Origin of the sequence: Amycolatopsis sp. NPDC058986 (assembly GCF_042741125.1) — a bacterium.
In the GTDB taxonomy this organism is placed as follows: Bacteria; Actinomycetota; Actinomycetes; order Mycobacteriales; family Pseudonocardiaceae; genus Amycolatopsis.
Map to the genome: position 1 here is coordinate 95,974 of NZ_JBHYJW010000009.1, position 115,343 is coordinate 211,316.

At 69.9% G+C, this 115,343-nt stretch carries 89 protein-coding genes and 3 pseudogenes (2 of these 92 only partly in view); 50 read left to right on the forward strand and 42 right to left on the reverse strand.

The genetic code is table 11. From position 1 onward, the window contains the following. The 13 genes from ACFW0G_RS11230 to ACFW0G_RS11290 all read left to right on the forward strand — a co-directional run. A protein-coding gene (locus ACFW0G_RS11230) for an ATP-binding protein (protein ID WP_378324851.1) crosses the window boundary here: on the forward strand, positions 1-653 show its 3' portion. Its footprint begins 1,414 nt before the window's first position; 653 of the gene's 2,067 nt are visible here — the last part of the coding sequence; the start codon falls outside the window, past its left edge; it ends in the stop codon at positions 651-653. After that, positions 635-913, forward strand: a complete 279-nt coding sequence (locus ACFW0G_RS11235; RefSeq protein ID WP_378324852.1) for a hypothetical protein — start codon at positions 635-637, stop codon at positions 911-913. The genes ACFW0G_RS11230 and ACFW0G_RS11235 overlap by 19 nt, the downstream gene beginning before the upstream one ends. Further along, positions 910-2,889 (forward strand): DUF4157 domain-containing protein, encoded by a 1,980-nt coding sequence (locus tag ACFW0G_RS11240; RefSeq protein ID WP_378324853.1) that lies wholly within the window; start codon positions 910-912, stop codon positions 2,887-2,889. Before ACFW0G_RS11235 ends, ACFW0G_RS11240 begins: the two co-directional genes overlap by 4 nt. A gap of 13 nt (positions 2,890-2,902) precedes the next feature. Beyond that, complete coding sequence (locus tag ACFW0G_RS11245) at positions 2,903-3,535, forward strand: hypothetical protein (RefSeq protein WP_378324854.1); 633 nt, start codon at positions 2,903-2,905, stop codon at positions 3,533-3,535. Positions 3,536-3,544: 9 nt separating this feature from the next. Continuing rightward, complete coding sequence (locus ACFW0G_RS11250) at positions 3,545-3,877, forward strand: LysM domain-containing protein (protein WP_378324855.1); 333 nt, start codon at positions 3,545-3,547, stop codon at positions 3,875-3,877. Next, the gene (locus ACFW0G_RS11255; RefSeq protein ID WP_378324857.1) at positions 3,870-4,991 is read left to right on the forward strand and encodes a hypothetical protein; all 1,122 of its coding nucleotides are present in this window, start codon (positions 3,870-3,872) and stop codon (positions 4,989-4,991) included. The genes ACFW0G_RS11250 and ACFW0G_RS11255 overlap by 8 nt, the downstream gene beginning before the upstream one ends. 76 nt (positions 4,992-5,067) lie before the next feature. Beyond that, positions 5,068-5,589, forward strand: coding sequence for a phage baseplate assembly protein V (locus ACFW0G_RS11260; RefSeq protein ID WP_378324858.1), 522 nt, complete (start codon positions 5,068-5,070; stop codon positions 5,587-5,589). Positions 5,590-5,600: 11 nt separating this feature from the next. After that, entirely contained in the window at positions 5,601-5,924 is a 324-nt protein-coding gene (locus ACFW0G_RS11265; RefSeq protein ID WP_378324860.1) for a hypothetical protein, read from the forward strand. Positions 5,925-5,929: 5 nt separating this feature from the next. After that, entirely contained in the window at positions 5,930-6,301 is a 372-nt protein-coding gene (locus ACFW0G_RS11270) for a GPW/gp25 family protein (protein ID WP_378324862.1), read from the forward strand. Beyond that, on the forward strand, positions 6,298-9,156 hold the full coding sequence (locus ACFW0G_RS11275) for a putative baseplate assembly protein (protein ID WP_378324863.1): 2,859 nt from the start codon (positions 6,298-6,300) through the stop codon (positions 9,154-9,156). Before ACFW0G_RS11270 ends, ACFW0G_RS11275 begins: the two co-directional genes overlap by 4 nt. Continuing rightward, positions 9,153-12,512 (forward strand): putative baseplate assembly protein, encoded by a 3,360-nt coding sequence (locus tag ACFW0G_RS11280; RefSeq protein WP_378324864.1) that lies wholly within the window; start codon positions 9,153-9,155, stop codon positions 12,510-12,512. The genes ACFW0G_RS11275 and ACFW0G_RS11280 overlap by 4 nt, the downstream gene beginning before the upstream one ends. Then, on the forward strand, positions 12,509-14,638 hold the full coding sequence (locus ACFW0G_RS11285) for a hypothetical protein (protein WP_378324865.1): 2,130 nt from the start codon (positions 12,509-12,511) through the stop codon (positions 14,636-14,638). Before ACFW0G_RS11280 ends, ACFW0G_RS11285 begins: the two co-directional genes overlap by 4 nt. Before the next feature lie 9 nt (positions 14,639-14,647). Continuing rightward, on the forward strand, positions 14,648-16,192 hold the full coding sequence (locus ACFW0G_RS11290) for a DUF6519 domain-containing protein (RefSeq protein WP_378324866.1): 1,545 nt from the start codon (positions 14,648-14,650) through the stop codon (positions 16,190-16,192). Between the two features lie 201 nt (positions 16,193-16,393). Here ACFW0G_RS11290 and ACFW0G_RS11295 read toward each other — a convergent pair whose 3' ends face one another. Further along, positions 16,394-16,885, reverse strand: coding sequence for a Scr1 family TA system antitoxin-like transcriptional regulator (locus tag ACFW0G_RS11295; RefSeq protein WP_378324867.1), 492 nt, complete (start codon positions 16,883-16,885; stop codon positions 16,394-16,396). A 44-nt stretch (positions 16,886-16,929) separates the two neighbouring features. Here ACFW0G_RS11295 and ACFW0G_RS11300 point away from each other — a divergent pair, with 44 nt between their 5' ends. Beyond that, a complete protein-coding gene (locus tag ACFW0G_RS11300) occupies positions 16,930-17,385 on the forward strand; it encodes a hypothetical protein (RefSeq protein WP_378324868.1) in 456 nt (151 codons plus the stop codon). Positions 17,386-17,640: 255 nt separating this feature from the next. Here ACFW0G_RS11300 and ACFW0G_RS11305 read toward each other — a convergent pair whose 3' ends face one another. After that, a complete protein-coding gene (locus tag ACFW0G_RS11305) occupies positions 17,641-19,473 on the reverse strand; it encodes a glycoside hydrolase family 15 protein (protein WP_378324869.1) in 1,833 nt (610 codons plus the stop codon). Between the two features lie 204 nt (positions 19,474-19,677). Between ACFW0G_RS11305 and ACFW0G_RS11310 the strand changes: the two genes are divergently transcribed. From ACFW0G_RS11310 to ACFW0G_RS11320, 3 genes are read left to right on the forward strand one after another with little or no spacing between them, the layout of a single operon-like run. Continuing rightward, the gene (locus tag ACFW0G_RS11310; RefSeq protein ID WP_378324871.1) at positions 19,678-20,187 is read left to right on the forward strand and encodes a DUF1269 domain-containing protein; all 510 of its coding nucleotides are present in this window, start codon (positions 19,678-19,680) and stop codon (positions 20,185-20,187) included. Beyond that, positions 20,184-20,660: a hypothetical protein gene (locus tag ACFW0G_RS11315; protein WP_378324872.1), complete on the forward strand. Its 477-nt coding sequence runs from the start codon at positions 20,184-20,186 to the stop codon at positions 20,658-20,660. The genes ACFW0G_RS11310 and ACFW0G_RS11315 overlap by 4 nt, the downstream gene beginning before the upstream one ends. After that, positions 20,654-21,817 carry an AI-2E family transporter gene (locus ACFW0G_RS11320; protein WP_378324874.1) on the forward strand — a complete coding sequence of 388 codons (1,164 nt, stop codon included), beginning with the start codon at positions 20,654-20,656 and terminating at the stop codon, positions 21,815-21,817. Before ACFW0G_RS11315 ends, ACFW0G_RS11320 begins: the two co-directional genes overlap by 7 nt. Here the strand turns inward: ACFW0G_RS11320 and ACFW0G_RS11325 are convergent. Then, positions 21,760-22,326: pseudogene (locus ACFW0G_RS11325) on the reverse strand (GAP family protein); the annotation flags it as partial. The gene ACFW0G_RS11320 and the pseudogene ACFW0G_RS11325 overlap by 58 nt on opposite strands. Before the next feature lie 363 nt (positions 22,327-22,689). Between ACFW0G_RS11325 and ACFW0G_RS11330 the strand changes: the two are divergent. Continuing rightward, positions 22,690-22,908 (forward strand): hypothetical protein, encoded by a 219-nt coding sequence (locus tag ACFW0G_RS11330; RefSeq protein WP_378324875.1) that lies wholly within the window; start codon positions 22,690-22,692, stop codon positions 22,906-22,908. Further along, positions 22,905-25,550, forward strand: coding sequence for a LuxR C-terminal-related transcriptional regulator (locus tag ACFW0G_RS11335; protein ID WP_378324876.1), 2,646 nt, complete (start codon positions 22,905-22,907; stop codon positions 25,548-25,550). The genes ACFW0G_RS11330 and ACFW0G_RS11335 overlap by 4 nt, the downstream gene beginning before the upstream one ends. A gap of 159 nt (positions 25,551-25,709) precedes the next feature. Here the strand turns inward: ACFW0G_RS11335 and ACFW0G_RS11340 are convergent, their stop codons facing one another. From ACFW0G_RS11340 to ACFW0G_RS11350, 3 genes are all read right to left on the reverse strand, one after another. Further along, positions 25,710-26,906, reverse strand: coding sequence for a DUF222 domain-containing protein (locus ACFW0G_RS11340; RefSeq protein ID WP_378324966.1), 1,197 nt, complete (start codon positions 26,904-26,906; stop codon positions 25,710-25,712). Positions 26,907-27,208: 302 nt separating this feature from the next. After that, on the reverse strand, positions 27,209-27,844 hold the full coding sequence (locus tag ACFW0G_RS11345; RefSeq protein ID WP_378324877.1) for a DUF3159 domain-containing protein: 636 nt from the start codon (positions 27,842-27,844) through the stop codon (positions 27,209-27,211). Further along, positions 27,841-28,959, reverse strand: a complete 1,119-nt coding sequence (locus ACFW0G_RS11350; protein WP_378324878.1) for an FAD-dependent oxidoreductase — start codon at positions 28,957-28,959, stop codon at positions 27,841-27,843. Before ACFW0G_RS11350 ends, ACFW0G_RS11345 begins: the two co-directional genes overlap by 4 nt. A gap of 106 nt (positions 28,960-29,065) precedes the next feature. Here ACFW0G_RS11350 and ACFW0G_RS11355 point away from each other — a divergent pair, with 106 nt between their 5' ends. The 4 genes from ACFW0G_RS11355 to ACFW0G_RS11370 all read left to right on the forward strand — a co-directional run bounded on the left by ACFW0G_RS11355 (position 29,066) and on the right by ACFW0G_RS11370 (position 32,525). Next, positions 29,066-29,662, forward strand: coding sequence for a TetR family transcriptional regulator (locus ACFW0G_RS11355; protein WP_378324879.1), 597 nt, complete (start codon positions 29,066-29,068; stop codon positions 29,660-29,662). A gap of 121 nt (positions 29,663-29,783) precedes the next feature. Next, entirely contained in the window at positions 29,784-30,023 is a 240-nt protein-coding gene (locus ACFW0G_RS11360) for a hypothetical protein (RefSeq protein WP_378324880.1), read from the forward strand. Continuing rightward, entirely contained in the window at positions 30,023-30,154 is a 132-nt protein-coding gene (locus ACFW0G_RS11365; RefSeq protein WP_378324881.1) for a hypothetical protein, read from the forward strand. The genes ACFW0G_RS11360 and ACFW0G_RS11365 overlap by 1 nt, the downstream gene beginning before the upstream one ends. 61 nt (positions 30,155-30,215) lie before the next feature. Beyond that, entirely contained in the window at positions 30,216-32,525 is a 2,310-nt protein-coding gene (locus ACFW0G_RS11370) for a hypothetical protein (RefSeq protein ID WP_378324882.1), read from the forward strand. 46 nt (positions 32,526-32,571) lie between these two features. Here ACFW0G_RS11370 and ACFW0G_RS11375 read toward each other — a convergent pair whose 3' ends face one another. Further along, a complete protein-coding gene (locus ACFW0G_RS11375) occupies positions 32,572-33,732 on the reverse strand; it encodes a GyrI-like domain-containing protein (RefSeq protein WP_378324883.1) in 1,161 nt (386 codons plus the stop codon). A 139-nt stretch (positions 33,733-33,871) separates the two neighbouring features. Here ACFW0G_RS11375 and ACFW0G_RS11380 point away from each other — a divergent pair, with 139 nt between their 5' ends. Next, complete coding sequence (locus tag ACFW0G_RS11380) at positions 33,872-35,224, forward strand: glycosyltransferase family 87 protein (protein ID WP_378324884.1); 1,353 nt, start codon at positions 33,872-33,874, stop codon at positions 35,222-35,224. Between the two features lie 18 nt (positions 35,225-35,242). Here ACFW0G_RS11380 and ACFW0G_RS11385 read toward each other — a convergent pair whose 3' ends face one another. Continuing rightward, positions 35,243-35,953: a BTAD domain-containing putative transcriptional regulator gene (locus tag ACFW0G_RS11385; protein WP_378324885.1), complete on the reverse strand. Its 711-nt coding sequence runs from the start codon at positions 35,951-35,953 to the stop codon at positions 35,243-35,245. Between the two features lie 414 nt (positions 35,954-36,367). On the opposite strand from ACFW0G_RS11385, the gene ACFW0G_RS11390 reads away from it, so the two are divergent. Continuing rightward, positions 36,368-36,628, forward strand: coding sequence for an ATP F0F1 synthase subunit C (locus tag ACFW0G_RS11390; protein ID WP_378324886.1), 261 nt, complete (start codon positions 36,368-36,370; stop codon positions 36,626-36,628). Between the two features lie 111 nt (positions 36,629-36,739). Here ACFW0G_RS11390 and ACFW0G_RS11395 read toward each other — a convergent pair whose 3' ends face one another. Both ACFW0G_RS11395 and ACFW0G_RS11400 read right to left on the reverse strand, forming a co-directional pair. Beyond that, the gene (locus ACFW0G_RS11395) at positions 36,740-38,374 is read right to left on the reverse strand and encodes a hypothetical protein (protein WP_378324887.1); all 1,635 of its coding nucleotides are present in this window, start codon (positions 38,372-38,374) and stop codon (positions 36,740-36,742) included. A gap of 316 nt (positions 38,375-38,690) precedes the next feature. Further along, positions 38,691-39,611 (reverse strand): alpha/beta fold hydrolase, encoded by a 921-nt coding sequence (locus ACFW0G_RS11400; RefSeq protein WP_378324889.1) that lies wholly within the window; start codon positions 39,609-39,611, stop codon positions 38,691-38,693. A gap of 79 nt (positions 39,612-39,690) precedes the next feature. Between ACFW0G_RS11400 and ACFW0G_RS11405 the strand changes: the two genes are divergently transcribed. Continuing rightward, positions 39,691-40,317, forward strand: coding sequence for a winged helix-turn-helix transcriptional regulator (locus tag ACFW0G_RS11405; RefSeq protein ID WP_378324890.1), 627 nt, complete (start codon positions 39,691-39,693; stop codon positions 40,315-40,317). A gap of 42 nt (positions 40,318-40,359) precedes the next feature. Further along, on the forward strand, positions 40,360-40,845 hold the full coding sequence (locus ACFW0G_RS11410; protein ID WP_378324892.1) for a hypothetical protein: 486 nt from the start codon (positions 40,360-40,362) through the stop codon (positions 40,843-40,845). 55 nt (positions 40,846-40,900) lie between these two features. Here ACFW0G_RS11410 and ACFW0G_RS11415 read toward each other — a convergent pair whose 3' ends face one another. The 7 genes from ACFW0G_RS11415 to tkt all read right to left on the reverse strand — a co-directional run bounded on the left by ACFW0G_RS11415 (position 40,901) and on the right by tkt (position 50,734). Further along, positions 40,901-42,382 carry an amidohydrolase family protein gene (locus ACFW0G_RS11415; protein WP_378324893.1) on the reverse strand — a complete coding sequence of 494 codons (1,482 nt, stop codon included), beginning with the start codon at positions 42,380-42,382 and terminating at the stop codon, positions 40,901-40,903. Positions 42,383-42,506: 124 nt separating this feature from the next. Beyond that, on the reverse strand, positions 42,507-43,286 hold the full coding sequence (pgl, locus tag ACFW0G_RS11420) for a 6-phosphogluconolactonase (protein WP_378324894.1): 780 nt from the start codon (positions 43,284-43,286) through the stop codon (positions 42,507-42,509). After that, positions 43,283-44,284: a glucose-6-phosphate dehydrogenase assembly protein OpcA gene (gene opcA, locus ACFW0G_RS11425; protein ID WP_378324895.1), complete on the reverse strand. Its 1,002-nt coding sequence runs from the start codon at positions 44,282-44,284 to the stop codon at positions 43,283-43,285. Before opcA ends, pgl begins: the two co-directional genes overlap by 4 nt. Further along, positions 44,281-45,807, reverse strand: coding sequence for a glucose-6-phosphate dehydrogenase (gene zwf, locus ACFW0G_RS11430; protein WP_378324897.1), 1,527 nt, complete (start codon positions 45,805-45,807; stop codon positions 44,281-44,283). Before zwf ends, opcA begins: the two co-directional genes overlap by 4 nt. Beyond that, the gene (locus tag ACFW0G_RS11435) at positions 45,804-47,423 is read right to left on the reverse strand and encodes a glucose-6-phosphate isomerase (RefSeq protein WP_378324898.1); all 1,620 of its coding nucleotides are present in this window, start codon (positions 47,421-47,423) and stop codon (positions 45,804-45,806) included. The genes zwf and ACFW0G_RS11435 overlap by 4 nt, the downstream gene beginning before the upstream one ends. A gap of 8 nt (positions 47,424-47,431) precedes the next feature. Beyond that, positions 47,432-48,547 carry a transaldolase gene (tal, locus tag ACFW0G_RS11440; RefSeq protein WP_378324899.1) on the reverse strand — a complete coding sequence of 372 codons (1,116 nt, stop codon included), beginning with the start codon at positions 48,545-48,547 and terminating at the stop codon, positions 47,432-47,434. Between the two features lie 81 nt (positions 48,548-48,628). Continuing rightward, positions 48,629-50,734: a transketolase gene (gene tkt / locus ACFW0G_RS11445; RefSeq protein WP_378324900.1), complete on the reverse strand. Its 2,106-nt coding sequence runs from the start codon at positions 50,732-50,734 to the stop codon at positions 48,629-48,631. Between the two features lie 287 nt (positions 50,735-51,021). On the opposite strand from tkt, the gene ACFW0G_RS11450 reads away from it, so the two are divergent. Further along, positions 51,022-52,002 carry a heme o synthase gene (locus ACFW0G_RS11450; RefSeq protein WP_378324901.1) on the forward strand — a complete coding sequence of 327 codons (981 nt, stop codon included), beginning with the start codon at positions 51,022-51,024 and terminating at the stop codon, positions 52,000-52,002. A 758-nt stretch (positions 52,003-52,760) separates the two neighbouring features. Here ACFW0G_RS11450 and ACFW0G_RS11455 read toward each other — a convergent pair. Together ACFW0G_RS11455 and ACFW0G_RS11460 are read right to left on the reverse strand one after the other, a co-directional pair. Beyond that, positions 52,761-53,006, reverse strand: a complete 246-nt coding sequence (locus ACFW0G_RS11455) for a hypothetical protein (RefSeq protein ID WP_378324902.1) — start codon at positions 53,004-53,006, stop codon at positions 52,761-52,763. A 426-nt stretch (positions 53,007-53,432) separates the two neighbouring features. After that, positions 53,433-53,636 (reverse strand): hypothetical protein, encoded by a 204-nt coding sequence (locus ACFW0G_RS11460; RefSeq protein ID WP_378324903.1) that lies wholly within the window; start codon positions 53,634-53,636, stop codon positions 53,433-53,435. A 644-nt stretch (positions 53,637-54,280) separates the two neighbouring features. On the opposite strand from ACFW0G_RS11460, the gene ACFW0G_RS11465 reads away from it, so the two are divergent. The 8 genes and pseudogenes from ACFW0G_RS11465 to ACFW0G_RS11500 all read left to right on the forward strand — a co-directional run bounded on the left by ACFW0G_RS11465 (position 54,281) and on the right by ACFW0G_RS11500 (position 60,526). Then, positions 54,281-55,054 (forward strand): GntR family transcriptional regulator, encoded by a 774-nt coding sequence (locus ACFW0G_RS11465; protein WP_378324904.1) that lies wholly within the window; start codon positions 54,281-54,283, stop codon positions 55,052-55,054. Positions 55,055-55,179: 125 nt separating this feature from the next. Beyond that, positions 55,180-56,097 (forward strand): ABC transporter substrate-binding protein, encoded by a 918-nt coding sequence (locus ACFW0G_RS11470; protein ID WP_378324906.1) that lies wholly within the window; start codon positions 55,180-55,182, stop codon positions 56,095-56,097. A gap of 578 nt (positions 56,098-56,675) precedes the next feature. Next, positions 56,676-56,771 (forward strand): annotated as a pseudogene (locus tag ACFW0G_RS11475) (Imm1 family immunity protein); the annotation flags it as partial. A gap of 15 nt (positions 56,772-56,786) precedes the next feature. Further along, a complete protein-coding gene (locus ACFW0G_RS11480) occupies positions 56,787-57,206 on the forward strand; it encodes an Imm1 family immunity protein (RefSeq protein ID WP_378324907.1) in 420 nt (139 codons plus the stop codon). Positions 57,207-57,319: 113 nt separating this feature from the next. Continuing rightward, positions 57,320-57,559 (forward strand): annotated as a pseudogene (locus tag ACFW0G_RS11485) (Scr1 family TA system antitoxin-like transcriptional regulator); the annotation flags it as partial. A gap of 22 nt (positions 57,560-57,581) precedes the next feature. Next, a complete protein-coding gene (locus tag ACFW0G_RS11490) occupies positions 57,582-57,770 on the forward strand; it encodes a DUF397 domain-containing protein (RefSeq protein WP_378324908.1) in 189 nt (62 codons plus the stop codon). 523 nt (positions 57,771-58,293) lie between these two features. After that, a complete protein-coding gene (locus ACFW0G_RS11495) occupies positions 58,294-59,991 on the forward strand; it encodes a HelD family protein (RefSeq protein WP_378324909.1) in 1,698 nt (565 codons plus the stop codon). A gap of 10 nt (positions 59,992-60,001) precedes the next feature. Beyond that, complete coding sequence (locus ACFW0G_RS11500; RefSeq protein ID WP_378324910.1) at positions 60,002-60,526, forward strand: FKBP-type peptidyl-prolyl cis-trans isomerase; 525 nt, start codon at positions 60,002-60,004, stop codon at positions 60,524-60,526. 406 nt (positions 60,527-60,932) lie between these two features. Here the strand turns inward: ACFW0G_RS11500 and ACFW0G_RS11505 are convergent, their stop codons facing one another. Beyond that, complete coding sequence (locus tag ACFW0G_RS11505) at positions 60,933-62,552, reverse strand: ABC-F family ATP-binding cassette domain-containing protein (protein WP_378324911.1); 1,620 nt, start codon at positions 62,550-62,552, stop codon at positions 60,933-60,935. 44 nt (positions 62,553-62,596) lie between these two features. Next, on the reverse strand, positions 62,597-65,515 hold the full coding sequence (locus ACFW0G_RS11510; protein WP_378324912.1) for an FAD-binding and (Fe-S)-binding domain-containing protein: 2,919 nt from the start codon (positions 65,513-65,515) through the stop codon (positions 62,597-62,599). A 181-nt stretch (positions 65,516-65,696) separates the two neighbouring features. Here ACFW0G_RS11510 and ACFW0G_RS11515 point away from each other — a divergent pair, with 181 nt between their 5' ends. Both ACFW0G_RS11515 and ACFW0G_RS11520 read left to right on the forward strand, forming a co-directional pair. Beyond that, positions 65,697-66,863 carry a pyridoxal-phosphate-dependent aminotransferase family protein gene (locus ACFW0G_RS11515; RefSeq protein ID WP_378324913.1) on the forward strand — a complete coding sequence of 389 codons (1,167 nt, stop codon included), beginning with the start codon at positions 65,697-65,699 and terminating at the stop codon, positions 66,861-66,863. Between the two features lie 117 nt (positions 66,864-66,980). Then, positions 66,981-68,591, forward strand: a complete 1,611-nt coding sequence (locus tag ACFW0G_RS11520; protein WP_378324914.1) for an L-lactate permease — start codon at positions 66,981-66,983, stop codon at positions 68,589-68,591. Positions 68,592-68,596: 5 nt separating this feature from the next. Here ACFW0G_RS11520 and ACFW0G_RS11525 read toward each other — a convergent pair whose 3' ends face one another. Both ACFW0G_RS11525 and ACFW0G_RS11530 read right to left on the reverse strand, forming a co-directional pair. Continuing rightward, complete coding sequence (locus ACFW0G_RS11525) at positions 68,597-69,379, reverse strand: IclR family transcriptional regulator (protein ID WP_378324915.1); 783 nt, start codon at positions 69,377-69,379, stop codon at positions 68,597-68,599. A gap of 47 nt (positions 69,380-69,426) precedes the next feature. Further along, on the reverse strand, positions 69,427-70,032 hold the full coding sequence (locus ACFW0G_RS11530; protein ID WP_378324917.1) for a TetR/AcrR family transcriptional regulator: 606 nt from the start codon (positions 70,030-70,032) through the stop codon (positions 69,427-69,429). A 92-nt stretch (positions 70,033-70,124) separates the two neighbouring features. On the opposite strand from ACFW0G_RS11530, the gene ACFW0G_RS11535 reads away from it, so the two are divergent. Then, the gene (locus ACFW0G_RS11535) at positions 70,125-70,994 is read left to right on the forward strand and encodes an alpha/beta fold hydrolase (RefSeq protein ID WP_378324918.1); all 870 of its coding nucleotides are present in this window, start codon (positions 70,125-70,127) and stop codon (positions 70,992-70,994) included. 223 nt (positions 70,995-71,217) lie between these two features. Here ACFW0G_RS11535 and ACFW0G_RS11540 read toward each other — a convergent pair whose 3' ends face one another. Further along, positions 71,218-71,493, reverse strand: a complete 276-nt coding sequence (locus ACFW0G_RS11540; RefSeq protein WP_378324919.1) for a YggT family protein — start codon at positions 71,491-71,493, stop codon at positions 71,218-71,220. A gap of 197 nt (positions 71,494-71,690) precedes the next feature. Here ACFW0G_RS11540 and ACFW0G_RS11545 point away from each other — a divergent pair, with 197 nt between their 5' ends. From ACFW0G_RS11545 to ACFW0G_RS11560, 4 genes are all read left to right on the forward strand, one after another. Further along, the gene (locus tag ACFW0G_RS11545; RefSeq protein WP_378324920.1) at positions 71,691-73,241 is read left to right on the forward strand and encodes an alpha/beta hydrolase; all 1,551 of its coding nucleotides are present in this window, start codon (positions 71,691-71,693) and stop codon (positions 73,239-73,241) included. An 86-nt stretch (positions 73,242-73,327) separates the two neighbouring features. After that, entirely contained in the window at positions 73,328-74,164 is an 837-nt protein-coding gene (locus ACFW0G_RS11550; protein WP_378324921.1) for an alpha/beta fold hydrolase, read from the forward strand. A gap of 150 nt (positions 74,165-74,314) precedes the next feature. Then, positions 74,315-75,028: a hypothetical protein gene (locus ACFW0G_RS11555; RefSeq protein WP_378324922.1), complete on the forward strand. Its 714-nt coding sequence runs from the start codon at positions 74,315-74,317 to the stop codon at positions 75,026-75,028. A gap of 521 nt (positions 75,029-75,549) precedes the next feature. Further along, positions 75,550-76,269: a hypothetical protein gene (locus ACFW0G_RS11560; RefSeq protein WP_378324923.1), complete on the forward strand. Its 720-nt coding sequence runs from the start codon at positions 75,550-75,552 to the stop codon at positions 76,267-76,269. An 18-nt stretch (positions 76,270-76,287) separates the two neighbouring features. Here the strand turns inward: ACFW0G_RS11560 and ACFW0G_RS11565 are convergent, their stop codons facing one another. The 8 genes from ACFW0G_RS11565 to ACFW0G_RS11600 form a co-directional block, all read right to left on the reverse strand. Then, complete coding sequence (locus ACFW0G_RS11565) at positions 76,288-76,959, reverse strand: winged helix-turn-helix transcriptional regulator (RefSeq protein WP_378324924.1); 672 nt, start codon at positions 76,957-76,959, stop codon at positions 76,288-76,290. A 12-nt stretch (positions 76,960-76,971) separates the two neighbouring features. Further along, complete coding sequence (locus ACFW0G_RS11570; protein WP_378324925.1) at positions 76,972-77,403, reverse strand: acyl-CoA thioesterase; 432 nt, start codon at positions 77,401-77,403, stop codon at positions 76,972-76,974. Then, complete coding sequence (locus tag ACFW0G_RS11575; protein WP_378324926.1) at positions 77,400-82,661, reverse strand: SDR family NAD(P)-dependent oxidoreductase; 5,262 nt, start codon at positions 82,659-82,661, stop codon at positions 77,400-77,402. Before ACFW0G_RS11575 ends, ACFW0G_RS11570 begins: the two co-directional genes overlap by 4 nt. A gap of 76 nt (positions 82,662-82,737) precedes the next feature. Then, positions 82,738-83,673, reverse strand: coding sequence for an enediyne biosynthesis protein UnbU (locus ACFW0G_RS11580; RefSeq protein WP_378324928.1), 936 nt, complete (start codon positions 83,671-83,673; stop codon positions 82,738-82,740). Then, the gene (locus tag ACFW0G_RS11585; RefSeq protein ID WP_378324929.1) at positions 83,670-85,589 is read right to left on the reverse strand and encodes a CRTAC1 family protein; all 1,920 of its coding nucleotides are present in this window, start codon (positions 85,587-85,589) and stop codon (positions 83,670-83,672) included. Before ACFW0G_RS11585 ends, ACFW0G_RS11580 begins: the two co-directional genes overlap by 4 nt. Then, positions 85,586-86,518: a DUF1702 family protein gene (locus ACFW0G_RS11590; RefSeq protein WP_378324930.1), complete on the reverse strand. Its 933-nt coding sequence runs from the start codon at positions 86,516-86,518 to the stop codon at positions 85,586-85,588. The genes ACFW0G_RS11585 and ACFW0G_RS11590 overlap by 4 nt, the downstream gene beginning before the upstream one ends. After that, positions 86,515-87,789, reverse strand: coding sequence for an ABC1 kinase family protein (locus tag ACFW0G_RS11595; protein ID WP_378324932.1), 1,275 nt, complete (start codon positions 87,787-87,789; stop codon positions 86,515-86,517). The genes ACFW0G_RS11590 and ACFW0G_RS11595 overlap by 4 nt, the downstream gene beginning before the upstream one ends. Before the next feature lie 353 nt (positions 87,790-88,142). Continuing rightward, positions 88,143-90,995: a DUF6924 domain-containing protein gene (locus ACFW0G_RS11600; protein WP_378324933.1), complete on the reverse strand. Its 2,853-nt coding sequence runs from the start codon at positions 90,993-90,995 to the stop codon at positions 88,143-88,145. A gap of 657 nt (positions 90,996-91,652) precedes the next feature. Here ACFW0G_RS11600 and ACFW0G_RS11605 point away from each other — a divergent pair. Together ACFW0G_RS11605 and ACFW0G_RS11610 are read left to right on the forward strand one after the other, a co-directional pair. Beyond that, entirely contained in the window at positions 91,653-92,939 is a 1,287-nt protein-coding gene (locus ACFW0G_RS11605) for a multiprotein-bridging factor 1 family protein (RefSeq protein WP_378324934.1), read from the forward strand. Positions 92,940-92,969: 30 nt separating this feature from the next. Further along, complete coding sequence (locus tag ACFW0G_RS11610) at positions 92,970-97,838, forward strand: AAA family ATPase (RefSeq protein ID WP_378324935.1); 4,869 nt, start codon at positions 92,970-92,972, stop codon at positions 97,836-97,838. A gap of 9 nt (positions 97,839-97,847) precedes the next feature. Here ACFW0G_RS11610 and ACFW0G_RS11615 read toward each other — a convergent pair whose 3' ends face one another. The 4 genes from ACFW0G_RS11615 to ACFW0G_RS11630 form a co-directional block, all read right to left on the reverse strand. Then, positions 97,848-100,394 carry a PKD domain-containing protein gene (locus tag ACFW0G_RS11615; RefSeq protein ID WP_378324936.1) on the reverse strand — a complete coding sequence of 849 codons (2,547 nt, stop codon included), beginning with the start codon at positions 100,392-100,394 and terminating at the stop codon, positions 97,848-97,850. 391 nt (positions 100,395-100,785) lie between these two features. Beyond that, the gene (locus ACFW0G_RS11620) at positions 100,786-102,993 is read right to left on the reverse strand and encodes a transglutaminaseTgpA domain-containing protein (RefSeq protein ID WP_378324937.1); all 2,208 of its coding nucleotides are present in this window, start codon (positions 102,991-102,993) and stop codon (positions 100,786-100,788) included. Further along, positions 102,990-104,150: a DUF58 domain-containing protein gene (locus ACFW0G_RS11625; RefSeq protein ID WP_378324938.1), complete on the reverse strand. Its 1,161-nt coding sequence runs from the start codon at positions 104,148-104,150 to the stop codon at positions 102,990-102,992. Before ACFW0G_RS11625 ends, ACFW0G_RS11620 begins: the two co-directional genes overlap by 4 nt. 7 nt (positions 104,151-104,157) lie before the next feature. After that, positions 104,158-105,120, reverse strand: coding sequence for an AAA family ATPase (locus tag ACFW0G_RS11630; RefSeq protein WP_378324939.1), 963 nt, complete (start codon positions 105,118-105,120; stop codon positions 104,158-104,160). Positions 105,121-105,373: 253 nt separating this feature from the next. Between ACFW0G_RS11630 and ACFW0G_RS11635 the strand changes: the two genes are divergently transcribed. From ACFW0G_RS11635 to ACFW0G_RS11645, 3 genes are read left to right on the forward strand one after another with little or no spacing between them, the layout of a single operon-like run. Beyond that, complete coding sequence (locus tag ACFW0G_RS11635) at positions 105,374-106,546, forward strand: branched-chain amino acid ABC transporter substrate-binding protein (protein ID WP_378324967.1); 1,173 nt, start codon at positions 105,374-105,376, stop codon at positions 106,544-106,546. A gap of 31 nt (positions 106,547-106,577) precedes the next feature. After that, the gene (locus tag ACFW0G_RS11640; protein WP_378324940.1) at positions 106,578-107,462 is read left to right on the forward strand and encodes an SAM-dependent methyltransferase; all 885 of its coding nucleotides are present in this window, start codon (positions 106,578-106,580) and stop codon (positions 107,460-107,462) included. Between the two features lie 34 nt (positions 107,463-107,496). Further along, positions 107,497-108,048, forward strand: a complete 552-nt coding sequence (locus tag ACFW0G_RS11645; RefSeq protein ID WP_378324941.1) for a CGNR zinc finger domain-containing protein — start codon at positions 107,497-107,499, stop codon at positions 108,046-108,048. Between the two features lie 90 nt (positions 108,049-108,138). On the opposite strand, the gene ACFW0G_RS11650 is transcribed toward ACFW0G_RS11645, so the two are convergent. Beyond that, on the reverse strand, positions 108,139-109,110 hold the full coding sequence (locus ACFW0G_RS11650) for a quinone oxidoreductase family protein (protein ID WP_378324942.1): 972 nt from the start codon (positions 109,108-109,110) through the stop codon (positions 108,139-108,141). A gap of 96 nt (positions 109,111-109,206) precedes the next feature. Between ACFW0G_RS11650 and ACFW0G_RS11655 the strand changes: the two genes are divergently transcribed. Further along, complete coding sequence (locus ACFW0G_RS11655; RefSeq protein WP_378324943.1) at positions 109,207-109,509, forward strand: hypothetical protein; 303 nt, start codon at positions 109,207-109,209, stop codon at positions 109,507-109,509. Continuing rightward, on the forward strand, positions 109,506-110,375 hold the full coding sequence (locus tag ACFW0G_RS11660; protein ID WP_378324944.1) for a RimK family alpha-L-glutamate ligase: 870 nt from the start codon (positions 109,506-109,508) through the stop codon (positions 110,373-110,375). The genes ACFW0G_RS11655 and ACFW0G_RS11660 overlap by 4 nt, the downstream gene beginning before the upstream one ends. On the opposite strand, the gene ACFW0G_RS11665 is transcribed toward ACFW0G_RS11660, so the two are convergent. The 5 genes from ACFW0G_RS11665 to ACFW0G_RS11685 all read right to left on the reverse strand — a co-directional run. Continuing rightward, on the reverse strand, positions 110,372-111,295 hold the full coding sequence (locus ACFW0G_RS11665; protein WP_378324945.1) for an acyl-CoA desaturase: 924 nt from the start codon (positions 111,293-111,295) through the stop codon (positions 110,372-110,374). The two genes, ACFW0G_RS11660 and ACFW0G_RS11665, sit on opposite strands and share 4 nt — an antisense overlap. 112 nt (positions 111,296-111,407) lie before the next feature. After that, positions 111,408-112,379, reverse strand: coding sequence for a heme A synthase (locus tag ACFW0G_RS11670; protein ID WP_378324946.1), 972 nt, complete (start codon positions 112,377-112,379; stop codon positions 111,408-111,410). Between the two features lie 76 nt (positions 112,380-112,455). Beyond that, entirely contained in the window at positions 112,456-113,508 is a 1,053-nt protein-coding gene (locus ACFW0G_RS11675; RefSeq protein WP_378324947.1) for a polyprenyl synthetase family protein, read from the reverse strand. A gap of 17 nt (positions 113,509-113,525) precedes the next feature. Then, entirely contained in the window at positions 113,526-114,635 is a 1,110-nt protein-coding gene (locus ACFW0G_RS11680; protein ID WP_378324948.1) for a hypothetical protein, read from the reverse strand. Then, positions 114,632-115,343, reverse strand: partial view of a cytochrome P450 gene (locus ACFW0G_RS11685; protein WP_378324949.1) — the 3' portion only. The gene runs 662 nt beyond the window's last position; 712 of the gene's 1,374 nt are visible here — the last part of the coding sequence; its start codon lies beyond the right edge, outside the window — the gene reads right to left on this strand; the stop codon is at positions 114,632-114,634. Before ACFW0G_RS11685 ends, ACFW0G_RS11680 begins: the two co-directional genes overlap by 4 nt.

Genomic DNA, 115,343 nt, shown 5'->3' on the forward strand with positions numbered 1-115,343 from the left:
GGGTCAGCGTGCTGTTCGCCGGGCCGAGCGGGGTCGGCAAGACGATGGCCGCCGAGGTGCTCGCCCGGCAGCTCCGGCTGGACCTGTACCGGATCGACCTGTCCGCGGTGGTGAGCAAGTACATCGGCGAGACCGAGAAGAACCTGCGCAGGCTGTTCGACGCGGCGGAGGGCGGCGGCGCGATCCTGCTCTTCGACGAGGCCGACGCGTTGTTCGGCAAGCGGACCGAGGTCAAGGACTCCCACGACCGCTACGCCAACATCGAGATCAACTTCCTGTTGCAGCGCATGGAGGCCTACTGCGGTCTCGCGATACTGGCCACGAACATGCGCGGCGCGCTGGACGGCGCGTTCCTGCGGCGGCTGCGGTTCATCGTCGACTTCTCCTTCCCGGGAACGGCGGAGCGCAAGGAGATCTGGCTGCGGGCCTTCCCGGAGAAGGCACCGCGCGAGGATCTCGACTTCGACCGGCTCGCGCAGCTGCAGACCTCGGGCGGGATGACCCGCAACATCGCGCTCAACGCCGCTTTCCTCGCCGCGGCAAGGGGTTCCGGCATCACCATGCCGATCGTGCTGGACGCGGCACGCGCCGAGTTCGAGAAGCTCGAACTGCCGACGCGCGCCCGGGATTTCGCATGGGAGGCGACATCGTGAAGATCCACCTGCGCATCGACCGCGTCGTGCTCGACGGCGTCGGATCGCCGTCCGACGCGCGCGCGATCCGTGAGGCGTTGCAAGCGGAACTGGCCCGGCTGGTCGCGACGGCGCCGTCCTCGACGTGGTCCGGGTCGCGGGGACAGCGACGGGTCAGCGCTCCCGAGGTACGGTCCGGCTCGCCGTCCGCGCTGGGCAAGGACATCGCCGGATCGGTGTACCGGGCGGTCGGCCACGGCTCCGGCGGAGGTGGACGGTGAGAGCACACGCCGAGACGAAGGCGGGGACCGGACAACCGGCTCGGTTCTCCGCCCGGAGATTCCCCGTCGAAGAACTCGACGACGCGCACGGGGAGCCGTTGCGCGCCGACGTGCGGGCCGTGATGGAACGACGCTTCGGCACGGATTTCAGCGGCGTCCGAGTGCACGCCGACGAGACGGTGCGCAGCCGTGAACTATCCGCGCGCGCCTTCACCGTCGGGCAGGACATCGTTTTCGCTCCGGGCAGGTTCGCGCCGCACACTCCGGCGGGTGAGCGGCTACTCGCCCACGAACTCGCGCACGTCGTGCAGCAGCGCCACGTGTCGTCCGGTGGTGCGCTCCACGGTGGCACAGCACACGAACCGGCCGAACAGCAGGCGCAGGCGGCGGCCCGTGCGGTCGGCTCCGGTGGCCCCATGCCGGTGCTGTCCGCGATGCCGGCGGGTGTCCACTGCGCACCGGAGAACGGTGACCCGGCAGGCACGGCAACTGTCCATTCCGAACTGTCCTGGTTGGACAGTGCGGCGCTGAACACGGTCGCCTCGAGCCTGATCGGGGAGAACGCCTGGCCGTTCGGCCGCGAATTCTTCCGGGGCTTCGCCGGGACACTGCTCGACCAGCCACCGGAGCGGCTCGCCGCGATCCGGGCCCGCTTCGACGAACTGGCCAGCCCGATCAGCCATTTCGAGGACAAGTGGCAGTACGCCCGCGGCTACGGGATCGGGATCGCCGAAGGTCTCTGGAACTCCCTGAAGGGCACGGTCGAGGGAATCGTCTTCCTGGTCGCGCTGCCCTACAGGATCGACCGCTACCTCGCGGAGAACCTGCCGAAGCTGGCGATGACCTACGGGCCGAGGCTCCTCAGGCTTGCTGGGGAGGGTGACGTGCTCGGGCAGCGGCTGCGGAGCGTCGGTGCGGCGCTCGCGGCTGACCCGGCGGCCTCGCTGCGGGCGCTGAGCGAGCTGTTCGACGGGCTCCTCCAAGCGGGCCTCGCCCAGGCTCGCTCGCTGGGCAGCCGCGCGGCCGGGGAATCGCTGGGCTTCCTCGAACAGCCGTGGCCGCAGCTCGGCCGTAACGTCGGCAATGTCGCCGGGACGGTTCTGTTCGAGGCGTTGATGTTCGCGGCGACCGATGCCATCGGCAACGCGGTCAAGGGCATTGGCGTACTGGCGGGCAAACTCGGCGCACGCGTGGCCGGCGCCGTCGAACGGGCGAGTGTGCTCCGCGCGCTCGCGCCCCGGCTGGCCGAAGTCGCGGAAGCCGTCGCGGGCGCGGCCGGACGGCTGCGTGCCGGGCCGCTCGCCGATGTGCTCCGGGATCTGGTCTCGTGGCTGCGCCGGATGAGCACGCCGCTGGAAGAGGCGGCACTCACTGCCGAGGCGGAGGCCGCGGCAGCGCCGGTCGTGGGCGCGGTGCCTGCGGAACTGAGTGCTGTGGAAGCGGCCAACGACAACGCGATCGCCGAGCTCGCCGCGACCGGAACCGAAGGCCCGGTCGGGGGACTGCGCGGTCCTCGCACCACCGCCTCGGCCACCGGAGGCGGTCCCGGTGCCCCACCGAAGGTGACGAGGCTGCCGCCGGGGCCCGAACCACGAGGACAGGTCACCGCACGTCCCAAGGGAGGGTTTTCCGTGGCGGAACGGGACGTCGTCGGACAGCATGGTATGCACGTCGCAGGTCAGTACGTGGACTTCCACGAGCATCATCTGCTGCCGAAGGCGAAGAACTTTCGGGCCTGGTTCGCCAAACCGCCCCGGAACCTCGACGTCGACGACTTCGTGGTCCGGCTGGACGTAGCTACACACGAAGCCACCCATATGGCTGGGTGGAGCGACAGATGGTTCGCATTCATGACCGCGAAGCCGAACGCGACGGTCGCCGAAGTCCTTGCCTTCAAGAACGGTTTGAAGCTCGATTACAAGATCGCCGATCTCCCCGAATTCCGCTACACCAAGGCGCCGGCGGCGAAGCCGTGAACGGAGAACGACCATGACGACGTTTCCCGAAGCGGGCAGGCCGGTGCGGGGCGGGTTCGTGCTGCTGAACCCGGAAGACGGCACGCCGATGAACACGATCCCGTTCCAGTTCAACCCGGACACGCTGACCAGGACGCTGCAGCCGCAGGGGATCGGGAGCGAGCCGGGGGACCGGCTGGAAGCGTTGCGGCTCAAGGGACCGCCGCACGAGACGTACAAGTTCGACGCCGAGTTCGACGCCACCGAGCACCCGGAGTCCTATCCCGACGGGCTGCTGCCGGTGCTGTCCGCGCTGGAGCTGACGATCTACCCGACCAGCGTTCAACTGTCCAATGAGGACGATCTGGCCGGTAAGGGACAACTGGAGATCGCGCCCGTCGAGGCGCCGCTGCTGGTGCTGGTGCTCGGCCCCCACCGTCTCGTGCCGGTGCGGATCACCGACTTCAGCGTCACCGAGGAGGCGTTCGACACCGCGCTCAGCCCGATCAGGGCGAAGGTGAGCGTCGGCGTGCGGGTGCTGACCGTGGACGACCTCGGGTATGTCCACAAAGGAGGACGGCTCTACCTCGGTTACCAGGGCCAGAAGGAAACTCTCGCGAAGAAGGCCCAGCGGCCCATCGCCGACGTCGGCCTCACCACGATCTAGGAGACCGTCATGCTCGCCACCACCAGCCGGTACCAGGGGATCCCGACCGCCGTCCACGAAACCGCGGACGGCCGCAAGATCGTGTACCTGCGCCGTCGTATCCTCCCGCACCCCGAGGACCTCGCCCAGATCGGCGAGCACACGGTGAAACCGGGGGAGCGGCTGGACAACGTCGCCGCCAAGGAACTCGGCGACGCCGAACGGTTCTGGCAGGTCGCCGACGCCAACCGCGCGATGGACCCGGCCGCGCTGACCGTCGACCCCGGACGGAAGCTGCGGATCACCCTGGCGCCCGGCACCCCGGGCGGCAGCTTCCCGCTGGCGGTGCCCGGCAATGGCTGAGAACATGCGGCTGCTCCTGCTGATCGGCGGGATCCTGCCGGAGCGGGCGCCGCACGAGGTGATCGAGGCGCTGCAGTCGGTCTCGGTGCACACCGGTACCGGGGAACAGGGCGGGTTCCAGCTGAGCTTCGCAGTGAGCAAACGATCGGCGCTCACCACGACGCTGCTGCCGATGGGCTATTTCGACCCCGGCCGCCGCGTGGTGATCGCCACGATCATCCGGGGTGAGCAGACCGTGGTGATGGACGGGATCATCACCCGCCAGGAGGTCGGGCCCAGTGACACCCCCGGCGCTTCGACGCTGACGGTCACCGGGCTGGACATGACCGCGGTATTCGACATGGTCCATGTCGAGTTCATCTGGCCGGAACTGCCGTACTTCGCCCAGGTCGAGCTGATCTGCCTCAAACACGCCATGTACGGGATCGCGCCGATCGCCGTCCCGTCGGTGTTCAACCCGGTCGAACCGGCCGTGCGCCGGAACGGCGTCCAGAGCGACACCGACCTCGAGTACATCAAGTATCTGGCGACGCGGGCCGGGCACGTGTTCTTCATCGAACCCGGGCCGGAGATCGGGACGAACATCGCCTACTGGGGCCCGGAGGCCCGGTTCGGGCTCATGCAGCCCGCGCTGTCGGTGAACATGGGGGCGGCGTCCAACACCGAATCGATGTCGTTCGCCTTCGACGGGCTGTCCGCCACCCAGTACTCGATCATCGAGGTGGAACCGCACACCGGCATCGGGTTCCCGATCCCGATCCCGGACGTCAGCCTGTTGCGCCCGCCGCTGGCCGCGCGGCCGGCACTCAAGCTGAAGCACCAGAAGATCGATTTCGGCGCCAACAAGAGCCTGCCCGAAGGCCTGCTGTACGGACTCGCGCACTCCGCGAAGTCGCTGGACGCGATCAGCGGCCAGGGCAAGCTCGACGTCCTGCGGTACGGGCATGTGCTCAAGGCGCGGCGGCTCGTCGGCGTGCGCGGCGTCGGAGCCGCTTACGACGGACTGTATTTCGTCACCAAGGTGACGCACGAGATCAAACGCGGCGAGTACAAGCAGAGCTTCTCGCTGAGCAGGGACGGGCTGCTGCCCTTACTGGAAGAGGTGAGCGTATGAGCGACGCTTGCGAGCGAATCGAGGATGTCATGCGCCAAAAGGGATTGAACACTGTGTCGCGGAGCGAGGCGATCGCATGAGTGAGGTCGGCAAGTTCGTCGGGAAGTTCCGCGGCTCCGTGGTGTCCAATGTGGATCCACTGCAGGAGGGCAGGCTGCTGGTCAAGGTGGACGACGTGCTGGGTGCGATCCCGGCGTTCTGGGCGAGGGCGGCGACTCCGCTGGCGGGCACGGCCAGTGGCATGTTCGTCACGCCGCAGCCGAACGCCAAGGTGTGGGTCGAGTTCGAGCAGGGTGATCCCGAACGGCCGATCTGGACCGGGTTCCTGCGCGGCGGGCCCGAGGACATGCCGGCGGAGGCACTGGCGATGACGCCCGGCGTGCCCGCGGTGGTCCTGGCGACCTCGCCGCAGAACGCGATCTCGCTCAGCGACACCCCGGGGCCCGCGCCCGGCGGCATCCTGATCCGGCACGGCGCCGCGTTCATCGCGATCAACGACACCGGAATCCAGATCTCGAACGGCCAGGGCGCGACGATCACCCTCGGCCCCGGACCGCTCGTCAACGTCAACCTCGGCGCGTTGACCGTGCTGAGCTGAGGGGGGCCGTGATGCCTGGTTTCATTCTGCACCAGGGTGCGGTGCTGACCTGCCCGCACGGCGGAAAGGTGACCGTGGTGCCCGTTTCGCCGCCCCGCGTGCAGGTCACCGGGCTGCCGGTGCAGGCCGCCGCCGACCAGCTGACCGTCACCGGCTGCTCGGTGCCGATCTGCGCCACCGTGCTATGGCAGAACCTTTCGGCACGGGTCATGGTGAACGGCCAGCCGATCGCGTTGCAGGCCCCGCCGGGGCCGGGCAAGGGCGACGGCTCCTGCCTGCCACCCGCTGTGCCGCCGCTCGTGCTCACCATCCAGCCCCGCGTGATTGCGACGTGACCACCATGAACACTCCACTGTGGATAGACTTCCCGCTGCACTTCGACGCGCGCGGGCGCACCGCCGAGACGTCCTACGCCGATCATGTCCTCGACATGATCAAGCAGGTCCTGTTCACCACGCCGGGGGAGCGGGTGAACCGGCAGGACTTCGGCTGCGGGCTGCTCGACCTGGTCTTCGAGCCGAACAGCGTGGAACTCGCGGCGACCCTGCAGGCCACCACCGCCGGGGCGCTGCAGCGCTGGCTCGGTGACGTGATCACCGTGCAGCGGCTGGAGGTCACCGCCGAGGAATCGACCTTGCGGGTCGACCTGAGCTACGTGCTGGCCGAGACCGGTGAAGAACGCACCGAGGTCATCGAAGGGGGAATCCGATGACGTGCACCGAAGATCGTCGCATCACGAAAGTACGCCACGACGGGTACAACGGCATCGACACGATCAACGCCGACCAGGACCAGCTCACGGTGATCTTCTTCGGCAAGGCTCCCGAGGAGCTGAAGCCGGAGAACTTCCGGATCGAGGGCGGTCGCCGCGTCACCGGGATCCGGGTGACGAACGTGAAGATCTGCGCCGAGGACGATCCTGAGCTCGAGGACCGGGTGATCCTCACGGTCGACCGGCCGGGGGACCTGTCGGAGTATCGGCTCCGCGTCGTCGAATCCGACGGCTGCGGACAGCCGGGAACCGAGCCCTACCCCGGATTCGACCCTCGGTACGCCTGCCTCGGCTTCACCTTCGCCCGGTGCGACGACATCGACTGTGGACGGTCCTGCGACTGTCCACAGAAGACGTACGACGAGCCGGAGATCGACTACCTCGCGAAGGACTACGCGAGCTTCCGGCAGCTGCTGCTCGACCGCCTGACGCTGACCACGCCCCGCTGGACCGAGCGGCACGCCGCCGACATCGGCGTCACGCTCGTCGAACTGCTCGCCTACGAGGGTGATCGGCTCAGTTATCTCCAGGACGCCGTCGCCACCGAGGCCTATCTCGACACCGCTCGCGAGCGCGTCTCGATCCGCAGGCACACCAGGCTGGTCGACTACCCGATGCACGACGGCTGTGCCGCGCGGACGTGGGTCTGTGTCGACACCACTGAAGACGTCAAGGTGAAGACCGGGGATTTCCGGTTCGTCACGCTGCCCGACGGCGTGCTTCCCGGCCGTCCCGCACTGTCCGAAAAGGACATGGAGCAGCGGGGAATCCCGCCGCACGAGGTGTTCGAGCCGGTCGGCTCCGGCGAGGTCGTCTTCCGTCCCCTGCACTACGAGATCGACCTGTGGACGTGGGGCGACATCGGCTGCTGCCTGCCCGAAGGTGCCACGTCCGCGACGCTGGTGGACAGCGCACCCGGCAGCGAAGACCGCATCCTGTGTCTCGCACCGGGTGACGTGCTCGTGTTCGAGGAGATCGCCGGGGCGAAAACCGGCAACCCCGCCGACGCCGACCACACGCACTGCCAGGCCGTGCGCCTGACGTCGGTGTGCCGAACCCGCGACGAGCTGTACTGCAAGCCGCTGCTGGAGGTCGAGTGGGCGATCGAGGACGCATTGACGTTTCCCTTGTGCATCAACGCCAAGGGCGGCCCGAAGTGCGCCGACATCAAGGTCGGCGTGGCGCGCGGCAACGCCGTCCTCGTCGAGCACGGGAAGCGGTTCGCCGAGACTCTCGACCCGGTCGAAGGACCGCCGGCCGGTGAACCCGGCTGCCCCGATCCGGTGTGCTTCGGCTGTCCCGGCGATCCCGGCCCGGTGGCCCGGCCGGCCTATCCGCCGCTGACCCCGAAGTTCGCCCCGGCACTGGGCGAGAAGCCGGTGACGCAGAGCGTTCCGTTCCCGGCCCCGGCGGACGTCGGCCACGCGCAGGCCCGGCGGCTGGCCGGGGTGCCGGACCGGGCACGGGACCGGCTGCGCGAGATCCTGCGCGACCTGCCCCACCACGGCGGTCCGTCCACAAAGGACGTCGAGTACCTGACGACGCTGTTCGGCGCCGCGGTCCTGCACAAGCTGGACCTGACCGAACACCCTCGCCGGGCGCTGCGCACGCTGCTCGCCCGATTCGGCGAACTGCTGGCGCGTAAGCTCGAACGGCTGGACGAGCTGATCCGCCGGGCCCATTCCGGGCACGTCCTCGGGGCGGAGGACATCGGCTGGGAGATCGGCCAGTCCTGGGGCCAGGACGAGGGCGAAAAGCTCGACCCCGCACGCCAGGCCTTCCACGGTCCCGCGATTCACGCCACCCGCACCGATCCGCGTGCCGCACTCCCGGCGATCCGGTTGACCGGCAAGACCGGCGACGTCTGGTCGCCCCGCCGGGACCTGCTCGACAGCGGGCCCGCGGACCGGCACTTCGTCGGTGAGACCGACGACGACACCGTCATGACGCTGCGCTTCGGGGACGGCCGCAACGGCGCGATTCCGGCGCCCGGAACCGTATTCGACGCGCACTACCGCGTCGGCAACGGCGTCGCGGGCAACGTCGGGCGTGGTGTGCTCAGCCGCATCGTGTTCGGCGAGCTCCACCAGGGCGGAATCCGATTGGTCCGCAATCCGCTGCCCGCGACCGGCGGCACCGAACCCGAACCGGTCGCCGAGGTGCGGCAGCGCGCGCCGCTGGAGGTCCGGCACCGGCTGCTGCGGGCGATCACCGCCGACGACTACGCGCGGCTGGCCGAGACGGTGCCGGGCATCCAGCGTGCCGCCGGGGATCTGCGCTGGACCGGTAGCTGGTACGAGGCACAGGTCGCGATCGACCCGCTGGGCGCCGAGGTGGCCCCGGACCGGCTGCTCGATCAGGTGCGCGGCGCGCTGCGCCCGTACCGGCGGATCGGCCACGACCTGTCCGTCGCCACGGCCACGCTGGTTCCGATCCACCTCGGGCTGTGCGTGGAGGTCCGGCCGGACTTCATCGCCGGGCACGTCCGCGCCGCCGTGCTGCGCGCGCTCGTCCCGGCACCGGGCGTGCCCGCGCGTCCGGCACCACTGTTCCACCCGGACAACCTCACCTTCGGCACCCCGGTGCGGGTGAGCCGGGTGGTCGCGGCGGCCGCCGCGGTGCCGGGCGTGCGCAGTGTGCGGGTCACCCGGCTGCACCGGCTCTTCGGGATGCCCGGTGACGCGCTCGAACGCGGGTTGCTCGCCATCCGGCCGCTGGAAGTGGCCCAACTCGACAACGACCGCTCCCGGCCGGAAAACGGCCGTATCGACCTGGAAGTGAGGGGTGGGCGATGAGCTGCGACTGCCAGAACGACTGCGGCGGCTGCTGCGCCGGTGTCGAAGCCGTGACCCCGGTACCGTCGTACAACCGGCCGGGACTGCCCGCGCTGTCCTACCGGGCAGGCACGCACGGCCGGTTCCGCGAGTCCATGCTGGCCCGGCTGTCGAGCAGGCGGGCGCTGGACGGCCTCGGCACGCGGGATCCCGACGATCCGGCCATCGCGCTGCTGGACTGCTGGGCGCTCGTCGGCGACGTGCTCACCTTCTACACCGAGCGCGTCGCGAACGAGGGCTACCTGCGGACCGCGACCGAACAGGAATCGCTGGACCGGCTGGGCAGGCTCGTCGGCTACACACCGCGTCCCGCGCTGGGATCGACCACCTACCTCGCCTACACCCTCGACGAGGGCAAGCAGGCGGTGCTCCCGGCGGGCTCCGCCGCGAAGAGCGTGGCCGAACAGGGCGGGCTGCCGCAGACCTTCGAGACCACCGAGGAACTCGTCGCGCGCGGGGAATGGAACGCGCTCGCCGTGCGCCGCACCGATCCGCCGGACATCGTGTTCGTCTCGTCGCCGACGTCCTCGGACGTGCCGGGCGATGTCACCAAGATCCCCGCTCTGACCGTGGCCGGGACCAAGGCACCGCTCAAGGGCGGGGACCGGCTGCTGTTCCTGTTCGGCCAGGACAAGGCCACCGGGGCCGAGGGCATCGACACCGCGGTGCGGGTGGTGAAGGAGTCCAAACCGGACTTCACCGCGGACAAGACCGCGATCACGCTCGTCACCGCGGACGCGTCCAGCCCGTTCGTCACCGCGGTCACCGCGCTCAAAGCGGTGATCCGCAAGGCCGAGGGCCGCGACATCGTCAAGAACGACCCCGACGCGAAGGATGTCGACAAGTCGTTGCTGGCACCGTTGCTCAAGTTCCTCGAACCGCCGGACCCGGCCACCCCGGCGAGGACCCCGGCGGACGTGCTCGATGGCACGTTCGATTCCTCCGACGTGCCGTCCTATTTGGACGCACTGCGGGAGCGGCGTGCGTTCGCCGAACTGCGGGAGGGCTGTGGTGTCCGGAAGTGGTTCCGGGACGACATCGAAGCCGTCCTGACCGCAGGGGACGCGCTGGTGGCGCTGGCCATCCAGCTCACCCGCCGCACCCCGGACGAACTCACCCGGCTGCGGCGGCTGGCCCGCGACGCCGTCTGCCCGCCGTGTCACTGTGGGGGAAAGGCCGAGGGGACCGCGAACGGCGGATGTTGCTGCGGAGACAACGAGAACGAGGACTGCGACCGGGCCGCCGCGCTCGTCGCGCTCACCTCGATGTTGCCCGCCCTGCGCAAAGCGCCGTCGCGCCCGCCGCGGAAGTCCCGTGATCTCGAAGTCGCGGTGGCGGACCAGTTCCGCGCCGATGCGGACGTCCACCCGAAGCTACTGATCGCCGCGTCACCCCGGCTCGGCCCGAACCTGCATCGCGCGTGGGCGAACGAAGTCCTCACCGCGCCGCTCGCGGTGTCGGACGTGCAGGTGCTGCGCGTCAAGGCCGTCACGGCCAAGGTCGAGACGGGCGTGCTCACCCTGGACGCGGTGTACGAGGGGATCCTCCCAGGCAGCCGGATCGTCCTCGAGACCGACAGCGGGCAACCGCTGGTCGCGCTGGTGACGGAAAGCAGGCAGAGCGTCTTCGAAAAGCAGGTCGCGGCACCGACGCCGACCAACCCGAAGAACACCGTGCCCGTGCAGATCCCGGTCACCGTGCTCAAGATCACCGGGGCGACCGTCGATGCCAGCAAGAGCTACGTCGTGTGGGCGAAGGGAGAGCCGCTGACGCCGCTCGGCGAGGTCATCACCGATCCGGTCGGCGGGCACGAAATCCCGCTGGAACGGATGTACGAGGGCCTCGTTCCCGGACGCTGGCTCGTCGTCTCCGGCGAACGAGCCGACGTACCGCACACCAGCGGTGTCAAGGCGAGCGAACTCGCGATGCTCGCCGGGATCCGGCAATCCGCCGACCCGGAGAAGCGTGGCAGCTCGGCGCGGTCCGTGCTCTTCCTCGCCAACGACCTCGCCTACACCTACAAACGCGACACCGTCACGCTGTCCGCCAACGTCGTCGCCGCCACGCAGGGGGAGAGCCGCACCGAACGGCTCGGCAGCGGGAACTCCGGCCAGGCCGGGCAGACTTTCCGGCTGGCGCAGGTCAGCGAGCGCGCGCCGCTGACCTTCTCGCCGTCGGACAATCCGCTCGGGGCGGAGGATTCGCTGACCGTGCGGGTCGGCGGAGTCGCCTGGCACGACGTCGACAGCCTGATCTTCTCGGGACCGACCGCGCACGACCACACCCTGCGGATCGGCACCGACAAGACGGCGTCGGTCTCCTTCGGCGACGGCGTGCACGGCGCCCGGCTGCCGTCCGGCACCGAGAACGTCACCGCCGAATACCGCACCGGCGCGGGCAGCGCGGGCAACGTCGCGGCGGGCAAGATCACCCAGCCCGCCACGCAGCCCGCCGGTGTCACCGCGGTGACGAACCCGGTGCCCGCCACGGGCGGCGCGGACGGTGACGGCCCGGCCGACGCCCGGATCACCACCCCGTTGCGGATGCTCGCGCTCGACCGGCTCGTTTCGGTGCGGGACTACTCCGACTTCACCCGGGCGCGGGCGGGGATCGGCAAGGCCGACGCGCGCAAGCTGAACGACGGGCGGCGGGAACTCGTGCACGTGACCATCGCCGGGATCGGCGACGTGCCGATCGACCCGTCCTCGGGGCTGTTCGGCTCGCTGGAGGCGGCGCTCGCGCGGTTCGGCGACCTCGGGGTACCGGTCGAGGTCGCGGTGCGGGACCAGGTGCTGATCGTGCTGCGCGCCGGGATCAAGGTGCTCCCGGACTATTCCTGGGATCTCGTGCAGCCTGCCGTGCTCGCGGCGGTGCGGGCCGAACTCGGTTTCGCCGCACGGGAACTGGGCCAGTCCGCCTACCTGTCCGACGTCGTCTCGGTGATCCAGGCGGTGTCCGGAGTGGACTATGTGGACGTCGATCTGTTCCACGGCATCCAGGGCGACGTCAGCCCGCTGGAGCTCGCGACGATCGTGCGGAAGCTGAACGTCGTCGACACCGCGATCGCGGCCCTGCCCGCCCGGTACGACGAGGTCGTGCTGGACTCCAAAAAGGACGGTCGGTTCGGCAGCCTCACCCACGTCGCACAGCAGCACGGCCTGACCGTCGACGAGCTGGTCGCGCTCAACCCCGGGCTGACCGGCCCCGATCTGTCCCGTGTGCGCAACCTGACCGTGTTCCGCGGGATCCGCCCCGCGCAGCTCGCCGTGCTCCCGGCCGGGGTGCCGGAAGCCCTTACCCTGCGGAGGATCCCGTGACCCGCGAACCCGACCGGCTCTACGAGCTGCTGCCCCGCTACGACCGGATCCGGGACCTCGAACAGGGCGGCCCGCTTCAGGCGCTGCTCGGGGTCGTCACCGAACAGGCCGACATCATCGACGCCGACCTTCGGCAGCTCTACGCCGACTGGTTCATCGAGACCTGCCAGGACTGGGTCACGCCCTACCTCGGTGACCTCGTCGGCTACCGGATGCTGCCCGGCGCGGACGAGGCGCTCACCTCGGACAGCGAGGCGGGCCGCCGGCTGCTGGCCGCGATCGCGTCGCGCCGGGACGTCGCGCACACCGTCCGCAACCGGCGTCGCAAGGGCACTTTGGCGTTGCTCGAAGCCCTCGCCGCCGACGTCGCGGGCTGGCCCGCCCGGGCCGTCGAATTCCGCAGGCTGCTCGGTGTCACCCAGTCGGTCCGGCTGCACGGCCGGGATCCGAGGGCGGACCGGCGGCGGTTGCACCGGGGCAGGCTCACCGATCTCCACGACGTCGACGCCTTGGACCGCATCGACGGGCCGTTCGACTCGCTCGCGCACACCGCCGACGTCCGGCGGATCACCAGTGAGCGTTCGCCGGGGCGGTTCGACATTCCCGAAGCAGGGCTGTACCTCTGGCGGATCCGGCCGTACTCGGTCACGAAAAGCCCGGCCTACTGCGAGGATCGCGCTCGCACGCATTTCACGTTCAGCATCCTCGGAAACGACACACCGCTGATCGCGAAACCGCCCGAAGGCGGGCCGGACGTCTCACCGGCCGAGGTCGCGGGGGAGACCGACGTGCCCGTGTTCATTCGCCGCCGTGCGTTCGCCGAGCGCACCGCGAACTACTACGGCCCGGGCAAGAGCCTGTGCGTGTACCGGGACGGCGGTAAGGCGGTGCCACTGGACGAGATCGTCCCGGCGGACCTGTCCGGCTGGCGATATCGGCCGAAGCGCGGACAGGTCGCCGTCGATCCGGTGCTCGGCCGGATCGCGTTCCCCGCGCGGACCGCGCCGGACACCGGAGTCTGGGTTTCCTATCACTACGGCCTTTCCGACGACCTGGGCGGTGGCGAATACCCGCGTCCGATCGGTCCCGATCCCCGGAAGCCGTACCAGGTCGGGCCGGGCGACCGGATCATGGACGCGGTCAAGCGCTGGCGGGAGGAAAAGGCCACCGATCCCGCCAAACAGGAGGCGGTGATCGAGCTGACCGGCTCTGTCGCGTATTCGGAACAGATCGAGATCCAGCTCGACCGCGGTGACCGGCTGACCCTGCGCGCCGCGCAGGGCGCCCGGCCGGTGCTGCGGTTGCTCGACTGGTACAGCAATCGCCCCGACGCCCTGCGTGTCCTCGGGCCGGAGGACGAGGAAGAGGACGGGGGCGGGGATTGCGCGCGGCCACTGCCGAAGATCGTGTTCGACGGACTGCTGATCACCGGGCGCAGCGTGCGGGTCCAGGGCGAGGTCGGACAGGTGGTGATCCGGCATTCCACGCTGGTGCCCGGCTGGTCGCTGGACGAACGGTGCTGCCCGGAACACGAAGAGGAAGCGGGTATCGAGCTGTCGGACACTCCCGCGTGTCTTCAGGTCGAGCACAGCATCATCGGCTCGATCCTGGTCAATGTGGACGAGGTGCACGGCGAACCCAACCAGATTTGGCTCTCCGACAGCGTTCTCGACGCCACCCGGACCGATATCGCCGCGTTGTCCGCTCCGGAGGACCGGCACGCGCACGCCGTCTTCAACGCCCGGCGCAGCACGGTTTTCGGAAGGGTGTGCACACACGCCGTCGGATTGCTGGAGAACTCCATTGTGGACGGTGAGGTGCACGTCGCGCGGCGGCAGTCCGGCTGCGTCCGGTTCTGCTGGCTGCCCGGGGATTCGTGCACGCCACCGCAATTCCACTGTGTACACGGCGAACCACCGCCGTTCACCAGTACCCGGTACGGCACCCCCGGCTATGCCCAGCTCGCCCCCGGCTGCCGGGACGAGATCCGGCGCGGTGCCGAGGACGGCTCCGAACCCGGGGTGTTCCACGACCTTTTCCAGCCCCAGCGCGAAGACAACCTGAAGCTGCGCATCGCCGAATACACGCCAGCCGGCTTCGATGCCGGAATCCTGATCGTCACCTAGGAGAACGCCATGCAAGCCGACCTTTCCCGTGTCACCTTCGACGCGGCCAAGCACTTCTCCGCCGTGCTGTCCCAGCAGGGCCGGGTCCAGCTCGACGCCGACTTCAACGAGCAGGCGGCGATCCTGCTGCACCAGTTGCGCACCACGGTCGCCGACCTGATCGGCGCCGCAGGGGCACCCGCGGGCGCGGCCGGGTTCGTCATCACGCCGGTGCCCGACCCCGACGCCGACAAGGCGGTCACCGACCTGGAGATCGGGCCCGGCCGCATGTACGTCGACGGGATCCTCGCCGAGAACGATAATGCGGTCCGGTACTGGAAGCAGCCGGACGGGTACCTCGAACCCGACGCCGACGGTGACCGGCTGCCGCAGAAGGTGCCCTACGTCGTGTACCTGCGGGTGTGGGAGAGATTGGTGACCGCGTTGCAGGACCCGGCGATCCGCGAGGTCGCGCTGGGGGATCCCGGCCCGGACACCGCCGCCCGCGCCAGGGTCGTCTGGCAGGTGGCCCGCCAGGATTTCCCGAACGTGACCTTCGAGACCGCGCCCGGGGAGTTGAAGAAGTGGCTGGACGGGCTGAACCCCCACCGCGGGCTCTTGACCGCGCGGGCGCTTCGCCCGCGTGACGTCGAGGAAAAACCGTGCGACCTGTCGCCGGAGGCCCGGTTCCGTGGCCCGGAGAACCAGCTTTATCGCGTCGAGGTCCACACCGGCGGGCCCGCCTGGCGGGAGTCGAACACCAAGGGCACCTTCCTTTCCGGGGCGACGTTCAAGTGGTCACGGGAAAACGCGTCCGTGGTCTTCCCTGTCCTCTCGGTGTCCGATCAGGACATCAAGCTCGCCACCCTCGGCCGTGACGGCAAGCTGGCACTCGAAGTGGGCGACTGGGTCGAACTCGTCGACGACGCCACCGCCGCCCGTGTCGCCGACGACGTCCCCCTGACCGGCCTCGTGCGTTCCGCGCCCCCGCTGCGCCGCGTGATCGCCATCGATGCCGCGGATCGTCTGATCACTGTGGACAGTCCTTTCGGGACGGACGACTGTGGCCCCGGAACCCGCGCCGACCGGCACCCGATGTTGCGGCGCTGGGACCACACGTCGCCGGCGAACTACGGAACCCGCAAGACCGAGGTCGTCTCCGACGGCGCGCTCCCGCTCATCGAAGGCGACTGGATCGACCTCGAAGACGGCGTCCAGGTCATGTTCACGGCGCCCCCGAAACCTCCGGGCGCGGCCGACACCGACGCGGTTTCGCACGGTACGTATCGCCGGGGAGACTACTGGCAGATCCCCGCCCGCACGATCACCGGCGACGTGGAATGGCCGGACAACCCCGATGGCAGCCCGGCCGCGCGGCTCCCTCACGGCGTCGATTACCACTACGTTCCGCTGGCGTTCATCGACGCCGCGGGCGCCGCCAAGGACCTGCGGCCGAAGTTCACGGCGGGCGCCACCCCGGTCTGGCCGCCGGCCACAGTTCTCGCGCCGGAGCCCGCCGCCACCCCGCCCGCCACGTCCAGCCGCTCGAAGTCCCGCCCCGCCTCCCGCGAGTAACTCCGACGCGGCCGCGTGCGCGGGCGCGCGGAGCGGATGTCGCGAACGACGCGTAAGGGACGCTCAACGTCCCCAATGGCCCGTTCGCGGCATCCTGCTGGGAGGCTGGCGAGCACATGTGCTTCAGGGCGCGAGGACGCCGTCCAACCGTTCGGGGTGATTCCTCGAGTTCTCGGCAGCGAGGCCCCGAGTGATGACGGACTACCCGACTGCCGGTACGAACTCGTCGAGGCCGCTCGTCCGCTCCGATCTGGCGAGCGCGTCGGTGATGTGGGCGTGAGATGCCTGCTCGCTCAGCGCGCGGTTAATCAGGCGTTCCGTGGTTTCCTCGTAGCGGTCCACATGGCGCGGTTCGGTGAAGTACGCGTACAGGTGGTCTTGGCAGTCGAACAGGGCGAACGAGCCGGGCGGACTTGCACTCCGATCGGGCCCGGTGGGCACGACCCGCACCACGATCCGGTCGGTTTCGATCAGCGTAAGCAGTTGGCGGAGTTGCTCTTGGAGCACTCCGGTGCCTCCGGCCCGGTATTCGAGCACCTCCTCGGAGAGCTGGTAGCTTCTGCCCGTTCGTCGTCGGCGACAGCGGCTGGCGGGTACAAGCCGTCGGCGGCAGAGCGTTTCGACGACTATGAAAAGGCTTGCCGCGGTCAGCTCGCCCCCGCAAGGCTGGAACACGCAGCCGGGAGTGGTCATGCGTTGAGGCCTCTCGCTGCGTCGACCACCGAAGGGGATAGCTCATGCGAAAAAAGCTGATCACGCGAATGACGGGAATCGCCGCGCTCTGTGCTCTGCTCATGAATCCACTGACGACGGCGACCGCGAATGCCGCTCCGGTGCGCCCCGCGACTCACCTGGGCACGTTCCTTCTCAGAGGGGACGTGATGGCTCTCGGTGACTACATCACCTCCGCGGATGGCAACTTCAGGCTCGAAATGCAGACGGACGGCAACCTGGTCGAGTACAACACCGCCGCTGGCGGGATAGCATGTTGGGCGTCCAACACCAATGGACGGGACGCCTTTTACGCCTTTTACCAGCGCGACGGCAACTTCGTGGTGTACACCGGAAGTGGCGACCCGCTCTGGGCGAGCAACACGGTCGGCGACAGCGGCTCAACCGTGAACATCAGCACGGCCTTGCTGGATTACGGCTCGCTGTATGTCGGCCAGACGAGGATCCACACCTACTGCTGACACATCCGATCGGGCCCCGGCGGGCAGCAAAAGGTCTCCACGATTGCCCTGCTTCGCTCCGCGCGTTCCACTCCCGCGTGTCGTCCAGCAGCGTTTCGCCGCTCCACTGTGGCGTCGCGAACGCTCCGTTGGCGACGGTGAACGTCTCGAACGGAGCGTTCGCGACAGACAATCCCGCCGCGCGAAGCCAGCTCGCCGAACGCCCTCAAGGGGTCCTTCACAGCGCTCAGCGCGGTCAAGGACCCCTCCGCGGCGTCACGATCCACAAAGGACAGATTCCGCGCGGTCGAGGATGAGCGCGGCGTCGATCAAGGCCAGGTGGGTGAAGGCCTGCGGGAAGTTGCCGAGGTGCTCGCCGGTGGGGCCGATCTCTTCGGCGTACAGGCCCACATGGTTGGCGAACGTCAGCATCTTCTCGAACACGAGCCGGGCTTTGTCCACATAGCCGGCGCGAGCCAGCGCACTGACGTACCCGAAGGTGCACAACGAAAACGTGCCCTCGCTCCCGGCCAGGCCGTCCGGGGAAACGCCGGAGTCGTACCGGTGGACGAGGCTGTCGGTGACCAGGTCCGCTTCGATGCTTTCCAGTGTGGCCAGCCACCGCGGGTCCTGCGGGGCGATGAAACCGACGTCCGCCATCCGCAGGAGCGACGCGTCGAGGGCGTCGGAGCCGTAGCGCTGGACGAAGGCCTGGCGGAGCGGATTCCAGCCGTGTTCCCAGATCTGGTCGTAGATGCGGTCCCGGTGTGCCCGCCACACCTCGACGGCGCCGGGCCGGCCGTGCGCCGTCGCGAGGCGGATACCGCGGTCGAAGGCGACCCAGCTCATCAGCCTGCCGTAGGTGAAATCCGCTTTCCCCTCACGGGTTTCCCAGATTCCCTCCTCCGGCCGGTCCCAGTTCTCCGTCAGCCAGCCGAGCAGCTCCGACAGCGCCTGCCAGCCCTGGTGGCCGACCTCGATTCCCCGGCGGTCGGCCTGGTAGACGGTGTCGAACAGTTCGCCGTAGACGTCGAGCTGGAGCTGCCCGGACGCCGCGTTGCCGATCCGGACCGGGCTCGAACCGCGGTAGCCCGCCCAGTGCGCGAGGGATTCCTCCGTCAGATCCGACGAGCCGTCCACGCGGTACATGACGTTGATCGGGTCATCGCCGTGGGCGCTCTGCTGGTAGCGCTCCCCGAGCCAGCGGGCGAAGTCGACGGCTTCCGCGGTGAATCCCAGGGTGAGCAACGAGGACACGGAGAGGGAGGCGTCCCTGATCCACGTGTAGCGATAGTCCCAGTTCCGCTCGCCGCCGAGCTGTTCGGGTAGTCCCATGGTGGGGGCGGCGACCATCGCGCCGGTCGGCGCGTAGGTCAGGAGTTTGAGGGTGATCGCCGAGCGATGGACCGTCTCGCGCCAGCGTCCCCGGTAGGCCGACCGCGCCAGCCAGGACCGCCAGAACCGCACCGTGTCACCGAAGGCCTGCTCGATCTCGGCGACCCGGAACGCGCGCGGCGGGCCTTCGGCGTCCGATTCGAGCACCACCCCGCGGACCTGGCCGGTCTCCAGGGTGACCGAGCCGTAGACCCCGCCTTCGAGGACGTGGATGTGGGCCAGCCGGGCGTCCCCCGGCTCCCGGACGGCGTGCAGGGTCAGACCGCACTTCCCGCTGTCGAACAGCGCGCCGTCCTCGGTGACACAGGTGGTGTGCGGACGGCGGCCGTAGTCGAACCGCGGGACGACGTCCACCGAGAAGGCGACGCGGCCGCGCACGCAGCGCAGCATCCGGATCAGGCGGCGGCCGGACGTGGCGCGCGAGCGTGACGCGGGTGGCATGAAGTCGATGACCTCGCCGCTGCCCGATTCGGTCAGGAACCGGGTGATGAGGATCGCGGTGTCGGGGAAGTAGAGCTGCCGTGTGGTGTACGGCTGCCGGACGGGCCGGATCCGGCAGTGGCCGCCATCGGGGTCCAGCAGCGCGCCGAACACGCTCGGGGAATCGAAACGCGGGCAGCAGAACCAGTCGACGGTGCCGTCGGTGCTCACCAGCGCGGCGGTCTGCAGGTCGCCGACCAGGCCGTGGTCGGCGATCAACGGGGAGTGGTCCACGAGCGAACTCCTTGCCATCCGGGGCATTCCACGGTTTTCCACCCACGGTGGGGTCTTCCCGCGGGCCGGTCATCACCCTGGCCGGATGGGATCGCGAGCCGCGACCGGCGGGGCGAGGCTCACCCGGCGGAGGTGATGTGCCCGCCCGCCGTGCCGATGTGCGATGGCCGCGGTCGTAAACCCAGTTCGGAAAGGACGGTGACCGTGGAGACGTTGACCATCTGGCTGTTCGACTCGGCCGACGGCGCGGAGCTCGCTGCGGAGCGCTTGAAATCCCTGGCCAGGAACCGGCTCATCACGGTGCACGACGCCGCGATCGTGGCGTGGCGGGAAGGAAAGGACAAACCGAAACTCCGGCAGCTGCACAACCTGGCGGGCCGGGGCGCGCTCACCGGCGCGTTCTGGGGAATGCTGTTCGGCCTGATCTTCCTCGTACCGCTGATCGGCGCGGCGCTCGGTGCCGCCACCGGCGCGCTCGGCGGTTCGCTGTCCGACTACGGCATCGACGACGACCTGATTCGTCAGGTACGGGCGGAGGTCACCGAAGGAACGTCGGCGCTGTTCGTGCTCAGCTCGGGTGCCGTCATCGACAAGGTGCGGGAAGCCTTCGGTGGTCAGGCGAGGCCCGAGCTGATTTTCACGAATTTGAGCGAGGAACAGGAAAAGACGCTTCGCGACACCTTCACCACGGAACAGGAGACGGAGACGAAATGAACGAGCGATGGGGTGCCGAAGCGGATATCACCGACCATGAAACGGCAGGGCGGCGGCCGGGAAATCATCGGACCGCGCTGGGACGCCGGTCGATGTGGACGGGCTGGCTTGTCTTCGCGAGCGTGATCATGGTCATTCTCGGCGTGTTCAACGCGATCGCGGGAATCGTGGCGCTGTTCCGGCGCGGGTACTACATCGTGGGTCCCGACTACTCCCTCGTGCTCAACGTGACCGGCTGGGGCTGGGCGCATCTGGTGGGTGGCGCGGTGGTGGCGATCTCCGGCGCGGCCCTGTTCTCCGGCACCGGGTGGGCCAGGCTCGTCGCGGTGCTGTGTGCCACCGGCACCCTGCTCACGCACCTGATGTTCCTGTCGGCCCATCCTGTGTGGTCGACGATCGTGATCGCCCTGTGCGTCATGGTGATCTGGGCGGTCGTCGTCCACGGCGAGGAAGCCCCCGACGCGCCGTGGTGACGACTCCCGGGACGTCGCGAGCGCTCGTGGTTCTGCTGGGCTTCGCGGCGGTCGTGGTCGGCGTCGCCGGGATCAAGGCCGTCGCCTGGCTGGCCGCGCCGACGTTGCTCGCGGCCGTCGTCGTCATCACGCTCAGCCCCGTGCACGGCTGGTTGCGGCGCCGCGGATTTCCCCGCTGGGTGGCGACGACGGCGCTCATGACGTTCGTTTACGGGACTTTCGTGGCGTTCGGCGTAGCGATGATCGTTTCGGTGACCGAGCTGGCGGCGCTGCTCCCTCGGTACGCGGACCGGGCCGCGGGGCTGGCCGCCGACATCACCGGCGCACTGGGGCGGCTCGGCATCGGGCCGCCCCAGCTCCGTGACGTCACGAGGGCGCTCGATCCGGGCAAGCTCCTGTCGTCTCTCGGCTCCCTGCTGTCGGACCTGACCGGTGTCACCACGAGCCTCGTGTTCCTGCTGGGGCTGCTGCTGTTCCTCAGCGCCGAAACCGCCGAAACCGAGGGCCGGATGGCCGGGATCGCCGGTGACCGGCCCCGGACCGCCGAAGCGTTGCGGGACTTCGCTCGCCGCGTTCGCCGCTATCTGGTGGTGACCACGGTCTTCGGTCTCGTCGTCGCGATCATGGACACCGTCGCGCTGCTGCTGCTCGGCGTTCCGCTGGCGGTGCTGTGGGGCCTGCTTTCCTTCGTGACCAACTACGTCCCGACCATCGGTTTCCTCCTCGGCCTCGCACCGCCCGCCCTGCTCGCGCTGCTCGACGCGGGCTGGCAGGCGATGCTCGTGGTGATCGCGGTGTACGGCGTGCTCAACTTCGTGGCGCAGTCGCTGATCCAGCCTCGTTACGTGGGCAACGCCGTCGGCCTGTCCGCCACGGCCACCTTCGTCGCGCTGGTGTTCTGGGCCTGGGTACTCGGCCCGCTCGGCACCCTGCTGTCGGTGCCCGCCACCCTGCTGGTCCTGGCCGTGCTGGTCGACGACCCCGGCCGCGGCTGGGTCATGGCACTGGTGGGGTCGGCCCGCGGCCGGAACGGTCAGAAGAGGACGAGGCCGATGAAGAGCAGGCAGGCGAAGATGTTCATCAGCCAGCCGTGGTCGGTCATCCAGTCCCGGATGGCGGGCATGACGCGCACCGCCCGCCGCCGGAAGAGAAGATAGCCCAGCAGCGGCAGCGCGGCGATCAGGACCGTGGCGCCGAGGAACGGGATCGCCGCGGCGAAGTCCGCCCCGGCACGGGCGAGCGTGACGCCGACCGTGCACATGACGACGACGTCGGAAGGGAAGAACCCGACGAGCAGGAACCCGGTACGGAACGCCCGTCCCGGCCCTGCCGTCAGCAACGAGCCCAGCCACTTCGGTGGTTCCGCGGTCTTGCGGCCCGTCCAGTTCCGGACCGCCAGCCACAGCAGGAACGCGATCAGGACGTACTCGACGATCGTGGCGAGGGAGCTGCCGGCGGCGGAAACCGAGGGATCCGGCGGCAGGAACCCCGCCAGCCAGGTCGTCAACGCCGTCCCCGCCGTGACGGCGACGGCGACGCCCGCGACGAAGGCGAGCGACACCGGCACGGCGCGTTCCACCGTGATCAGGATCAGCGCCGACATGATCTGCGGCCCGGCCATCATGGTGATCGCGAGGGGCAGCACCGCGAGCCGGCCGTCCGTCATTCCGCGCTCCCGTCCGATGTTGTCCGCTCCGGAGGCCGTGTCCCGGCCGAGCGCGTTGCCCGCCACCGGGTGCCCGACGATGACGGACAACGCTCGCCCGACGGCGTGACCGTCGAAGTGCTCCCGTGCTCCGCGGTTCAAGACTGCGCGCCGCGGAGCACGGTTTTCCTCGCCTGCCACGGGTGAATACGTATCGCGTAGTCCGTCACGCACCGCGAGGAATGCGTCCCGTCCGCCACTCTTCGCGACGGGAAATCCGTGCGAACGGTGCCGACTCACCCGCTGGGGAGGAGGTGACCACCGGGCGGGGTGAGCAAGATCGGTTCCGTTTCAGCCGTTGCGGGACGGGAAGGGAGACACCAGGTGGGCACTGTGCCACATCGACGGTCCGGGATCAGGATCGCACTGGCGGGAATCATGGTCGCGTTGCTGCTCTCCGCGCAGCGCGAGCCGCGACAGTCCGGCTTTCCTTTGGACGCCGTGGTTTCCGGTATCGCCTTCGCGCTGACCGGGGCAACCAGGACGGTCGCCTTCATCGGGCATCTCATCGCCGCCGCGGCCGCGAAGGACACCGGCCGGTGAACCCCGGGAACGGCTGCGGGGAACCGGCTGTGGTGCCACCGCCCAAGCTCGCCCCGCCGGTGCCCGCCTGTGCCGTCCTGGACCGGGATCGGCTGTTCACCGCATTGGACAAGGCGACCGGCGGCGACGTCTCCAGCGTGACGTTGCTCAACGCGCCGGCCGGATCCGGGAAAACCGTCCTGCTCGACAGCTGGCTCCGCCGAAGATCGCGGGCGCGCGTCCCGGCGGAACACGTGGTGTGGATTTCCCTGGACACCGACGACAACGACGTGTTTTCGCTGTGGTCATCGCTTTTCCGGGCCCTGTCCCACAGCGTCGAGGCCCGCGTCTCCACCCGGGACTCGCCACCACGCGACACGCCCTTGCACGAATGCGTCGCGGCCTTCATCGACGCGTGCCGCGAACTCGCCCGGCCCGTGCTGCTGATCCTGGACAACGTGCACGAACTCTCCGCCCCGGACGCGATCGAGAGCGTGAACATCCTGCTGCGTTATCTGCCCGCCGGGGTACGGGTCGTCCTCGCGACCCGGTTTCCCCCGCCCCTGATCCTGCCCCGGCTCCGGCTCGAGGGGCGACTGCGGGAAATCACCCCGCACCAGCTGAACTTCACCAAGCAGGAAGCCGAAACCCTGCTGGCGGGCCACGACCTCGCGCTCACGGAGACCGAGCTCGACGCGGCGCTGGAACGGACCGAAGGCTGGGCCGCGGGACTGCGGTTCCTCGCTCTGTCGGTGACCGCCGCGTCCGACACGGGCCGGACGATCCGGGCCTTCACCGGTGACGACCGCCAGCTCGCCGACTACCTGTCCGAAGAGGTCGTCGGCCCGCAGCCCGCCCACATCCGCGACTTCCTGCTGAGCACTTCGGTGTGCCCCGACGTCACCGGCGAACTGGCCACCCGGTTGACCGGGCAGGAGAACTCCGGGCAGATCCTGGACACCCTCACCCGCACCAACGCGCTGGTCACCCGGCACGGCCGCGACGGCTCCCGGTACCGCTGTCATCCGCTGCTGCGCGACTACCTGCGCGCGGAACTCACGCGACGTCATCCCCGGGCGTATCGCAAACTCCACCGGTCGGCGGCGGAGTGGTACACCCATTCCGGTGACGTGCTGACCGCGCTGGAACACGGGATCGCGGCGCGGGACGAGGAACTCATCAGCCGCTACCTCCAGCGGTCCGGGCTGCAGACCGTCCTCAAAGGACACGGCGGGCGACTGCTCACGCTGCTCGACGCGATGCCCGAGCACGTTCTCGCCCGCCCCCAGGTGGCGCTCGTCGCCGCGGTGACCGCGCTGGACGCGCACGACGTCACGGCCGCGGACCGGTGCCTCGGCAGGGTCGACAACTCGGCCCAGCCGCTGCGCTCCGCGCGGCTGCGGGCCCTGCACGCCGTGACGGCGCTCTACCGGGCACGATACGGCGGGAAGCTGGACGAGGCGTTCGCCGAACTCGGCACCACTACCGCCGGCGACACCGGCGATCTGGATCTCGACCTGCTCGCGCTCGTCAACCGCGGTACCGCGGCGCTGTGGCTGGGCGACGTCGCGAGCGCCGGCACGGACCTGGAGCTCGCGCTTCAGACGGCCACTGTGGAGAAACGCGACGCCGTCCGCCTGCACTGCGAGATCCACCTCGCGGGTCTCGCCGGTGCCAGGGGTGATCTGGCCGAGCTGGCCGAACGCACCGGCGCGGCCAGGCGGCTGGCCCGCTCGCGCGGCTGGGACGGGACCGGGCGGTGCGCCCTGCTCTACGCGCTCCTCGGTGCCGCCGCGTACGAGCAACAGCACGACGAACGTGCGCACCGGTTCGCCGCGCTGGCGGACCGGCTGCTGCCTCCGGCAGTGGAGCCCACCACCGAGCTGTTCGCGATGACACTCAAGGCCGCGGTCGAGTTCGGCCGTGCCGACGACCCGCACGCGGTCGTCGAAACGCTGCGTGGTCTCGGGAAGCGGCTCGCGGCGGAGACCCTCGCCCCGAGTCTCGTCGCCTACACCGCCCCGATCGAGCAGCGGCTGGCGCTCCGAGTCGGCGAACCCACCTGGGCGGCGGAAGTGATCGAGCGCCACCGGCAGCTGCTCGCCCCCTACGCCGAGCACGCGCTGCTCATCACGTCTCTGCACGTACACCGGGGAAAAACCGGTGCCGCGCGACGTCGTCTGCAGCCCGTCCTCGACGGACAGATCCGTCCGCTCGTAGCGCACACGCTCATCGACGCCTGGCTCCTGGAAGCCCTGCTCGCCGACCAGGCCTGCGAAATCAACCGGGCACACGAGGCGATTGGCAAGGCACTCGACCTCGCGACGGCCCCTCGCGCGCTGCGGCCGTTTCACACCGCCGGACGGCACATCCGCGAGCTGCTCGTCCGCGGCTCCGGAAGGTTCGGTCGCGCGGACGAGTTCGCCGACACCGTGCTCCGGACGCTGCCTGCCGATCCCGTGACCCCCGTCGATCCGCTGACCTGCCGCGAACTCGAACTGCTCACCGAACTGCCGTCCATGCGCACCACGGAGCAGATCGCCGACTCCCTGTTCGTCTCCGTCAACACCGTCAAGACACACCTGCGCGGCATCTACCGCAAACTCGGTGTCAACCACCGCCGCGACGCCGTCGTCGCCGCCCGGCGCCGTGGCCTGCTGTGACCCTGCGATGGGATGGTATTGCTGTGAAGGGGTCCTTCATGGCGTCCAGCGCACCAAAGGGTCCCTTCAGCGCGTTAAAGTCCACAAAGGACAAGCGTGGGTGGACCCGAGGGTGAGGCCACGCTCTCACTCCGAGCGAGAAACGACGGGGCATACGGATCAGGTTCTGAGGTGGATGGTGTTGCGTCGTGGTGTGCGGGTGGCGTCGAGCCAGGTGGGTGGGATGAACTCGGGGAGTCCGTCGGTGGTGATGTGGACTTCCCATGGGGAGTGGTGGATGAGCTTGTGGTGGATGGAACAGGGGAGGACGAGATTGTCCACTTTGGTCTCGCCGTGGTGTGCCCGGTAGGTTACGTGGTGTGGTGTGCAACGGTAGGTGGGGGCATCGCAGCCGGGGAAGGCGCAGCCGCCGTCGCGGCGGGTGAGGGCGCGGCGGATGGCGGGGGTGGCGAGGCGTTGGGCTCGGCCGACGTCGAGGGGTTCGCCGTGTGTCCCCAGGACCATGGGGATGATCTTGGCGTCGCACGCGAGTCGTCGTGCTTCGGCTGCGGTGATCTCGCCGAGCAGATCAAGAGTGGCCTGTCCGATCCCGGTCCGCAGTTCCTTGAGTCCGACGGTGACGACAATGTGGGTGGCTTCCCCGGCCTGCGTGGGGAGGTCGGGGTGTTCGGCCCACATCCGCATCAGCTCGGAGAAGGCGCAGCCACGCCGTTCCCATTGGGTTCGGGTGTCGCGGCCTTCTTCTTCGGTGGCGGGGCGGGGTTTGGCGAGTGGGTCCAGCATGGCTTGCAGGCGTGCGGAGGTTTCGTCATCGACGCGGGCCTTGATCTGATGTCCGCCATCCCGATGCGGGGCGATGGAGAACTCCGGCTGGAACGGTTTCGGTTCCCGGGTTTTGGGTTCCCGGCCGTCGGGGTCGAGCTGGGCGAGCAGGCGTCGTCCGGCGGCGCGGATCTCCCGTGGTCCGGCGGCGCGGGCAAGTTCGGCGAGGATCTTCTCCGCCTGCTCCCGCTGATCCGCTGGGACTGTCTTGGGGAGTTTGTCGAGCACGCGCAGGATTTCGTCGATCTGGGCGGCGCCGATCGCGCCCTCGGATGCGGCTTGTGCGGTCGCGGGTGCCGTGGGTGGTTGTGCGCCGGTGGTGAGGTCGTGGGTGCTGTTCAGCGCTAGTGCCCGCGCTACCCGGGTTTTCGCCTCCGCGTAAGGGATGTTGAGTGTTTCGTGCAGTAGCCGCGGGAGGTTGCTGTAGCCGGTGCTGTCCTGCACTCCGCGCCGTTCCAGCTCGGCGAGCACCTCACCTTGGACGGTGGCCTCGCGGCGCTGGACGCGTTCGGAGTCGAAGAGTCTGTCCAGCAGGCAGCCGACATCGACGCGTCACCACTCGGTGGGCGTTGCGGAGGTGCTGCTGTCGACTGACATACCACCACGATACTCCGCTCGATCGAACATGCGTGCTATCGATCGGGTGAACCTCGGAAACGTAGTTTTCCTTGCTGTGTAAGGGTTTTGGTGATCATTTCCTGAGGGATGGTCATAACTGACCCGGCTCGCCTGACTGACGGGCGAGACGGCACTTGTACGCGGCACGCCGCTACGGCGACCTGGCCGCGCGGATCGTCGAGGTCATGCTGTCGGTGTCCACAGTGGACATAGCCTGCTCAGGCGGGGCCGGGCACGACGGCAGGCAGGTCCGCTTCGCGGCGCAGGATTCGCCAGCACAGGTAGACGCAGGCGGCCAGGGTAGGCGAACTGAGCAGCGTGCTGGCGATGCCGAGGGCGACGACGTGCCCGGCCACGTACAGCGGCAGCAGCACCGCCACCTCGATGACGAGCTTCGCCAGGAACACCGCTGTGCACAGTTGATAACGCCGTCGTCGCGGCCGGTCCCGTCGCCAGCCGGAGCGGTCACCGCGTGCCGCGCCCACCACCACCCCGATCATCGGCCGGCGCACCAGCATGGACACCAGGAGCACCACCCCGGCAGCCGAGGGGAGCAGCAGGCTCGTGAGGTAGAAGTCCACGCCCTGCCCACTGCTTCCGGCCAGCAGCGCGGAGACGCCGACGATGACCAGCCCGGCCACCGGCTGCCAGTACTTCCGGTCGGTGCACATCCGGATCACGGCGAACACCACCACTCCGCCGACCGCCACCAGCGCGGAGGCCGTCACGCGGCCGGTCAGCAGGTAGGCGATCAGGAACAGCACGCGCGAAACGATGGCTTCGGCGACCGTGCGCCAGCCACCGACGGCGGTGAACAGGGACAGCGATTTCCTGGTCAGCAGGGTGAGGTTCATGCGCTGTGTCCCACGGGAAAGGAGTCCTGGCGCATCGTTTCCTCGTAGGCACCGATCGCGGGGAGCAGTTCTCGCTCGCCTCGATCCGCTTGGCGCAGGACATCGCGAAGGCGGTGCGCGTCCCGCATCGCGAGGTTTCCGCCGAAGCCGGGAGCCAGGTGGATGGCGTCGCCGATGAGCGTCACCGGGCCGGCGGGCCAGGGCGGCATCGGCGGGATCGCCCCGATCCGCAGCGACGCCGTGAGTTCCGGCCAGGCTTCGTCGACGATCAGCCGCAGCGCCGGAGGCAGGTCCGCCGTCAGTTCCCGGGCGCGGCGCCACGAATCGGCCGGTGATCGGGCGTGCTCCCGCGCGGCGGGCAACGCCCACATCACGTAGTCCTCGGCGTCGTCGATCACGGGGGAGTGCAACGCGGGCAGCCAGCGGTCCCGCGCGGCCGCTGGTGGCTCGGCGAAACGATGGACGCCCAGTGCCATGGTCGTGCCGCGTAGCCGCGCGGCAGCCGGACTGCCGCCGATCAGCGCGGGCAGCCCGCCGCGGGCCGCGGCGCGCAGGGGAGTCGCGCCCATCAGCATGTGCCGGCCCGTGTCGGTCACCCGTACGTGCGGCAGGTACTGGCGGCGGACCGCCGAACCGATCCCGTCCGCGCCGACCAGCACGTCCGCGGCGTCCATACCGCCGTCGGCGAACCGCGCCAGCACCGTGCCGCCGGCCCGCCGGTCGAACCACACGAACTCCTTCCCGAACCGCACCACGTCGTCGAGACCGCACAGCAGCACCGCGCGCAACAGCCGCCTGCTGACCTGTCTGCCGGGCCGCGCCACCGTGCCGTCGGCCGGACGTGCCCCCGAGACCGTCACCTCTCCGTCCACTTCGGACAGCAGCAGGGTCTGTTCGCGCGGGCCGCCCATGGTGGCCTCCGCCATCGCGACGTGCGATGGCGGCAGGCACGCGCGCAGCGCCGTCGTGCCCCGGTCGTCGAAGTGCAGGCTGACACCTTGCGGGCGCCCTCGTGCCTGGTCCCGCTCGTACACCACGACGTCGATCCCTGCCCGGCGCAACCCGTGGGCCAGCGTCAACCCGCCCAGTCCCGCGCCGATCACGATCACTCGCATCCCCGTCGCCCCTATTCTTCATCGCCCGATGAAGTTCACGGTAGCGCGGGTCGGTCCTCAAACTCCACCAGCCGATGAAGAAATCTCCGGATAGACTCGCCCGGCCATGAACGAACACAGCCCAGGCCGCCCCGGGCGCTGGCGGTCCGGTGCGGAGAGCAAGCGGCGGATCCTCGAGGCCGCGCGCACGTTGTTCCGCGCGCACGGCTACGGCGGCACCACGGTGCGCGCGGTCGCCACCGAGGCGGGCGTCGACTCGGCGATGGTGTTCTACTTCTTCGGCACCAAGCAGGGCCTGTTCGCCGCGGCCACCGAAATGTCCGCCGACGTCCCGCCCGCGCTGGAAGCGGTCTTCGACGGCGGTCTCGACGGCATCGGGGACCGCCTCGTCCGGACACTTCTGGAGAACCTGGACAAGTCCGACCGCACCCCGCTCGTGACGCTCACCCGGTCGGCGCCCACCCACGACCAGTCCGAAACGCTGCTCCGCGAGTTCATCGACCGGGAGGTCACCGGCAGGCTGGCGGCACTGCTCGGCACCCCGGACGCCGCGCTGCGGGCGGGCATGGTGAACGTGCAGCTGCTGGGCCTCACCGTGACGCGCTATTTGCTGCGGCTGGAACCGATCGCGTCCGCGTCCGTGGACGAGCTCGTGAGCCGGTTCGGCCCGATCGCGCAGCACTGCCTGACCGGACCGCGGTAACAGTTCCCGCTGTCGGATTTCTGTGATCCAGGTAACAGGGTGAGAACGCGTCATGGCGTCGTGCTCACGAGGTCGCGTTGCCGACCAGCCTGGATCCTGAAGAACGCGAGGCGCGATGCCGATGAGCCGGAAACCAGCGAGCCCGGCGGTGGCGGCGGGCCACCGCGTCACCTACGTGCCGGGGAGACCGCGGGACACCTCGCGGCGGCAGCTCTGCCGTCGCGGCGTGGTCGCCGGAGCGCCGGTCGCCGACACGCACACCGACGTCACCTGGGTGCCCGTGCGGCTCGACGATCACGCCGACGACACCGAACCCGTGTGGATCCGCGCGGACACGATCATCGACGTGGTGGCGGTGTGATGGCAGGCGAACGGTCCACCCCGACCCCCATCTTCGACAGCCTGCTCACCGAAACCGGGCTGGACTGGCCCGATCCGGCCAAGAGCGGCAGCTCCGAGCCCGCGGACGGCGAGGAGAACCCGGAGCGCTGACGAGGAAGCGCTTTCCTCGCGTCGGCCTGAGCACGACCACGCGGTGTGCCAGGGTATCGGGGTGGAAACCGATCTCACGGCGACCGAACACGCACTGGTCGAGCACGTGCGCCGTGGCGAGGTGTTCGCGCCCGGTTCGCCGGACGGCGGCGCGCCGGTGCTGCGCGCGTCGGTCCTGCGCGACATCGCGCGCGGGCGGCTGGCCACCGACGCGGACCCGCACGGCCTGTGTGTCCGGGGCGCGCTTGTCGAGGGCAGGCTCGACCTGGACCACATCGGCACCGACCTGCCGCTGGTGTTCGACGCGTGCCGGTTCCCCGCCGGCCTGACCGCGCGGGGCGCGCGGCTGAGCATGGTGGTCCTGCGCGACTGCGTCGTCGGAAGCTCGGAGCCCAGCCTCGGCGCGATCGACCTCGGGTCGGCGACGATCGCGTACACACTGCGGCTCACCGGCACCCGGATCGGCAACGCGGGCGGCTTCGCGCTCAACGCCGGGAACCTGCGACTGGGCGAGAACCTCTGGCTGAACGGGGGTTTCACGGCCACCGGCTCCGACGGGTACGGCGTGGTCCGGCTGGACAACGCACAGGTCGAGGGCGATGTCATCGGCAACGGGGCGACCATCACCAACGAGTCAGGGCCCGCCCTGCAGGCCGAGGGTTTCCAGGCCGGGCACGCGATGCTCTTCCGTGACGGGTTCACCGCCACGGGCGCGGGCCGCCACGGCGCCGTGGCCCTGCTCGCCGCGCGTGCCGGTTCCGTCGAGTTCGTGCGGGCGGTCCTGCGCAACGACTCCGGGCCCGCGCTCATGGCCGATCGGTTCGAGGTCGCCCACGCGTTCCTGCTCGACGACACGACGGTCGCGGGCTCCGGTGAGGTGGCCGCGATGCGGCTGGACGGCGCCGCGATCGGCAGCCAGGCGGCCTTCCCGCGTTCGACCGTCACGAACGATTCCGGCTCGGCGCTCTCGGCGGAGGGGGCCTCGATCACCGGAAGTGTCTTCCTGTGCCCGGGTTTCAGCGCCACCGGCGCGGGCGATGCCGGTGCCGTGCGCCTGCTCGGCGCCCGCCTCGGGGGCACCGTCGACGTCGACGGTGCCGTGCTGTGCAACGATTCCGGGCCCGCGTTCGTCGCCGTCGCCTGCGAGATCGGCCAGGGCTTGCGGATGCGGGACGGTTTCACCGCCACCGGCACGGTGGACCTGGCGAACGCGCGGATCACCGGGCCGCTGGAGTGCACCGGCGCCCGGCTCGACGGCGGGTCCGAACCGGCGCTCGACGCGCGGAAGGCGCGGATCAGCGGGAATCTGCTGCTGTGGGACACGACCGCGGACAGCGCGAGTGAGGCCAGCACGATCCAGTTGCGGGGCGTGCACGTCGAGGGCCAGCTCGACGCCCGCGGTGCCACCGTCGGCAACAGCCGGGGGCCGGCGTTCGAGGCGAGTGTGGCGACCATCGAGCAGGATCTGTTCCTGCGCGACGGTTTCAGCGCGTCCGGGGCGGGCGAAGACCGGGCGGCCGTGCTGCTCGTCCGAAGCCGGATAGCCGGTCAGGTCGCGATGGACGGGGCCACGGTCGGCAATCCGGCCGGTCCCGCGGTGAGCGCCTACCACCTGAAGGTGGGCCAACGGCTTTTCCTGGACGAGGGGCTCTCGATCCGCGGCGGCGGTACCGGGAAGGTGCTGAACCTGTCCGACGCGCGGGCGGACGGAGGACTTTCCTTCCAGCCCAAGGAGTTGACGCACGCGGCGGATCCCGGGCGCCGCCTCTCGGCGGACGGGTTGCGGTACACCGGGCTGCCGACCGGGATCGGCACCGACGCGTGGCTGGAGCTGTTGCGCTCGGGGACCGCCGAGTACACGGCGCAGCCCTACCAGCACCTCGCGGCCGCGCACCGCGCCGCCGGGCACGACCGCGAGGCACGGCGGGTGCTGATGGCCCAGCGCCGCGACCAGGTGCGCCGGCGTGCGCTCACCGGGCGCGGCGAACGCGCGTGGGCGCGGTTCACCGGGGTGACGCTGGGCTACGGCTACCAGCCTTGGCGAGCCTTGGTGGGTTTCGTGGCCACCGTCGCGGTGTCGGTACTGCTGGCCGTGCTGCTCGGCGGTGCCGGTGGCCTCACCGCGGCCCCGGCCGGCCAATACCGCACCGAGGCACGCGCCGCGCCCGCGGCCGTTTGCCCGCCGCTGGACCGGGTCGGTGCCGGTCTCGACCTCGGTACCCCGCTGCTCAGCACGCGGGCCCGATGCGAAGCGACCGGCACGGCGGTGGGCCAGGCTCTCACCGTGGGCGGCTGGCTGCTCCGCCTGCTCGCGTGGACCTTCGCCACGTTGTTCGTGGCCGGGTTCACCGGCGCCGTCCGCAAGAACTGACCGGCTTCGGCACGTCTTGTCGGAGGAAGGGTGCGACAGGCGAAGGTCACCGCTCCAGGGGCTTGACGGGCTGCCTCAGGACCGTCTTGAGCCTGGCGGGGGCCGTGCGACGCGCGTCGCTGAGGTAGATCTCGTGGTGGTCGCCGTTGAAGGTGAGACCGTTGCCGGGGAGGTAGTGGTGGTGGAGGCGGTCCAGGGTGGGGGTTTCGTCGTCGTAGGAGCCGATGTGGAGGATCTGCACGCAGGTTCCTTCGGCCAGGGTGCGCGGCCGGACGTCGCCGAGCGCGGCGTTCTCCTTCTTGCGCGCGACGGTGTCGATGGCGGCCTCGACCATGTCTTCGGTGATCCAGTCCGGCTGGCTGATCATCATGGTCCACTCCCAGGCCTCTTTGCGTCGCGTGAGGAAGACGGAAGGGTCGTCCGCTCGCCATAGTCCCTCCAGCGGGCCGACCACGAAGTCCCGGCCGAGCGTCTTCTTGCTGGCGAACTTGAGCGCGTATGCCACCCCGTACAGGGCTTCGACCGCGTTCGCGTACGCGGTCGCGGTGTTCGGATCGCCTCGGCCGTCAACCGCGATGTACCGGAACTCGGGCACCTCGACGACAGTGAACTCCTTTGACGACGGCGAGTAGAGCGCCCGGTGGGCTTTCTTGATGTCGTACTTGTCCACCGCGGTCTCCTTCGTCAGTGTGTCCACTGTGGTTTCGGTCCAGCCGAGATCCGCCGCGAGCATGGCCTCGCCGTAGTCGAAGATCGCGGAGGCGGCGGTGGGCAGGGGTGCCTGGCGGGAGCGCGCCGCCCGGACCTCTGCGAGGTGTTTCCGCAGCGCTTCGCGGCGCCGCGTCAGTCCGGCGACCACGTCCGCGTCCGGCAGTCCCGGGCTGTTGGCCATCGAGACCAGGACACGCGCGTGGATCGGTGTCAGCGCCGCCAGCCCGTCGCGCGTGGCGGCGGCGCAGAGGGCGCGGCCCGGCCGCGTGGCGCGGAAGGTGGTGCGCGACTTGCCGGACGAGGGCGCGCCGGTCGCTTCGATCAGGCCGCGCTTGGCCAGTTTGTCGAGTACGTAGTAGATGGAGGAGAAGCCGAGCGCGGTCCACGCGCGTACTCCCCGCTCCTCGATGACCCGTTCCAGCTCGTACCCGTGACGGGGCTGCTCGACGAGCAACCCGAGCACGGTCAGCTCGCCATCGGTCAGCTCTGAGGTCATGACGATTATTCTAACACTAGAATAGTGAGAGCGGCGCGCCCCGGGGACGCGGCGGCCCGCGGCTGCGAATCCGGAAAGCGTGTGATGTGGAACACGGCTATTCGAGAACCTTTCCGCGCCCCCTGTCGTCTAGCCGGATATGGAGACCCAAGGAACGCATTCCCGGAAGAGCATGGCGGATTGGCTGGTGCGCCGGATCCGGGTCTCCGTCGGCGGTTCTTCCTGGCGGCTCATGACATTTTCCGGAGTACTCGTTCTTGTGCTCCTCGGCCTTCTGGATCTCGCCTATCGGAGCCGATTCGGCGATCTGCACAGCTTCTACCAGGGTGTCCTCGCCTGGTGGCACGGTATGGATCCTTATGGACAGTTGCCTGCCACCTACGCGGGCGGGACTCCCGGGTTCATTTACCCGCCATTCGCGCTGCTTCCGCTTTCGGTGTTCGCAGCGCTGCCGTTTCCGGTCGCCGCGGTGCTGTCCGTGGTGTTTTCCGTCGCCTGTCTGGCCTTTACCTGTTTCGTCGTGTTGCGTGGGGTCTGGCCGCAGGGAGGACGTCGCGGTTGCGTGCACGCCACCGTGGCGATCGTGCCGTTCTTGCTCCTGCTGGAACCTGTCCGCAACACGATCGGGCAAGGTCAGGTGAACCTGTGGCTGATGGCCATGGTCGCGGCCGACTGCCTGGTGAAACGTCCGAAGTGGCCACGAGGGATGTGGATCGGCGTCGCGGCCGCCATCAAGGTGACCCCGGCCGCCTTCGTGCTGTTCTTCTTGGTGCGTAAGGACTTCCGGGCTTCGATCACCGCGGCGGTCACCGCCGTGGCCGTGACCGGGGGCATGTTCGCGCTCCTGCCGGCCGAGTCGGCCCGGTTCTGGCTCGGCGGAGTGCTCGACGGCCCCGCCGCCATCGTCAACCGGGAAAACCAGAGCATCACGGCCGGGCTGCACCGGCTCGGTCTGCCCGCCGGCTGGGTCACCGGGACGTGGTTGGTCCTGGCGGTGCTGGTCCTCGTGGTTTCGGTGCTGCTCATGCGCCGGGTGGGTGCCGAAGTCGCGATGGTCACCAATGGGGCCGCGGCGCTGCTGGTCTCGCCGTTGTCCTGGACCGCGCACTGGGTATGGGCGGCGCCCGCGCTGGTGGTGTTCGCCGCGAGGGTCCTGCCCGCGAGCGCGGGACGTCCGGACCGGGTACGGAAGCGAGGCTGTTACGCGATCCTCGCACTCGCCGTGTTTCTCCTGGCCGGACCGCAGGTCCTGACGCCCGCGGAAGGTCCGTGGACAGGGTGGCAGCACGTACTGGTCAATGCCTATCCGCTGGTTACCATCGGACTGTTCCTGGCGGGTGTCCTCCGAACCGCGACGGCTCCGGCGAGGCCTCGGGATCGCCTGGCGAGGCCCCGAGCCGGATGGTTACCCGCTCCGGTCCGCGCTGTCCGCACAGTCATCGTGGCACAGCGACGAACCTTGAACCGGCCTGCTCTGTCCGAAGTGGAGTAACTGACGGGGGAGGGGAGGTCACCCCGCGTTCGGCACCGCGGCCAGTGGCCTCGCCCGGACGAGTAGTTCGCCCATCCGCGGCGACGGTTCCACGCCGAGTTCGCGATGCAGCAGTGACCGATAGCTTTCGTAGGTGAGGAGCGCTTCGCTGTAGTTGCCTTCGGCCAGGTGGATCTCCATCAGCAGCCGTTGTGCGCTCTCCCGCAACGGTTCCGTGCGCATCGCCGCCAGCGCGGCCTCCACCGCGTCACCGTGGCGTCCCGTCTCCAGATCACGGACGGCAAGCGCTTCCAGCGCGTGCAGGCGCAGCTGGCGCAGCCGCTCCCGTTCGATGAGGACCCAGTCGTCGTACCAGCCGGGCAACAACTCCCGCATGTCGCGGAACGCCCTGCCGCGTGCCTCGCTGTCCCTGGCTCCCTCGGCCGAGACGAACCGGGCCGTCCGCACGAGTTCGTCGACGTCGACCCGGACCCATTCGTGCAGGCGGAGTGTCTCGCCCTCGGCGGCCACCATGGGAGCGCCGAGCTGGTGCAGCCGCCACAACGCGCTGCGCAGTCGTCCGGACGCCTTCTGCTCGTCGGACTCCGGCCACAGCGTGCCGACGGTGTGCGCCCGGGTCGCCTGCTGCCGCAGCCCGAGGAACGCCAGCAGCCGCTGCTGTGTCCTCGGCACGGCGAGCCGCCGGCCGTCGCAGTCCAGGACGAAACCGTCCATCAGGGTCAGTCGCACCGTGCATCCCATGTCTCCCCCGCACGAGAACGCCTTCCCGCGAAGCGTTGTCCCGTGCGTGATCAGCATGCGCCGGAACCGGACGGCGGGTCCCGGCCGAAAGGGCGGCCATGCAGGCACAGGTCGCGTCCGGTTGGGCCGTTCGGCCGTATCGGGCAGCCCGGCCACCTTGTGGAAACCTTTCGGCGGATGTGCCGGAAGCGCTTGACCCGTCGGGAAACCTGGTGCGCTTCAAGGGCGAACGCAGCAGACGGGTGTCGCAACTCACGTCTTGACGAGAACCGGGAGGGTCGCGCGCGGCGTCTGGCCGGGTGAGGGACGGAATCGGCCGGAGTGGCCGGTCTCAGCCGCTCACCAAGAAGCCGGCGGCCCCGATCCGCGCGAGCGCGTGGACCGAAGTGAAGGGAAACGCAGATGAGCAACATCGTTCTGGCCCAGCAGGCCGCCGAGACCGTCAACCTCAACAAGGGTCTCGCCGCCATCGGTTACGGTCTCGGCGCGATCGGCCCCGGTATCGGTGTGGGTCTGATCTTCGCCGCCGTCATCAACGGCACCGCGCGTCAGCCGGAGGCCCAGGGCAAGCTGCAGAGCATCGGTTACGGAACCTTCGTGCTCACCGAGGTGCTCGCCCTGATCGGTATCGTCATCTACTTCATCGCCTCCAGCCGGAGCTGAGTCCACCCCCGGACACCTGAGAATCATCGAGAAGCGGCGCGACGACCGGGATTCGTCGCGCCCGCTTCCTCTTCGTTTCCTTCGTCGCGCTCTTCGATCAGCGCGTCCGTCCTATTCGGACGTCAGGTTCTCCGTACGGGTAGCGCCCTGCTGGGTGCGGGTGAGGGCGATCGTCTGCCCGCCGCCGTCCCAGGCCTGGTAGTCGAAGGTCGCGGTAGCGCCCGCTTCCAGTGCGACGCCGTGGCGCTGGAAGGTGCGGACACCGTGATCGTCTTCTCGTTGCACCTCGACCGCGTACGAGCCCTTGGCCTTCGCCCGGGCGGCGTCGACGGTGAACGGACCGCCCTCGGGCGGCAACTGCGCCTTGACGGTGCCGTTGTCGCCGACCGCGACGTCCTGCAGGGTGAAGCTGTAGAAGGAACGCGGGTAGGTCGCCCCGAGGACCAGGGTGGGGGATTGCGGTTTACCCGGGGTGTAGGTCAGATCGCCGGTCTTTTCGCTGGGCGTGATGGTGTCCACCTCGCCGGGCTTGAGCCGGATTCCCTCCACCGCCATGTCGAAAGCAGACCCGATGACGGCGACGGACTCGGTGTCCTCGGCCTTCAGAGCCGAGCCGTCGAGCGTGATCTTGAAGGGGACTCCCTTGGGCAGGATGTAGTAGGGCTCCAGGTTCTCCTCCCAGGTCGCCGCCAGCCTGGTCATGGCCTGCGCGCCGGGGATCTCGTTGACCAGCTTGCCATTGACGTATCCGGTACGACGGCCGGCGTCGTCGGTGATCACCAGGTGGCCGTGGTCACGAGGGTTGCCGTTGAGGAAGATCTCGACCGCCTCGCCTGGGGCAGGCGCCGAGCCGGCCGATCCGGTGCTGCCGGTTCCGCTGGGCGGCACCGGCGGGAACGGCTGCTGCTGCAGGCCGGGATTGCTCGGGTTCATCCACAGTGTGTTCGTGTTCGCGTCACCGTCGTAGGTCTCGGCCGGATCGTTGGGGTGGGCCGCGGTGGTGTACTTCCAGGTGTTGGCCTTGCGGTCGACCTCGATGCGCTGCACGGTCTTGGGGAAATTGTTGTCGTAGATGAGGATCTGGGCTGTCCCGTCGCCCTTGTCCTCGACCGCGTAAGGGGTCACCGCGTGCCCGCCGCTGCCGTCGCGCTTGAAGATCCCGATCGTCCAGGTCTCCGGGTTGTCCGGCCGCAGTTCCTTGAGCAGCCGGTCGACGATGTCGTTGGGGGTGCCCGTCACCTTGTTCTGCAGCACCGTGGGCATGAACTGATGCACGAAGGTGTAAGCGATCTCCTTCTGGGCCGACGCGTTGTCCTTCGGCAGTTCCACCGTCGGTTTGCCGCCGAGGTCCGCCGGGTTCAGCGTCTTCTTCCACCACAGCAGACTGGCCACCGAGAAGCCGTAGCAGTGCCCGCCGTTCATCCCGGCGTTCTGCTGCTCCATCCACATCTGGGCTTCCGGCGTGAGATCGCATTTGCCCACCGCGGCGTCGGCGCAGACCTTGTCACCGAACAACCTGCGCATCTCGTTCGAGGTCAGGTTCGTGATCCCCTCCTCGTTGCCGTAGTTCTGGAACCCGAAGCCCTCCTTGTCCGGCCGGAACCCGGTGTCCGCCTTCAACGGACCGGAGGCGCTGTACTGCTTGCCCGCCTCCGGGCTCGCCGAAGCCGTCTGGCCGGTCGTGGCGCCAGTGTTCGACGAGCATCCGGTCACGGTGGTACCCGCGACGAGCAACCCCGCCGCCATCACCGCCTTCCACCTCAGCCGCCCAGGCCCTCCGGCACGGCAATCGGCCACCGTCATCGTTTCCCTCATTCCTGTCCGACGCACAGATCCGCCCGCGTCGTCTTTGCTCGACTCTGTTCTCGCCCGGTGGTCAGACAGCGACACCGTTCCCGGGCAGCCGCGTACGCAAGTGCGTGTCACGGCACACCGGTCAGGTTTGCTCGCCGCCGTCAACGCGGCATCAACAACCGTTAAACGCCTTCGCGGCGCCGGTCGTCAGAATCGAGTGCGGAAACGTAAGCCGGCCTCATCGGCAAGGTGGCGGGGAGGGAGCGGTCTACTGGTCCCTCTCGCCCGCACGGCTCGCGTCTTTCCCCTGCGTCGCCGTCCAGTCGCGGATCGCGGCGACGAACTCCTCGGGCGCGTCGGACTCCACGTAGAGGCCGGCGCCGTCGACGATCACGGTCTTGTGGCCGGGGAAGGTCGCTTCCAGGCGCTCCCGCTCCCGGGGGCGGAAGCCGATTTGGGCGTTACTCCACACGATCAGTGTCGGCAGGTGGCCGAGGTCGGCAACGCCGGCCTCGACCTCGGCGAAGAAGGCCCTGCTCGCGGTGATCCGGCCGGGGAGTACGGCGGAGGCCTGCCGCCGCTCGGGTGTGTCCAGCACGCGGCGGTAGTGGGTCGTCTCGGCCGCGGTCGGCTTCCGCCTTCGGTGGCCCATGGGGATGAACGCCTTGGCGACGAGGTTGAGCCGCCGGGCCAGGAAGCGCATCGGGGGGCCGCCGGCGATGCGGGCGAAGGCCTCGAAGTAGGGGTCGCCGTTTACCGGCCAGGCCCAGGCGTTGGCGAGTACCAGCCGTTCGAAGACGCCTGGCCGGCGCTGCGCGGCGGCCAGGCCGATCGGGCCGCCCCAGTCCTGCCCGACCAGAGTGACCCCGTCGAGGCCGAGCGCGTCGACGAACCCGGTGACCACGTCCGCGTGCTCCTCGGGCAGGTAGCGGTAACCGGGCTTCGGCGTCGACAGGCCGAAGCCCGGGTAGTCGAGGGCGACGCACCGGAATTCGCCGCGCAGCGCGCGGATCACGTCGCGCCAGAGGAACGACCAGGTCGGGTTGCCGTGCAGGAGCAGCAGTGTGGGGCCCGATCCCTCGTCGACGTAGTGCACGGTGTGCCCGTCGATATCGACGAAGCGGCTCTCGAACGGGAACAGGCTGTCGTCGACCCAAGCAGGCCGCACTCGCTCGCTGGCACCGGCCATGGTGGCCCCCTCCCGGCTCGGCCTTGCGGTAGACTTGAGGTTGTCACGCGCACTTGAGAAAATCAAGCAGAGAGGTCCGATGCGGAGCTACGGCCAGTACTGCGGGCTCGCCCGGTCCCTCGAAATCGTCGGCGACCGGTGGAACCTGCTCATCGTCCGCCAGCTCCTCGTCGCCCCCGCCCGCTACCGGGATCTGCTCGACGGGCTCCCCGGCATCGCGACCAACCTGCTCACCGATCGGCTTCGCGACCTTGAGGCATCGGGCGTGGTCGAGCGGCGGCTGGCCGGCGAAGGCAGCGTTGTCGAGTACGCTCTCACGCCGTGGGGCGCCGAGCTGCGCCAGCCGATCGAGAGCCTGATCCGCTGGTCCGTCCCACTGATGGTCCGCGGCCCCGAGGGCGACTCCTTCCGCCCCGAGTGGCTCGCCCTCGCCGTCCCCGCCCTGCTCGACGCCCGGGTCAAGGTGCGCGCCCCGGCGACGGTCGGCCTCGAGATCGGCGACCCGCCTTTCCAGCTCCGTGCGACGCGCTCCGGCTTCGAGGTCGGCCCGTATGACGGCCGCGCCCTCGACGCCACCATCCGCGCCGACCCCGCCTGCGTTCTCGGCCTCGCCGCCGGCGCCCTTACGCTCGGCGACGCCCGCGCCCTGGGACTGGTCGAGATCGACGGTGACGAGTCCGTCGCCCGCGCTGTCTTCGCCGCCTGACGGGCCGGCAACGGCGCTGTGCCCGCCTACCAGGAAGGAACCATGCAAACCGCTGTCAAGCGCTTGACCATCACCGCGATCTGGCTGATCGCCGCCGGGGCCGCGTTGCTGGGTACGGGATTCATCTTCGAAATCATCACACCACCCGATACCGGTGCCAATATCGGTGCCGCCGGGTGCTTCTTCCTCGGCCTGTGCGCCACAGGGATGGGCCTGCTGCTCGGCGTGGTGGCAGCACTGGCCTGGCTGCTGGGCCGGAAGGGTGACCGGCGCCTCGCTGTCCCTCTCCTGGCCTGGGAAAAGCGTCTCAGGCGCTTGACCGTCGCCGCGGTTGGCCTGATCACCATCGGGGCCATCGTACTGAGCTGGGGAACCTTCATCTTCGCCAGCGGAAGTGCGGGCAGCGGCATCAGAAATGCTTGTCCATACTTTCTTGCCGGCCTCTGCATTGCCGTTGCGGGCTTGCTGGCAGGGATTCCACCCGCGTTGTATCGGTTGTCGCGGCGGAGGAGCGGTGTCGACATCTGACGTTGTGCGCACAGCGTGGTGAGAACGCGAAATCGATCCACGCGAGCGGGTCGGCTCACGGTCCTGGGGTGCCGGTGCCCGGCGTGACGTCCTCGTGGGCGGCGCGTTCGATGTCCGCGAAGAGGCTCTGCCGTTCCGGCGGGCCGAGATAGGTTCCGCGGCTGACGACGGCGTGGATGCGGCGGCTGTTGGTGATCGTGACGAGGGGATCCGCGTCCAGTACGACAAGGTCGGCGTCCTGGCCCGCGGCGACCGTGCCCGACCGCGGGCGCCGCGCGCACCGGGCCGCGTCACGGGTCGCTGCCTGCAGGGCCCGTTGCGGGGACAATCCGGCACGCACCAGCAGCTCCAGTTCGTCGTGTGCCGCGAAGCCGGGGAACGTGTACAGGTAACCGCTGTCGGTACCCGCCGCCATCGGTGTGCCGTCCGCGGCCAGCTCACCGACGAGCTGCAGTACCGCTTCGAAATACGCCGCCTCCCGCGCGATCCGCTCCGGCGGCCACTCCGGCCACGCCGACGCCAGGTCGAGCCATTCCTGACGGACCGAGCGGGGCAGGTAGCGGTCCGCCAGCCCTTGCAGCACCGGGTCGCGCGGCAGCTCCCGCGGCGGCGAGGACGTCCGCGACAGCACCGCCAGCGTCGGCACATGCCAGGCACTGCAGGCGGCGAACCGGCCCGCGAGGTCCTGTGTCATGGCCTTGCTGTGGGTTGCGACAGCGGCCCGGTCGAGCTCGGCGAGCGCGCCCGGCCAGCTGCCGGTGTCCGCCGGCAGCCCCGCCAGCCGGGCGTAGAACTCGTCCCTCCGCTCGGACGTCGAAGCGTGGAAGGCGTACATGTGCTCGACCGAGTGCTGACCACGGGCGAGCACCTCCGGCACCGGCAGCTGGATCGGCACGTGACCGCCGTAGGGCAGCCCGTGGCGGCGCGTCTCGGCCGCGATCGCCGCGTGGATGTCCGGGCTCATGAACGAATAGACCTTGACGAGGTCGGCATGGACCGCGACGGCGTCCCGCACCGCGTCGCGGACTTCGGCGAGGGTGCCGACCCGCCGGTGAACGTCGACGAACGAGTTCCCGCCGTCGAGGATCTCGCTCGCGATGACCATCCTCGGCCCGGCCAGCTCGCCCCGCGCGATCGCACGGGCCACGTCGTGCGTCTCGGGCCTGCCGTCCATGTCCCGGATCGACGTGACACCGTTGACGAGGTGCAGCGGAGGGAAGGTCCGCTTCAAGGTGCTGTAGTGGGCGTGTGCGTCCCACAGTCCGGGGATGACGAACTTCCCGCGCAGATCGACCACGCGCACCCCCGCGACGGCGGGCGCGGCCACACCCCGCCCGACGGCGGCGATCCGGTCCCCGGCAAGGACGATCGTCGCGTCGTGCGTCGGCGACGCGTCGGTGCCGTCGATCAAGGTGACGTGCGTCAGCACCGTCACGTTCCCCGCGGCTTCGGCGTCGTCGGCTGAGAACGTGCTCGCCGCGGCCCCGAGCACACCGCTTCCCAGCCACGCGAGAAAAGCTCTGCGATCCACCGTCATGACCCCACCCCCGGAACCCCATCCTCCTCCGGGAAGCGGACGCGGGCCAGACCCGATGGTCCGTGAAGGCCTCCTTCACAGCGCTGAGCGCCGGTAAGGAGGCCTTCGCGGACTTGGCGAAACGCTAAGCGGTCGGCGGCTGGTAGACCTTCGTGAGCTTTCCGGCCGCGGTGCGGTCGAGCAGCCACAGGGTCCGCCGGTGCCCGCGCGCGCCGGCCACCGGAAGCTGGACCTCGCCCGCTCCGGCGAGTGCCAGCGCCACCGCGTCGGCCTTCGCCTCGCCCGCGGTCATCAGCCACACGTCGCGCGAACGTCGGATGGCGGGCAGGGTCAGCGAAACCCGGGTCGGCGGCGGCTTGGGACAGTTCCGGACCGCCACCACCGAGCGCTCGGTCTCGTACACCGCGGGCGACTCCGGGAACACCGACGCGGTGTGCCCCTCGCCGCCCAGCCCCAGCAGCATGATGTCGAACGACGGGACGTCGCCGTGGTCCTCCGGGCCCGCGCCGGCCGCGAGCACCTCGGCGTAGGCGGCGGCAGCTGCGTCGACGTCATCGCCGAATTCGCCGTCCGACGCCGCCATCGCGTGCACGCGCTTCGGGTCGAGTGGGACGTGGTCGAGCAGGGCCTCGCGGGCCTGCTTCTCGTTCCGCTCGTCCGAATCCGCCGGGACGAACCGCTCGTCGCCCCAGTAGACGTCCAGCCGCGACCAGTCGATCGCGTCCCTGGCGGCCGAGTCCCGCAGTTCCTTCAGCACCGCGATGCCGGTCCCGCCACCGGTGAGCACCACCGACGCGGATCCCTTGGCCGCCTGCACATCCACGAGCCGGGTGACCAGCCTGGCCGCCGCCGCGGCGGCGAGCAGATCGGCATTGGCGTAGACGACGACCTCGGTCTTGCTCATGACCCGGCCTTCCCCGCGGCCGCCTTCGCGGCTGGTTTCCGCTTCGCCGCGGTGGTGGACGAAGCCGCCTTGCTGTTGGTCCCGGCCGAGAACTTGCCGAGGCCCTTCAGCGCGGCCTCGTACACCTCGTCGGTGTCGAGCCTGCGCAACTCCTCGACGAGGCAGTCCGGCGTGTCCCGCCGCTGCAGCGAGATCCGCCGCGTCGGCTGGCCCGGCTGGGTCAGCGTGCCCACGCGGCCGTCCGGCCGGTGCAGCACCACCGCGCCCGAGCGGCGTTCCAGCGACACCGAGATGATGCCCTGCGCGCTGGAGCTCTTGACCCGCTTCACCGGCACCTTGAGGTACTCGGCGAGCCAGCCCGCGAGCAGCTCCGTCGACGGCGAGTCCGCCTCGCCGGTCACCGTGGCGCCGGTGACCTTTTCGTACGGCGGAAGGTCCAAAGCGGACACCAGCTGGGCACGCCAGCGGGTGAGCCTGGTCCACGCCAGGTCCGTGTCACCGTCCACATAGGACTTCGCGCGGGTGGTGAGCGCGCGGACCGGGTTCTTCTCCGCCGCCGAGTCGGTGATCCGGCGCTGGGCCAGCTCGCCGAGCGGATCCTTGGCCGGTGACTTCGGGCCGGCGCCCGGCCACCAGGTCACGATCGGCGCGTCCGGCAGCAGCAACGGAACCACCGCGCTCTGCCCCTGCGAGGCCAGCGGCCCGTAGAGGCGCAGCACGATGACCTCGCTCGCCCCGGCGTCCCCGCCGACCCGGATCTGGCCGTCGATGCGCGGGGCCGCCGTGCGCGCGCCCTTGGCCACCACGATCACCCGCGACGGGTGCTCACGGCTGGCCTCGTTCGCCGCCTCGATGGCCTCTTCCAGCTTGTCGTCGTCGTCCGCGACGATCACCAGCGTCAGCACGCGGCCCAGCGCGACCTGACCGCCGCGTTCCCGGATCTCGACGATCTTCTTGTTCAGCTGCGACGTCGTGGTGGACGGCAAATCGACAATCACGGTCGCCTCCAGTTCCGGCCCGTGCGCTCCAGCATGTGATCGGCCGAAGGCGGACCCCATGTCCCCGGTGGATACTGCTCCGGCGCGGTCCCCAGCTTGGCCCAGTGGTTGATGATCGGGTCGAGGATCTCCCAGGAGAGCTCGACCTCCTCGTTCACCGGGAACAGCGAGGGCTCACCGAGCAGCACGTCCAGGATCAGCCGCTCGTAGGCCTCGGGGGAGGACTCGGTGAACGCGTGCCCGTACCCGAAGTCCATCGTGACGTCGCGGACCTCCATCGTGGTCCCCGGCACCTTCGACCCGAACCGCAGCGTGATGCCCTCGTCCGGCTGCACCCGGATCACCAGCGCGTTCTGCCCCAGCTCCTCGGTCGAGGTCGAATCGAACGGCAGATGCGGTGCCCGCTTGAACACCACGGCGATCTCGGTGACGCGGCGGCCGAGCCGCTTGCCGGTGCGCAGGTAGAACGGAACCCCCGCCCAGCGGCGGTTCTTCACCTCCAGCGTCACCGCGGCGTAGGTCTCGGTCGTCGAATCCTTCGCGAAACCGGCCTCCTGCAACAGGCCCGGCACCTTCGTGCCGCCCTGCCAGCCCCCGGCGTACTGCCCGCGCGCGGTGGTCTGGTCGAACGGGCCGAGCGGCTCGGTCGCGGCCAGCACCTTGATCTTCTCCGACCGCAGTGCCCTCGGCTCGAACGACAGCGGCTCCTCCATCGCGGTGAAGGCGAGCAGCTGCAGCAGGTGGTTCTGGATGACGTCGCGCGCGGCGCCGATGCCGTCGTAGTATCCCGCGCGGCCGCCGAGGCCGATGTCCTCGGCCATGGTGATCTGCACGTGGTCGACGTAGTTCGCGTTCCAGATCGGCTCGAACAGCTGGTTCGCGAAGCGCAGCGCCAGGATGTTCTGCACCGTCTCCTTGCCGAGGTAGTGGTCGATGCGGAACACCGACTCCTCGGGGAAGACGTCGTTCACGATCCCGTTGAGCTCCTTGGCGCTCTTGAGATCGTGCCCGAACGGCTTCTCGATGACCACGCGGCGCCAGGTGTCGGCGTCGGCGTTGGCCAGCCCGGACCGGGCCAGCTGCTTGGTGACCACCGGGAACGCGCTCGGCGGGATCGACAGGTAGAACGCGGTGTTGCCGCCGGTGCCGCGTTCGGCGTCGAGCTCACGGACCGTCTCGGCGAGCCTGTCGAACGCGTTGTCGTCGTCGAACGTGCCCTGCACGAACCGGATTCCCTCGGCGAGCCGGTTCCACACCGACTCGCGAAAGGGCGTCCGCGCGTGCTCCCGCACCGAATCGTGCACCAGCTCGCCGAAGTCCTGGTGCTCCCAGTCCCGCCGGGCGAACCCGACGAGCGAGAACCCGGCGGGCAGCAGGCCGCGGTGGGCCAGGTCGTAGATCGCGGGCATCAGCTTCTTGCGGGCCAGGTCGCCGGTGACGCCGAAGATCACCAGGCTGGACGGCCCGGCGATCCGGGGGAGCCGCTTGTCCCTCGGATCGCGCAGCGGGTTCTTCCAGTTCACTCCCCGGCCTCCTGTACCGCCCGGACCAGTTCGGCCAGGCCCGCGGCGCGGTCGGTCAGGTGCAGGCGCAGCACCGGGCGGCTGTGCTCGGCGAGCACCTGCCCGTCCCCGAGCGCCTGCGCGTGCTGCAGCTGCCCCAGCGTGTAGGGCCGCTCCGGCACCGCCAGGTCCTCGGCGACCGCGCCGGTGATCTGCAGGAACACGCCGTTCTGGTGGCCGCCCTTGTGGTACTGGCCGGTCGAGTGCAGGAACCGGGGTCCCCAGCCGAACGTCGTCTGCAGCCCGGTGCGCTTGGCGATCTCGGACCGCAGCAACGCCGTCGACGCGTCGTCCAGCCGATCGAGGTAGGCCTGCACCGCGATGTAGCCCGCGTCCGGCGCCGACGCGAAGAACGCGCGGAGCACATCGCCGAGCTTTCCTTCGGTGGCAACACCTTCCGAACCGAAGATCTCCACCACACCGTCCACATTGGACGCGGTCTCGCCGCCGGACAGCTTCGCCGGGTCGTCCAGCAGCGCGCGTGCCGCCTTCTTCGCCGCCTCGACGTCGGGCTGGTCGAACGGGTTGATCCCGATCAGCCGACCCGCGAGCGCGGTGGCGAACTCCCACAGCAGGAACTGCCCGCCGAGCGGGCCCGAGGTGGCGACCTTCGCCGCACCCGCGGCCGGGCCGACCGCCACCGGGGTGGCGTCGGACTCCGCGTCGGCGAACCCGGGTGCCTCGACGTTCTCGACCGCGACCGGCAGCAGCCCGGTGCCGAGCTTGCCGGTCGACTCCGCGATCAGCTGCTCGGCCCAGTCTCCGAAGCCGTTGATCCCGGAACCGGTGTCGGCCAGCACGACCTTTTCGGCACCGGCCGCGTGCGCGGCGGCCCAGGCGGCGGCGAGCCGGATCGCCGGGTTGTCCGCCGAGTCCGTGGCGAGCTGCTCGGCCGCCGCGGCGGCCTGGTCGAGCAGCCGCGCGACGTCCACCCCGGCCAGCCCGGCGGGCACCAGCCCGAACGCGGTGAGCGCCGAGTAGCGGCCGCCGACGTGCGGATCGGCGAGGAAGGTCTTGCGGTAACCCTCCTTTTCGGACAGTTCGGCCAGCGGCGAGCCCGGGTCGGTGACGACCACGATCCGCCGCGCCGCGTCGATCCCCGCCTCGGCGAAGGCCTTCGCGAAGATCCGCCGGTGGCTGTCGGTCTCCACGGTGCCGCCGGACTTCGACGACACCACGATGACCGTGCGCTGAAGATCACCGGCGAGCGCGTCGGCGACCTGGCCCGGGTCCGTGGTGTCGAGCACCGTCAGCGCGACGCCTTCGGTCGCGGTGATCACCTCGGGGGCGAGCGAGGACCCGCCCATCCCCGCGAGGACCACCCTGTCGACACCCTCGGACCGCAGCTCCGCGAGCAGCGTCTCGATTTCCCCGATCAGCGGCCGCGACGTCTTGTGCAGCGACGTCCACGAGAGCCGGATCGACGCCTCCGGCTCCGCGTCCGCGCCCCACAGGGTCGCGTCCTGCGCGGCGAGCTTCGAGGCGGCCTTGTCCGCCACGAGCTGCTCGACCAGGGGTGCCGCCTTGTCCGCCAGTTCGGCGTCGACGATCTCGACGCCGGTCACATCCCCTGCCATCGTGCCTTTCAGCCCTTCGCCTCGGCCAGCTGTCCGGTGACGGTGTCCAGCAGCTCCTGCCAGGACTTCTCGAACTTCTCCACGCCCTCTTCCTCGAGGACCTTGAAGACGTCCGGGATGTCGATGCCGGCAGCGGAGAGCTTGTCGAACACCTCCTGCGCCTGCGCGCCCTTGCCGGTCACCTTGTCGCCTTCGATCTCGGCGTGGTCGGCGACCGCGTCGAGGGTCTTCTCCGGCATGGTGTTCACCGTGTCGCCCACGACGAGCTGGTCGACGTAGCGGGTGTCCGAATAGGACGGATCCTTGACCCCGGTGGACGCCCACAGCGGACGCTGCGCGTTGGCGCCCTCGGCGGCCAGCGCCGACCAGCGGTCCGAGGTGAACAGCTTCTCGAACGCGGCGTAGGCGAGCAGCGCGTTGGCGATCGCCGCCTGGCCGCGCAGTGCCTTGGCCTCGTCGGTGCCGATCTTCTCGATCCGCTTGTCGATCTCGGTGTCCACACGGGACACGAAGAACGAGGCGACCGAGTGGATGCCCTTGAGGTCGTGGCCGTTGGCCTTCGCCTGCTCCAGCCCGGCGAAGAAGGCGTTGATGACCGCCTCGTAGCGCTCGACGGAGAAGATCAGCGTGACGTTGACGCTGATGCCCTCGGCGAGCGTCGCGGTGATCGCGGGCAGACCCTCTTCGGTGGCCGGGATCTTGATCAGCACGTTCGGCCGGTCCACGGTCTTCCACAGGTCCTTGGCCTCGGCCACCGTCTTCGCGGTGTCCTTGGCCAGGCGCGGGTCGACCTCGATGGACACCCGGCCGTCGACGCCGTTCGTGGCGTTGTAGACGTCGCGGAAGAGATCGGCCGCGTTGCGGACGTCGGTGGTGGTCAGCTCGCGGACCGTGCCGTCCAGGTCGGCGCCGCGGGCGGCGAGGTCACGGACCTGCGCGTCGTAGGCCTCGCCCTTGGACAGCGCGTTGGCGAAGATCGTCGGGTTCGTGGTCACGCCGACGACGTGCTTGTCGCGGATGAGCCCGGCGAGGTTGCCCGAGTCGAGGCGCTCGCGCGAGAGGTCGTCCAGCCAGATGGAAACACCGGCTTCCGACAGTTGCGCGAGCCGATCAGTGGTGCTCATGACTCTGTCCTTCCCAGTGGCGCGCAGCGCCTCCGTTGAGGGTGGGTGGAGGGGATGAGGCGGCACATCCCCTTCGGAAATTCAGGCGTTCTTGGCTTTGGCGAGGGAACGGCGAGCCGCGTCGACGACGGCCTCGGCGGTGAAACCGAACTCGCGGAACAGGGTCGCGGCGTCGGCCGAGGCGCCGAAGTGCTCGATCGACACGTTCTCACCGGCGTCGCCGGTGAACCGGATCCACGACTGGGCCACGCCGGCCTCGACCGACACGCGGGCCTTGACCGACGGCGGGATGACCGCGTCCTTGTAGGACTGCTCCTGCTTGTCGAACCATTCGACACACGGCATCGAGACGACGCTCGCCGGGATGCCGCCTGCCTCCAGGGTTTCGCGGGCCTTGACGGCCAGCTGCACCTCGGAACCGGTGGCGATCAGCACGACCTCCGGGGCGCCGTTGGACGCCTCGGCCAGCACGTAGCCGCCCTTCTTGACGCCCTCGGCGTCGGTTCCCTCCAGCACCGGCACGTTCTGCCGGGTCAGCGCGATCCCGGACGGGTGCTCGGTGTCCTCGAGCACGGCCTTCCACGCGTAGGCGGTCTCGTTGGCGTCCGCCGGGCGGACGACGTTGAGGCCGGGGATCGCGCGCAGCGCGGAAAGCTGTTCGATCGGCTGGTGCGTCGGGCCGTCCTCGCCGAGGCCGATCGAGTCGTGCGTCCACACGTAGGTGACCGGCAGGCCCATCAGCGCGGCGAGCCGGACCGGCGGGCGCATGTAGTCGGAGAAGATCAGGAACGTCGCGCCGTAGGGCCGCGTGCCGCCGTGCAGCGCGATGCCGTTCAGGATCGAGCCCATCGCGTGCTCGCGGATGCCGAAGTGGAGCGTCCGGCCGTACGGGCTGGTCTTCCACATGTCGGTGCCGGCCTCGGCAGGGCCGAACGAGTCGGCGCCCTTCATCGTGGTGTTGTTGCTCTCCGCGAGGTCCGCGGAGCCGCCCCACAGCTCGGGCAGCGGCTCGGCGAGCGCGTTGAGCACCTCACCGGAGGCCTTGCGGGTCGCGATGCCCTTGGCGTCCGGCTCCCACGAAGGCAGCTTCTCGGCGAAGCCCTCGGGCAGCGCGCGGGTGGCGAGCCGGTCGAACAGCGCCTTGCGCTCCGGGTTGGCCGCGGCCCAGACGTCGAACTTCTCCTGCCACGCGGCGCGCGCGGACTTGCCGCGGTCGAGGGCCTGGCGGGTGTGGGTGATGACCTCGTCGTCGACCTGGAAGTTCCGCTCCGGGTCGAAGCCGAGGATCTTCTTGACCGCCGCGACCTCTTCGGCGCCCAGCGCGGCGCCGTGCGCCTTGCCGGTGTTCATCTTCGTCGGCGCCGGGTAGCCGATGATCGTCTTCAGCGCGATGAACGACGGACGCGCCGTCTCGGCCTTCGCGGCCTCGATGGCGGCCTCGATCGCGACGACGTCCTCGCCACCCTCGACCGTCTGCACGTGCCAGCCGTAGGCCTCGTACCGCGCGGCGACATCCTCCGAGAGGGCGATGTTCGTGTCGTCCTCGATGGAGATCTTGTTGTCGTCGTAGAAGACGACCAGGTTGCCCAGCTGCTGGCGCCCCGCGATCGACGACGCCTCGGAGGTGACGCCCTCCTCGATGTCGCCGTCGGAGGCGATCACGTAGACGAAGTGGTCGAAAACGCTCTCACCGGGCGCGGCGTCCGGGTCGAACAGGCCGCGCTCGCGGCGGGCCGCCATCGCCATGCCGACCGCGTTGGCCAGGCCCTGGCCGAGCGGGCCGGTGGTGGTCTCGACGCCCTTGGTGTGGTGGTACTCCGGGTGACCCGGCGTCAGCGAGCCCCACTTGCGCAGCTGCTTGAGGTCCTCCAGCTCCAGGCCGAACCCGGCGAGGTACAGCTGGATGTAGAGGGTCAGGCTGGAGTGCCCGGCCGACAGTACGAAGCGGTCGCGCCCGGCCCAGTGCGGGTCCGCGGGGTCGTGCCGCAGCGTGCGCTGGAACAGCGTGTAGGCCAGTGGCGCCAGGCTCATCGCGGTGCCGGGGTGCCCGCTGCCGCAGTTCTCCACCGCGTCCGCGGCGAGCACCCGGACGGTGTCCACGGCGCGAGTGTCGGTTTCGGTCCAGTCGGCTGGCACGGCACGCCGGAGGAGGGGGTTGTTCTCGCTGGTGGAGGCGGTTACGGACACTGAGATCGAACTCCTCGTCATGAGGTTGTGCTGGTTTCCGGTACTTCGCTGGTGCCTGGCGTGCTGCCTATCTATCTCAATCGATCCGGAAGAGACGATATTCCTGCTGGCAGCCTCGCGCAGGGCAGGACGCGGGCCCTCGCCGCCAGCCTAGTGGTTCGCCTCCGGCGGGACCCGCGATCACCCACGGGAATCACCACGTCTAACATCGGTTCAGGGTTCAAGCAGGCAGGTGCCACCACGTACACCGCGAGCCTGCACCCGCCCGAACTGACACAGGGAGTGAAATGTCGTTGGTGAACGCTGCGCACGGACGCAGTGACGACACCAGCGCCGTCCGCCCGACCGGTGAACCACCGCGGGGTGGCAGGCGAACCATCCGCCAGGTGGTCGGTGCCTACGCCGCACTCGCCAAGCCGCGGGTCATCGAACTCCTTCTGGTGACCACGATTCCCGCGATGTTCCTCGCGGGCCGCGAGATCCCGTCGCCGTGGCTGGTGCTCGCCACGCTGCTCGGCGGGACCATGGCCGCGGGCAGCGCGAACGCGCTCAACTGCGTCATCGACGCCGACATCGACAAGGTGATGAACCGCACGAAGCGGCGTCCCCTTGTCAAGGATTCGGTGCCCCGGCGCAACGCGCTGATCTTCGGGCTGGTGCTCGGTGTCGCGTCGGCCGCCGTGCTGTATCTCACGGTGAACCTGCTCTCGGCGATCCTCGCGATCGCGACGATCCTCTTCTACATCTTCGTCTACACCCTCGGCCTCAAGCGGCGGACTTCACAGAACGTCGTGTGGGGCGGCGCCGCCGGCTGCATGCCGGTGGTGATCGGCTGGGCCGCGGTGACCGGCACCGTGCAGTGGCCCGCGTTCGTGATGTTCGGCGTCATCTTCTTCTGGACCCCGCCGCACACCTGGGCGCTGGGCATGAAGTACCGCGAGGACTACGAACGCGCCGGTGTCCCGATGCTGCCGGTGGTCGCGACCGAACAGCACGTCGCCCGCCAGATCGTCATCTACTCGTGGGTGATGGTGGCCTGGACGCTGCTGCTGCTCCCGGTGACGTCCTGGCTGTACGGCACTTTCGCGGTGCTGGCGGGTGCCTGGTTCCTCTTCTACGCGCACCGGCTGCAGGCCGCGGTCCGCCGGGGCGAGCAGACCAAGCCGATGTCGTTGTTCCACCGCTCCAACACGTACCTGATGATCGTGTTCGTGGCGCTGGCCGTCGACTCCGCCATCGGCCTCCCGGTCCTGGGCCTGCCCTTCTGATTCTTCGCGACGTGCCGTTAAGGCCACCTTTATGGGCGTCAGACGCCCATAAGGTGGCATGAGGGTACTTCTTCGGGGGTCATGGTGTCGATCATGCTCCGTCGCTGGTCAGAGGTCCGAAACCGGATCTTGAAACGAGCACCGACGGGTCTGTGGGCATGAGCTTCGCCCACAGAGCTTGATCGGCTCCGTTCCCCCGGGTTACCGTCGGCCCTTCGCAGGGATCGCCGCGCGTGCGCGATGCGAAGGGCCGATCCCCGATGGCAGCGAAGACACGGAAACCCAGGCGTGGTCTGGGCTACAGCATTGAGGAGATCCACCGGAAGTCCGGCACCAAGTACCGGACCTACGTCTGGAACGCCGTCGCGCAGAAGAAGGAATGGGCGCGGGATGTCGACGGCGGAACCATCTTCGACTTCTACGAGCAGGCGGAGGCCGCCGCGATCCTGCTCCTCAAGCGGGTCGACGACACCTGCACCGAGGCGGGCATCCCGGTCCAGCGTCAGAAGGGTCGACTGACGTTCAAGGAGTACGGCGACCTGTGGGTGGTCGACCAGCCGGGCACAGTCAGAACCCGGAAACAGCGGGGCTACTGTCTGAACGCGCTCAACCGAAAATTCGCCAACCGCTGGATCGACGAGATCACCGAGGCTGAGTTCCGAGCCTGGGATGCCGCCGGCCCGATCGGCCGCCCGCAAATAGAAACGCGCCCCCTCCTGGCCTTCGGGCCGGGAGGGGGCTTTTTGCGTTTCAAGGCTCTATTTCCTGGCCAGTTCGCGACGTCCGGCCTCGGTGAGCGTGTAGTAGCGCTGACCCCCCGCCTGCGAGGGCTCGTCCCACCCGTCGGTGAGCCAGCTGCGTTGCAGCAGCGTCGTCAGCATCAGATTCAGCCGTGGGCTGTGTACGTTCGCCGCGCGCCGCAGGAATCCGCCGTAGAAGCGGGCGTCGTCGTCGCCTGCGAGAAGCACGGCTGCCAGCCTTCGCATTTCCCGGGTCGACCGCATGGCCTGATTCTAGACCTCGTCGTCCGGATCTGGCGGCTCTGGCTGCCAGCGGAACAGGCTCGACCGGTAGGTGCCGCCCGGTCGGGTCGGGCCGGTCGGCTGTTTCGGAGGGTAGCTCCCCGCAGAGCCGAGGGCTACGTTGCCCGCCTGGCCTCCGGCGAGGCAACTGCGTCGGTCGCGCAGACGCGACATCGGCCTCTTGAGCATGGGCGGCTCCTTAGCGCTTCGGGCGCGGCGGCTGTATCGGCCGGGGTTGCGGGCCGGGGTTGTCGCGTGTGGGCGAGCTGGGCCTGTCCTTACCTGGCCCCGGCCTCGTGGGCCCGGGTCCTGCGGGATTGCGCGGCATCGACCGTCCTCGGGTTCGGTACGTGGGCAGGTGGAACCCGGCCGCCGCGCCGACGAGGGCACGGGGCAGCGACCGGTGGTCTATGAATCGAGCTGATCCCGCAGCTCGTCGGCGCGCTCCAGGAGTTCGCGGCCCAGGGCGGAGTGGGCTTCGCCGAGCAGCCGCAGTCCCTCGGAGAACCTCGCGTCCTCGTACTGGACCGTCAGTAGGCGGAGCACGATCTCCCCGAACTCGGAGTTGATCCGCGAGAGACGCGCGAACAGCTCTCGATCACGCTTCTCCACGTCGCGAAACCCCCTTCCGGAGGAGCCCCTGGGCGCGCAGCGCCTTTCGGGTCGCGGCCATCACGCGCCGTTCGCGCCTCTCGCAGATGCGCCCGGGGATCGGTCGGACCCCTCCGTGCGGTCACGCTCTCTCGGTCGTGCCGTTGGGGGTACCAGCGGTCCTCTTCGCACCAGGGGAGCAGGAACGTGGGCCAGTCGCTCTCGACCTGCTCCGTCCGGTACAGGTGCGCCAAGCCGTCGAGGAACGCGTGCCATTCGTAGGCTTCCGCTGCGCTTCGAAGCGCTCCGGGCGTCGGTCTCTCTTCGAGCGCGGTCATCGGAGTCTCTTCGGGTGCTCGACGTACGCCTGGCGCGCTGTCGCGCGCTGATCATGAGGAAGCTCGGAGATGCGACGGCCGGAGGTGTCGAAGAGGAACCGATCGGCATACTCCTCCCGGCGGCTGGCCGGGGGCTCCTTCGTCTCTTCCGTGGACGTTGCGCCCGTCTCGCACACACCTCCCGACTGGCGACCACTTGGTAATACAAGTACAACGAAGGACGCTAGCTCAACTTGGTAATACAAGTCAAACCCGCCGTGGAACGACGCGGTCAGACTGCACGGCAGGTGGGCCGCGGGAGGATTGGGCAACTTGTAGCATCAAGTGATGACTGAGGGCGGCGGCTCGTTCCCGTACCGGCGGATCGTTGACGACCTGCGCGCGGAGATCGCAGCGGGACGGCGGGCCCCTGGCGAGCGCCTGCCGTCGGAACACGACCTCGCGGCGCAGTACGCGGCAAGCCGTCCGACCGTCCGGCGGGCCATCGCGGTCCTCAAGGCCGAGGGGTTGGTGGTCAGCGAACAAGGGCGCGGCATGTTCGTCCGCTCCACTCCGCACGTCCGTTTGCTCCTGTCCGGCGCAAACTATCGAAAGCATCGGAATGCGGGATTGCCTGGCTTCAATGCCCAGGTTCGCGAACAAGGTCAGGTGCCGGAACAGCGCCTGCTCGACGTGATCACCATCCCGGCAAGCTCCGAAATAGCACAACGCCTGAACCTTGCCGAGGATGAACAAGTTGTCGTCCGAAAGAGACTGTTCATGATCAATGGTCAACCTGTCGCATTTTGCGACAGCTACTACGCTGAAGCGATGGTCAGAGGAACGGCGATCACGCAATTACGCAGGATCAAAGGTGGCGTCAACGGCCTAATCGAGGATTCTGCGGGTCCGATTCGCCGCCGTCTCGCCAGGTCGGTGGATGAGCTATCGGCAAGAATGCCTTCAAGGAATGAGCTTGACGGCCTTCAGTTGGCGACCGGAGTCCCTGTGGTCGACATTGTCAGGACGGTGTACGACACGAACGGTAATCCAGTTGAGGTGCAGCACACCGTTGCGGCCGCTGACCGTCACCAGTTTCAGTACGAGGTATCGATGACATGACCTCTGCCACTGGCCAGCAGCCACGGATCCGCCTGGGCCTTTGCTTGTCCTTGACGGGGAGATTTGCGCGTTTCGGAAGGCAGGTCGCCACGGCGTTGCAGGTGTGGCAAGGTCTAGATGGGTCGGTGGACCTTGTCATCGAGGACGACGAGAGCGATCCACGTACCATTGAACAACTTCTTCCTCAGATCGACAAACGCAGCGATGTCATGCTCGGTCCATACGCCACGAATCTTACAAGGGTGGCAAGCAGGATTGCGTCGGAAAACGGACGGATTCTCTGGAACCACGGCGGATCCGGCGACGATATCCAGGCTGCACATTCCGGAAGTCTGGTGTCGGTATTGACGCCGACTTCGCGGTACGCGAAGCCATTCGTAAAACATCTCTCAACTGCGAATGCCCCGCCACCGTTACTCGTCATCGCCCGCGGCAGAGGTGCGTTCGGCCGACAAGTTGCAGCAGGCGCCTCGCGTGACGTAGAAAAAGTGGGAATTCATGTCTTTGAGCTGAGTTCGGAGCAGGAATTGCCGGAGATAGAAGGCGACTGGGCACTGTTCTCTGCCGGAACGTTCGAGGACGATTCTGCCAACGTAAGACGAGCGCGAAAGATGACGAATCGTCCGTCAGTCGTATGCTCGGTTGCCGCTGGTGTGCGCGAATTTGGCGACGCCGTCGCGGATTCCCGCGAAACCTACGGCATAGCGCAATGGTTTCCGGGCACGACGACACCCTGCCCCGACATCGGGCCGACGGAACGGGACTTTCTCGCCGCCTACGCGAAGACTGGGCAGCCGACACCCGACTACCCGGCCGTCCAAGCTGTCGCGGCGGCGGCTCTGGCGACTCACTGTGTGACGCTCGCAGGGGCCACGACGCGTCTCGCTCTCTGGGAAGCGGCGACGTCGCTGGACACCACAACCCTGTTCGGCCGATTCAAGATCGACCCGGCAACGGGTGTGCAAGTGGCTCACGAGACCGTCCTCCTGCGATGGACGGCGGCGGGCATCGAACCAGCGACGCCCGCCAATCCGCCCACGTAGCCGAGCCAGCGGCCGACAAGTCGCTCGGAGACATTGCTCACGCAGGTCACAAGTACATAACCAAATGACGGTTCGCCTTTGATGCTTGTACCTCTTGGACATTCGCCGTGTCGTATCGACTTCGCGGCCATCTCGAAGGGGCACCTGGGCAACCTGCCCGGGTGGCTCCTTCGTCGTCTGGCTGCCTTGGGGTGCCGCTCTTACACTCTGGCGCAGTCGCCGCCGGCTTCAGGAGGCGCCATGCCTGCCGCGCCCGCCCAGCCCAGCTACGCCTCCGGCACCTTCGACATCTCCCTTCTGGGCGACACCGTGGGTGACACAACTTCGACCGCGCCGTCGCGGCCTCCGGCGAGCACTCCGCCCGGTACCGCAGCTCGCGAAGATTCGCTACTAGCGATGGGCAAAGTGTGGGCATAGACCCGAAACTCGCTGGTCAGGGTCTGACATAGAATCGCAACTAGGTGAGACAGTTCTGATAGGATGTGTGCAGGTGAGAGAGCACATCACCCCGAAAACGCCAGGTCAGCACCGCAGTTGTCCTGTAAAGGTGGCCTTAACGGCACTCGCCGGCGCCGCCCCGTGCGGAACTCCCGTTGGACCGGGTTCTGACCGCTGTCGGTGAGTTCGTCCGGACGGGCCGTCGGCCGGAATCCGTGACCTGGACCCCTGGCTGAGGGAAACGATCCCGCATGAGTTTCCGCTCCATCTGGGACAGCTATCCCGACGACCCAGCCGGTCACATCGGTGGTGAGAACGTCGTCGTGAGCACTGCCGCCGAGACGGACCAACTCGTGGAGCGACTGCGGTCACCGCGAGCCGGTACCGCGAAAGTCTGGGGACCGGATATCAGGCAGGACGTCTGGACCGGTCAGCTTCTTCACGTCGGTGTGCACGGGAGCTTCGCCTACATCTCGTACACCTCGGACTCGGTGGGAATGGTGTCCGCGGACGGCGATCCGGAATCGCCGGAGTACGACTCGCCTGACGAAGAGTTCCCGCCGGGATCGGGACTGCCAGTCGGTGTCGTGGCGGCCGGGCTCAAGGAATTCCTTGTCAGCGGCACGCGGCCTCGGGCCATTCCCTGGGCCGCTGCCGCTGGGGAGCTGTGACCGGGTGTCCTCGGACAGCCTGCGGACAAGTCTCGGCGATGCCTCCGACAGGGTGGATTTGTCACTGCTGGTGGCGCCGTGCGGATACCTTTGAGTAATCGGACCATTACACGGTCCAGGTCTTGCCGATCGAAGCCAGTCTCCATCCTGGTGTTGTTGGGGCATTCACGGTTCTGGAGTACGACGCCGAAGCGAGCTTGGTGTTGCTGGAGAACAAGGTGTCCAGCCTGTTCCTGGACGAGCCGGAACAGATCGAGGTGTACACGCAGTCATGGGAGATGCTCGTCGGTCTTGCGCACGGCCCGGACAGGTCCGTGAAGCTGATCGAGGCCGCCGCCAAGCGCCTTGCCTGAGAGATCGTGAGATCATGGGTGCATGAAGTCGCAGGATTTCTCCAGTCCCCACTGGTTCAAGAGCAGCTACAGCAACGACTCTGCCAACTGTGTCGAGGTGGCGTTCGGGGAGGTGGCCGTCGGCGTCCGGGACTCCAAGGCCCCTGCCTTGCCCGCGCTGACCGTCCCGGCCGCCGTGTGGTCCGCGTTCGTTCGTGAGCTGAACCATTAGTACCGAGGAACTCGCTCGCGAGCAGGACTACGTCACCACGCTCTACCGCAAGCTCGACGCCGAACGCGCCGAGGCACAGCGCAGGCTCGACGAGATCCTCCGGCAGACCGGCGGCACCCCGCAGGCGCGCACCGAACGCGACGTCGCGACGACGCTGTACACCGATCGGCTGGCCCAGCTGGGCTCGGTCGAGCAGGGGCTGTGCTTCGGGCGGCTCGATTTCCTTCCCGGCCACGCCGAGGAGACGACGTACATCGGCAGGCTCGGCCTGTTCGACGAGGACGACGACTACAAGCCGCTGCTGGTCGACTGGCGGGCGCCGGTCGCGCGGCCGTTCTACCTGGCGACCGCGGCGTCTCCCGAAGGCGTCCGGCGGCGCAGGCACATCCGGTCGCTGAGCCGCAAGGTCACCGGCCTCGACGACGAGATCCTCGACCTCACCGCCGCCGACCAGGGCCAGGATCTCGGCCTGGCGGGCGAGGCCGCGCTGCTGGCCGCGCTCGAACAGCGCCGCACGGGTGAGATGAGCGACATCGTCGCCACGATCCAGGCCGAGCAGGACCGGATCATCCGCGCGCCGCTGGGCGGGGTGATGGTCGTGCAGGGCGGGCCCGGCACCGGCAAGACCGCCGTCGCCCTGCACCGCGCCGCGTACCTGCTCTACACGCACCGCCAGCAGCTCACCACGCGCGGCGTGCTCGTGGTCGGGCCGAACAGCACGTTCCTGCGCTACATCGGCCAGGTCCTCCCGTCGCTGGGGGAGACCGGCGTGCTGCTCGCCACCGTCGGTCAGCTTTACCCTGGACTCGACGCCGTCGGCACCGAGTCCCGCGAGGCCACCGAGATCAAGGGCCGGATCGTCATGGCGGACGTGCTGGCCAACGCCGTCCGCGACCGCCAGCGGGTCCCGGAACCCGTGCTGGAGATCGAGTACGAGCGCGACGTGCTGCGGCTGGACCGCAAGACCTGTGTGGACGCGCGGACGCGGGCCCGCCGCTCGCGCCGTCCGCACAACCTCGCGCGGCGGCTGTTCGTCTCCGACGTCCTCGACGCGCTGACCCGCCAGGCCGCGCGGAGGCTGGGGGAGGACCTGCTCGACGCGCGTGACGTCCAGGACATCCGCGCGGAACTGGCCGCGGACGCGAACATCGCGGCGGCACTGGATTCGCTGTGGCCGACCCTCACCCCAGAGGGCGTGCTCGACGACCTGTTCGCCGACCGCGAACGCCTCGACAGCGCGGCGTCGAAGCTGCTGACGGCGGAGGAACGCGCGCATCTGGAGAGCGGCCGGGACGCCCAGTGGACTCCGGCCGACGTCCCGCTCCTGGACGAACTCGCCGAGCTGCTCGGCGAGGACGACACCGAGGCCCGTGTCGAACGCAAGCGCCGTGAGCGCGAGGATCGCGCGTACGCCGAGGGCGTGCTGGACATCCTCGAACAGGACGAGGAAATCATCGACGAGGAACTGCTGCGGGTGTCGGACGTGCTCGACGCCGAGCTGTTCGCCGAGCGGCAGCAGGCCCGCAGCGAGCTGACCGCCGCCCAGCGCGCCGCGCAGGACCGGACCTGGACCTTCGGGCACGTCATCATCGACGAGGCGCAGGAACTGTCCGCCATGGACTGGCGGCTGCTCATGCGCCGCTCGCCCAACCGCTCGATGACGCTCGTCGGCGACGTCGCGCAGACCGGCGCCGCCGGCGGCGCGCGCACCTGGGACGAGGTGCTCTCGCCGTACGTCGCGGATCGCTGGCGCCTCGAACAACTCACCGTGAACTACCGCACGCCCGCCGAGATCATGGCCGTCGCGGCGCGTGTGCTGGCCGAGGTCGACCCCGCGCTGGAAGCGCCGTCTTCCGTGCGGGAGAGCGGAATCCCGCCGTGGTCGGTGGTCCCGGCAGACGTCGAGGCCGAGCTGCCGGGGCTTGTCGGCGCCGAACTGTCCGCTGTGGACGGTGGGACGGTGGCGGTGCTCACCCCGGCCTCGCGGCTCGACGACGTCCGCGGGCTGCTCGCCGATACCGGCGACCGGGTGAGCGTGCTCACGGTCGAGCGGGCGAAGGGCTTGGAGTTCGACGCCGTGCTGCTGCTCGCCCCGGACGAGATCGTCGCGGACTCGCCGCGCGGCCTCAACGACCTCTACGTCGCGCTCACCCGGGCGACCCGGCGGCTCGGCGTGATCTCCAGCGGATCGACGGTTCCGGCACTGTCCGTGCTTGGCTAAGGTGCGCGGCATGCAGAAAATCGGCAAGATCGCCGCGATGGGCGCCGTGCTGGCCACGGCCACCCTCGCACTGACCGCGTGCGGCCAGAAGGACACCCCGGCCGCCGCGTCCCGCGAGTGCACCGCGGACGACATCAAGACCACCGGGAAGTTCGGCGAAGCGCCGACGATCACCATCCCGGACAACTGCACTCCGCCGAAGAAGCTCATCACCAAGGACCTCTCGCCCGGCACCGGTGAGGGCGCGAAGCCCGGCCAGCAGCTGGAGATGAACTACACGCTGGTCACCTGGTCGGACAAGCAGAAGCTGGACAGCTCCTTCGACCGCGGCAAGACGTTCCCGCTGCCGCTGGGCGCCGGCAAGGTGATCCAGGGCTGGGACCAGGGCCTCGTCGGCATCCAGCAGGGCGCGCGGCGCCTGCTGATCATCCCGCCCGACCTCGGCTACGGCGAGGGCGGCCAGGGCATCAAGCCCAACGAGACCCTCGTTTTCGTGACCGACGCCGTCAAGGTCTCCGGCGACTCGGGTCCGTGATGCCCAGTCCGTGAATGCCGCATTGGGGTTTCTCGGTAGGTGCGGGGGTGTGGTTTTGCTGGTGGGTGCTTTCCGGGGGCTTGGTGGTGTGGTGAAGGGGTCCTTCACGGCATGCGGCGGGGTCCGGGGCGCGTGTCGCGAACGCGCCGTTCGGGACGCTCATCGTCGGCAACGGAGCGTTCGCGACATCGGGCGAACGGAGTCGGCGAGCGCGGGGAAGTCCGAGGGACGCCCTGGGTGCATCCACCGCACCCAGGAACGCCCTTGTCACACCCCAGACCAGCGCACCGAAGACGTCCTACAGCACCTCCGGCAGCACACACGGCCCCAGAACCCTTAGCGAGAAAACCTCCTTGAGGGACTCTGATTCCCTCAATGTGGCATTCACGGACCATGGCGGTGCGCTTCAGCGGGCGCGGGCGACGCGGCCTTCGTCCCAGACCGGCTCCGGGGTTTCGCGGACGACGCCGTCGGAGCCGAAGACGAGGTAGCGGTCGAACGACTTGGCGAACCAGCGGTCGTGGGTGACGGCGAGGACGGTGCCTTCGTAGGTTTCGAGGCTGTCCTGCAGGGCTTCGGCGGATTCGAGGTCGAGGTTGTCGGTCGGCTCGTCCAGCAGGAGCGCCGTGGTGCCCGCGAGTTCGAGCTGGAGGATCTGGAACCGCGCCTGCTGGCCGCCGGACAGCTTGTCGAAGACCTGGTCGCCTTGCCGTTCCAGCTCGTAGCGGCGTAGGACGGCCATCGCGGCTCCGCGGTCCTTGGCGTGTTCGGTCCAGAGGATGTCGGCCAGCGTCCGCCCGGTCAGCTCCGGGTGGGCGTGGGTCTGGGCGAAGTGCCCGGGGACGACCCGGGCGCCGGTCTTCCACACGCCGGTGCAGGCGACGTCCTCGCCCGCCAGCAGCCGGAGGAAATGCGATTTGCCCGAGCCGTTGGAACCGAGCACCGCGACCCGTTCGCCGAAGAAGATCTCCAGCGAGAACGGTTTCATCAGCCCGGTGAGTTCGAGGTGTTCGCAGGTGACGGCGCGGACGCCGGTGCGGCCGCCGCGCAGCCGCATCCGGATGTCCTGCGGCCGCGGTGGTTCCAGCGGCGGGCCCGCTTCCTCGAACTTCCGGAGGCGGGTCTTGGCGGCTTTGTAGCGGGAGGCCATTTCGTCGCTGCGCGCGGCGTACTGCTGCATGTCCAGTACGAGGCGTTTGAGCTGGGCGTGTTTCTCGTCCCAGCGTCGCCGGAGTTCTTCGTAGCGGGCGAAGCGTTCCTTGCGTGCCTCGTGGTAGGTGCCGAACCCGCCGCCGTGCATCCAGGCGTCGCTGCCCGCGGGGCCGGGTTCGACGCTGACGATCTTCTCCGCGGCTCGGGCGAGCAGTTCCCGGTCGTGGGAGACGAAGAACACGGTCTTGCGCGTCTCGCGAAGCCGGTCTTCGAGCCAGCGCTTGCCCGGGACGTCGAGGTAGTTGTCCGGCTCGTCGAGCAGCAGGACTTCATCGGGGCCGCGGAGCAGCGCTTCGAGGACCAGGCGTTTCTGTTCGCCACCACTGAGCGTCCGGACGAGGCGCCATTGGGCTTTCTCGTAGGGCACGCCGAGCGCGGCGGTAGTGCAGACGTCCCACAGCGTCTCGGATTCGTAGCCGCGTGCTTCGGCCCAGTCGGCCAGTGCCTGCGCGTACTTCATTTGCGCGGCTTCGTCGTCGACGGTCATGATCAGTTCCTCGGCGGCGTCCACCGCGGCCGCGGCGTCCCGGATCCGTTGGGGTGCCACCGAAATCAGGAGGTCGCGGACGGTGCGTTCGTCGCGCACCGAGCCGACGAACTGGGCCATCACGCCGAGCCCGCCGGAGACGGTCACCGACCCGGCGTGGGGCTGCAGTTCGCCGGACAACAGCCGCAGCAACGTGGTTTTCCCGGCGCCATTGGGCCCGACGAGCGCGACGACCGCCCCGTCGGAGACCCGGAACGAGACGTCGTCGAGCAACGTCCGCCCGTCCGGCAGGATGTACTCGACGTGCGCTGCCTCCAGATGGCCCATGGTCGCGGAGTGTAGTGACCGGGCCGCCGGAACGCCCCCGATTTTCAGCTCGGCGCCACGGCCTGGCGGACCAGTTCGAGGGGATGCACGGCCTGCCGCCGGGTACCCTGCGCGATCTGCTGACGGCACGAAACCCCGGTGGCGGCCACGAGCGTTCCCGCCGGTTCCGCGTTCACCGCCGGGAACAACCGCAGTCCGCCGACCCGCATCGACAGGTCGTAGTGCTCGGCTTCGAAGCCGAAGGAGCCCGCCATCCCGCAGCACCCGGCGTCGAGTTCGACGACCTCCGCGCCGGGGATGCGCCGCAGCAGCCCGACGGTGGTGCCGGTGCCCACCAACGCCTTCTGGTGACAATGACCGTGGAACACGATGCGCCGCCCCGAAACCGGCGAATCCTCCCGCAGCCGCAGGCCACCGTCGTCGATGGCTTCCAGCAGAAGGTCTTCGACGAGGGCGGTGTGCTCGGCGACGAGCCTGGCATCGGCGTTGTCCGGTTGCAGCGACAGGTGTTCTTCCTTGAGGCTCAGCACACACGACGGTTCGCAGCCGACGATCCGCGCGCCCCGCCGGACGTGCGGGACGAGATCGGAGGTCATCTTCGCGGCCAGGCCGGTCGCCTGATCGAGCAGCCCCTTCGAGATGCTCGCCCGCCCGCAGCAGCCGGAGCTGTGCAGGCGCACGGACCAGCCGGCCAGCTCCAGCAGTTCGATGGCCGCCCGTCCGATCGCCGGTTCGGTGAAGGTGGTGAACGAGTCGGCGAGGAAGACGACTTCGCCGCGCGGTGCCGGGTTCGCGGCCACGCGGCGGCCGCGATGCCAGCGGATGAGGGTCTGCCGTGCGAAACGCGGAAGCGGGCGATGCCGTGTGACGCCGAGGTATCGCTCGGCCAGCCCGCGTGCGGGGCCGAACCGGCCGGGCAGGTTGGACACCGGCGCGAAGGCGGCACCCAGCCGGTTCAGCCCGCGGATCCCGGCGAACAGCTTGGCACGCAAGGGAATCCCGTGGATGCTCTGGTAGTGCGCGAGAAACTCGCTCTTCAACGACGCCATGTCGACCCCGAGCGGGCATTCACTCTTGCAGGCCTTGCATTCCAGGCACAGGTCGAGGATCTCGTGCAGGCGTTCGTCGCCGAGCGCGGCATGCGGGTCCGGTGTGGACAGTGCCTTGACGAGCGCGTTGGCGCGGCCCCGGGTGGAGTGCTCCTCCTCACGAGTGGCCATATAGGACGGACACATCACGCCGGTGGTGGTCTTGCGGCACTGCCCGATGTTCATGCAGCGGTCGGCGGCGCCGCGCATGCCGCCGACGACCTCGAAGTCCAGCCGCGTCCGGATCGGCCGCGCGGCGGGCAGGGCGACGTCACGCAGGTGCGCGGTCATCGGCGGGGCGTCGACGATCTTGCCCGGGTTCATCCGGCCTGCCGGGTCGAAGAGACGCTTCACCGTCCGCATCGCCTCGTACAGCTCGTCGCCGAAGATCGACCGGTTGAACTCGCTGCGGGCCAGGCCATCGCCGTGCTCACTGGAGTTCGCGCCGCCGTATTCAGCGACGAGATCGCGGATCTCCTCGGCCACCGCCCGCATCGTCGCCACTTGGCCCGGTTGGGTGAGATCCAGGAACGGCCGGATGTGCAGGCAGCCCACCGAACAATGGCCGTAGAGCCCGGCGGTGAGGCCGTGCCGGTCGAGGACACCGCGGAATCGCTTGACGTACTCGGGCAGGACTGCCGGATCCACGGCGGTGTCCTCGACGAACGCCAGCGGCCGCCGCGCGCCGACGCTGGCCGCCATCAGCATGCCCAGCCCCGCCTTGCGCACCTTGAGCACCTCGGCCTGTACCCCGGGGTCCACCGCGCGCAGCACGTGATAGCCGTGGCCGTGCCGCCGCCACAACGCGGTCAGCCTGTCCATGCCCGCGAGAGCCTCGGCCTCGGTGTCGCCGTGGAAGGTGACGAAGAGCAGAGCAGCGGGCTCGCCTTCGAGCATCGTGCCGAGCGCGCGATATTCCACGCGCTGCCGGGAAAGTTCGAGGATCGTGCTGTCCATGAGCTCGACCTGGTGTGGTTCACAGGCGAGCGCGTCCTCGGTGGCGGCGATGGCCCCGGCGACGTCGGCGAAATGCCCGACGGCGATCACGCGGTTCGCCGGTTTGGGGACCAGCCCGACCAGCGCCTCGGTCACCGTCAGCAGCGTGCCCTCGGAACCGACCACGAACTTCGCGAGGTCGAAAGGCTTGTCCAGCAAGCGATCCAGCCGGTAGCCACCCGCGCGGCGCCAGAATTTCGGGTAGTGCTTGGCGATCGCGCCGGCGTGCCCGGTCACGAGATCCGGGAGTTCGCGGTAAAGCCGTGCTTCGAGGGAATCGCCGCGGGCGCGCAGCGCGCGTTCGGCCTCGGTCACCGGCAGCAATCGTGCGCGGGAGGCGTCCGACAGCACGGTGTCCAGTGCCTGTACGTGGTCGATGGTCATGCCGTACCGCATCGAACCGCTGCCGGCGGAGTTGTTGCCGATCATGCCGCCGAGCGTGGCGCGGTTGCTGGTCGAGGTGTCCGGCCCGAACATCAGGCCGACCCCCGCGGCGGCGCGGTTGAGGTCGTCCTGCACCACGCCCGGCTGCACCACCGCGGTCCGGGATTCGAGGTCGACGTCGAGGATCCGGTTCATGTGCCGGGAGAAATCCATGACGACGCCGGGGCCGACCGTCTGCCCGGCGAGGCTCGTGCCCGCCCCCCGGGCGAGTACCGGCACGTCGAACTCGGCGGCCGCGGTGACGACCGCCTGCACGTCGCCGTCGTCGCGGGGAAAGGTCACGGCCGCCGGTTCGATGGCGTACATGCTCGCGTCCCCGGCGTAGAGGCTCCGGGTGTAGGCGTCGACACGCACCTCGCCGGACAGGTCCCGGCCGAGCGCGGCGGCGAGGTCCCGGGACAGCGGTGTCGCGTCGGTTTCCGGCTGGTGCCCCATCGAACCTCCAGAAATTTCACTGTATGAAAACAAAGTTTCATAGAACGACTGCCGCTGAACGTAATCCCGGCCCGGCCTGGCGTCAACGTCTCGGGAGCAAGGCTTGACAGGGCGCCGCTTCGAGGTTCAGTCTTTCACGGTGTGATATGAAAGTTTCATCTAGTGAAAACTGGAGGCCGGGTTGGCACCCCACACCGGGCAGCACTTCCTGCAGATCCCCGGACCCACCAACGTCCCCGACCGCGTGCTGCGTGCGATCGCGGCCCCGACCATCGATCACCGCGGTCCCGAGTTCGCCGCGCTGACCACCGAGGTGCTGGAGGCGGTCAAACCGGTCTTCGGCTGCTCCGGGCCGGTCGTGATCTATCCGTCCTCCGGCACCGGGGCCTGGGAGGCCGCGCTCGTCAACACGCTCTCGCCGGGCGATCGGGTGCTCTGCTGGGAAACCGGCCATTTCGCGACGCTGTGGTCCGAACTGGCCGGGAAGCTCGGCCTGGAGGTCGACTTCGTGGCCGGGGACTGGCGGCACGGCGTCGACCCCGAGGCGCTGGCCGAGCGGCTGCGCGCGGACCGGACGCACGCGATCAAGGCCGTCATGGTGGTGCACAACGAAACCTCGACCGGGGTGACGACCAGGATCCCGGAGGTACGTGCCGCGCTCGACGACGCGGGCCATCCCGCGCTCCTGCTGGTCGACACGGTGTCCTCGCTCGGCTCGATCGACTACCGCCACGACGAATGGCGCGTCGACGTCACGGTGACCGGATCGCAGAAGGGCCTGATGCTGCCGCCGGGTCTCGGCTTCAACGCCGTCAGCGCCAACGCCCTCCTTGCTTCCCGGACCGCGCGGCTCGCTCGGTCCTATTGGGACTGGGAGCCGATCCTTCTGGCCAACGAACGCGGCTACTTTCCTTACACACCGGCGACAAACCTGCTCTACGGGCTCCGCGAATCGCTGCGCATGCTGGCGGAGGAGGGATTGGCGACGGTGTTCGCCCGGCATGCCCGGCACGCTGAAGCCACCCGCCGCGCGGTGCGCACCTGGGGTCTCGAGCTGCTGTGCCAGGACGAGCGCGAGTACTCGAACTCGCTCACCGCCGTCCTGCTGCCCGAAGGCCACGACGAAGCCGATTTGCGCCGCGTGATCCTGGAGCGGTTCGACATGTCACTCGGCGCGGGGCTCGGCAAGGTCGCCGGGCGCGTGTTCCGGATCGGGCATCTGGGCCACTTCAACGATCTGATGCTGGCCGGCACGCTCGGCGGCGTCGAAATGGGCCTCCGGCTCGCCGGGATACCGGGCAAGCCCGGCGGAGTGACCGAAGCACTGGAATTCCTGGCGCACTCCTGAAGATTCCGACCGTCCTGATCGGACACATCCGGTACCGGCGTCACACGGTCCAAGGCTGCACCGACGCGCCGGTACCCGCTGAGCACCGCTGTGCAGCCTCCCCGTGCCGGAGGACCCATGTATCGGCAAATCATCGATCCGCTGGGCTCGCTGCCGCTGTCCGCGCTGGTCGCCGCGATCCCGCTCGCCATTCTGTTGCTGTTGCTCGGAATCTTCCGGCTGAAATCCCATTGGGCCGCGTTGGCCGGACTGGCCGCCGCGCTCGTCGTCGCGGTCGTCTGCTACCGCATGCCGGTCGTCCCGGCCATCGCGGCGGCGGGAGAGGGCCTGGCCTTCGGGCTGTTCCCGATCGTCTGGATCATCCTGAACGCGGTGTGGATCAACAAACTGCAGCAGGAATCCGGGCACTTCGCGATCGTCGGCCGGGCGTTCGCCCGGATTTCGGCGGACTTCCGGATCCAGGCGATCCTGATCGCCTACACGTTCGGCGCGCTGATCGAGTCGCTGTCCGGGTTCGGCACCCCCGTCGCCGTCACCAGCATCATGTTGATAGCACTGGGTTTCACGCCGATGAAGGCGGCCGTGGTCGCTCTGTTCGCCAACGCCGCGCCCGCGGCGTACGGTTCGGTCGGCAACCCGATCACCGCGCTGGCCAAGGTGACCTCGCTGCCGGTGCACGACGTCGGCGCGATGGTCGGGCGGCAGTCTCCGTGGGTGGCGTTCCTGGTTCCCTTCGTGCTGCTCGTGATGGTGGACGGCAAACGGGGCCTGCGCGAGGTGTGGCCGGCGGCGCTCGCCGCGGGCACCGGGTTCGCCGTCGGCCAGTTCCTGTGCTCGAACTTCTTCACCTACGCACTGACCGACCTGATCGCCGCGGTCCTGTCCGCGCTGTGTGTCATCGTCGTGCTGCGGCTGTGGTCGCCGCGGCGGCCGCTCGCCATCGACGGCGCTTCGTGCGCAGAGGCGCCGCTCGAAAAGGATGCGTTCCCGGACGTCTTGCGCGCCTTCAGCCCATACGCTCTGCTCACCGTTCTGTTCGCGTTGGTCGAGTTGCCGGGGCCGGTGCACCGATGGGCGAAGGATCTCGGCACGTCCTTCGCCTGGCCCGGTCTGCACATTGTGGACAGTCGCGGTGCGGTCGTCGGCGCGACGCGGTTCGACTTCGGCTGGATGACCGCACCGGGCACGATGCTGCTGCTGACCGGACTGCTCACCATGGCGATCCTGCGGGTCGGGCCGCGCCGCGCGGTGCGGTGTTACGGGCGCACGCTCGTCCAGATCCGCTGGGCCGCGGTCACCATCAGCTGTGTCCTCGCGTTGGGGTACCTGATGAACCTGTCCGGGATGGCGACCACGCTGGGCTATCTCCTCGCGGCCACCGGCGCCGCCTTCGCGCTGCTGTCGGCGCCGCTCGGCTACGTCGGGGTCGCCGTGACCGGTTCGGACACCGGGGCGAACTCGTTGTTCGGGGCGCTGCAGTACGCGGCGGGCGTGCGGACCGGGATCTCGCCGATGCTGCTGGCCGCGGCGAACAGCACCGGCGGGGTGCTGGGGAAGGTCATCGCGCCGCAGAACCTGGCGATCGCGGCCACCGCGGTGGGACTGCCCGGCAGGGAAGGTGATCTGCTGCGCAAGGTCGCCTTATGGAGCCTGATTCTCCTGGCACTGCTGTCGCTGCTCGTCGTGGCGCAGTCGACGGTGCTCGGCTGGATGGTGGTCGGCGGGTGAGCGGGTCAGCCCGACTGTCGCACGGTCTCCGCCGGGTCGAGCGCGGCGGCGAAGCGCTCCGCGATGTCCCGCATGCCGGTCACCAGCTTCCGGCGGGTGGTGACCGGCATCCGCGAGGACGGCCCGGACACCGACAGCGCGGCCGGTCCCGCGGTCGAGGCCACCGGGACCGCGACACAGCAGACGTCGTCGGCGCGCTCGCCGTCGTCGAGCGCGTATCCCTGTGAGCGGACTTCGCCGAGCAGAGCCAGCATCTTTTCGAGGTCGGTGATCGTCGCCGTCGTGACGGCGGGCAGTCCCGTTCTGGTCAGCAGCTCGCGGGCCTCGGACGGGGGCAGCTGGGCCAGCATCGCCTTGCCCGCCGAGGTGCAGTGCGGCATCATCCGCGCACCGGCCTCGGTGAACATCCGCACCGGATGCGGCGACGGCACCGAGGCCACGCACAGCACGTCGTCGCCGTCCAGCACGGTGAGCTTGGCCGTCTCACCGGAGAGCGCCACGAGTTCGCGCAGGAACTCCTCCGCGGTGCGCCCGGCGGCCCGGGTGCCCGCCGACGCCAGCCGCCGGGCCCGTGACCCGAGCACGTACCGGCGGGGACCGGCTTGACGCACGTAACCACGCCCCTGCAAGGTGCGCAGCAGCCGGAGGATTGTCGGGGCGGGCAATGCCGATCGCGCACTGAGTTCGGTAAGGCTCAAGCTGTCCGGCGCGGCGGCCAGGATCTCGAGGATGTCCAGCGACCGTTCGACCGATCGCACGGTGACGCCCTGCTCTGCCTTGTCCGCCACCGCTTACCTCCCCTCACCGCCGACTCGCCGTCCCGGAATCGTAGCTGTCAGCGCGAGGGAGCGACCGGAGCCACGAGGAGACGGTGAAGCAGTTCGTCGACGGCGGTGTCGGCTTCGGCCGCCGCGGCGGCCGGGTCGTCGGCGCGGGCGATGAGCATGGCGATTTCGTTCATGCTCGCCAGCAGCGCGTGCGCGAAGAACACCACGTGGCCCGGGGCGAGGTGTGCCGTGTCCGCGGCCGCCGTGAGCGCGACCTTGACCTGGCGGAGCACGCGGCGTTCGTCGAGTTCCCGCCAGCGCTGCCAGCCGAGCACCGAGGGCGCGTCGATGAGCACGATGCGATGCACCGCCGGGTCGGCGGTGAGCCGGATCCAGGCGCGGCAGCCCGCGCGGAGTGCCGACACCGGGTCCGGCGCGTCGCGCGTCGCGGCGGCCATGCTTTCGCCGGTGTGGTCGTAGACGGTGTCGAGCACGGCGGCGAACAGCGCGTCCTTGCCGCCGAAGTGGTGGTAGAGCGCGCCGCGGCTGACTCCGGAATCCTGCAGCACGGCCTCGATCGAGGTCCCTTCGTAGCCGCGTTCGGTGAACAGCCGGGTGGCCACCGCCACCAGGTGCTCCCGGGTCGCCTGACCGCGTTCCGCCTTCTTGTTCACGTGCCGACGCCTCCATCACGATTGACATACCGACTGTCGGTCTGGAATAACTAGACCGACAGTCGGTATGGACTTCTGGGAGGACCTTAACCATGGACGTGCGCGAGCTCGAAGCTCACCGCCACCGCGTGTCGACCCGCTTCGGCGAAGTCAGCTATCTCGACGTCGGCACCGGCCCCGCCGCGCTGTTCGTGCACGGCGTCGGCACGAACGCCCGGCTGTGGCGGCACGTCGTCGCCGCCTCGGCCGGGCAGCGCCGGTGCGTCGCGTTCGACCTGCCAGGACACGGCCATTCACCGGTGCACGCGGATCGCGACCTGTCCCTGCGGGGACTCGCCGAACTGGTCGAGGAGTTCTGTGCGGCGCTGGAACTCGCCGAGGTCGACCTGGTCGCCAACGACACCGGTGGCGCCGTCGCCCAGGTCTTCGCCGTCGATCGTCCCGCGCGGCTGCGCACCCTCACTCTCACCAACTGCGACACCCACGACAACCTGCCGCCCGAGGCGTTCCGGCCCACGGTCGAACTCGCCAAGCGGGGAAGGCTCGCCTCGCTCGCCGGGCCGCTCGTCGCGAATCCCGGACTGGCCAGGGCGGGAACCTACGGCGCCGGATACGAACATCCGGACCAGGTCGACGACGCGGTTTTCCGCGACTACGTCACGCCGGTGTTCGGCACCACCGAGGCCGCTCGCGGCTTCGAGCGGCTGCTGACCTCCCTCAAGGCCGACGATCTGGTCGCCATCGAGCCGGAGTTGAAGAACCTCCGGGTGCCGACGCTGATCGTCTGGGGCACCGGCGACGAGAACTTCGAGACGCGCTGGGCCTACTGGCTGCGGGACGTCATCCCGGGCGTCCAGGAGGTGATCGAGGTCGAGGGTGCGAAACTCTTCTTCCCCGACGAACGCCCGGACGACCTGACCCCGCATCTGCACCGGCACTGGGCCCGCACTCTCCCGCGGTGAGCGAGGATTCCGCGTCGATGGTCCTCTGTGGACGGACGCCATGGGTGGGCGGTGCGTGTCGCGGGGGGAGGGGGTCAGCGGCACACACCGCCCGGTCCGGGCTCCCGCTCCGCGGGGACGTGCGGAGCGGGCACAGGCGAGACCACGCCGGGGGGTCTTCGTGACGGGAAAAGGCGCCGTTCCTGGGCGGGTTCACCCGTTTGCCGGGAAGGGGTCGCGCGGGTCACAGGCTGAACAGGATCCCGCGCACGATCACCGCGGCGACGAACACGAGGGTGAAGGCCAGGTCGAGCGAGATCCCGCCGAACCGGACCGGCCGCGCGACCCGCCGGACCGGTGCGATCACCGGCTCGGTCGCCGCGTGTGCCAGCCGCCGCGCGCGCCGCACCCATGGCGGGCTGTCCACCACCGCGCCCGCCCAGTCCAGCACCATCCGCCCGATCAGCACGATGATGAACAGCGTCACCACGAACCCGAGCAACGTTCCGAGAAAACCCATGGTCGTCCACTCCCGTCGGCACCGTGTCCACGGCAGCTCTGCGTGCTGCCGCTATCCGGACAACGCGGACACCCGGCCGAAAGTGCTCGGCACGGGAGATTCACAGCCGATCCTCAGGCGCGGGACGACTTCCGGGTGACCGGCCGTCCTCCCTTCGACGGACGACGGCGGCGCGGCGGCGTTGCCATCATCCAGCGGTGGCCGAATTCCGGAAGACACTGACCGGTGTACTGGTTCTGTTCCTGCTCGGTACCGCGGCGCCCGCGGCCTCGGCCGAGGCGCCGTCCGCGCCCGCCCGGCAGGCCGACGCGGCCGGCACCCCGGTGCTCGCCTGGAGCCCGTGCCGCGAGCCGGGACTCGAGCGGTACCAGTGCGCTGTCGCCAAGGTGCCGCTCGACTACGCGCGTCCGCACGGGAAACGGCTGCCGCTGGCGGTGCTCCGGCAACCGGCCGCCGATCCCGCGCGGCGGATCGGCACGTTGTTCACCGCGGTGGGCGGGCCCGGTGGTTCGGGACTCGACGCGGCCAAGGGCGGCACCCTCGCCGACGGCGAACTCGCGCGCCGGTTCGACGTGGTGACCTTCGACCAGCGCGGGATCGGCCGCAGCCGTCAGGTCCGGTGTTTCGCTTCGGCCGCCGAGCAGAACCGGTTCTGGGAGGGCACCGCGCTGCCCCCGGCGAACCCGGCCGAGGAACGGCTGGCCGAACGCACCAGCAGGGCCCACGCGGGGGGCTGCGCCGAGCACGACGCGGAACTCGTCGGGCACCTCACCACGGCGGACGCCGCGAAGGACCTCGACCTGCTGCGCCGGGCCGTCGGAGATCGGGAGATGACCTTCAGCGGCGGCTCGTACGCCAGCTACCTCGGCGAGGTCTACGGCGCGTTGTTCGGCGACCGCGTCCGCGCGCTGCAGCTCAACGCGATGATCGACCCGGACGGCTACACCAATCGCACGCTCGAGACGTTGTGGCGGCGTTCGGCGGGCACCGTGGAGGTGCTGAGAGAATTCGCGCGATTGTGCACCGAGGCCGGTGCGGCGCGGTGCCCGGTCGCCGGGGACACCCTCGCCCGCGACACCGCCGTGCTGGACAGACTGCGGCGGGGGCCCATCACCGTGGGACGGGGCAAGGAAGCGCTGGAACTGCGGTACGCCGACGTCGTCCCGGTGCACGCGCAGCTGCTCTACGACACCCGGGAAGGCTGGCCCGCGCTGGCCGAGCTGATCGCCGGACTGGAACGCGGGCCGGACGGCGATCCCGCGCCACTGCGGGAGATCTACCGCGTCACCGGTTTCCGGCTGGACTTCCTGGACTCCTTCACGGCGATCTCCTGTGCGGACAACGCTTTCCCACCGGTGCCGGGAGCGTGGCCCGCGCTGGCCCGCGCGTTCGACGTGCACGCGCCGGACTACGGCAGGCACTGGCTGTACTCGCTGCAGGCCTGCGCGTCCTGGGCGGCGCCGCCGGGCGGCTATCCCCAGCGGTATCGGGGACCGTGGACGCTGCGGTCCCGGACGCCCGCGCTGCTGATCAACAACCGGTACGACCCGGTCACGTCGGTGGCGTTCGCCCACGACGCCCGTCGCCAACTGGGCAACGCCCGGCTGCTCGTCGTCGACGGGCACGGGCACAACCCGCTCGGCAGTGCCTGCACCGACCGGCTGCGCGAGCGGTATCTGCTCGACCTGGAACTCCCGGCCCCCGATGCCCGATGCGCCCCGGATCATCGGCCGTTCGAGACGCCGTAGCGCCGGTGTCTCGCCGGGCGGCCCGCGATCTGGGACAGTCGCCACTGACGACGGCGAGACGTTAGCGTGGGGGAGAAGGAGGCACGATGACGGAGTTCCCGGGAGCGCGCGGAACTGTCCACTATCGACAGTGGGTGCCGGAGCGGCCCAAGGCGGTGGTGGTGTTCTTCCACGGGCTCGGCGAGCATGTGGGCTCCTACGAGGTCTTCGCGTCGGCGCTCGGCGCGGCGGGTTACGCCGTCTGGGCCGCCGACCACGCGGGACACGGCCGCAGCGAAGGCGAGCGGGTGCGCGTCGACCGGATCGACGACCTGCTCGACGATGCGGGCACCCTCGTCGGTCTCGCCGCTGCCGCGCATCCGGGCCTGCCACTGGTGCTCGCCGGGCATTCGCTCGGCTCGACCGTCGCCACTCTGCTGGCCGCCGAGCGGCTGCTGCCCGCCGGGACGCGCCCGGCGGCCCTCGTGCTCGCGGGGTCCTCGCTGGTGCCGGTCCCCGGCAGTGAGAACGGGCTGGTGGCGCTGCTCGCGAGCGGAATCGACCCACTGGACCTCCGGAAGGATCCCAGCGAACTCAACCGCAACGAGGCCGTGGTCGAGCAGATCCGCACCGATCCGCTGACCTGGCAGGGCGGTCTCCGGCACGAGACGCTGGCGGCGCTGGGCGAAGCCGCGCAACGGGTGGCGGCCGTCCTTGCCGCCGGGACGTTGTCCCTGCCGGTGTTGCTGCTGCACGGTGAAGCCGACGACCTCGCCCCCGCACAGGGCGCGGAACTCGCCGCTCAGCGGCTGCCCGACGCCCGCGCGAGGATCTTCCCCGCCGATCGCCACAACATCCTCAACGAGATCGACCGGGACGCCGTCTATCGCGAACTGACCGCTTTTCTCGACGAGGCGGTGCGCTCGGGCGCGCCCACCCCCTGAACATGGCCCCTGCTGCGGATGCCGTGAAGGACTCCTTACCGGCGTTCAGCGCCGTGAAGGAGTCCTTCACAACCCAGCGCATCGAGTGTCCACAAAGGACTCGACGGCGGGCGCGGAGGGGTCCCGGGCCGTCGGGCTAGCGTGCGGCGCATGGCTTGGCTGCGCAGGAAGAGCGGTGGCGGTTCCGAGGTCCCGGCGCGGATGCCCCCGGCCGTCGACCCCGGCGGTACGGAGCGGTTCGCGGAGCGCGTGCGGGAGCTCAGCCAGGCGGGCAGGCACGGCACGCTCACTCAGGTCTTCGACTACCTCGAGCTGCTGCGCGGCAGGCAGGACCTGCCGCTGTTCGCCGGGGTGAGCGGCAGGGCCGCGATCCTGCTGTGCCTCTCCGGCCGCATGCGCGCGAACCTCGACGGCCTCGACGAGCTGGTCCGCCGCAAGGGCGCGCGCCTGTACCTCCAGGGGCACCGTCTCAGCCGGTTCGGGATCGTGCGGGCGGTCCTGGAACTGCCGGAATACGAGCTGATCTTCGAGGCGCCGCTGACACTGGCCGACGGCGACGTGCAGGAATTCGTCTCCGCCGCGTACCAGAATGAAGCCGTCGAAGTGCACCTGACCCATGCGGCCGGGGCGCGGCCCGCGCGGTTCGCCTGCCGGGCCGCCGGGATCCGGCCTGTCGTGGACGCCGCGCTGGAGGCGGTGCGCGGTCTCGACCATCCCGCGACGCTCGCAGAACAGGCGACCTCCGCCGACGAGCTGGAAGCCCGGTTCCCCACGGTCGGCGACGGGCTGACCGGCCGGACCCGCGTCCGGCTGACCGTCACCGGAACACCGGACGGCGTGGTGACCATGGTGGCAAGACACTGAGCCGTAGGACGCTTCAGTGCTTTCGGTGCTGTGGAGGCGTCCTTCACGGCCCCGAGCCTGGATCCGTCGATCCGCCACGGTCCTTGTGTCGCGAACGCTCCGTTCGCGACGATCACTGGGCCGCCGCGCGAAGCCCGCCGTCACCACGAGCCCCATGAACAACACACACCCCACACGCCACAAGTTCCACAAAGGACTCTCGGCATCGCGATACACCGCGAATCATCCCGTATGTCGCTTTTGCCTCCTCGGTGCGGCAGGGTGGGCGGCGAGGCGGGTGCCGGGTGTCACACCCGGCGCCCCGGGGGCGGTGACCGCGCTCGCCGGTGCTGGGGCGGGCATGACCCGATCGCGTGGGCCCGGTTACCCGACAGGTCGAGCCTTCGCGGGTCTCGGCGGCGGTAGGTCATCACCCGCCGACACGTCCGTGTCGATCCTTCCGGACGCCCTGTCTTCGCTCGGGGAACTATCTTAAATTCAAGTGGGCGGACTCTTTCGACATCAGACTGCGGAGGTTGACGATGCCTGCTCCGAACGACGACGAGGAACCCCAGTCCGGTTCGGGCCGGCGGGACTTCCTGAAGGGGGCCGCGGCCGCGGCGCTGGGGGTCGGCGGCGTCGCGGCCGGTGGCCTGCTGGGCGGGCAGGCCGCGCAGGCCTCGCCGGAACAGAGCGGCCTGCCGCCGATCGGCGCGGAGATCCCGTGCAGCTGCCTCGCGATCAACACCCCGCTCCAGATCCGGACTTCCGTGGTCAGCGTGGATTTCCGGGGCGGGATCAAGGTGCGGGTCGACGTGAACCCCGACGATCCGATCAACTCGGTGCGGCTGCGGGTGGTCGGGCACCGCGTCTCCGCCGAGCTTCCCGGCGGTGACGGAGTGAACCAGGGCGGCACGATCACGATCGAGCAGAACGACATCGACGTCGACGCGAAGAGCCTGCTGAAGCTGACGCAGCGCTTCCCGCCGCGGTACGAGCAGATCATGGTGCTGAGCTTCACGATGACGATCGACCAGCCCGACGACCTGCTGCGCCGGGCCGGGATCCGGTCCAGCAAGGCCTACGAGCCGCTGGTGCTGACCACGAAGGACCCGGCGATGCTGGTCGGGAAGCTGACCCAGTTCCCGCCGCGAGGCGACCTCTACCAGCTGCAGAACCCGGTGGACCTGGTGCTCCCGGACGACCCGGACACCACCATCGCCACCATTCAGAAGTTCCCGGTGAAGGTCGGCGGCCTCTGAGTCCCGGTGCGGCCCGGTTCAGTCCTGCGGGGCCGAACCGGGCCGTTCCACGAGTCCCAGCACGGTCGAGCAGCGCAGGACCGCGTCGGCGTCGCCGGTGAAGGTGAGCTTCCCGGTGGCCAGCGCCGCGAACGGGCCGATCGCCCCGGCTCCGATGCGGACGAACGTGGTGGCGTCGGTGCGGATGCTCATCGCCGGTGCCGCGGCCGGTCCGCAGGCCGTGGTCAGCGCGCCGCGGTCGACGGCGAGGTGGAAGATCTCGTCGTCGACGTGGAATTCGTAGGTCTCGCAGATCTCGGGCAGGCGGCTCGCGTCGGCCATCGCCTGGACCGCCAGCAGCGCCCAGTGCGGCCGCGTGACCATGTCGGCCGTGGGCTCGCCGAGCAGCGCGATGCCCCATTTGGACAGCGCCAGCACCGGCTCGCGCAATCGTTCGCCCAACGGCCCGAGCCGATAAGCCCCGGTGTCTTCCCGTTCGACGATTTCCGCCGCGCACAGCTTTTTCAGCCGCTCGGCGAGCAGGTTGGTGCCCACGCCGGGAAGATCGGCGAGCAGTTCGGTGTACCGGCGCGGGCCGAGCAGCAGTTCCCGCACGATCAGCAGCGTCCAGCGCTCGCCGACGGTGTCGAGCGCGGCGGCGAGCCCGCAGTACTGGCGGTAGTGGCGTTCCCGGCGCGCGGTGGTGGTCACCGCCTCAGCCTACTACTGGATTTTCAAGTACGGCGCGAGGGCCTCCCGGAGCTGTTCCGGCACCGGAACCGGTTCCAACCCGGCGGGGCCGCGGGTCATGCAGGCGACGGCCTGGTGCCCGCGCGCGACCAGCTGGGGTATCGCGACCTCGGCACGGAAGTAGTCGAACGCCATCGCGACCCGGTTGCCTTCCAGCTCGGTGAGGGTCATGCGCAGTTCGACGACGTCGTTCGCGGTCAGCTCGCCGAAGTAGTCGCAGCCGCAGGTCGTGGTGACCATCGCGAAGCCATCGGAGAGCGCGGCGAGGACGCCGGGGGCGTTCTCGGCGAGGAACCGTTCCCGGCAATGGCCCTGCCAGCGCACATAGTGTGCGAAGTAGACGTTGCCGACGAGGTTGGTCTCCTCCAGCGTGATCGGGTGACGGTAGCGGTAGACCGGCGTCATGAGGTGGTTTCCTCGGTCAGGACGGCGATCGCGACCGGACGCCGGCAACCGTCGACGGGGAACACGGCCGACGCGACCAGCGCGGCACCGGCTCGCAGCACGAGCCAGCCGCCGTCGTAGGCGCCGGAAAACCTTGCCGCCGAAGGAGAAATGTCCCGCTGCGCGAGGCAGCGGGCGATGGTCCCGGCCCGGGCGGCGACGGTTTCGGCGGCCTCGGCGCACGGGCCCGCGAGGAGCCGTACGAGCCCGGGATCCGGGGGAGTGGCGCGCGGATCGACCGATTCCCAGGCGCCGGCGGTCGGACAGTCGCCCGCGGTGTCCACAGTGAACGGTTCTCCGACGGACACGCGCAAGGAGCCGTCCAGGCCGAGCGCGACCGCGGATCGGGTGAGCAGTACCGAAAGCAGGGCGGCGGGCCAGGGCCGGTCGTGCGGGAGCGGGCCGGAATCCGCCAGGCGCAGCCCGGTCCACGCGACGGCGAGCCTGCCGTCGGTGGCCTCGGCGAGGACGTCCCAGGTGTAGCGGCCGTCCGCCGCGTCACGCTCGACACCGCGCAGGGCCCAGGGACCGTGGGCGAACGGGTTCAGCTCGACGCGGTCGCAGCCCACGGGTAGCAGCCTGCGCCCGGGGACACAGGCCTGCAGGACGTGGATCGTGGCGTCGTGGGCGGCAGGGTCGCCGAGCACCGGGGTGAACCAGGGCGCGCCGTCGCGCGGGGCGATGGTGGCCCGGCAGGACCACGGATCCGGGACCGCGACAGCGCCGACACGGCGAAACTGTCCACTGTGGAAAAGGAGCCGGTCGTACAGCGGGGCGGGCTCGATCCGGCCGCGGTCGGGAACGAGATCCGGTGGCCGGGCGGAAGCGCTGGGGGACAAGGGAAACTCGGCGCGGAAGTGGTCGGCGTCGAAGCCGGATTCCGCGCTGCGCAGCACGGTGGTGATGACGTCACCCTCGCGCAACGCGCAGACACGGACGGCACGCTCGCCCTCGTCGGGCACGACGACCGGCCGGTCGAACCGGACGTTCTCCGCGACGGTCAGCGCGCGGCCCGCGACCGCGGAGGCCGCCTGTGCCATGGCTTCCAGGCCGACGACCGCGGGCAGCAGGGCGAGCCCGTCGACGCGGTGATCGGCCAGCCAGGAGTCGGTGCGAAGCGAGAGCGTCGTGTCGGCGACGATCTCGACGTCCGGGTGACAGGCCCGGATCCGCTGGAGGAACCTGCCGCCGGACCCGGGGGTGGTGGCTTCCATGCCGAGCCTGCCGTGCACGGCCACGCTCGGCGGAGTCGCGGGAGCGGCGAGCAGGCGCAGGAACAGCGAAGTCCCTTCCGTGACCGGGATCGGGGTGGTGCCGGTGCGGGCGAGCGCCTGCGCCGCGCCCATGCGGTCGGCCATCCCGGTGCCCGACCATGCGGTCCAGTCGATGTTGAGCACGCGACAGCCGCGCAGCCGCTGTGCCCATTGCCCGGCTTCTTCGCGGAGAAGGCCGTTGGCGAACGCGTAATGGCTTTCGCCCGCCATGCCGTGGGTGCCGATCACCGAACCGAAGGTGACGAGCAGCCGCAACGGTTCGTGCGGCAGTGCGCCGAGCAGCGAGCGGAGGCCGGTGACCTTCGGCGCCAGATGCTTGCGGACGTCATCCTCGTCGAGTTCGGCGAACCGGGTGGGCTCGTTGACACCGCTCGCGTGCAGCAACGCGGTCACCGGTCCGGTCTCGGCCGTGAGCTTGTCGACCGCCAGCGCGACAGCCTCCGTGTCCGTGACATCGGCGGCCTGGTAGGCGACACGGATTCCCTTGGCGCGCAAGGCGTCTACATTGGACCGGAGCACGGGATCCGATTCGAGACGGCCGCGACCGAGGAGGGCGAGGGTGAGGCCGGTCGCCGCGGCCAGCGCGCGAGCACACGCGTATCCGATGCCCTTGCCGCCTCCACTCACCAGTAGGACGTCCCGCTTGTCGAAGGGCAGCGCGCGGGGCTCGGCGGGAAGTGACAACAGCCGCTCGGCGGGCTCAGTGAGCGCGCCGTCCTCATCGGCGACGAGTGCGCGGAAGCGGCCCGGTTCGGCGTGGAACGCGGAGAAATCCTTTGTTCCCCACGGAACCTGGACCAGCGTGACTCCGATGTCCGGATGTTCGTGGCACAGTGAGCGGAAGAACCCGCCGAGCGCGAGGTCGTGGGCCACGACGACGAGTGCCTTGCGGTCGATGGCCGTCCGGCCCGCGGCAAGCACCTTCCCGACGTCCTCGCTGTCGGGGAGGTACACGAATTCGGTGGGGCGCCACGGTTCCTGCCGCGCCGGGACCAGGGTTTCGGTGAAACAGGCTTGCCAGGGCCGGACCCCGGGCACCGGCGTGTCCGCGAGGGGGTCGTCCGTCTCCGGCAGCCGCTCGATTTCGGCGATCACCTCGGCGACCGAGGTGTCGCTGAAGGCCATCGACACCGAGGGCGGCTTCCGCCCGAGTGCCGAGGCCGCCTCGACCAGGAGCTGGGTGGCGCGCAGCGAACTCAGGTTGAGGTCACTGAGCAATCGGGCCCCGGGCTGGATGAGCGTGACGTCGAGTTCCGTGGCCTCGGCGAGCAGATCCGTGACGGTCGTCGCCGTGTCGCGGGACGCTTCCACGGCCACCCTCGGCGAGGGGAGCACGGGCGCCGCCACCGAGCACGGGTTCGTCAGGAACACGCGTTCGCGACCGAGGTCGAGGGGCCGCGCGGCCCGTCCGGCGAACAGCGGCGTGAGCTCCTTGGCCGCCCCGGCGGCGAACAGGGCGGCCGCGGTTTCGGCGGTGGCACGGTCGCCGGACGCTCCGACGTCGAGGCTGACCGCAGGTACGGCCGAGTCCTGGGTCACCAGGCTCGTCAGAGCGCGGCCGGTGCCCGCCTCGCAGAACAGATCGGTGCCCTCCGTCACCGCCCGCACCGCGTCGCGGAACAGGACCGGCGCACACAGCTGGGTGACCAGCAGCTCCGTCAAGTCGTCTTCGGCCGTCAGCGGCCGTCCGTACACAGTGGACACCACGGTACGGTCCGCCGGGGACACCGTGACATTCCGCAGTGCCGCACGCAGGGGTTCGGCGCACGTGGCCATGGCGGCGCTGTGGAAACCGTGGGAGACCGGGAGCCGCCGCGTCCGGAAACCGTGCCGCTCCGCCGCTTCGGCCACCGCGTCCAGCTCGGGGATCGGGCCCGCCACCACCTGTGCCCGTGCGGCGTTGTCCGCGGCGATCACCACGCCGGTGCCCGCGCAGAGTGCCCGGGTCTCGGTGGCGCCCGCCGCCACGGCGAGCATCCCGGTGCCGGAAGTGCCGTGGTCGGCCATGATCCGGCCGCGCTCGGCCACCAGTCGCTCGGCGTCCCCAGTGGACAGATGGCCTGCCCAGGCGAGTGCCGCGATCTCGCCGAGGCTGTGCCCGACCGCGGCGACCGGCGCCACCCCCAGTGCGTCGAGCCAGGTCACCGCCGAAAGGCAACTCCGATAGACCGCGGGCTGGGCCAGCGCGGTGTCGACCGGCTCCGCGCCGCCGGCGCCCTGGCCGGGGAACAGCAGGGTGACCCGGCCCGCCACGTCGTTGCCCAGCCACAGCCCAGGCGACGCGGTCAACTGTCCACACGGGATTGACGGAAGCTCCGCCGCGGCGCGGGAAGCGAGCGCGGCGAATTCCTCGGGTGTGCGCACCACCAGCGCGGCGCGGACGGGGCCCACCGCGGTGTGGCGGCCATGGCCGCAGGCGAGGTCGTGGACCTCCGCGTAGGACAGCCGCGGCGCGGCGTCGGCTATTTCCGCAAGCAGCGCGGCGACCTGGCCAAGGTCGTGGCCGCCGACGGCGACGACGTCCACTTCCGGTGTCGGCTGGGATACCGCCGGACACGGGATCGTGCGGCGATGACCGGCGGGCGTGCTCACCAGGACATGGGTGTTGATCCCGCCGAATCCCATGGCGCTGACCCCGGCCGACCGTGTTTCGCCGGGCCACGGTTCCGCCGTGGGAAGAACCCGCAGGGTTTCGCCGACCGTGGGATGCGGCCGTTCGCAGCCGGTCGTCGGCGGCAGCAATCCCGAAGCGACGCTCAGCGCGGCCTTGACGATCCCGGCGACTCCGGCGGCGGCCTTGGTGTGCCCGATGTTGGCCTTGACCGAACCGAGCGCGGCGGCGGACGTGGCGCCGGAGCGGACGCGGTTCAGCGCGGTCAGCTCGACGACGTCGCCCACCGCCGTCCCGGTCCCGTGTCCTTCGTAGAGCCCGACTTCCGCGTGCTCGATCCCGGCCATGGCGCTCGCCCGGCGCAGCGCGAGCAGCTGCCCGTCCACCTCGGGGCGGGTGATGCCACCGCGCCCGTCCGACGAGACGCCCCAGCCGCGGATCTCGGCGTACACCGGCGTTCCGGCGGCGTGCGCGTCGGCGGCGCGGACGAGTGCGAGCATGCCGCAGCCCTCGCCCGGCCAGAACCCGGCCGAGCGCTCGTCATAGACCCGCATCTCGTCGGCGGCGAGCGCGCCGGTCTTGGCGAAACCCACCAGCTCGAACGGATCGAGTGAAAGATCCACGCCGCCGGCCAGCGCGAAGTCGGCGGCGCCGGTGGTCAGCGCGCGGCAGGCGGTGATCACGGCGAGCATCGACGAGGCACACGCACCGTCCACAGTGTACCCACCGCCGTGGAACCCGAAGTGGTTGCAGATCCGGCCCGCGATGGTGTTGGCCAGGCTCCCCGCCAGCGTCTCGTCTCCGACTTCCGGAAACGCCGCGAGATAGCGGCGCTCGACCGCTTCAAGCGCCGCTTCATCCACTTCGGACAGTGAGGCGCGCAGGACATCGCGCACGTACGGCCAGCGCAGCCGCAGCGCGTGCGCCCGCGTGACATCGCCGGTCAGGCTGTTGCCGACGACGACGGTCGTCCGCTCGGTGTCCAGCCCGGCGCCGCCGGGGCGGCCCGCGTCGGCCAGCGCGCGGGCGGCAGTTTCCAGCGCCAGCCACTGCGCCGGGTCCGTGGCGCGGAAGACCGGGCCGGGGATCCGGAACTCCTCGCGGTCGAACCGCCAGCCCTCCAGTACCGCCGCCCGGGTGCTGTAGGTCCGGTCCGGGGCGGCCGTGTCGGCGCTGAAGTAGTCGGCGAGGTCGAGCCGTCCGGGTGGCAGCCTGCGGAACGCGCGCCTTCGCTGGAGCACCACCTCCCAGAGCCGGGCGGGATCGTCGGCGTCCGGATAGCGGCAGGCCATCCCGACGATCGCGATCGGTTCGCCCCGTTCCTGGCCGCTCACGCGATCGCCTCGCTTCGCGAGACAGTGTTTGATCCTTTTTGGCGCGTGATATCCATGATTCGCTCGCAAGCTTCGCTCATGCCAATTCCCGCGCCTGCACCGGCGGTTCGGCCGCGGCGCGCTGCGACGGCACCAGGACGTTCCACTGTGGACTCCGGCGATCCGCCAGCACGAGCACCACCGCGCGCAGCACACAGGTGATCACCAGCGCGAAGAACAACCCGAACACGACGTGGAACTGCACCAGCACCCCGTACACCACGGCGGTGGCGAGTCCGAAAAGGACCTGGCCGCGACGGCTCGACGGAGTGGTGCCGGGGTCGGTGATCATGTAGTTGGTGAACAGGATGAACGCGGTGCCGGTGATCGGCAGGATCGCGCTCACCAAGGAGATGTCGGTGATCAGCGTCCGCAGTACCGCCTGGGCGAGAAAACCGCCTGCCCAGCCGAGGATCAACGGGATCTTCCCGGTCAGCTGCGCGTTGAGCATCGTCCCGGCGATCAGCAGCAGCGCGGGCACTACGGCGCCCCACGCGCCGGTGACCCATTCGGTGAACTCGTACGGCGGCGCGATGCCCACCCACGGAAAGAGCAGCAGGACCACCACGATCCCGGCGTTGCTCGGGTTCAGCACATGACGTGATTTCCCGGCGATCCGGACGCGGAAGACGTACTTGGTGGCCACCCCCGCCACGGCGGCGAGCACGGTCGGCAGGAACCGGTCGTTGGCGAACAGCAGCATCGCACAGGCCACGCCGGTGATGTAGGCCGGGAGCAGGAAATCCACCACCGCGCCCGTTTTCCCGGTGTAGCGCGGGCGGCGTTTTTCGACGGCGGCTTCCACCGACTCCAGCGTGATCTCGGTGGCGAGCGCGGCGAGCACGGCGACGACCGGGGTGAGATAGGCCTGTTCGAAGCCGAGCACGGTGTGCCCGAGCACGGTCAGCGCCGTGATCGACATCCCGAACCGGCGCAGCGCCGCGGACCGGCGCTCGGCGGGTGACTTGCTCACCGTTCCTCCTCGATCGTCCCGTCGGAGCCCAGGCGCAGCTGATGCCAGCCGGGCGGCAACGACGTCGAACCCGTGTGATGCCGTCCGCAACCGTCCCGCCACGCCAGCCGTACCGGCACGCTCGCCGACGGCTGGGAACCCAGGCCGAAGTGCAGGTCGGGCGCGTTGACGCCGTTGTGCCCGTTGGCGGGGTACACCTCCTGCAGCCGGGTTCCGCCGCCCGGCGCGGGTACTTCGGCCTCGGCGCCGATCGCGGGCGTCGTCGGCCCGGCGGCACCCGCCCGGCAGGCCGTGTCCCCGGCGGGCCGGACCAGCCGCAGGCCGAGGAAAGCCCCGGCCGGTGCGGAGTTCCGGTACAAAGTGGACGGTGCCCATTGGTTGGCGACGACGAAGTCGAGGCGTCCGTCGCCGTCCACGTCGCCGACGGCGAACGCCCGGCTGACCGCGTCGGTGCCTACGCCGACACGGTCGGCCACGTTCACGAACCGGCCGTCCTTCCCCCGCGCGAAGAACGTGTTGTGGTCGTGGCCGGAAAGATCGGTGCCCTCGGTGAACCGCGGCCACAGCGTGGGATGGCTCAGCACGAGATCGTTCGACATCGCGGTTTCCTGCAGTTGCGCCCACCGGTTCACCTGCCCGGCGACGAATCCGGTCGCGTGCATGACCTCGTCGGCCCCGGTGTTGTCGAAGTCGGCGGCCTTGACGTCCCACGACCAACCCGAGCGAGAGAGCCCGAGTTCCTCGCTGTGGTCGTCGTAGGGTGCGTCACCCTTGCGCAGCCGGTCGGCGACCGTCGCGCGGTCGGCGGTGGCGAGGAAGGCGAAGTTGCTTTCCTGCAAGGCATAGGGCTCGGTGATGTTGCTGACCAGGATGTCCGGTACGCCGTGCGCGCCGAGATCGGCGAAGGCGACGCCCATGCCCTTGAACGAGTCGTTGCCCACCACCTTCGACTTCGGCGTCGCCGCGTGGCGCGTCCCGTTCGCCGTCCGGAACGCGAAGCGTCCGGGCGTGGATTCGTTGACCAGCAAGTGATCGGGGCCGAAGTCGTTGGCGACGTAGAGATCGGGCAGACCCCGGCCGCCGAGGTCCTGCGCGCCGAGCGCGAGCGTCCACCCGGTCCGCGCCTCGGCGGGGAAGGCGTCGGGCACCTCGGCGAACCGGCCGGCACCGGCGGAGCGGAACAGCCGCAGGGTGCCCGCGTTCGTAGCGTGGGACAGCGAATCGTTCATCTGCAGCTCGGGCTGCCGCGCGGTGGGGTCGAGAACCCTCGCGCCGTCCGGGAAGTAGTTGCCGAACACGAGATCGGTGTGCCCGTCGCCGTCGAAGTCGCCGACCGTGGCGGCGTTGGTGTTCCAGACCTGCCACGGGCTGGTCAGTTCGCGGGCGCGGAACGCCGGCGCCGACGGCGGGACGCCCGGGACGCGCTGGAACACCACCGGCGAGCGTCCCCAGTAGTAGACGACCACGTCCTGCCAGCCGTCCTCGTCCAGATCCACCGGCAGGCAGCCCATCGGCGCCGCGAAGGACGGCATCTCCAGTCCGGACGGCGTCAGCGTGAACGGCTGGAAGCGCTGGCCGGTCGTGGGCGCCGGTTCGACGGTGACCGTGTCGGTGCGGGGATCCACCAGGCAGACGTCGCGGGAGACCTTGCCGCCGTCCACGGCGAAGAGCGCGGTGGCCGCGCCCACCGACGAGATCCACGACCGGATCTGTTCATAGGCCGGGGCGACCGTCCGCACCCGCCGTCCGCCAGGGGCGTTGTCCGGGCTGACCGGGTGCGCGGTGAACGAGAAGCGTTGGGCCAGCGCGGATTCCTCCGCCGAGGACGGCTGCGGGGCGACGGTGAACGCGAACACCGCGGCGCAGCCGAGCAGGGCGACCACGCGGGTGAGGTGGCGGCGGACGAACGGTCTCATCGGCTGTTCCTTTCCCACAGGTGCCGGATTTCCGCCCGCCAGCGCTGATAGTGCGCGAACGTGTGCGGCCGGGATCCCAGCTTCGTCAGTGCCCGGTCGGTCCAGCTCGCGGCGGTGCCGGTGTCGGTGCGGGCCAGCACGTCGGCCGCCTTGTCGGTGTGCGCGGGCACGATTCCGCTGACCCGTCGCGCCGCGCATGCGAACGCGCAGCCCTGCGCGAGATGCGCGCGGAACGGCCCGGACAGCTCGGCGAGCCGGTCCAGCTCGCCCGCGTCGGCACCGCCCGCGTAGGTGGCCGCGAGGCCGATCCCGCTCCACAGGTCCGCCCGCCGCCGCTCGGGGAATTCGGCGACGCGCAGGGCCACGCCGTCGGGATCGGCGCATTCGCAGAACCACAGCGCGCGGCCGAGGCCCTGGTCGCGGACCCGCCGGACGTCACGGTGGAGCCCGCGCTCCACCCGTTGCCGCCCGATGACCCGGTCGGCGTGGAAAAACCCTTGGTGGAAACCGAATCCGTCCCAGGCCAGCCAGCGCAGCAGCGGATCCGCGCCGGACGGCCCGCGTACCGGGCGAAGCCGCAGCCGCGCGTACGCCCAGCCCGCGCCGACGTGCACCAGATGCGGGTAGTCCGCCGCCGGTCCGCGCAGCAGGGCGGCGACCCGGCGACGGCGGCGGGGGAGGAGCAGATCGAGCAGCGCGCAGCCCATCCCGGCCCCCTCGAACGCGAAACCGCGGAGTTCGGGTTCCAGCCCGGCGATTTGTTCGGCCAGCGCGTCTTCCGCCGTTTCGAGCGAAGCGTTCAGCCCGGTGAGGAACGCCCGCCCCGCCGATTCGAGCACGCCGCGCGCGGGGCCGGGACGCAACCGGAACCGTCGTGGCCCGAAGTCGACCTGCCCCATGTCCTGACGCAGCAGCCGTGCCGCGCTCACCGGGCGTCCCCGCGCGCCACCAGTACGCGCTCCATCAGCGCGGTCACCAGGAAGGGCTCGGCCTCCCGCTGGAAGTCGACGTCGGGATGGAACTCACGCACCGTGCCCTCCAGCACCAGCAGCGAAAGGATCGGGAACACGAACTGCGGATCGGCGTAGAACCCGTGCCGCCGCTGGATGTCGAAGAGCCGGGTGGCGAAGGAGACCAGGTCGAACTCGGCCGCGCGGCGGCCGGTGTGCGCCGTCACCAGCGCGGCGAGGTCGGCGCGGAACGCGTCGCGATCGGCGCTCGGCGTGTCCTCCGCCGTGGACAGCACGATGTCGGCGCAGGCCTCGCCGTCGCCCTGGCTCATGCAGTAGAAGAACGCCGCGAACTTCTCCCGCGCCGAATCCGTCAGCCGCACCGTGAACCCGGCGTCGAGGATCACGATCGTGCCGTCGGCACGGAAGTAGAGGTTGCCCGGATGCAGATCGCAGTGCACCACGCCGTCGAGGAACAGCATCCGGTACACCGCGCGCAGCGCTGTCACCACCGCGCGTCGCCGTTCCGCTTCGCCCAGTTCGTCCGGGCGCGGCCGGACGAGACCGCCGACGAAGTCCATCACCACCATGTCCCCGGTGGACAGCCGCCGGTCGACGGCGGGCACGGTGACACCGGGGACCTCGGCCATCGCGGCACGGAAGCCGTCGAGCAGCTCCGCCTCCCGCCGGAAGTCCAGCTGGGCGCGAATGCTTCCGGTGAGCTGGCCCGCGATCGCCACCACCGGGACGCCCCGCAGCCACGGCAGCCGTGCCAGCACCGCCGCGCCGCGCTCGAACAGCGCGAGGTCGACCGTCAGCGACTGTTCGATACCCGGCCTGCGGACCTTGACCGCGATTTCGCGGCCGTCCGGCAGGACGCTCCGGTACACACACGCGATACTGCCCGCGCCGACCAGCTTCGTCCCGGTGGCACCGAATCGCGACCGCAGCACCGGTGCCGCCGTGCGCGGCGGTATCGGGCGGACCCGGTCGTACAGGCGGGTGAGTGCCAGGCACACCTTCGGCGGCAGCACATCCGCGCGGGTGCTCAGCAACTGGGCCGCCTTCACGAACGCCGGACCGAGCGCCACCACGGTGTCCGCCAGCCAGTTTTCCCGCGCGGGATTCCGGCGTCGTACAAGGGAGAGGGCCGACGTGGCGGCCAGGAGGGTCAAGCGTCCACAAAGGACATACAGGATGCGTGTCATCCGCAGTGCCACCGCGCCACCGCCGACCGCCCGGCTCGTCATCGGTACGGAATGCTCCTTCCGATCAGCTGCCCAGGTCACCGCCGATCGACGCTACAACCGCCCTTCCGCGCTGTCTCCCCGCTGCCGCAACACCATCCTTTCCGGCGACATCGGGGTGACGGCATCCGATCGCATGAGAGAGCCCGCGAGCACATACGGGCTGTATTCCGTGGCGTGGCGCGGCCCCACCCGCTTGGCCCTGGGAATTGCATATCGAGGGAGGCCACCGTCCGGTTCCGGCCGCCGCGATCACATAGCGGCGTCGGGTTTCCCCTTCCGGGTCCGCCTCCTGAACGGGTGAGAGTCACGGTGCCGGGCAAGGGAAACACCCCATTCCGGGTAACTCCCGATGGTCAGTCCGCGGTGGAGGAACGGAGTACGCCGTCGGGCTCGACGGCGCCGCTGAAGTCCTCCCAGTCCATATTGGCGATCGAGAGCTGGATTTCCAGGTCCAGCAAGGCGTGCGGGACGGCGCGGAGGGAACGCGGCTGGTCGCGGTCCTCGTCGATCTTCACCACGAGCACGGGATGCTCCGGCGAAGCGAGGGTGATCGCGTCCACCACGAAAACGAGAGTGTGCTTGGCGGTGCGCGACAGCAGTTCGGCGAGTTCTTCGCCGGTCCAGCCGTCGAACTCCGGCAGGGCCACCAGCGTCGCGTCGAGGACGAACTCGTCGTCGTGGTACTCGCGGGGCGTGGTGATGTCGCTCCAGGTGGCCCGCCAGGCGTGGTCGTCGGCGAAGTCGGTGCGCACGATCGGGATGGACGGGGCGTTGATCAGGGTCTCGAGCGCGGCGGGCGAGGCCGCGCGGGGAGAGATCGCCGCACCGGCGTCGGGACCGTCGATGACGTACTGTCCCTCGCGCCACAACACGGTGCCGTCGGGGGCGAGGAGCCGGATTTCCCCTCCCGGCACGACGGCGAGGTGGTCTCCCGGACCGGCGAGCCGCGTGCGCACGCTGCCGTCTTCGGCGCGCAGCAGGAGGAATCCGGCGTCGTCGAGCGTCAGGCCGGTGTCCGCCGCGCGTGAGCCGGACGCGTACCAGAGCTGGATCCCGTCGGCGCGGAAGAGCCGCACTCCCCGGCCGGGCTCGTGGTTCAGGACGGTGCCACCGTCGGCGGAGGTGAGGGACTGGTTGCGGAGGCTCTGCCCGCGCCGGAGGACGGCACCACGCGGCGGCGCGGGCACGGCAGCCGCGCAGGGCACGTGGTCCTGGATCCGCCAGACGGCCGCTCCGGTGGCGTCCAGCAGCGCGAGGCCGCCGTCGTCGCGCACCTCCAGCCGCTCGACGCCCTGATCGGCCGTGCCCGACCGCCAGACCGGCGCACCGCACGAAGTACGCAGGACCAGATCGCCGGACGGGGTCAGGTCGACCCAGCTGTCGCCGAGCCATTCCGTGCCGGTGGCCCACACCGGCGCGTGGCCGGCGTTGCAGTACAGCACCAGGTTTCCGTCGTCGCGGTGCAGCAGCGTGTGCGAGCCGGACGGGGAGGTCAGGGACTGACGGCGCAGCCGCGAGCCCCGTCCCAGCGCGGGGCCGCCGTGCTCGTGCGGCGCCGCGGGTGGCGGCGTCGTGCTCGCGATCGCCGATCCTTCGCGCCACAGCAGGGTGCCCGCGCGGTCGACCAGGCACAGTTCGAGGTCCGAACCCGTCACGGTGGGGACCTGCCGCCACGTCACGATCGTGTCGTCCTGCTCCAGCCACCGCACCAGGGGCGCGGGGAGGTGATGGGACATGTTCTGCCGGGTGACCCGGAACGAGCCGTCCACGCCGCGCCGGACCGTCCGCGTCATCGCGCCTTTCGCGTCCTTGCGGTACAGGTAGCGCTTGAGCGTGATGCCGGCGGCGGGCGCGGAATCCTCGAACGTGGGCAGGGGACCGACGAAACCCCGCTCGGAGTTGTACAGGCTCACCCCGTCGTGATCGAGGAGTTCGAGTTCGCCGTCGTCGGTGACCACGAGGAATCGCGCCCCTTCGGCGCCGATCGACGAGTACCAGACGCCGCCACCACGGAGTGCGACCTGGAGGGAATGGCTGAGCACGAGGGCGCCGGACGCCGGGCCCTGGTCGTCGTCACCGGCTCGCCAGACGACCAGCCGGCTCGTCCGGTCGAGGACGACCGGCACCCCGAAGGCGTCGTACCGCAACGCGTACTTGCCCGACGGCGAGACCACCTCGGTCCCGGCGGGCAGCGGATGATCTTCGGCAAGGCGGCGGGCGCGTCTCGTGGGCACGCCGTCGGGCAGGGGCACCGCGGGTACGTCCGACGGCCGGTACGCGGTGCGGACGCCGCGGTAGCCCGCCGGTGGGCCGCCCGCGCGCTGGCGGTATCCGACGAAGCCGCCGCACGCGGCGAGAAACCGGACGCTCGCGAGCTGCAGATGCGGCGAGCCGTTGTTGCCGGTGATGTCGAGGCGGAAGTGTTCGGCGAAGCCGGGTTCGGCGAGCCGGTATGTCCTGGGCTGGTGGCGGTCGGCGAAGGACTGGCCGCCTCGGACGTCCAGAGCCTGCCACAGGAGCCCGTCGGCCGAGCCGCTCAGCGTCCACTCCGCGGGATCGCGATCGGGCGCGTCGTTGGCGGAGGTGAGGACGTACCGGTCCACCGGGACCGGCCGCGTCAGCTGGAACTCCAGTGCCGCGCGGTCGTGCGGGGCGAACCATTTTCCCGCCGGTCCCACCAGGTTCGTGGCCACCTCGCCCGCTTCGGGGTATTCGGCGCTGGCCCATACGGCGGTCACCAGGTCGTTGACGTCCGCGGCACCGGACGGTCCGGCCGAACGCAACTGGACCGAGCAGGTCTCGCCGGTCCGGTCGCGCCAGGACACCCACTGCGGCGGCGCCCCGGAACCGTCGTCGATCAGCAGCCGCAGCCGTTCCGCCGGCCGCCACTCACCGGATTCCTCGACCTCGGTGCTGAACTCGTAGCCGGTCGAGCCGCCCGCTTCCCTCGGGGAGTCGGCTTCGCCGCGCACCTCCAGCACGTCACCGGCGGCGGAGCGGCGATGGCCGTAGCACCGGGACAGGTCCGGCGAGAACCCGACCGAGGTCTGCGCGCCGTCTTCCGTGCGCCAGGACAACTGCTCCGGCGGCACGCCCCGGCCGTCGTCCAGCCGCGCCAGCAGCGGTGGGCCCGGCACCCACTCCGGGGAGTCCGCCGCGTGCCACCACATCCGGAACACGAACGCCTGATCCGGCACGGGCGACACCGGTCCTCCTCGCGGCCACAGCGCCGGACGGGAGTGCCTCGGCGACCTACTTTGCCGCCAACCTAGCCATTTCCCGCACCGGGGCCGTCATGAACTGCCCGAGTGGCACGAGCGCGATGTCCGGAAGGGCATGGGTCCGCCCTCCCACGTCAAGGTGCTTCCGGGAATCTTCGGCCGGTGACGCGCGAACCCGGCCCGACTGGATGTGGTGGCAGTGCTGCGGGAAGCCCTGCCACCACATCCCACCCCCTTCGCCGGGCCGGCATCGGGACCACGAGCCCGACCCGACGACCAGTGTGTGCGTGCGGAGACGGTCGTGGGGGAGATCGCCCGTCGCCTGTCCCGGCGGGCGACGGGCGACGGTGGGTGCAGGGCGCGATGGGTGGCCGAAACTGGCGGTATGCACCAAGATCCGCGCCATTTCGCGCAGTACGGGCTCAGCGGCGGTTCACTCGTCGACAGGAACCTCGGGTACCTCGCGCGCATCGCGGCGGGCGGGCGGCACCTGCCCGCCGCCGATATCGATGCGTGCCGATCGCGTCGCGGGGCTGTGCCGGAGCGGCCGCGCCCCATAGCCTCGGGTACGGGGTCGCCGCCGGAAGCGCGGAGGACCCTCTGCTCGTGCGGTTTCGCGGGAAGCGGATGGGGAGGGCGGGGATGGCCGAACCGGACACGGTGGGCACGGAACTCCGGCGGTTGCGGATGGCGGCGGGGCTTTCACTGGCGGAACTCGCCCGGCGAGTCCACTACAACAAGGGCTATCTCGGCAGGATCGAGACCGGGGAGAAACCGGCCGGGATGGAAGTGGCCCGCCGTTGCGACGCGGCGCTGGACGCCAACGGGAAATTGGCCGCACTGGTCGCCAGGGCCCGGCCGCCCGAACCGGCCGTGGTGCCCGAGGCCGGTCCCGACGGCGGGGTGTGGGTGATGAGCATGGGGCCGGACGGTTCGAGCAACCTGGTGCCGATGAGCCGCCGGGACGCCCTCGCGATGGGCGCGGCGTCGGTGCTGGCGCTGAGTGTCGGCGCGCCGGGGAACGCGGCGGCCGCCGGGCAGGAGACGACGATCGCGGCGTTCCGCGCCCTGTTCGAGCAGACCCGGCGGCTGGGGCAGATCAGCAGCCCGAGCGTGGTGCTGCCGATCGTGGTCGCGCAGACGCACGCGCTGCGGGGCCTGGCCGGCTCGGCGTCGGCGCCGTCGCGTGCGGAGCTGCTGCGGCTGGCGGCGCGGTACGCCGAGTACGCAGGGTGGATGACGCAGGAGGCGGGGGACGAGCGGGGTGCGTTGTGGTGGACCGAAACCGCGGTGGAAATGGCCTCGGCCGCGGGTGACGCCGAGCTCTCGACCTACGCGCTGATCCGGCGGGCGTTGATCACGTTGTACCGCGAGGACGCCGCCGGCACCATCGACCTGGCCCAGCGGGCACTGGCCGGTTCACGGACCCCGCCGCGGATCCGCGGCCTCGCCGCGCTGCGTGAGGCCCAGGGCCACGCACTGGCCTGCGACTACGACCGATGCCGGCACGCGCTGGATCGCGCCGCCGGCCTGCTGGACACCGCCGACGGCCAGGAGATCGGGCCGGCTTCGGTCAGCGGTACGGGCATGGTCGCGGTGGTCACCGGCTGGTGCATGCACGATCTGGGCCGTCCGGCGGAGGCCGGGGAGATCCTCGACCGTCAGCTGGCGCTCGTCCCGTCCGAGGCCCGGCGGGTGCACGCCCGGTTCGGCGCCCGCCGGGCACTGGCCTACGCCAGCGGCGGGGAGGTCGATCACGCGTGCGTGCTCGCGGAGCAGGCGATCGAGAGCGCGCTGCTGGTGGATTCGGCCACGGTCCGGACGGATCTGCGGCGGCTGGCCAGGACGCTGACCCGCTGGCACACCCATCAGCCCGTCCGCGAGCTGTATCCCCGGCTCACCGCGGCGCTGCGCACACCGGCGGTGTAGCGGAAGAACCCGGCCGAGCCAGGGGGAGACATGGGTGGCATCTTCGTCAACTACCGCACCGACGACGGCGATTTCGCGGCCACGCTCATCGCCGGGGCGCTCACCGCGCGGTTCGGTGCCGAGCACGTGTTCCTGGCCAGCAGGACGATCCGGCCCGGCCAGGACTTCGCCGAGCGGATACTGGACTGGCTGAGCCGGTGCGACGTCGTCCTGGTGGTGATCGGGCCCCGCTGGCTCACCTGCACCACCCGGCACGGCGGGCGCCGCATCGACGATCCCGGCGACTGGGTCCGCCGCGAACTCGCCGAGGCGCTGCGCCTCGGGGTGCGCGTGATCCCGGTCTTCCTCGACCACACCAAGGTCCTGACCGAAACCGACCTGCCCGCCGACGTCGCGGCGCTGGCGCGCTGTCAGTATTTGCGCCTGCACCACCGCAACGACGTCCAGGACCTCGCCAAGCTGGTCGGCGAGCTGACCGATCTGGTGCCGGGGCTCGTTCTCCGGCGGGCCTTCGCCACCCCGCGCGCCCCGACCGCGAACCTGGTGCCCAGCGCGTGGCTGCGTGCCGAGTACCGGATCGTGTCCTTCACCGGCCGCGACGCCGAACTCGCCGACCTGCTCAGCTGGGTGAACGAACCCGCGCCGGTTTCCGCCTACCTGATCAGCGGACCACCGGGCCAGGGCAAGACACGCCTTGCCCAGCAGCTGTGCGAGCGGCTCACCCGGCAGGGCTGGACCGCCGGGATCGTCCACGAGAACGCCACCGCCGCCGATCTCACCACCCTCGCCACCGTCAACAACCAGCTGCTCGTGGTCGTCGACGAGGCCGAGAACCACTTCGACCAGACCCACGCCCTCGCCACCGCGTTGGTGGAGCGCTCCACCAACGCTCCCCAGGCGCGGCTGCTGCTGCTCAGCCGTCAGAGCGGCGAACGGCTCCAACGCCTTCACACGCCAGGGAACGATCGCGTCGCCAGCCTCTTCCACACGCTGGACAACCACAGTCTCGCCCCGCTCGCCCGCACCGAAGCCGAGCGCGAGGCCGAGTTCCGCCGCGCCCTCGACGCCTTCGCCGGCTACCTCGAACTCCCCGCTCCCGCCCTCGCCGCACCGGAGGATCTGGCCCAGCCGCGTTTCGGCAGCGCGCGGGTCCTGCACGCCGTCGCGCTCAGCTCCTTGCTGGACCACCATCGCGACGCGGGTCAGGACCGGGCGTCCGTGCCCGCCGCGGATCCCGGCCTGCACCGCGCGGCGCATCCGGAATGCCCCTACCGCGGCCTCGAACCCTTCCAGGAACAGGACGCGCCGTATTTCTGCGGCCGGGATCCGCAGATCCGGCAGCTTCACCAGCTCCTCGACCGGCATCGCCTCGTCATGGTCATCGGAGCGTCCGGCAGCGGGAAATCCTCCCTCGTCCGGGCCGGTGTCCTGCCCGCCCTGCGCCAGGAGAACGCGACGCTGGCGGTGTTCCGGCCCGTCCCCGGCGTCGAGCCGCTCGAATTGCTGGCCTATGCGGTGCGGCCGGTCGTCGGGGCCGACCGCACCACCGCGCTCACCGCCCAGGACATCCCGCTGCTGGCGGACGCCATCGCCGACGCGGCAGGCAGGCTGGTCCTGTTCGCCGACCAGTTCGAGGAGCTCGTCGCCACCGATCCCTTGGCGGCCAAGGAGTTGCTCGACCTGCTGGCCCGGCTGGTGCTGGCCGCGCCGTCCCGTCCGGCGCAGCCGCCCGCCATCCGCGCGATCGTCACCGGCCGCTCGGCGGACCTCGACGAGATCCTGACCAGCGAGCTGGCCCCCGTGCTGCAGACCGTCGCCGTCCCCAGGATGGGCCCGGCGGAACTGCGGGCCGCGATCCTCGGCCCCGCCGACCGCCCGCTGGTCTCCTTCGAACCGGGACTGGTCGAACGCATCATCGCCGACGCGCTGGACGCCCCCGGACAGCTGCCGCTCGTCGAATTCGCGCTCACCCGGCTCTGGGAGTCCCAGCACGGCGCCGCCTTGACCCACCACGCCTACGACGAACTCGGCGGTGTGGCCGGGGCGCTGGCCGCCTACGCCGAAGAAGTGCACAGCGAACGGCTCACCGACGGCGAACGGGCACTGGCCCGCCGGGTGCTGGTGCAACTGGCCCGCCCCGGCGAGGACGGCACCTTCACCCTTTCCCCGGCCCAGCTGGACCGCCTCGACGCCGAATCCCGGGATCTGGCCAGGAAACTGGCCGCGCATCGGCTCGTCGTGCTCCGGCAGGACCCCGGCCACCCCGCGGTCATCGCCCTCGCCCACGAAGCCCTTGTCCAGCAATGGCGGCAACTGCGCGAATGGCTGGCCGCCGCCCGCGAATTCCGCTCCTGGCAGGAACAGCTCAGGCTCTCCCTCACCCAATGGCGGCAGTCCGGGGAAGATCCGCACACCTTGCTCCGTGGCACGACACTGACGACCGCGGAAACCTGGCTGAGCACTGATCCCACCGGTCTCACCGACGACGAACGGGCTTATATCGCCGCGAGCCGTACCCATCAGCGCAGGGGAACCCGCCGCTGGCGGATGATCACCGCCCTGATCGCCGTCCTCGCGCTGGCCGCCACCACTTCCGCGGTCTTCGCGCTGAACAAGAACCGCGAACTCGCCGACCAGCTTCGCCGCGCCTCGGCCGTCTCCCTCGGCCAGGAAGCGGGGCGGCGCAACGAAAGCGACCCGCTCACCGCGCTGCAGTTCGCACAGGCCGCGTGGAAGGCGGACCCGACCAGGCCCGAGGCCTACGCCGCGCTCATGCAGCAATACCTCAAATACGCCGACGTCGAGCAGATCCGGACCGGGCTGTGGTCCGGAACGGTCGCGCAGGTCGCGTCCACCCCGGACGGCAGGACCACCGCGGTGGCCGAAGACGACGGGAGGATCACGGTCTGGACGGCGCTGTTCGGCCCCGCGCCGGAACGCTGGTTCGTCACCACGATCCCGAACCTGTCCGGGCTCCGGCTCAGCCCCGACGGCCGGTGGCTGGCCGCGCTGGACGACCGCGGCGGAATCACCCTGTGGGACACCGCCAGGCACAGTGGCCCGCTGCCGCTGCGCGCACCGGAAACCGTCGCGCCCGCGACGGTGCTCAGCGCCCGGTTCTCCCCGGACGGAAGGTTCCTCGTCGACTCCGTTCGCAGCGGCGGCGGGGCCTCCGGAACTCGCCAAGGCGACGTGGAGGTGTGGGATGTCCTGCAACGCGGGCAGATACCGAACAAGGTAACGGGCCCGGGAGGTGAGACCGCCGTACTCCGCGTCGAGCCGGACGGTAAGCGAGCGTGGTTTCGGGAAGACCGGCCGGACCGGACGCGGCCCGTGGTCCTGCGCGACCTGACCACCGGCACGGAACTCCGCGTGATCTCCTCCGGTTTCGTGACGCCGGGCGGTGTCGTCGCCGAATGCCGGAAAGGACAGCCGTACAGTCGGTTGACCGTCCAGGACACGGCCACCGGCGCAGCGCGTTTCACCAGGACTCGGCTCGACTGCCCCGCAGCCGATGCCGACGACGTCGCCGATTTGAGCGGCGAGTACGCGGTGCTGAGAACGGGATCGCCGGAAGACGCGTTTCAGCGAGCCGAACTGATGAATCTGGGCAACGGAAGCACTTACTCGATCCACGTTCCTTCGCTGAGCCGCGACAAACGGCGCAGCGTGTCGCAGAACGAGCCGTCACAGCTCATGGCGCTCGGCGGCGGCTCCGCCGCACCGACGGTCTTCATGTTCTACGCTGACGTACTGCTCAGATTCCGTGTCCCTGACCTGATCGCGGAAACCGAACAGTCCGGATCGGCGCGGGACGCGGGCGCCGCTGTCCTGAGCCCGGACGGCGAGTCGCTGCTGACGATGTCCCATGAGGGAGACCCGGGTGCACGGGGAGGAGCGAAGCTGCGGCTGTTCGACGTGCGGAGCCACCGCCAGCTCGTTCGGGAATCGGCCGGTGGCCTGCCGGTGGCGGACACGCCCGGCCTGGCGTTCAGCGGGGACGGTAAAAAGATCTTCGTTCCGCTGGAACGAGGACAGCTCGCGGTGATCTCCGCCGCCGATCTCACCGTCCTCCGGACGATCCCGCTGGCGAGACCCGACTCCGGGGAAAGCGAAGTCTCGTTCGACGACACCACGTCCATAGTGCCACTGGGTGCCGATGAGGTCGCCGTGGTGCGCGGCCAAGAGCTCAACGCGTGGAAGGTGAGCACCGGGGAGCGGTATCCCTCCCCGGCGTCCTTGTCCTCACGTGCCATGGCGCCCCGCGCCCCCGCCGCTTATCGCTTCAAGGTGGTCACCGGCCCCGTGAACGCCGGTCGGCTGCTGGTAGCCACCCCGGACGCTGTCGAGGCGTGGAAGCCGAGATCGATTCCGGAGCCCGAGAGCGGTGATCCGCGAGGGCGCCCAGAGCGTTCCTTCGCCCCTCGGCGGGGTGCCCCGACGCCCGATGTCGTGGCCGATCCCACCATGCGCCGAGTCGCCGTTCACTACGCCGACATCGGGCGGCTGAACGTCTGGAACCCCGAACAGAACACCGCTTCGAAAACCATTCCGATACCGGGTGACCTGTCTCCGGTGGGGTTCGTGCAAGAGGACAAGGTGATCTTCGGTACGGGGACCGGTGCCATCGAGGTCCGGAACATCGACAATGGAGACCGCCTCGCCGCACCACGCTTCCCTGGTTCGGCTGGCAGGTGGATGCTGCACGAGAACCGGCTGGTGGCGGTTTCCGTGGACGGCTTCTTCTCGGTGGACATGAGTCCTCGGCAGTGGGCCGAACAGTTGTGCCGGTTGAACGACCGGCCCTATTCTCCGGCTGAACGCGAACTCCTGCCCGCCGGGCTCGACCTCACATCACCCTGCTCCGCGATCGAGGGAGGGAAGGCGCTGGGAAAGTGACTGCCCGCGCTAGTCGCATTTCACGCCGCGGCATCCCAGCGGGTCGTCGCGCGACACGTTCCCTTCGCTGTGCTCGACAGTGCCGTCCTCCGCGTTGATGCCATACCGTGCGTTGCCCTGGGTGTGGTTGTAGGACACGGTGATGTGATCCGTTTCCCTGTCGTTGCGCAAGATTTCGAGGCCGTCCTGCCCGGGGAAGTTTTCGTCGGGATGGAAACCATTTGCTGTGAATTCGTTGTGGGAGATGTCGATATTTCCTTTGCTGAATCCATTGTTCGCGTTCGCGACCACAGCGCTGCTGCCGCTTCTGACGAAGGAATTCCCGGTCAGGATCAGGTCGCCGTTGAGTATCTGGATCGCGTTGTGTGGCGATTCTGTGAAGGTGTTTCCGGAGATGAGGGCGGAGCTTTCGACCATCATGACACGGCTTCTGAGGAAGCTGTTGTTCGTTATGGTCGAGTGCGCGGCTCCGACAAGGCCGATGTGCTTGGTGTTCGTGTTGTCCTTCGCGGCGCCTTCGCGGCATTCGTTGCCGAATACTTCGATATTGACTTCGTTCGCGTACTCGACGGTGATCGATGAATCCGGAACATCGTCGACGTAGGACAGGCAAAAAAGATATCGGGTGCGAATGGTGCCGCCATGAATCGTGCACGAGCTTCTTCGGCTGCAGTAGGTGGGCAATGTGTTACCGTAGCCGGTAAGGTTCGAGGATTCGATTGTGACGGTTGATTCGTTCTCGAAGTTGAAGGGGATAAAGGTGTCCACCGTGGTGTCGCGGACCATGAGATCCCGCGCTTGGCTGCCGCTGATGCCGTTGAAATCGTCGTACTGTGATTCTCGTGGCGAGTTCATCGTCATGCCGAGTATGGTCACTTGGTTCGCGTTGTCCACCGCTATGCCGGTGGAGAACTTGGTGACCGTGCCGTTCTTGACGGTGATGTTCGCCAGCTTCCGGGGCGCCTTGACGAGGATCCCCTTGGTGGTTTGCCTGGGATTCTCCGAGCTGATCGTGTTGCCGCCGAGGTCGAGGGTGAGATCACTGGCGGCGATGGTGAGCGCGACATCCTCCGCACAGCTCAGGTCGCTCTTCACGATGGTGTCGGTCGTGAGGACGTCCCCGCACCGCGCCTCGTGCATCCGGGGTGCGACCTGGACGGTTCGAGACGTCTGGTCGGAACCGGTGGGAGAGGTGACCTTGAGTGTCGCGGTGTAGGTCCCGGTGGCGGGGAAGGTGTACCGGAACTGCGGGGCGTCGGAGGTCGTTTCGATCCCCCGGTCACCGGTGATGGTCCATGCCCAGGCAGCGGGACGTCCGCCCGTCAGATCGGCGCTCAAGGAGACCTGCTCGCCCACATGTGGCTTCTCCGGCGCCATCAGGATTCGCGCGATGCGCGGCGGGGCGTCGGGCGAGTCGATGGTGACCCGCGCCGCGGCGTGAACCTGCCGCCCGGTGGAGAGGGTGGCGGTGACGCCGACAGCGTAGGTTCCGGGTCGATTCCACCGATGATGCACGGTGACACCTCTGGCGCCACCGGCATCACCGAAGCCCCACTGCGCGTCGCCGATACTCGCGGCGCCGTGGGGTACGACGGTGAATCCGAAGTCGTCCCCGACGAGCCCGTGATCGCGCGGGCTGACCTCGATCGCCACCGTGGTGTCGCTGAGCGGGCCAGGCGGTTTTTCCGCACCGCCCGGCCCGGCCACGGGGGGCACGTTGTCCGGCGGGCCGGTGGGAACGGGATTGGGCGGGCCGACCGGCGGAGACTGCCCCGGGGTGTTTCCCACATTGACGTTCTGCGCGGTGTTCCTGCCCGGGTTCGGCGGAGCGTATTTGGTGATGGGCCGTAATCGCCCGTCGAGTTCGAGAATGCCGGCGTGTTCGGAGCCGGGGTCGTTGTAGAAGACCTTCCCGTCACGGGTCAGCAGGTCGAAGCGCAATGGGTGGTCGAACAGGTGCCGCTCGATGGTCTGCTGGTGAACGAGGTCGATGACCCAGGCGCGTCCGGTCGCGTAGTCGGGTACCACGGCGTGGTCATCGGCTTCGGCAGCGGCACCGACGTCCGGGCTCTCCGCGCCGAGCGGGATCGGGGGTGCGCAGGATCCGGCACCGAACGCGCACACCAGCAGCTGTCCGGGTGCCGAGATCAGCAACCTGGGGGTGTGCGGGGAGCCGGCGACGGCGAGGGCCTCGCCGGGCCGCGTGTCGACGGGTATCGACTGGACTACCGCGCCGGTTTCCGGATCGAGGAGTTCGGCGGTGTGCCGTGCGGGATCGAGCAGGGCGGGGCGGTCGCCGGTCAGGACGAGACGGCTGCCGTCGGGCGTGGCGGCGTGGGGCCGCGCGTGACGGGTGTCGTCGGCGAACCAGATCAAGTCACCGGTGCGGTGGTCGAGCAGCCAGAGGCGGCCTTGCCGATCCACCGCCGGCTCATCGGGTGCGACCCGGGCGGCCAGTGGCCGCGGGGGATCGCGGGGCGCCAGGGTCCGGGAATCGATGGTGGTGAGCAGTTCCTGATCGGCGTCGAGAGCGTAGACCGCACGAGGGCTCGGCATCAGGGCCAGGTTCCGCCCGGCGGTGGCGACGGGAGGTTTCGGCGGGCTGGGTTCGAGGGTCGCGCCGTCGACGCGGACGACGGTGCCGCGCGCGCGGTCGAGTGCGTAGCCCGTCGCGTCTTCCTGTGCGGCTTGGAGGGAACTGCCGGGAGTGGCGACGGGGACGCTCGCGGCCGCCTCCGCGGACGCGCCGTCGAGCAGGGTGAGTTGTCCGACCTGGTTGGAGGCGACCCAGGCGGTGCCGCCGCGCAGGCGGAGTTTGGGCGCGGGGCTGGGGCGGTCCGAGCCGACGATGACGAATCCGGCCAGGAGCGTGGTGACCCCGAGGGCTCCGGCGACGAGCCGCAGCCGGGCGGAGGTGAAGCGGTGCAGGAGACGGTGTGCCATACGATCACCCGATTCCCTGAGGTGGCGGTTTCCGGGCTCCGCGCCGCTGGGGCCATAGCGGTCGCGGGTCGAGTCGCGCGAGCAACCGACGCACCGGCCGGCGCGGGTACAGCTCCTCGCGTAGCCGGGCTTCCAGAACCCAGGCCTGCCGGACGGCTTCGTCGCCGGGGACGTCGCGAGCGAACACCGCGGCGGTCGCCAGCGGCGCGAGTGCCGTCACGGCGCCGGTGGCCGGGCCGAGCACGCTGGCGGCGTGGCAGGCGGCCTCGCCCGCGGTCATCGACCCCGTCATCGTGACGCCGCGTTCCCGCAGCCGGTCCACGGCTTCGTTCCAGGCGCCCAGAATCCGGGCGGGGTTCCCCTCGGCGTGGCGGCGCCGGCGCCGTCGTCCGGCCTTCGCCCCCACGATCAGCGTCGCTGTCAGCGCGGCGCAGGTCAGCGCCAGAACGGCGGCGAGTACCGGGCCGCGCGGCGGGAACGACGGCCGGACGTCTCCCGGTGCCCGCGGGGCGGACAGGGCTCCCGTGTGCGGTGGGGCCACGATGGGCGGGTTGGGCCGGGGCGGGCGTGCGCCGGCCGGCGCCGCTTGGTCACCGTCGTGCGGTGAGGGCGGGGAGGTCTTGGCGGGATCGGTGGGGTCGAAGGGAATCCAGCCGTAGGCGTCGAAACGCACCTCCGCCCACGCGTCCGCGTCGCGCGTGGTCACCCCCTGTGTCTCGTGCGCCCGGCCGGACAGCCGGTAGCCGACCGCCACCCGGGCCGGGAAACCCAGTGCCCGCGCGAAAACGGCGAACGCCGAGGCGTGCTGCTCGGCAAAGCCCGCGGCGTCGGATTGTCCGCCAGCGGCCACGATTCTGCTGATCGCCCCGTAGGAATGCCCGGGCGGGGCGTCGAGGCGATAGGGCAGGTCACGCAGATATCGCTCGATCGCCGCCAGTTTGCCGTAGGGGGTCGGCTCGGTCGCGGTGAGCTGGAGGGCGAGGGCCGACAGCTCCTGGGGAAGTCCGGGCAGCGCCGTGCCGGGGGAAATCGCAGGCGACGCCTGGGGGAGTGCGTGGTCCCGATCGCCGATCGCGCCCGTGAGGTCATAGCCGAGCCCGCGCGGGAACTCCCGGTTGGTGACCAGGACCCCCGAGTCGGTGCCGATGCTGAAATCACCGGCGTCGACCGCCTGCCCGGCGAGCCGGGCAGGCCTGCCGAGCACCGGCAGGAACGGCCCGCGCAGCTCGTCCACGGTGATGTGGGCCGACACCCGGTGAGTGCGCGTTTCCCCTGGCACGCCGGGAAGCTGGTGCCCCGCGGTCAGGAAACGGTCCGAGCACGTCCAGAGCACGCCGTCGAAGTCGTCCAGCGCGGCGACCCGGACCCGGTCGATTCCGGCGCCGCCGTCGCCGACCCGGATCGTGAACAACCGCCGGGGCGGCTCCTCCCGCAGCTGGCTTTTCAGCGTGACGAGCGGACTGAGCGTCTCCGCCTGTTGACGCGGCGGCGGCCAGAAAACCCGGGGATCGAAGCGGTGCTCACCCGTGGCCAGCGGCAGCAGCAGCCCGCCGGCGCCGAGCAGCGCGATCACCAGGACCACCGGCACCCCGGTCCGCAGCCGGCTCAGATCCGCCGCGCGATCCGTGACGGTGGCGGGAGAGCGTGCGCGGAGCACCATCAGGAGCAGCGACGCGGCCAGGAACATCGCGGTGGGGACGAGCTGGAGGCCCGGTTGCCTGCCGACGAGCAGCAATCCGGCGACGAAGGCGAAGAGCGTGGGGGCGATCGGCACGAGCACCGGGCGGGTGCGCAGGGCGAGGGTCACCGCGGTGGCGGCGGCGAACCAGGTGAGCAGGAGCGGGGTCGCCAGGAGGTCACCGCGCACGTCGGCGGGCAGCGCCACCGTCAGCATCCTGGACCAGCCGCCGAGCACGCCCCGCGCCAGTTCCCCGGCGGTGTTCCGGCCGGGCAGACCGTGTTCGAGCACGCTGTACCAGGCCAGCAGCAGGAAACCGCCCGCCGTCACCAGCAGCGTGCGGCCGGCCCGCCACCCGCGGAACCCGGCCACCGCCGCGGTCAGCGCGCCGCCCGCCGCGGCGGCGCACAACGGCGGCAAGTACTGGCCTGTCGCGAAAAACCGGCCGTACAGCAGACCACCGGCGCCTGCCGCCAGCCCGCACAGGGCGACCTCGGCGAGACGGAACCCGGCGGCGGGAAGTCGCGGTGTCATGGTTCCGCCCGGCGATTCCAGGCGGCCGCGAACTCGGCGCTGGTGGCCGCGGTGATCGTGAACACCCCGGGCGGAACGGCGGCGCCGCCCGCCGGTGGCGGCCCGACGCACGCGAGGCTGACCGCGCTGAAGCGAGGCGCCAGCACGGTGAGCACGTCCAGCCGCTCCGGGGAAGGCTGTCCGGTGACAACGGTGAGGACGGTTCCTTCGCCCGCCGGGACCACCTCGTCCGACAGCAGGGCCAGACCCGGATCGCCGCTCGTGCACCGCGCGTCGGCCAGCAGGTCGAGGGCGGCCGTCGGGTCGGTGTCCCAGCGCCCGGAAAGCCGATCCGGTGCGGTGCGCGGTTCCGCGGTCATGAGCAGCGCCAGCGGGAAACCCGCCCGGCCCGCCGCGGCGCAGAGGGAGGCCGCCACCCGCACCGCGTCCTCGAACGACGTGCCGGGGTAGGGGGCGGCACTGGTGTCGAGGACGACCAGGCAATGCGGGTCGTCGGGCACCACGGTGTGCCGGACCATCAGCGTTCCGGTCCGCGCGGTGGATTTCCAATGGATCCGCCGCCAGTCGTCCCCGGCGCGATAGTCCCGCAGGCTGTGGAAGGCCACACCGCCCTGGGCGGCGTTCAGGGCGGCCGGGCCCTCGGCGTCGGGAGAACCGCCCGCCGGAAACGGCGCGAGCTCGTGGATCAGCGGATGCACGTACAGCACGGATTCGCCGCCGCGGACGCGCTGGGTGCGCATCAGCCGCAACGGATCGGACCGGCCGAGCACCAGCCCGGGGAGTGTGTGCCTGCCACGGCGCTCGGTCGGCAGCGCGTACGTCGTCGCGAACGACCGGCCCGCGCCGAGACCGGGCAGCGCGACGATGATCCGCCGGCCGGCGACGACCTCGATCGCCTCCGCCGGAAGGCTCCGGTGACGACCGGTGTTCGTCACCGTCACCGTTGCGGTGGCAGGGTTTCCCTGTACGACTCGGCGGGGCGCGACCTCCCGCGACACCGCGAGCCGCGGCCGGGTCAGCGTCCACAGCGTCGCCAGCACCAGTGCCGCGGCCCCGGCCGAACCGAGCATCACCAGTTCGGGGTAATCGGCCAGCGTGCCGGTGATCAGCAGTGCCCCGGTGGACACCGAGACCGCGACACCGGTCGCCGTGATCACGGCCTGCTCACCGCCGTTCCATACCGGGAACCGGGACCTCGGCCAGCACCTCGCCGATGATGGTTTCGGGCCGATGACGGCCGATCCTGGCCTCCGCGGTCAGCAGCAGGCGGTGGCCGAGGACCGGCACCGCCACCGCTTTCACGTCGTCCGCGGTGACGAATTCCCTGCCTGTCGAGACGGCGTAGGCCTGGGCGGCGACCGCGAGCGCGATGCTGCCTCGCGGGCTCACACCGAGCCTGACATCCGGGTGGGTGCGGGTCGCCCTGGTGATCATGGCGACGTAGTTCTGCAGTTCCGCCGACAGATGGGTCTTCCGCACCGCGGTGATCATCAGCCGCAGCTCGTCCAGTTCCAGCACCGGCCGCAGTTCCTCCGGCCGTCGCCGGGCCACCCCGTCGCCGATGATGGTCACCTCGTCGGTGGTGTCCGCCGGGTAGCCGATGGCGATCCGCATCAGGAAGCGGTCGAGCTGCGCCTCCGGCAACGCGTAGGTGCCCTGATGCTCGATCGGATTCTGGGTCGCGATACACAGAAACGGATCCGGCACCGCCCGTGCTTCCCCGTCCACCGTGACCTGTCCTTCGGCCATCACCTCCAGCAGGGCCGACTGGGTCTTCGGTGCGGCGCGGTTGATCTCGTCCCCCAGCAGGACATGGGCGAACACCGGCCCCGGCCGGAACTCGAAGCGTCCGCGGCCCTGGTCGTAGACCTGGACCCCGGTCACGTCCGAGGGCAGCAGATCCGGGGTGAACTGGATTCGTTTCACCGTCGCGCCGCCGATGGACCGGGCGATCGCCTTGGCCAGCGACGTCTTCGCCACTCCCGGCACGTCTTCGATCAGCAGATGTCCCTGGGCCAGCAGGCACACCAGCGCGAGCCGGACGACCTCCGGCTTTCCCCGGACGAAACGCTCGACATTTTCGGCCAGTTCCTGAAACCGGCCGCCCAGCCGGATCGCGTCGGACACCGGCATCCCCTCCCCAATCCCCAGCGTCCGAGGACGAATATCGGCGAACGAGCGTCGAACGTTACTCGATGATCATTACGCCGCGGTGACGAATTACCGTCCGATGTCTCGTGCGAACGGGCGGATCACCGACTGGGGATCGCTGATCACCGCATTTGTGGTCTACCATCCCGCGGAACGGGTCAGTGTCTGTCAATCACTATGGGGAGGAAAAGTGCCGAGGACACGACTCACGCGGATCATCGTGCCCACGATGGCCGCGTCCATGGCGGTGTCGATGGCAATGAGCGCGTGTACCGCACGCGATCAAGGGGGTTCCGGCGGCAGCGCGACTCCGTCGGCGACCGCGCCCCAGCAGGCGCCCGACGCGGCCGATCCGAAGGGGGACGGCAAAGCCCGGTGCTCCGGGGCGACGCTGGCCTATGCCGGGACGATCAACGGCAACAGCGCGGCGCTCGGCCAGAACATCCTCTTCGGCGTCGAGCTGGCGGTGAAACAGCACAACCAGGCCAATTCCGGCTGCCAGGTCACTTTCAAGCAGTTCGACACCGAGGGCAAGCCGGAGAAATCGTCCGGTGTCGTCGCCCAGGTCATCAGCGAAGCCCCGATCCTCGGGGTGATCGGCCTTCCGTTCTCCGGTGAGTCGAAGGCGACCGGCGACCTGTTCGAGCAGGCCGGGCTTCTGCACATCACGCCATCGGCGACGAACCCGGATTTGGCCGAGCATCGGTGGAGGACCTTCTTCCGCGGTATGGGCAACGACATCGTGCAGGGCAGGGCCGCGGCCAAGTTCCTCACCGAGAAGCTCAAGGCGGGCAAGATCTGCGTGCTCGAGGACGACTCCGAGTACGGCACGGGGCTCGGCGCGCAGGTCAAGCAGGCGCTGGGGAACAAGGCCACCTGCACCGACAAGGTCAAGACGGGCCAGACGGACTTCTCGGCCGTGGTCAACAAGATGTCCAGCGAGAAGCCGGACGCGGTCTTCTACGCCGGGTACTACCCCGAAGCCGCTCCGCTCGCACAGCAGCTCGACGACAAGGGTGTCGCCGCGAAATTCGTCGGCACGGACGGGGTTAAGGACCAGGAATTCGTGAAGAACGCGGGTAACGCCGCGAGCAAGGCGTATTTCACCTGCCCGTGTGTCCCGGAGGACAACTTCAAGGACTTCACCGCCGCCTACAAAAAGGCCGAAGGTCATGATCCAGGGACCTATTCACCCGAGGGGTACGACGTCGCGACGATCATGCTGAAAGGGATCGACAAAGGCGTCAAGGATCGTGCGGGCCTGCTCGATTTCGTCAAGAACTACGAAGGGCAGGGCCTCACGAAGAAGTTCAAATGGAACGACAAGGGCGAGCTTTCCGACGTGCCGGTCTGGAGCTACAAGGTCGAGAACGGCAGGATCGTCAACAACGGCCAGATCTGAGCACGGAACCCTTGTCGAGGAGGAAATGCCGATGACGATGACGGGCGATCAGGCTGTCGGCGGATATACCGGACCCACTCCCGAGGAGGTCGGCGCGACGTATGACGAGTTCGGTGACCTGTACGCGCTGACCGTCGGCGATGTGGGCGTGCACGTCGGCATGTGGTCGCGGCCCGGCGAGCGCGAGCCCGCGGCCACGCTCGGCGATCTCGCGAACAGGGCACAGGAACGGCAGACCGCCTACCACGTCGAAACCCTGGCCCTGCGGGCGGACGAACACCTGCTGGACATCGGCTGCGGTACCGGGCTGCCCGCGGTCCGGATGGCCCGGCACCGCGGCGGCCGGGTCACCGGGATCACCGTCAGCGCCGCTCATCTCGCCAAGGCCACCGAGACGGCCCGGACGTGGGGCGTGTCCGAGCGCGTCACCTTCCGCCACGGCAACGTGATGGACCTCGGCTTCGAGGACGAGTCGTTCGACGCAGCCATGGCGGTCGACGTGTTCGCGCACCTGTCCGACCGTCAGCGTGCCTTCCGGGAGATCGCGCGGGTTCTGCGGCCCGGCGGCCATTTCCTGCTGAACGACTTCACCCTCCGCGGTACGCCGCCGGAGGAGCAGCTGGCCGCCTATCTGCAGGCCTGGTGCTGCGCGCCGCCGGTCACGCTGGTACGGACGCTGGAGATGGCGGCCGACGCGGGCCTCGAACTGGTCAAGGCCGAGAGCATGACCCCCAGCTGTGCTTTCAGCGGGGAACTGATGGCACTGCTCTACGCCGACAAGCACGACGCGATCGCCGAGCGGTACGGCCCCGAACTCACCGCGCGGATGGACGGCCTGGTGCCGCTGATGCGCTCGTTGTTCCGCGATCACCTCGGCTACTACCTGTACCTGCTGCGGAAACCCGGGCGGCGGTGAGCGCGGGTTCGGCGTCACCTGTCAAGATGGTGACATGGCTTTCGAGTTCCTGTCCGGTGACGTGGCGCTGGACTTCGTCGCCACGGTCGGGGAGCGGACGACGCGTCGCACCGAAACGCTGTCCGGCACGGCAGACCTCGCCGCCTGGCTGAAGCAGGCCCGCCTCGTCGACACGCCGGTGCAGGTGACCGACGCGGACTTGGCCGAAGCGAAAGAACTGCGCGAGGCGCTCTACGAGTACCTCGTCGCGCTCACCGCGGGCGCCCGGTTGCCCGCCGCGGCGGTGAAGGTGATCAACGCCCGCGCCGCCCAGCCGACGCCGGTCGTCCGGTTGACCCGCGGCGGCACTCCGGTGCTCGAGGGGACGGTGCGGGCTGCGCTGTCGTCCCTCGCGCGCAGCGGGATCCGGCTCGCCGGTGCCGGGACCGCGTCCGCGATCCGCTGGTGCGCGGACGACACGTGCACCCGGCCGTTCCTGGATCGCTCCCGGGGGCACCGGCGGCGCTGGTGCGGCATGAGCGGCTGCGGCGACCGGGCGAAAGCGGCCGCCTACCGGCGCCGGCGGCGGGAAGCAGCCGACCACTGACCGTCGTGTCCTTTGTGGAGTGTCGGTCCGTGAATGCCACATTGACGGAATCAGAGTCCCTCGATGTGGCATTCACGGAGCGCAGCGGCGTCAGGGGAGGAGCAGGAGTTTGCCGGTGGTGCGGCGGCCCTGCAGGTCCTCGTGCGCCTTCCGGGCGTCGGCCAGCGCGTACCGGCCGCCGACCCGGATGTCCAGCGCACCGTCGGTGATGGCCTTGAACAGTTCCTCCGCCCGCCAGTCCAGTTCCTCACGCGTGCGGACGTAGTGCGCCGACGTCGGCCGCGTGAGGTACAGCGAGCCGCCGGAGTTCAGCCGCTGCGGGTCGATCGGCGGCACCGGGCCGCTCGCCGCGCCGAACAGCGCCAGCAGGCCGCGCACCTTCAGGCTCGCCATGCTACCGTCCACAGTGGACTTCCCGACGCCGTCGTACACCACCGCGACGCCTTCGCCGCCGGTCAGCTCCTTGGTACGCGCCGCGAAGTCCTCCTTGTCGTAACGGATGACGTCGTCGGCGCCCGCCTCACGGGCGAGCCGCTCCTTCTCCTCCGTCGACACCGTGCCGATCACCCGGGCGCCGCGGGCCTTCGCCAGCTGGACCAGCAGCAGGCCGACGCCGCCCGCCGCGGCGTGGACCAGCACGTCGTCGCCGGGCTTGACCTCGTAGGTGGAGGCGACCAGGTAGTGCGCGGTGATGCCTTGCAACATCGTCGCGGCCGCGACCTCGTCCGAAACACCCTCGGGCACCTTCACCGCGACCGACGCCGGGACCAGCTTGCGCGAGGCGTAGCTCCCGATCGAACCCTGCCAGGCGACGCGGTCACCAGGGGTGAAACCGGTCACGTCCGCGCCCACCGCGGCGACCGTCCCCGAGCCCTCCAGGCCCAGCACGAACGGCGTCGGGATCGGGTAGATGCCCTCCCGCTGGTAGGTGTCGATGTAGTTCACGCCGGCGGCGGCGACGTCGACCAGGAGCTCGCCCGGCCCCGGCGCGGCTACCTCGATCTCGGCGATCTCCAGCACGTCCGGGCCACCGGTCCGGCCGACCTGCACTGCGGTGGGCATCGTTCCTCCTCGCGTCGGGTGAGTTCGCCAGACACAACTATGGCCGAGGCCACGGTTGTTCCGCGTCCCGGGCATTGGACGGTTAAGCTCCCGGACGTGGCTGAGCAGACCGAGAAACCGAGCGTCCCGACCTCGTCCCAGCTGTCCGCCGCGCGGGACTTCGTCAAGCGGCACGGCAAGCCGTCGCGCGCGGTGGTGGAGAACATCGGCAGGGCGGGCGCCCGCGTCGTGCTGGTGGGTGCCGACGGCGCGCTCGGCGACGTCGTGGTCGCGGACACTGACACGGGTAACGCGCTGGTGGCGGGCGTCGAGGACCTCGAAGCGGCCACTTGGGACAGTGAGACGGTGCAGGCCGCCAAGATCGGGCCGGAGCACCGGCGCCGCATGGCGGGCCGGTGACCTTCTCGGCGATCCTTGTCGGCTGCTCCCAGCTGCCCGAAGGGGACGGTGACGAACACGCCGTGCCCGCCGCGCTGGCCGACGTCGGCTTCGCGGTGCGCTGGGCGTCCTGGGACGACGGGTCCGTCGACTTCACCGCCGCCGACCTCGTGATCCTGCGGGCGAGCTGGGACTACGCCGAGCGGCGCGAGGAGTTCCTCGGCTGGTGCGAGTCCGTGCCCGCGCTGGCGAACGCGGCGCCGGTGGTGCGCTGGAACACCGACAAGTCCTACCTCGCCGAGCTGATCGACGCCGGGCTCCCGGTGGTCCCGACCGAGCTGGTGAAGCCCGGCGACGAGGCACGCTGGCCCGGTTCGGACTTCGTCGTCAAACCGTCGGTGGGCGCGGGCTCGCGTGGTGCCGCGCGGTTCACCGCCGAGGCGACCGGCGCCGCGCTGGCACATCTCACCGCGCTGCACGGCGACGGGCACACCGTGCTCGTCCAGCCGTACCAGTCCAGTGTGGACGTTCACGGCGAGACGGCACTGGTGTACTTCGGCGGGATCTACTCGCACGCCTTCACCAAGGGCGCGATGCTCGGCGGGCAGCTGGACGAGTCCGGTTTGTACCTCACGGAAACGCTGGCGAGCACCGAGCCCGCGGCTGACTTGCGCGCACTCGCCGAGGACACGCTCGACGCGGCCTCGGCCCTGCTCGGCATCCTGCGCGCCGAACTGCTCTACGCCCGCGTCGACGTCGTCCGCGGCGAGGACGGTGCTCCGCTGCTGCTGGAGCTGGAACTCGCCGAGCCGTCGCTCGGCTTCCGCCACGCCGACGCCGGCGCGCCGCTGCGGTTCGCCTCGGCGGTGCGCGGGCAGCTCGCCTAGGCCGGAAGCCGTTTCGCCGCAAGGCGTTCCGCGCGCGGCCAGCGGACATCTTTGGCCAGCCCGAACCGTTCGAACAGCCAGATCACCCGCGCCGAGACGTCGACCTGCCCGCGCAGCACCCCGTGCCGCGCGCACGTCGGGTCGGCGTGGTGCGAGTTGTGCCACGACTCGCCCATGGACAGGATGGCCAGCGGCCAGAAGTTGGCGGCCTTGTCGCGGCTGGCGAACGGCCGGGAGCCGACCAGATGGCAGATCGAGTTCACCGACCACGTCACGTGGTGCAGGAAGGCGATCCGCACCAGCCCGGCCCAGAAGAACGCCGTCACCGCTCCCCACCACGACCAGCTGACCAGCCCGCCGAGCAGGGCGGGCAGCGCGAGGCTCAGCGTGATCCACAGCCAGAAGTACCGGTTGACCAGCCGCAGATCGCGGTCGCCGACCAGATCGGGCGCGAACCGGTCGTAGTTGGTCACCTCGCGCTGGAACAGCCAGCCCATGTGCGCGTGCCAGAAACCGCGCAGCAGCGCCACGGGCGACGTCCCGAACAGCCACGGCGAATGCGGATCACCCTCGCGGTCGGCGTAGGCGTGGTGGCGGCGGTGGCTCGCCACCCAGAAGATCACCGAACCCTGCACCGCCATACTGCCCGCCACGGCCAGCACGATCCGCAGGCCACGGCCGGTCTTGAACGCGCCGTGGGTGAAGTAGCGGTGGTAGCCGACGGTCACGCCGAGCGTGCCGAAGGTGTAGAACACCGCCGCCAGCACGAGGTCCAGCCAGGACAGTCCCCAGCCCCAGGCCAGCGGGAGCGCGGCGAGCAGCGCCGCGAACGGGACGAGCAGGAAGGTCTTCAGGACGATCATCTCGGCGGTGCCACGGCGGCCGGAGACGAGGGGTTTCGGGGCAGTACCGGACTTCATGAACGTGTCACCTCGGCGCTTCGCGGGGGTACCGAGGCGGAGCGTAGGTGCACGGGCTGGCCGGTACGCCGACACGGCGTTACGTCCGGATGGCCCTTGGAAGTCCGGTGGATCAGCTCGCGGTGGCGAGTTCCCGTTCCGGCGCGGTCAGCGAGGTGACGGGGCCGCGGTCGCGGGCACCGCACCACAGCGCGGCGGTCGCGACGATCACCAGCGCCGAACCGAGGACGTGGAAGGAAACCATCGCCTCGGGCACGCCCAGCGCGTACTGCAGCGAGCCGAGCCCGCCCTGGGCGAGCGCGACGACCCACACGACGGTGTAGCGGCGCCACAGGTCGCGGGGCGCGGAGGACCGCATCAGCAGCAGGCCGAACATCGCCAGCACGATCAGGTAGACCACCAGCAGTCCACCGTGGACCTGGGCGAGCGTCTCGATCGGCGCGGCGAGCCGGTGGGTGTTGAGGTCGCCGCCGTGCGGCCCGGCACCGGTGACCGTGGTGCCGGCGATCAGCACCGCCCACATCGTCACGATCAGCCCGGTGAGCATCTTGCGGCCCGCGGGCGGGACGAGCCAGCGCGGCGCGTCGTCGCCCTCGCCGAACGCGCGCAGCAGCAGGACCGCGCACCACACCAGCGGCGTCGAGGCGAGGAAGTGGATCGCGACCGTCCACCATTCGAGCTTCGCCAGCACGGTCATCCCGCCGACGACGGCCTGCAGCACCACACCGGCGGGCATCGTCCAGGCGAGCTTGACCAGGCGGCGGCGCTCCGGGTGGTCGATCTGCACCCGCCACGCGGTGATGACGCACAGCGCGGCGACCGCGATCACCACGCCGGTGAGCATGCGGTTGGAGAACTCGATCCACTGGTTGAGCGCGTGCAGCTCCGGATGGCCGACCGGGACGATGCTGCCCTCGACGCAGGTCGGCCAGGTCGGGCAGCCGAGCCCGGAACCGGTGACCCGCACGACCGACCCGGTCACGCCGATCCCGGCCTGCGCGATCACCGCCGCGATCGCGACCGCCCGCTGGACCGCGGCGGACGGATAGGGCAGGCGGGCGATCAGCTTGCGGAGTGGCGGCACCGTTCGATGGTAGAACGGCCTGTTCGCCGGCCCGCGGCGGGGCGTATCCCGGATTCGGGGAGGCCGAGCCCGCTGTTCACCGGTTTCGCCGGGTGATGTGCCTGGCGAGCGAGGACAGTGCCTCGATCGGCTCCGGAGCGGCTTCGGCGCGATGGAGGTGGGTCAGCGCCGACTCGGTGTGGCGTGCGGCCTCGGCCTCGGCCCATCGTTTGCCACCGCACCGCTCGATCAGATGAGCGGCTTCGGCGGCTTCGTCCTCGGTGAGGGCGCGGCGCCGGCCGTAGAGTTCGGCCAGCCGGCGCGCGTCCGTCCCGTCCGAGTTCAACGCGGCGAGCACGGGCGCGGTTTTCTTCCGCCGGTGGATGTCGGCCAGTACCGGTTTGCCGATCTCCGTCGGAGAGCCCCAGATTCCGAGCAGGTCGTCGACGAACTGGAACGCCATGCCGAGGTGGAAGCCGAAGGCGGCGAGCTCGCCGGTCACCGCGTCCGGTGCGCCGGCCAGCAACGGGCCCAGTGACGAGGCACAGGAAAGCAGGGCGGCGGTCTTGCCCTGCGCCATGTCCGCGTACTCGTCCGGTGTGACGGAACCTTGTCGTTCGAAGGCCACGTCGCGGACCTGTCCGCGCACCAGTTCCTGGACGGTGCTCAGCAACCGGGCCACCGCCCGGTCACCGTGCCCGCCACCGATCTCGGCGATCAGCCGCATCGCGGCGGTGAGCAGTCCGTCCCCGGCCAGGATGGCGGCGTGGGTGCCGAACACGACCCACACGGCCGGGCGGTGCCTGCGCTGCCGATCGCCGTCGATCACGTCGTCGTGCAGCAGGGAGAAGTCGTGGATCATTTCGCACGCGACGGCGGCGCGTATCGCCAGCGCCTCCGGCGCGCCCGCGGCCCGCGCCGCCAGCACCGCGATCACCGGCCGCAGGGCCTTGCCCGCCGGGCCGTCGACGTCCTCGCCGAACTCGTCGAGCCAGCCCGCGTGGTAGCCGGCCACGGCCGCGACCGACGGCGCGAGCTGCTCGACGTAGTACCGATAAGCCGGCAGGACGAGGGCCCGGATCGCGTCGAACTCGGCGAGCGGGTCCGGCCCGGATCGGGTGCCGGCGTGTTCTTCGGAAGAAAGCAGCATGTGCGGTCCCTTCTTCGTTACGCGGGCTGCGACCGGTCGAGGCCGAACCCGGCGACGCCCGGCGCCCGGCCGCGGCGATCGTGGTCGCCGCCGGGATCCGGTGCTATCAGGGAGGTATCGGTGGACAACAGCACGCCGTCGGTGACCTGGTAGCGGTCGGTGTGCCCGGACCAGTCGAGATTTCCCCGCATCCACGAACGCATGCCCGCCGCGAAGGTGCGCATCGCGTCGACCGCCGAGTCCTCCAGCCCGCGCCACCGGCTCAGCAGGAGTTCCAGCTCGGCCTCGGCCTGGTGGAACTGCTCGATCTGCCGGGCGACCAGTGCGTAGGCGCACTCGATGGCTTGAGGCAGTCCGAGGCCGCGCTCCCCGGCCAGGATCAGCACGCCGTTGGTGGTCTCTCCGGCGGCCAGTTCCTTGCGCAGTGAAACGATGTCGTTGACCCAGACCACCACGTCGGCGGCCCGGTTGAACATCGCCCTTGCCTGCTCGAACTCGTGCAGCAGCGCCGGCACCTCCTGACCGGCGGCCACCTCCAGCAGGTCCAGCGACGGGGTGATGCCACCGGACGCCCGGCGCAGCTGGTGATACCCCAGCAGGTCCGGGACGTGCCGGGTGCGCCGGTTGAAGGCCTCGTACTTGAAGGCGGCGAGGAAGTGCGTCATGTGCCCGGTGAACCGCAGCCGCCATGCCGCGCCCATACCGGCCGCCAGCCGGTGCCACACGTCGGCCAGTTGCGCGTCCAGGCGCGTCTCGGGCGTGGCCTGCCCGGGATCCGCGGTCAGGACCTTCAGAGTTCGCGCCGCCGCCTCGTCGTACTGGCCGGCGTAGCCCTCGTAGCAGTCGTCGATGACGAACGCCCAGGTGAACCAGCCCGCGACCGCTTCCAGCCGGTCCGGGAGGATGCCGGGATAGGCCCGCGCGACGAGTTCGCCGAGCCGGGTGCGGGCGAGCTTGTCCCGTGCCCGCGCGTCGTCCAGAAGGGAGTAGCGGTCGGCCCATCCGACGATGTGTGCCTCGAGTTCGGCGGCATACGGGGAGATCGCCGAGCGCAGGCCGAGCAGCGGGTGCCCGGGTGGCGGGGCCAGGGGCAGATCCGTGCGGACGTCCGTCGCCGTGCCGGTCATGCGGAGGCTCCTTCCGGCCCGCGCGGCTCCAGGATCATCGGAAGCTCGCCGGTGGTCAGTTCCGCCTTCGCCACTGGTTTGAGGACGTGACCCGGCTTGTGCCGGAGCTTCCAGCGAGCCGCGACGGAGGCGAGCGCGATGGTCATCTCGTGATTCGCCAGGACGTCGCCGAGGCATTTCCGGGTACCGCCGCTGAACGAGATGACGGCGTTGCGAGGGAGCTTCTTCAGGTTTTCCGGCAGCCAGCGGTCGGGCAGGAACGCGTCGGGGTCGGTGAACACCGCCGGGTCCCGGTGCAGCGCGTACGGGCTGAACAGGATGCTCGCCCCCGCGGGGATGTCGTGTTCGGCCAGTTTCGTGTCGACGACCGCGCGGCGGGTGATGAACCACACCGGCGGGTACATCCGCAGCGCCTCGTTGACGACGCGGTTGGTGAACGGCAACTCCGGGAAGTCCGCGTCGACGGCGGTGCGCCCGGCGAGCACCGAGTCGACCTCCTCGTGCAACCGGGACTCGACGCCGGGGTGCTGGCTCAGCAGGTACAAGGCCCAGGTGAGCCCGGACGCCGGCGTTTCGACCCCGGCCGCGAGCACGGTCATCAGCTCGTCGCGGATCTGCTCGTCGGTCAGCCCGGCGCCGTGCTCGTCGCGGGCCGCCAGCAGGATCGCCAGGATGTCCTCGCGCGGCCCGTCGTGCCGGCGGTAGGTT

Bases quoted from the DNA above. Each gene is read 5' to 3' on its own strand.
- ACFW0G_RS11620 (WP_378324937.1), bottom strand. From the start codon at position 102,993: ATGACACCGCGACTTCCCGCCGCCGGGTTCCGTCTCGCCGAGGTCGCC.
- ACFW0G_RS11645 (WP_378324941.1), top strand. From the start codon at position 107,497: ATGGCTTTCGAGTTCCTGTCCGGTGACGTGGCGCTGGACTTCGTCGCC.
- ACFW0G_RS11450 (WP_378324901.1), top strand. From the start codon at position 51,022: ATGTCGTTGGTGAACGCTGCGCACGGACGCAGTGACGACACCAGCGCC.
- ACFW0G_RS11415 (WP_378324893.1), bottom strand. From the start codon at position 42,382: ATGACGGTGGATCGCAGAGCTTTTCTCGCGTGGCTGGGAAGCGGTGTG.
- ACFW0G_RS11650 (WP_378324942.1), bottom strand. From the start codon at position 109,110: ATGCCCACCGCAGTGCAGGTCGGCCGGACCGGTGGCCCGGACGTGCTG.
- ACFW0G_RS11495 (WP_378324909.1), top strand. From the start codon at position 58,294: ATGAGCGACATCGTCGCCACGATCCAGGCCGAGCAGGACCGGATCATC.
- ACFW0G_RS11615 (WP_378324936.1), bottom strand. From the start codon at position 100,394: ATGCCGAGCCCTCGTGCGGTCTACGCTCTCGACGCCGATCAGGAACTG.
- ACFW0G_RS11390 (WP_378324886.1), top strand. From the start codon at position 36,368: ATGAGCAACATCGTTCTGGCCCAGCAGGCCGCCGAGACCGTCAACCTC.
- ACFW0G_RS11520 (WP_378324914.1), top strand. From the start codon at position 66,981: ATGTATCGGCAAATCATCGATCCGCTGGGCTCGCTGCCGCTGTCCGCG.
- ACFW0G_RS11500 (WP_378324910.1), top strand. From the start codon at position 60,002: ATGCAGAAAATCGGCAAGATCGCCGCGATGGGCGCCGTGCTGGCCACG.
- ACFW0G_RS11375 (WP_378324883.1), bottom strand. From the start codon at position 33,732: ATGACCTCAGAGCTGACCGATGGCGAGCTGACCGTGCTCGGGTTGCTC.
- ACFW0G_RS11290 (WP_378324866.1), top strand. From the start codon at position 14,648: ATGCAAGCCGACCTTTCCCGTGTCACCTTCGACGCGGCCAAGCACTTC.
- ACFW0G_RS11270 (WP_378324862.1), top strand. From the start codon at position 5,930: ATGAACACTCCACTGTGGATAGACTTCCCGCTGCACTTCGACGCGCGC.
- ACFW0G_RS11275 (WP_378324863.1), top strand. From the start codon at position 6,298: ATGACGTGCACCGAAGATCGTCGCATCACGAAAGTACGCCACGACGGG.
- ACFW0G_RS11355 (WP_378324879.1), top strand. From the start codon at position 29,066: ATGAACGAACACAGCCCAGGCCGCCCCGGGCGCTGGCGGTCCGGTGCG.
- ACFW0G_RS11610 (WP_378324935.1), top strand. From the start codon at position 92,970: ATGGGTGGCATCTTCGTCAACTACCGCACCGACGACGGCGATTTCGCG.
- ACFW0G_RS11535 (WP_378324918.1), top strand. From the start codon at position 70,125: ATGGACGTGCGCGAGCTCGAAGCTCACCGCCACCGCGTGTCGACCCGC.
- ACFW0G_RS11465 (WP_378324904.1), top strand. From the start codon at position 54,281: ATGACTGAGGGCGGCGGCTCGTTCCCGTACCGGCGGATCGTTGACGAC.
- ACFW0G_RS11555 (WP_378324922.1), top strand. From the start codon at position 74,315: ATGGCTTGGCTGCGCAGGAAGAGCGGTGGCGGTTCCGAGGTCCCGGCG.
- ACFW0G_RS11410 (WP_378324892.1), top strand. From the start codon at position 40,360: ATGCAAACCGCTGTCAAGCGCTTGACCATCACCGCGATCTGGCTGATC.
- ACFW0G_RS11245 (WP_378324854.1), top strand. From the start codon at position 2,903: ATGACGACGTTTCCCGAAGCGGGCAGGCCGGTGCGGGGCGGGTTCGTG.
- ACFW0G_RS11680 (WP_378324948.1), bottom strand. From the start codon at position 114,635: ATGACCGGCACGGCGACGGACGTCCGCACGGATCTGCCCCTGGCCCCG.
- ACFW0G_RS11345 (WP_378324877.1), bottom strand. From the start codon at position 27,844: ATGAACCTCACCCTGCTGACCAGGAAATCGCTGTCCCTGTTCACCGCC.
- ACFW0G_RS11265 (WP_378324860.1), top strand. From the start codon at position 5,601: ATGCCTGGTTTCATTCTGCACCAGGGTGCGGTGCTGACCTGCCCGCAC.
- ACFW0G_RS11400 (WP_378324889.1), bottom strand. From the start codon at position 39,611: ATGGCCGGTGCCAGCGAGCGAGTGCGGCCTGCTTGGGTCGACGACAGC.
- ACFW0G_RS11280 (WP_378324864.1), top strand. From the start codon at position 9,153: ATGAGCTGCGACTGCCAGAACGACTGCGGCGGCTGCTGCGCCGGTGTC.
- ACFW0G_RS11255 (WP_378324857.1), top strand. From the start codon at position 3,870: ATGGCTGAGAACATGCGGCTGCTCCTGCTGATCGGCGGGATCCTGCCG.
- ACFW0G_RS11260 (WP_378324858.1), top strand. From the start codon at position 5,068: ATGAGTGAGGTCGGCAAGTTCGTCGGGAAGTTCCGCGGCTCCGTGGTG.
- ACFW0G_RS11505 (WP_378324911.1), bottom strand. From the start codon at position 62,552: ATGGGCCATCTGGAGGCAGCGCACGTCGAGTACATCCTGCCGGACGGG.
- ACFW0G_RS11635 (WP_378324967.1), top strand. From the start codon at position 105,374: ATGGCCGCGTCCATGGCGGTGTCGATGGCAATGAGCGCGTGTACCGCA.
- ACFW0G_RS11455 (WP_378324902.1), bottom strand. From the start codon at position 53,006: ATGCGGTCGACCCGGGAAATGCGAAGGCTGGCAGCCGTGCTTCTCGCA.
- ACFW0G_RS11300 (WP_378324868.1), top strand. From the start codon at position 16,930: ATGCGAAAAAAGCTGATCACGCGAATGACGGGAATCGCCGCGCTCTGT.
- pgl (WP_378324894.1), bottom strand. From the start codon at position 43,286: ATGAGCAAGACCGAGGTCGTCGTCTACGCCAATGCCGATCTGCTCGCC.
- ACFW0G_RS11405 (WP_378324890.1), top strand. From the start codon at position 39,691: ATGCGGAGCTACGGCCAGTACTGCGGGCTCGCCCGGTCCCTCGAAATC.
- ACFW0G_RS11560 (WP_378324923.1), top strand. From the start codon at position 75,550: ATGCCTGCTCCGAACGACGACGAGGAACCCCAGTCCGGTTCGGGCCGG.
- ACFW0G_RS11380 (WP_378324884.1), top strand. From the start codon at position 33,872: ATGGAGACCCAAGGAACGCATTCCCGGAAGAGCATGGCGGATTGGCTG.
- ACFW0G_RS11365 (WP_378324881.1), top strand. From the start codon at position 30,023: ATGGCAGGCGAACGGTCCACCCCGACCCCCATCTTCGACAGCCTGCTC.
- ACFW0G_RS11295 (WP_378324867.1), bottom strand. From the start codon at position 16,885: ATGACCACTCCCGGCTGCGTGTTCCAGCCTTGCGGGGGCGAGCTGACC.
- ACFW0G_RS11585 (WP_378324929.1), bottom strand. From the start codon at position 85,589: ATGAGACCGTTCGTCCGCCGCCACCTCACCCGCGTGGTCGCCCTGCTC.
- ACFW0G_RS11395 (WP_378324887.1), bottom strand. From the start codon at position 38,374: ATGGCGGCGGGGTTGCTCGTCGCGGGTACCACCGTGACCGGATGCTCG.
- ACFW0G_RS11235 (WP_378324852.1), top strand. From the start codon at position 635: ATGGGAGGCGACATCGTGAAGATCCACCTGCGCATCGACCGCGTCGTG.
- ACFW0G_RS11605 (WP_378324934.1), top strand. From the start codon at position 91,653: ATGGCCGAACCGGACACGGTGGGCACGGAACTCCGGCGGTTGCGGATG.
- ACFW0G_RS11360 (WP_378324880.1), top strand. From the start codon at position 29,784: ATGAGCCGGAAACCAGCGAGCCCGGCGGTGGCGGCGGGCCACCGCGTC.
- ACFW0G_RS11250 (WP_378324855.1), top strand. From the start codon at position 3,545: ATGCTCGCCACCACCAGCCGGTACCAGGGGATCCCGACCGCCGTCCAC.
- ACFW0G_RS11435 (WP_378324898.1), bottom strand. From the start codon at position 47,423: ATGGCAGGGGATGTGACCGGCGTCGAGATCGTCGACGCCGAACTGGCG.
- ACFW0G_RS11315 (WP_378324872.1), top strand. From the start codon at position 20,184: ATGAACGAGCGATGGGGTGCCGAAGCGGATATCACCGACCATGAAACG.
- ACFW0G_RS11480 (WP_378324907.1), top strand. From the start codon at position 56,787: ATGAGTTTCCGCTCCATCTGGGACAGCTATCCCGACGACCCAGCCGGT.
- ACFW0G_RS11350 (WP_378324878.1), bottom strand. From the start codon at position 28,959: ATGCGAGTGATCGTGATCGGCGCGGGACTGGGCGGGTTGACGCTGGCC.
- ACFW0G_RS11490 (WP_378324908.1), top strand. From the start codon at position 57,582: ATGAAGTCGCAGGATTTCTCCAGTCCCCACTGGTTCAAGAGCAGCTAC.
- ACFW0G_RS11550 (WP_378324921.1), top strand. From the start codon at position 73,328: ATGACGGAGTTCCCGGGAGCGCGCGGAACTGTCCACTATCGACAGTGG.
- ACFW0G_RS11570 (WP_378324925.1), bottom strand. From the start codon at position 77,403: ATGACGCCGGTCTACCGCTACCGTCACCCGATCACGCTGGAGGAGACC.
- ACFW0G_RS11640 (WP_378324940.1), top strand. From the start codon at position 106,578: ATGACGATGACGGGCGATCAGGCTGTCGGCGGATATACCGGACCCACT.
- ACFW0G_RS11665 (WP_378324945.1), bottom strand. From the start codon at position 111,295: ATGAAGTCCGGTACTGCCCCGAAACCCCTCGTCTCCGGCCGCCGTGGC.
- ACFW0G_RS11540 (WP_378324919.1), bottom strand. From the start codon at position 71,493: ATGGGTTTTCTCGGAACGTTGCTCGGGTTCGTGGTGACGCTGTTCATC.
- tal (WP_378324899.1), bottom strand. From the start codon at position 48,547: ATGAGCACCACTGATCGGCTCGCGCAACTGTCGGAAGCCGGTGTTTCC.
- ACFW0G_RS11510 (WP_378324912.1), bottom strand. From the start codon at position 65,515: ATGGGGCACCAGCCGGAAACCGACGCGACACCGCTGTCCCGGGACCTC.
- ACFW0G_RS11595 (WP_378324932.1), bottom strand. From the start codon at position 87,789: ATGACGAGCCGGGCGGTCGGCGGTGGCGCGGTGGCACTGCGGATGACA.
- ACFW0G_RS11675 (WP_378324947.1), bottom strand. From the start codon at position 113,508: ATGCTGCTTTCTTCCGAAGAACACGCCGGCACCCGATCCGGGCCGGAC.